Raw genomic sequence first — 114,173 nt, forward strand, 5'->3', positions numbered from 1 at the left:
TTGCAGCAGTGTAATAAATCGTTCTCGATCTTCTTTATTCAATTTTTTAGGCCCTTTGGCATATACGCCTTTTCTTCTTTGTTTGCCGGAAAAATGACGGCCCTCTAGAGCAAAATCAATCGTGTCTTCTTTGTAAAGACGACCTCTTTCCGACATAACGGAGACATTTCTGTTCAACAGCAGAGATGCTAATCCGATGTCCTGCGTCACAACAATATCTCCCGGTTTTACGTGATTTGCGATATATAAATCAGCAGCTTCTTTATGAGGATCAACATACTTCCATTTTTCTTCATTGCTTCTGGAAAGCTGATAATGTTCAAATGAAGCGACAAAAAGAACTTGAACTTCATACTCGGATGCTGTTTGTAAAATTTCATCTTTTACCGGACAAGCATCAGCATCGACAAAAATCGTCTTTTCTTGTTCATTAAGAAGAGTAATTCTCCATCCCTCCATTAAACTCCTGCATAAAAGCAAGCAAAATCGCACATCCTTTATTATTGTGGATGTATATGAATTTGTCGAAAAATTTCCGGGAGAAATTCTTGACATCTTACCCATAATAGTTTATTCGTATCACACGATCCTTAAACCTAAAATTAATCATTTTATCACAATTTTTTATTATAATACAAACTTCACAAAGATGCTATTGTTTTTCATTATTCCCTTTTGGCACAGCCAAAAACCCAGGATAGAGCGTCCTGAGTTATATGTTTTTTGTTTTGAGATGATGGATAATATTTGCTGTTTCCTCAACCGCTTTATTTGAAACATCAACAACCTGGCAGCCGATCCGATCCACAATCTTTTCAAAATACTCGAGTTCCTCTTTGATTCTGTTGATATTTGCATAAATCGCTTTATCATTAAGCCCGAGTGATTTTAAGCGTTCTTTTCTGATATGATTCAGTTTATCAGGGCTAATCTTTAAACCGATGCATTTTTTCGGATCAACGTTAAAGAGTTCTTCCGGCGGATCAACCTCCGGTACAATCGGAACATTGGCAACCTTCAGGCGTTTGTGTGCGAGATATTGAGACAGCGGTGTTTTAGACGTTCTTGACACGCCGATCAAAACGATATCAGCTTTTAAAATCCCTCTTGGATCACGTCCATCATCGTATTTAACTGCAAACTCGATGGCCTCCACTTTTTTGAAATAATCTTCATCAAGCTGGCGCACCCGCCCCGGTTCGTATTTCGCTGTTAAACCGTAGGCTGTTTCCATTTTATCAATCAACGGGCCGATAATATCATAATATAAAACATTTGCTTTTTCCGCTTCGGCTATCAAATATTCTCTGATTTCCGGCACCACGAGTGTAAAACAGATAATGCCCCCGTCTGCCTTTGCAAGTGAAATCACTTCATTGATAGTGCCTATATCTTCAACATAAGGAATTCTTCTTACATGAGTATCATCCGCCGATCCGTTAAATTGGCTGAGTGCTGCTTTTACTACCAATTCAGCCGTTTCACCGACGGAATCCGATACAACATAGATGATGCGGTTATTCATATTATCCCCCCGTTAGTTTGCAATCTTATAGGATTTCATTTTCAGATAAACTGACAAGTATTTTGGTCATATTTGTTTTTGTCACTCTGCCGATCACTTCAAAGCCTTTATCGGTGTCTTTGATGACAGGAAGTGCATCAATTTGTTTTTCTATTAAGTGCTTTGCAATGTCCATCACATAATCCTCGCGTCTGCACACCGTAATGTTCGGCATCCTTGTCATGATGATGTGAACAGGGACCGATGTAAGCTCCTGCTGGCCAATGCTCGCTCTGAGCAAGTCTTTTCGTGAAAGCACCCCGACTAAAACAGCATCGCGGTCCACCACAAACAGAGTACCTACATCTTCTAAAAACATGGTGCAAATCGCATCGTACACAGAAACGTTTTCGTGAATCACTACGGGGATAGATTGAAAGTCTTTCACCTGAAGCTTTTTGAGTTTATCCGCCAAAAGCTGCGTGCCGGTTTTTCCCGTATAGAAATAACCGACTCTCGGGCGCGCCTCGAGGAATCCTGACATGGTGAGTATGGCTAAATCCGGGCGCAATGTCGCCCTGGTTAGGTTCAGCTTTTCTGCAATATGCTCCCCTGTAATCGGCCCGTTTTCTTTTACAATCTGCAAAATATGTTCTTGCCGTTTATTTAGTTCGATCGTACTCACCACCTTTTCACTTCATAGCTATGTAAAGAAATAATAATCCATATTATAACGTAAATACCTTGTAATCAAACAAAAAACTTATAAATGGGGAAAAGACGATTACCGATCACACAGCAACCGCCTTTTCTCTCTTTATTTTACAATAAGGGCGTTCATATTCGCAAAGGACTTGATCTCATCCGCCAAGCTTACCATTTGCGCTAAACGATTTGCCTTTAATGCCTCATTATCCGCTATAACCATTGTATGATCGAAGTAAGCATCGATCGGTTCTTTTAAGGCTGCAAGTGAAGCAAGCGCCGCCTCATAATCTTTTTTGCTGAAGTTTTCCTGCAGATTTTGCTTCGCTGTTTGGTAGGCATCAAACAGTTTTGCTTCGTATTCATTTTCAAACAGATCAGGCTGAATGTCTCCGCGGACTCCTCTTTTGCTGATAGAAATCACTCGGCCTAAAGCTTCCGCTGTTTCCTTAAAGCCCGGCGCACCAAGTTTTTGTTCCAGCACTTGTGCTTTATGCAGCGCTGAGTATGGCTCAAGCTCAGAGCTTTCCAGCACGGCATCGATGACATCGTGTCTGATCTGTTCAGCATTCAAGACATATTTCAAGCGCTGAGTGAAGAAATCCAGCAGTTCATTTTCTTTATCGGTTTGTACGAAAGTAAGCAGCTCTTCAAATGAAATTCCCCAGTTACGGTCAAGAAGAATCGCAACAATACCGCTTGCTTGGCGGCGCAGTCCGTAAGGGTCCTGGGAACCGGTCGGAATTACGCCGATAGAGAAGAATGAAGCGATTGTGTCAAGCTTATCCGCCATTGCTACAACAGCTCCGGTGAAAGTAGAAGGCGTTTCTCCGCCCGCTGATCTAGGCATATAATGTTCATTAACTGCCGCAGCCACAGCTTCATCTTCGCCAAGCATTCTCGCATACTTTTCGCCCATAATTCCTTGAAGTTCAGGGAATTCATATATCATATGCGTCACAAGGTCGAATTTAGAAATTTCAGCAGCCCGCTTCACATGTTTTAATGTATCTTCATCAGCCTGAAGACGAACGGCAAGTTTCTCTGCGATTGATGTGACTCTTCTAACCTTATCAGCAAGAGAACCAAGCTCTTCATGGAAAACGATATTTTCAAGCTTCTTCACATTTGCATCAATGTTTAGTTTCTGATCTTCCTTGTAGAAGAATGAAGCATCAGATAAACGTGCGCGCAGCACTTTTTCATTGCCTCGGGCCACATTTTCAATCGCGTGGCTGTTGCCGTTTCGGACTGTGATAAAGTAAGGCAGCAGGTCACCGTTTTTGTCTTTGACAGGGAAGTAGCGCTGATGCTCTTTCATTGTCGTGACAAGCACTTCTTCAGGAATTGACAGAAACTCGGATTCAAATGAACCGTAAAGAGCTGTCGGGTATTCTACTAAATGATTCACTTCATCAAGAAGGTCTTCGTCAACTGGAATGCTCCAATTATTTTCATCCGCCATTGTTTCCAGCTGAGATTGAATCATTTGCTTTCGGACGCTAGGATCAGCAATAACATGCTGTTCTTTCAGCTGCTCTTCATAAGCTGAAGGTGATTCAATTGACACTTCATGTCCGAGGAAACGGTGTCCCTGTGTTGTCCTTCCAGACTCAACGTTTGTGATCGAAAATGGAATGACATCCTGTCCAAATAATGCGACAATCCATTTGATCGGTCGGATATAACGCAAATCTTCATTTCCCCAGCGCATGTTTTTCGGGAAATGCAAGCTTGTAATTAAACCGCTCAATTCTGGCAGAAGCGACTTCGTTTCTTGGCCGGCTTGGAATTTTTGCACGAATACATACTCTATGCCTTTTACTTCTTTGATGTACAGGTCTTCCACATTCGCGCCTTGGCCTTTTGAAAAGCCGATTGCCGCTTTTGTCCAGTTCCCGTCCGCATCAAGGGCAATTTTTTTCGCAGGCCCTTTTGCTTCTTCTTTTATATCATCCTGCTTTTCTGCGACATCCTTAACGAACACAGCAAGACGTCTCGGTGTATTGAAGAGTTTCACTTCACCGTGAGTAATATTTTTTTCTTTAAGCCAGCCTGTCAGCTTGTCGCCAAGCTGAACCATGCTTTCATTCAAAAAGCGCGCCGGCATTTCCTCTAATCCGATCTCTAAAAGTAAATCCTGTTTACTCATGAGAAGAACCCTCCCCTTTAAGCATTGGGAACCCTAGTTTTTCTCGTTCCTCATAATAGGTTTTTGCTACTTTTCTAGCTAAATTCCGCACTCTTGCGATATAGCCCGTCCGCTCGGTAACAGAGATCGCACCTTTGGCGTCAAGCAGATTGAAGGTGTGCGAGCATTTCAGCACATAGTCATATGCTGGATGAACAAGTCCGTTATCCATTTGCTTGATCGCTTCTTTTTCATATGTGCTGAACAATTGGAACAGCATATCGACGTCTGATGTTTCAAACGTATAAACAGAATGCTCATATTCAGCCATCATGAATAAATCTTTTACTGTAAACCCTGACGTCCATTCCAAGTCAAACACGTTTTCTTTATCCTGGATATAAGACGCGAGACGCTCAATTCCATACGTAATCTCTACAGAAACGGGTTTACACTCTAATCCTCCGACCTGCTGGAAATACGTAAATTGTGTTATTTCCATTCCGTCAAGCCAAACTTCCCAGCCTAGACCCGCGCAGCCTAAAGACGGATTCTCCCAGTTGTCTTCAACAAAGCGAATATCGTGCTCAAGCGGATCAATTCCAAGAGCACGCAAGGAATCCAAATACAGCTCTTGAATGTTATCAGGTGACGGTTTAATAATGACCTGGAACTGATGATGCTGATACAGTCTGTTCGGGTTCTCCCCGTAGCGGCCGTCTGCCGGACGTCTGGAAGGCTCTACATAAGCCACTTTCCACGGCTCAGGACCGATACTGCGCAAAAATGTATACGGGCTCATCGTGCCGGCTCCTTTTTCTACATCGTAAGCCTGCATAAGCACACAGCCCTGACTGGACCAATGCTTTTGCAAGGTTAGAATCATGTCTTGAATATTCATTTCAAGCACCTCCACTTTTCTTTCATAAGTTGACTGCGGCAGCAACCAAAAAACTCCCGTCTCTATGCTTGCCAGCCGCAAACATAGGGACGAGAGTTCTCCCGCGGTTCCACCCTAGTTGCTGAGAACAAAATCCCAGCCTCTTTTTTTAAAATTGCTCAAGAATGCCTTTCGTTGCGTGCTCATCCTTAGCTTACACCGCCCTAAGGTCGCTTTCATGAGGTAAACGCAAGTACTTCTTTCTCTCACTGCAACATATTTTATAATAAATGATCATATAAAAAGATGGACCAAATGTCAACTTTTGTTTTCACCCATAAGATGTTTCATGCTTTCCATTTGATCTAAAAAGCGCTTTGATTTTAAATACAATCCCGAATATTCTTCGTAATATAAATCAATCACTTGCTTTAATTCAGCTTTTGTTTCCTCTTTTAAGGACACATTGCCGAGCCTCGACAGATCAAAATAGTAAAAGAGTCTTAACAGCCTTGCCGTTTGCGGTTTAATCGGTATCCTGTAAGGATCTTTTTCAAAACAGCGGTGGCATATAAAACCATTATCACGAACAGAGAAATGAAAGGTTCCGTCTTGGCTTTTACAATGAACACAATGATTTAGCTCAGGATACAGGCCCATGACACCGAGCATCTTCATTTGAACAATGAAGGTGATAACATCCGGATCTGTTCCTTCATTCAGCTGTTTTAATGATTCTAATATGAATTCAAATAAATAAGGATTTGGCTTTTTTTCTTCTGTGCCTCTGTCGACTAACTCAGCAATATAGGCAGCATATGCTGTTAAAAACAAATCTTCCCTGATGCCTCTCATGCTGAGGATCATTTCCCCCTGCTGAAGCGTTCCGAGGCCCGATGTTTTTTGCATTAAGAAAGAACCATACAAAAAGGGCTGGCTGACTGCTGATAAACGGCTGTTCGGTTTTTTGGCGCCTCGTGCCATAACACCTATTTTTCCGTGTTCTCTTGTCAGTAATGTTACGATTTTATTCGTCTCTCCGTAATCATTTGTGCGAAGAACGATTCCTTCACATTTTGTCAGCATTTCCGCACCTTCCTCAAGCAGGAGCGGCCAAGAGGTTTATAAAATTGGATAATCAAATCGGGCTAGCTCATCTTCTAGTTCTTCGGGTCTTTCCATGTTCTCTTTTTCCAGTTCTTTAAAAAGAAGATACGTATCAACATTTCCTGTTTGAGAAAATACGTTCCAGGTAAAATTCAACACAAGAAACCCACCTTTCTGTAGTTAAACTAGCTTACCTAAACTCCAAATTCTTACCTTTATCTTGACCAGATGTCCTCCATTTCATGTTAAACAAAATTTGCTAATGTATCCCTGTTCCTGTGAGATAATGACACACACGGGAAGAGATTAATATTCGTCCTCTTTAAAGCCAAAATCGCGAAGCTGGGACATTTTATTACGCCAGTCTTTCTGCACTTTCACCCACAATTCAAGGTAGACACGGGAGCCCAACAGTGCTTCAATATCCGCTCTCGCTCTTTTTCCAACCTCTTTTAGAAGGCTTCCTTTTTTACCGATCACGATGCCTTTCTGGGAATCCCGCTCGACCACAATCGTTGCCGCTACGTGCACAGAACCGTTGTCCTGCCCTTTGATGGATTCGATGGCCACCGCAATGCTGTGCGGGATTTCTTCTCTCGTCAAATGCAGCACCTTTTCCCTGATTAATTCAGAAATGATAAATCGTTCAGGGTGGTCAGTTACCTGGTCACTCGGATAGAATTGCGGCCCTTCCGGCAAATACGCTTCAATCTGAGCGAGCAATGTTTCGATGTTATTTCCTTCTAAAGCAGAAATCGGAACAATTTCCTTAAAAGGATAACGTTTGCGGTATTCGTCAATTAGCAGAAGCAATTGGTCGGGATGAATTTTATCAATTTTGTTTACGATTAAGAATACAGGCGTAGACATCGTCTGCAATTTCTCAATGATAAATTCGTCGCCCTTCCCGTAGCCTTCCTCAGCATTGATCATAAACAAGATCAAATCGACTTCTTTTAATGTATTTTGCGCCACTTTCATCATAAAGTCCCCAAGTTTATGCTTAGGTTTATGAATCCCTGGTGTGTCAATAAAAATGGTTTGTGATGTGCCTGTCGTCAGTACTCCTTGCACCTTGTTTCTCGTCGTTTGGGGCTTATCGCTCATGATCGCGATTTTTTGTCCAATGACTCTGTTCAAAAATGTAGATTTTCCTACGTTTGGTCTTCCAATAATGGATACAAATCCTGATTTAAAGCTTTCGTTCGTCATGTAAATCCTCCGATGAAAATGCGCCTGGCAATAATTCTTCCACAGTCATTTCTTTTATTTGTCCTTGTAAATTAGTTAGTACGACAATAACGTCTTTTGTGCAAAGCTCAGAAATCACCTGGCGGCAGGCTCCGCACGGAGATACTGGTCCAGGGGTGTCAGCCGCAACGGCCAGCATCTGAAACTCTGTATCCCCTTCAGAAACAGCTTTAAATAAAGCGGTACGCTCGGCGCAATTGCACATGCTGTATGCCGCGTTCTCAATGTTGCAGCCTCTGTACACTTTTCCATCCTTGGTAAGAAGAGCGGCTCCTACTTGGAATTTGGAATACGGCGCATATGCCATATCACGCGCTTTTAAAGCTTCTGTTATTAATTCTTGTCTGTTCATGTGTACATTCCTCTCTTACCTATAATGGTACCGCTATCACTTTATATTTTACATAATCGCGCGCTTTTTTTCACGCCCATTTCTAAAAATGTAAAATAAATGTAAGAATTTTCAGCCATTACAGCTTTGGCAAAAAAATAAGTAAACCAATGATACACGAAATCACGGCAAAAACGCAAACAGCCCCGGCGGCAGCGTCCTTGGCCGCTTTAGCAAGAGGGTGATGTTTGTCAGTTATTAAATCAACCGTATGCTCAATGGCTGTATTTAAAAGCTCAAGCGAAAACATACCGCCTATCAAAAGGAATATAATCATCCACTCAATCATGCTGAGCTCTACAAGGAAGCCGCAAATGAGAACAGCGCAGGCGGCTACGGCATGAAATTGGAAATTCCGCTCCGTCCGCGCTGTTTCCCAGATGCCCCGGCCTGCATGCACGAAGCTTTTGAAGAACCGCTTCAGCTCATTTCTATGATCTTTTGAGTCCATAAGCGTCCAGCAATTCCTTTTGCTTAGTAAACATCTCCTCTTCTTCCTCTTTCGTCATATGGTCATATCCTAAAAGGTGCAGAAATCCGTGTACAGCTAGAAATCCGAGCTCTCTTTTAAAAGAATGATTATACTCCTCTGCCTGCTCTCTTGTGCGATCGGCACTGATGATAATATCACCTAAAACCGGAGGCATTTCAGCGCCCACGATTTCGATCTCGCCTTCTCCCTCTTCTTCAAGAGCAAATGAGATGACATCTGTCGGAGCATCCTTTCCCCGGTATTCTTTGTTAATCTGATGTATGTCATCATTGGAAACAATCGTGACAGAAACTTCAGCCTGATCCTGAACGCCTTCACGCTCAGCGGCAAATTGAAGCAGATTTTCTACTTCTTTGAGCATCTCTTCTGAGACGCTTCCTGTTTCATCAACGATATCAATCAGTAAACTCATCTATTTCACCTTCTTAGTAGCCTCCGGATATTCAATCCGGGAGTGGAAAATTCCTTTTAATGTTGCACAGAGCGTTTTTGCGATTGTATCCAGCTCTTTAAATGTCAAATCGCATTCACTGAACTGTCCGTCCTGAAGCTTATCGGATATAATACCCCGGACAAGCTTTTCAATTCGTTCAGGATTGGGATTATGCATGGATCTGACGGCCGCTTCAACACTGTCGGCCACTGATATAATTGCGGCTTCCTTTGACTGCGGCTTCGGCCCCGGATAACGGAACTCTTCCTCTGTAATCTGGTCGCCTTTTTCCTTCGCTTTATAGTAAAAAAACTTTAAAAGCGAGGTTCCATGATGCTGCTCAGCAATATCGACAAGCTCTTTCGGAAATTTATAGCTTCTCAGCATATTCGCACCGTCTGTCGTATGCGAGATAATAATATTTTTACTCAACTGAGGTGACAGCTTGTCATGCGGATTGTCAATATTCATTTGGTTTTCAATAAAATATTGCGGGCGCTTTGTTTTTCCGAGATCGTGATAATATGCGCCGACTCTTGCAAGCAAACCATTAGCCCCAACCGCTTCACAGGCTGCCTCTGATAAATTGGCAACCATTACACTGTGATGATATGTACCTGGTGTTTCCGTCAGTATTTTGCGCAATAGCGGATGGTTAGGATTAGACAGCTCGAGCAGCCTCATGGTGGATAAAATGCCAAAGCCCGTCTCAAAAAACGGCATCAGGCCGATGATCAATACAGATGAAGCAAACCCCGACACAACCCCCATGAGCATTAACGTGCCGATTTCAAGACCCGACAGCGCAGTGTTCTGGATCAATAATAAGGATAGAACGACAACCATATTAATAAACGCCACGAAAAGTCCGGTCTGCAAAATCTTTGATCTTGCATTGTGTTTTCCTAAAAATAATACACCTGAAATGCCGCTGATCAAATAATAAATCCCTATGACATAATTGAATGTTCCTGTCACACCCTGATTAAACATCATACTTCCGCAAATCGCAAGAATGATACTTCCCAAAATGGCAATGCGTTCATTCATCAGCAGTTTGATTAAGATGGCGCCGGCCGCAATGGGGACCAGATAGCCGATATTATTATACTCCATCTTCTGAAACAAACTGACAACCTCCATGATCACAAGCAAAAGTGTTGTGATAATTGAGAATAACAGAATGGATTGGTTTTTAAACTTCAGATTTTGTTTCTGTTTTTCAAAATAATATACAAGTGTTGCAATGAAAAGTCCGATCATAATCAATAGTCCGCTGATCGGTTTAAAGAGATTTGAGTTATTTAATAACCCGGTCAGCTCAAGTTTCCTGTACACTTCCCGATCAATGAGGTCATTTTCTTCCACGAGCACTTGCCCCTGTTTGATTTGAACCTGCTGGACATTATCTGAGGCTTCCTGCCGTTTTGCCTCTGTTGCTTTCGGATCGAAGACGTAATTCGGAATAATAGCAAAACGCCCGATTTCTGTCGCAGCTCCCAAGTATTTAGACGGAATAGAATTGCTTTTTAGCTCTTTTTCTACCTTATCCTTTGCATCAGATAGTTTATCCGAAGGGATTTCACTGCTCATGACCGTATTTACTGCGGTAATGACCGTATCTCTAACAAAAGAAAAGTCTTCACTGTCTGCTTTCAGCAATGTCTTGATGGAATCCTCCGATATAGAATCATTCACATCTGATGTCAATTTGTCCTTTACAGATTTGACCATTGATTTTTCCGATGGTGATTTACTGCCTTCTTCCGATGATTTTTTCACTTCACTAATACTGTCGTATATTGATGACACAAGGTCAATCCGATTGTCTGTATATTCTTTTTTTAATGTATATTGATCTTCAACCGCGTCCTCAGCGGCTTGCTTTTTTTCCTCTGTGGCTTTTTGATCTTCTACGGTTGCCGGAGCGTAAATGGTCTTGTCGCTGACTGAAAACAGGTCTAAATCAAGTGTTTCCGGCTTAACATGTACAAAGAGCAAAGCAAACATAATGGCAGCCAGCAGAAGATACAGCAGTACATGCATGGAGCGTGCATTTTTAAAACTGCTCCATTTTTTTGAGCTGCTTTTGGTCTTAGCCTTCTTTTTCAACACAAGAACCTCCTCTTGAAACATCAAGCCCATAAGCAATCATAAAAATGACCCGATAACGCGCGATCGGGTCATTCAGCATTAATTTTGCTTATCGTATGCTTCAATAATTTTCGCAACAAGCGGATGTCTGACCACGTCTGTCTGGTCTAGCTCAATCATAGAAATGCCGTCTATTCCTTTCAGCATCTCCTTCGCTACTGCAAGTCCCGATTTGACGCCTTTCGGCAGATCAATTTGGCTAACGTCACCTGTAATGATCATTTTAGAGCCAAAACCCAGTCTCGTCAAAAACATTTTCATTTGAGCAGGCGTGGTATTCTGTGCTTCATCAAGTATAACATAAGCATCATCGAGCGTCCGTCCCCTCATATATGCGAGCGGAGCAATTTCAATGATGCCTCTTTCCATCAGACGTTCTGTATGATCTGCCCCAAGCACATCATGGAGAGCGTCATACAGCGGGCGCAAATAAGGATCTACTTTTTCTTTTAGGTCACCTGGGAGAAAACCAAGGCTTTCACCAGCTTCCACGGCAGGTCTTGTTAAAATGATTTTTTTGATATGTCCGTTTTTTAAAGCATGGACTGCTTTTACGACAGCCAGGTACGTTTTCCCGGTTCCCGCCGGACCAATGCCGAATACAAGGTCATTCCGCTTCATAGCGGCCACGTATTCCCGCTGTCCCATTGTTTTTACACGGATTGATTTGCCTTTTGCGTTTTTTGTAATTTCTTCTTCATACATGCTTTCAAAGTATTCAAGTTCATTCTTCTTTGCCATTTTGATGGCGTAAATCACATCACGTTCAGAGATCTCTATCCCCTTGCGAATTAAAGCGAGGAGCGATCCCAGCAGCCTGTCTGCAATCTGAAACGATTCATCATCGCCTGAAACATAAATCGTCTCGCCGCGCGTAATGATATTTACATTCAGATCTTTCTCCATCAATTTCAAAAAAGAATCTTGGTTCCCGAAGAGTGAAAGCGCCTCGTCCGGGTTTTTCAGTTTTTGATTCATCGCAAGTAAATGTTCTGTCATTCTTCAGTCTCCCTGACAATAGGTGTGGTTTGAACGATATCTTCTATAACTTGGTAGAGAATAATCAACTTTACTTTACCATTCTCAACAGTCTGGTGCAAAACTTTTTCACTTTTCACCTCGCCGTTTTCGCCTATTTTATCCTCTACATCCTGTTTACCCAATTTAATGCCTTCTTGAATTGCTTCTTCTTTCGTATATTTTCGTAAAGCCTCTTCACTTTCTCTCGTTTGCTCTTTGACATAGGATACAGGGAGCTTAAATCCGAGAAAATGAAGCGAATGCTTTTCTTGTTCTGTTTTTGGATGCTTCAATTCCTCTTTTTTAAACGTCATCCCCCAGATCGGGATTGCCAAAGAACCAAAAGAAAGCTTGTGCTTTGTCCTTACTTTGCCCGTATAGACGTTAAATAATGTTTCAAGCGGGACTGTCACTTCTGATCTATACCAGGTTTCTCCGTAAATTTCTGCTTTTGAGGCAACTTCTTGCTGATGGTCTTCGCTGCCGATCAGTCCCGAAACAAGCAGCTGACCCTTTTCAACATGATCGTGTATGGCAGCCATGGGCTGTCCTTTTTGCACAAACATTCTCGTAATGGTTGCTTTCTTTTTGGCGACAATATTGCGCGGGCTAACATACTTTTCTTTTTCGGGCTCATTTTTCTCCACAACTTTCATGTGAATGGTCGTCCCCTTCAGATCAACTCCGACCCAAGTGATATTGTCTATTCCATTGGTTAATGATTTCTGTATTTTTTCGGGCGACATCATTAAAAACTGCAGACGGCCCTTTTTGACGCCGATTTCATTAAGATGCTGCCTCATTTGATGTTCTGTTTCAGGCTTAGCGCCTGTCACATCAATTTTCCACACCATATTGGACAGCAAAAACAAAAGGATGAAAAAAATCGCAAAACCGATCGTAAACCCTATATTCAGCTTTGATTTCAGCAACAGGAAGGGAAAACCCTTCCGATTGATAAATCGGGCTTTACATTTAAATTTACTTCTCACCCGCCGAAAGGCATGTACATCCTGAAGCTGTATATATAACGATACGGCTTCTTTCTTTTTTTTGACATGAAAGACCGGAATCCCCTGTCTTGTGCATTCATTAAGGAGCCGCTCAATCCCTCTTCCCGTCAATTCAAGCTGGACCTTACCCGAAAAAAAAGACAGCCATTTATTTTTCACAACATTTCCCCCTCGGCTTTATGACTCAACATATCGAACGACATCAATCGTACCCTCCAAAAGTATCTCTTCCGGAAGAATCGCCTTGATGACAAAATTTTTACCAGATATGATGCACTGGCCCTGCTTCAGCATAAGCCTCACTTCATTCTCACTGAAAAGCAAAAGACCTCTGTGGTTTTCTATGTAGATATGAAGTCTGCCAACCATTGTAATCCTCGGCAGATCCATCATAACGTCCGGGGGAATTTCCAATGCTCTTGTCAGCCAAGCTTTCATACGATTCTTTCTTTGCCCCATACAAAAAGAACCCCCTTTCATCTCATATGTATGATTTGAAAGGAGGTTCTAACACTTTAATTTTTACGGGCCGGGCGCATCGTACGGTGAGGTTTTTTCGCCCGTGGAGGTCCGAACACCTCTCCTAGAACGATCCCCTGTACGACGGTGTCTTTATTCACCTGAAGCATTTTTTGTTTTGTGTATACTGTTTTTTGTTTGGCAGCAGCAAGATCTCGTTCCAGCCCTTTCAAGTTTCTTGCTGTTTCCCTGCGTCTTTCTTCCGCTTCCCGTCTTGCCTGTTCCATACGGTTAGGGATAGGTGCAGGGGCGTCTTCTTTTGACTGCTTCTTTTGAGGAGAAGCAGATTGCACGTGTTGAGGTTTTTTTCTTTTTTGGTTGTTTTGCTTTTCTTCTTTGTTCTTTTTGCCGAAAATCGCAGAAATGATTCCGATAATCGCTGCAATAATAAGCGGATTGGTCAGTATATCTTCCATCAGAGTTCTCCCTTCTTAGAGAGATTATGATTTGCGGTCTTCATCAGACGAATCTTTCGTCAGTTTGCCGAATGAATCACGCATTTCTGTGTCAGCATCGATGTTTTTGATATTCATGTAGTCCATGACGCCAATATTCCCTTCACGTAAAGCTTCTGCCATCGCAAGCGGCACTTCCGCTTCGGCTTCTACCACTTTCGCGCGCATTTCTTCTACGCGGGCGCGCATTTCCTGTTCTTGAGCGACAGCCATCGCACGTCGTTCTTCCGCTTTTGCCTGCGCGATGTTTTTATCAGCCTCGGCCTGATCGGTTTGTAAAATTGCACCGATGTTTTTGCCGATATCTACATCTGCAATATCAATGGAGAGAATTTCAAACGCAGTTCCTGAGTCCAATCCTTTTCCAAGGACTGTCTGAGAAATCATATCAGGGTTTTCAAGCACTTTTTTATGATTATCTGATGAACCGATTGTAGAGACAATCCCTTCGCCGACACGGGCTACAATGGTTTCTTCCCCTGCTCCCCCGACGAGGCGTTCGATATTCGCTCTTACTGTGATTCTCGCTTTCGCTTTCATTTCAATCCCGTCCATGGCAACACCGGCAATAAATGGTGTTTCAATCACCTTAGGGTTAACACTCATCTGCACGGCTTCCAATACGTCACGGCCGGCAAGATCAATAGCAGCACAGCGTTCGAATGTGAGTTCAATGTTGGCTCGCTGAGCAGCGATCAGAGCATTGACAACTCTGTCAACGTTTCCTCCGGCAAGATAGTGGCTTTCAAGCTGGTTTGTTCCAACGTCGAGTCCGGCTTTATGCGCTTTAATCAGCGGGTTAACAACCCGATTCGGAATGACGCGGCGAAGCCTCATCCCCACAAGAGTGAAAATGCTGATTCTAACTCCGGCTGCTAATGCTGAAATCCATAGCATCACAGGCACAAATGTAAAAAATACAGCTAAAACAATGATCCCTACTACGATAATAGCCAGAATCATAAGTGTTGATGGATCCATATCTATTCTCCTCGTTTCTGTTTAAATTTCTCGCACGACAATGCGGGAGCCTTCTACTTTAATCACCTTTACTTTCTTATCTTTTTCTGTAAACGATCCCTCTGAAACGACGTCAAGGCGTTCATCATCAATAATGACGGTACCGGAAGGACGCAGCGGTGTAAAGGTTATACCCACTTTTCCCATTAAGTCCGTGCGCGTTTGATTTGAAACGTAGCCGCTCTCCGTATTTGTAGAATCATTTAATATCAATTTCTTAAAGAATTTCATACGCTTTCCCAACACCCTTGTCAGTAAAATAAAAGCTGTAATCGAAACAGCTGAGGCGATCAAGAGAGAAACCGCCATGACAGTGAAGCTCCCCGCGGCTAAAAACAGGCTCGCAATAATCGCTCCCAAGCCCAGTAATCCAATGATTCCTCCGGGAAGAAAAATCTCAAGCAGGATGAGGATCACCCCTGCTATAAAGAGGAGAACCGTCTCATACCCGGCAAGGCCGGCTGCAAGATGCCCGTAAAAGAACAGCAATAACGCAATAAGTCCAGCCGTTCCAGGGAGGCCGACACCCGGTGAAAAAAGCTCCACCGTCAGACCTAAAAAAGCGATTGTCAGCAGAATAGGGACAATGACCGGATTCGTCAGCCACCTTCCTGACTTTTCCGCAAAGCTCTCCTTTGCGTAGCTGATCTGCGCCTTTTCGAACCCAAGCTTCTTTACGAGCGTGGACAAATTGTCAGCAGTGCCTTCTGAATACCCTATCTCAATTGCCTTGTCTGCGTTAAGTGTCAGCAGATCTCCCTTAGGCGCGCCGACTTCCTTGGCATCTATATCTGGGTCAGCCATTGCGAGCGCATATTTTGGATCGCGGTTATTTTTCACTGCGGCATCTTCCATCTCTGCCAGCCAAAGTGATTGAGCTTTTTGGTCAGCGGCATTGCCTTGGCCATCAACAATCGCGGCGGCTCCCATTTTTCCGCCAGGCGCCATATAAATGTGATCTGCTTGAAGTGCAATATATGCACCAGCAGACAACGCGCGTTTGTTGACATATGCAGTTACAGGGATCTCGCTTTCGGTTATCAAATCGGCCATATCAATAGCAGATTTGACCAATCCCCCCGGGGTATTGATATCAAGAATAATATGGTCTGCATGTGCATCCTTTGCGTCTTGTAACGAACGGGACAAAAACGAGGCGAGACCCTGTTCGACATTTTTTTCAACCGGAATCACATAAACAGTTTGTTTTTCTGCTTTTGCGTTCAGTTGTACGCCTAATAAAGAAAGCAAAAATATACTCAAAAGAGCAGCACGGAATCCTTTGATTTGAAGCAAGGGCGGTGTATCCCTCCTTCCTTTTATAATAAGTGCCTTCTCTTCATACGTAACAAATGTATCAAAGGTTTCATTTTTTTATGTATAAAAAAAGACATCTCTCTTAGAAAGATGTCCTTTTCTTTGCCATTTAAGACAGTTGACTGCTCACAAGCTTATTAATTAAACTTCCGTCAGCTTTACCTTTTACTTTAGGCATAATTGCCCCCATCACTTTGCCCATGTCCGCTTTTGAGCTCGCACCGACCTCCGCGATGGTTTCATTTACGATTGTACGCAGCTCTTCTTCTGACAGCTGCTCAGGTAAATAAACTTCTAAAATGTCCAGCTCTTTTTGAACTTTATCTACTAAATCTAAACGATTAGCGTTTGAAAATTCCTGGAGGGAGTCTTTACGTTGCTTAAGTTCACGAGAAAGGACAGTGAGTTCCTCATCCTCGGTCAAACTGTCTTTCTTAAGCTTAATTGCTTCATTTTGAAGTGAAGCCTTAACCATTCGAACGACAGTCAGTTTGTCTTTCTCACGGTTTTTCATATACAGCTTCATATCCTGGTTGAGACGCTCAAGAAGACTCATAAATCCACCCTCTTTTAGAATTTGCGTTTTCTAGCAGCTTCAGACTTTTTCTTGCGCTTTACGCTAGGTTTTTCATAAAATTCACGCTTTCTTGCTTCTTGCAAAGTACCTGTCTTTGATACACTGCGTTTGAAGCGACGAAGAGCATCTTCAAGCGATTCGTTTTTTCTAACGACCGTTTTTGACATTCTCTTTCCCTCCCTCCGAATACACCAATCGACTACCTTTAAGTTACACATATAAACATGTACTTTGACATTATAATATAAGCCATCAGTCAGGTCAACTAAGTGAGTTCACTTTTCCGTCATGAGTGCGACTGCCTGTCTATATAATGATAGAAAGGGGTTGGTGAATAGGATGTTAATTCTGATTAGCTTTACTGCTCTTATATTATTCTTTCTCGCAGGCATGAACATGCTTCGAAAGGGCTTAATTTCAATGGCGTACTCAAAAATTGAAGAACGTTTGCTTTTATTTACGGACCATCCGTTAAAAGCGTTTCTTATCAGTATTGTATTTACGGGGATACTTCAGAGCAGTTCAGCTTTTATGGTCATTGTCATCGGCTTTGTAAGTGCGGGCGTTCTTTCTTTTAAGCGTACAATACCGATGATTCTGGGGACGAATGTTGGCTCTACTTTTACAACTGAATTTATTGCTATCAAAATGGATATTTTGATTTGGGTTCTTTTAATAGGAGGTTTATTGTTTTTTCTGACTGGCAGGTATCCTTTGAAACAGCTGGGAACAAGCTTCCTTGGACTGGGCATCATCTTCTTTTGCATCAGCGGATTCAGCCACCTTGCCGGGCCGCTGACGAAGCTGAAAACGGGAGCCGACGTTCTATACCATGTTAACGATTCAAACTGGTCCGCTTTGCTCATCGGGATGGTGTTAACTGCCATCATTCACTCCAGTTCTGTCTGTATCGGCATTTTGATGAGTTTTATGAATGAAGGGATTATCGGACTGACACAGGCGATGAGCGTCGTACTCGGATCCAATATCGGGACATGCATTACAGCTGTCATGGCTGCTGTATCCGGCGGATATGCGGCGAAACAGACAGCGTATGCCCATGTGGTATTTAACGTGCTAGGGGTGGCTCTAGTATTGCCTTTTCTGACCGCAGCGACCGGCTTTGTAGAGCAGTTATCACCCGATCCTGCCCAAAGGATTGCTCATTTCAGTCTTTTATTTAATGTAGTAACAGCTCTTTTATTCCTTCCGCTTACAAACTTGTTTTACCGATTGATTCACTTTCTTATCCCGGCTAAATAAAAAAACCGGTACATTTTAATGCACCGATTTTTTAGGTTAAGAAGACAAACGCATGTGTTCAGTTATTTCATCCTCAACCACACGGACAAACTGTCCTTCGTTGTAAGGATAACCTGCTTTTAGGATTTTGACTTTTACGATTTTGCCGATCATATCTTCCGTACCTTTGAAAACAACCTTCATATAATTGTCTGTGTAACCGACAAACATATTTTCTTCTTCTGTTTCCTTAAACGCTTCCTCAGGGATAATCTCAAGCACTTCATTTTCATACTGAGAAGCGTATTCTTTTGCAAGCTGGTCAGAAAGAGCAATCAGGCGGTGCACACGTTCGTTTTTCACGTTTTCATCCACTTGGTCTTCCATTCGCGCAGCTGGTGTTCCTGTACGTTTACTGTAAGGGAAAACATGCAGTTCAGAGAATTTATGTTCTTTAATAAAGTTATAGGTTTCCATAAATTCTTCTTCTGTTTCTCCAGGGAACCCGACGATGACATCAGAAGTAACAGCTAAGCCTGGCAGTGCTTTTTTCAATTTATTTAAACGGTCTGCAAAGAATTCCATTGTATATTTGCGTCTCATCCGTTTAAGCACTGTGTTTGATCCGGATTGGATAGGAATATGCAGATGATTCACTATCTTATCTGAGCGGTCTAAGACCTCGATCACTTCGTCAGTGATTTGGCTGGCTTCGATTGAAGAAATTCTGATCCGTTTCACGCCTTCCACACGGGTGTCTAATTCGCTCAAAAGCTTCGCGAAGTTGTAATCTTTCATATCTTCGCCGTAGCCGCCTGTATGAATACCCGTAAGAACAATTTCCTTATATCCGGCATCGACAAGCTGCTGCGCTTGTTTAATGACTTCTTCAGGATCGCGGGAGCGGAGCAGGCCTCTCGCCCACGGAATGATACAGAATGTGCAGAAATTATTGCAGCCCTCCTGTATTTTCAATGACGCTCTTGTCCGGTCCGTGAAAGCAGGCACATCAAGCTCTTCATATACTCTTGCTTTCATGATGTTGCTGACGCCATTAATCGGCTGGCGTTCTTCTCGGTATTGGTCAATGTAGCCAAGCATTTTTTCACGGTCCTGTGTTCCGACTACAATGTCGACACCGGGGATCGCCATAATCTCAGCAGGTGAGGTTTGCGCGTAGCAGCCTGTGACACAGATGACACCGTCAGGATTTTGACGAATGGCGCGTCTGATCACTTGGCGGCTTTTTTTATCTCCCGTATTTGTAACCGTACATGTATTAATGACATATACATCAGCTGTTTGTTCAAAATCTCTTCTTTCATAGCCCGCTTCTTTGAAAAGCTGCCAGATTGCTTCTGTTTCATAATGGTTGACTTTACAGCCAAGCGTATGGAAAGCAACAGTTGCCATTACTGATCACCTCTTAATAACTCTGTTTGATAAGAAATCGCGCTTAACGCGTATAGCGGAGCGGTTTCTGTCCTTAAAATTCTCGGTCCAAGGCCGCACGTCACACCGTCTTGCTCTGTGAGCCGTTCAACCTCCGCTTCTGTTAAACCGCCTTCGGGACCAAATACGATCAATAGAGATGATCCTTTCGGAAGGCTGCTTACAATCGCGCTGAATGCGCTTATTTCCCCTTGCTTCGATGACTCCTCGTATGCAACGACACATTTATCGAAATCCTGCATCCTTTGAAGAAGCTGCTGAAAAGAATGGACATCCATCACTCGCGGCACTTCGTTACGGTACGATTGCTCAGCCGCTTCCTTTGCAATTTTCGTCCATCTTTCCCGCTTTTTCTTTGCCTTTTTGTCATCCAGCTTGACAACAGAACGCGCGGCTTGGAAAGGAATAAAGGCATGAGCTCCGAGCTCAGTCCCCTTTTGGATAATCCATTCAAGCTTATCTCCTTTCGGAAGGCCGCTCGCAATATAGACCTTTATCGGAAGCTCTCTGTTTTCATTCGTCCATTCTATCACAAGGCAGGACACTTTATCTTTGGAAACAGATTGAAGTTCACATTTTGCCTCGAAGCCGTCTTGAGAGCAGCAGATAATCTGATCTCCCTCATTCATTCTCATCACGTTCACAATATGATGAACATCTTCGCCTGTAATCGAAAAAGCCGGCGCTTCCTCTATTTGCTGCTTCGTGAGCTCGATAAAATATCGTTGCATACGCTGTGACACCTACTAACTGTTATTTTTTCGCAATAATGCTGACCCAATCTTCCATTGAAAGGATTTCTACAATGGTAAAGCCAGCTTGTTCCAGTGCTTCTTTTACTTCTTGTTTTTTATGACCGATGATTCCTGACGTAATAAAGTGGCCGCCTTCTTTTAACAGGCTGTACGCTTGTGAAGTAAAGCGAAGAATGACTTCAGCCAAAATGTTGGCCACAATCACATCATGTTCCCCTTCAATCCCGTCTAACAAATTGTTTTGCTTCACTTGAGCAATATCGCTGACTTTGTTCAGCTTGAGATTAAGGCGTGCACTTTCTACAGCCACGGGATCAAGATCGTAGGCATGAACCGATTCAGCCTCAAGCATTGCAGCCGCAATACTTAAAATTCCCGAACCAGTGCCGACATCAATCACCTTATCACCCTTTTGCACAAAGCGTTCAAGCGCCTGAATGCAGAGTACGGTTGTCGGATGTGTCCCTGTGCCGAAAGCCATTCCCGGGTCCATTTCAATAATCAGTTCATCAGTATGGACCGGCGTATATTCCTCCCACGTCGGCACAATTGTAAACTTTTCAGAAATTTTCACAGGATGATAATACTTTTTCCAGGCAGTCGCCCACTCTTCTTCATTTACTTCAGAAATAGTGATGTGGTTTCTGCCCAAATCAATATTGTAAAGAAGGAGATTGTTAATCGTTTCTTTAATGCCGTCTACAGTTTCGCCCAGAAAACTGTTAACCGGCAGATATGCTTTGACAATGACACCCTCATCTGGGTAATCATTGGGGTCGAGCTGGTAGATTTCCCCGTACACATTCTCACGTTCTTTAATTAAATCAAGCGGGTCCTCTATCACAACCCCACTTGCACCAGCTTCATGCAATATATTTGAGATAGGTTCGACCGCTTCATGTGTTGTGTGAATGCTTAATTCGGACCATTTCAAAACTACCAACTCCTCATCCAATAATTAATCGCCTTTAAACGCGCGTTTTACCTTGTCAAAGAAACTCATTTCCTGTTCGTCAGGCAGGTTTCCGCTGACTTCGGCAAATTCGCGGATAATGTCTTTTTGTTTATCAGTCAGATTTGTCGGCGTAACGACGCGGACGACGATATGCTGGTCACCCTGTCCATAGCCTCTGACATTTTGAACGCCTTTGCCTCTTAATCTGAATTTCGTCCCTGTTTGTGTACCGGCCGGAATTTTCAATTTCACTTTTCCATGCAGCGTCGGCACTTCTACCTCATCTCCAAGAGCAGCCTGAGCAAACGTTAACGGCATTTCACAGTAAATATCATCGCCGTCACGCTCGAAGAACTCGTGTGCGCGTACATGGAACACGACAAATAAATCCCCGGCAGGGCCGCCGTTTATTCCTGGTTCACCCTGTCCCGAGAGACGAAGCTGCTGCCCGTCATCTACACCGGCTGGAATTGTCACGTTGATTTTCTTGCGTTTTTTGATTTTTCCTTTGCCGCCGCAGTCCGCACATTTGTTTTTAATGATTTTGCCTGTACCTTCACAGTGGTGGCAGACCCGTCTGTTAACGACTTTTCCAAACGGTGTATTTTGCTCCACGTTTAACTGGCCGGAGCCTCCGCAGTGGGAGCATGTTTCTGGATTTGTTCCAGGTTTCGCGCCTGAGCCTTTACATGTTTCGCACGTTTCCTCGCGGGGAATTTCGATGGTTGTTTCTTTACCGAAAGCCGCATCCTCAAACGACAGGGTCATCGTATACTGTAAATCAGCACCCTGGCGCGGAGCATTTGGATCTCTTCGTCTAGTACCTCCGCCGAAAATACTTGAGAAAATATCATCGAAACCAAAACCGCCGAAATCGCCGCCGCCAAAACCTCCGCCGCCGAAGCCTTGGTTAGGATCAGTGTGACCAAATTGATCGTAATGCGCTCGTTTTTGGTCATCTGACAGCGTTTCGTACGCTTCTTTTACCTCTTTAAATTTTTCATCTGATCCGGCTTCTTTGTTAATATCAGGATGATATTTTTTTGACAGCTTCCGATAAGCTTTTTTAATTTCATCCTTTGAAGCGCTCTTACTTACTCCCAGCACTTCATAGTAATCACGCTTACTCATCTCGCTTCACTCTCCCGAATTTCTCACATAAATTAGATTGTATCATTTTGAATTATGATTTTTCAATTCCTTTTATCCCGGGCAAGAAAAAAAGTCAAAGCCAAGAGATGCCTGACTTTGACTTTCTAATCATTGAATCAGATTATGAAATGTGTTCTTTTCGGTCAGCTCCTGAAGCGGGACTGACCCTAAAAAGAACTTATTTTTTGTTTTGGTCGTCGTTTACTTCTTCGTATTCAGCGTCGACAACGTTGTCATCCGCTTTGCCTTCAGCGTTTGCTCCGCCTTGAGCTTGCTGTGCTTTAGCAGCTTCTTCATAAAGCTTCATAGAAAGCTCTTGAACGATTGTTTGAAGCTCATCTTTTTTCGCTTTGATCTCTTCAAATTCGTTTTTCTCAATCGCTGCTTTTAAAGCGTCTTTGGCATCGTTGGCTTTTTTCACTTGTTCTTCGTCCACTTTGCCTTCAAGATCTTTTAATGTTTTCTCAGTTTGGAAAACAAGCTGATCTGCTTCGTTGCGGACTTCGATTTCTTCTTTTTTCTTCGCATCAGCGTCAGCATTTTCTTCCGCTTCTTTTACCATGCGTTCGATCTCTTCATCTGAAAGACCTGAAGAAGATTTGATTGTAATGTTTTGTTCTTTTCCTGTGCCTAAGTCTTTTGCTCTTACGTTTACGATACCGTTTTTGTCAATATCGAAAGAAACTTCGATTTGAGGCACGCCGCGCGGTGCTGGCGGGATATCAGTAAGCTGGAAGCGGCCGAGTGTTTTGTTGTCGGCAGACATTGGGCGCTCACCTTGAAGAACATGGATATCAACAGCTGTTTGGTTATCAGCAGCAGTTGAGAACACTTGAGATTTGCTTGTCGGGATCGTCGTGTTGCGGTCGATCAGTTTTGTAAACACGCCGCCCATTGTTTCGATACCGAGAGAAAGCGGTGTAACGTCAAGAAGAACAACGTCTTTTACGTCACCTGTGATAACGCCGCCCTGAATCGCAGCACCAAGCGCTACAACTTCATCCGGGTTTACGCCTTTATGCGCTTCTTTTCCAGTTTCTTTTTTGATTGCTTCTTGTACGGCAGGGATACGAGTTGATCCGCCGACAAGGATGACTTTGTCGATTTCGCTTGCAGAAAGTCCTGCATCTTGAAGCGCTTGACGGACAGGACCCATTGTGCGCTCTACTAAATGAGAAGAAAGCTCTTCGAATTTAGCGCGAGTTAATGTAAGTTCAAGGTGAAGCGGTCCTGCTTCTCCAGCTGTGATAAACGGTAAAGAAATTTGCGTAGAAGATACGCCGGAAAGATCTTTTTTCGCTTTTTCAGCTGCGTCTTTCAAACGCTGAAGCGCCATTTTGTCTTTTGACAAATCAATGCCGTTTTCTTTTTTGAATTCAGACACAAGATGATCGATGATAACTTGGTCAAAATCGTCCCCGCCCAGACGGTTGTCGCCGGCAGTTGAACGAACTTCGAATACACCGTCGCCAAGCTCAAGGATGGAAACGTCGAATGTACCGCCGCCAAGGTCGTATACTAGGATCGTTTGATCTTCATCTGTTTTATCAAGTCCGTATGCAAGCGCTGCTGCAGTCGGCTCGTTGATGATACGTTCTACTTCAAGACCTGCAATTTTACCAGCGTCTTTTGTTGCTTGACGCTCAGCATCGTTAAAGTATGCAGGAACTGTGATAACTGCTTTTGATACTGTTTCGCCAAGGTAGCTTTCAGCGTATGATTTAAGGTGCTGAAGGATGATAGCAGACACTTCTTGAGGAGTGTAATCTTTTCCTTCAATTTCCACTTTATAGTCAGTACCCATATGGCGTTTAACAGACATGATAGTGTTAGGGTTTGTGATAGATTGGCGTTTAGCCACTTCCCCTACTTGACGTTCGCCATTTTTAAACGCAACAACTGATGGCGTTGTGCGGTTTCCTTCAGCGTTAGCAATCACTTTAGGCTCGCCGCCTTCAAGCACTGCCACACATGAGTTTGTTGTTCCTAAGTCGATTCCGATAACTTTACTCACTTGAATAACCTCCTGCTATGTAATTATTGATTCACTTTGACCATGGAAGGGCGAATGACGCGATCCTTCAGCTTATAGCCTTTTTGCATTTCCTCAACAACAATGTTGGAGCCGTAGTTTTCGTCTTCAGCCTGCATAACAGCTTGGTGCAGATTAGGATCAAATTCCTGCCCTACAGCTTCGATGGCTTCGACGCCTTCTTTTTTCAAGGCTTCTACGAGCTGACGGTGGACCATTTCCATTCCCTGGAGCAAACTTTTCGTCTGTTCATTGTCGGCTTCAACCTGAAGCGCTCGTTCAAAGCTGTCAAGAGCCGGCAGCAAATCAGTCACGATATTTTGAGAACGGTATTTTTGGGACGCTTCCATCTCTAAACGGCTGCGTCGTTTATAGTTTTCAAAGTCTGCTTGAACACGCAAAAGTTTGTTTTCTTTTTCCTCAAGCAAACCTTGCAATTCGTTAATTTGGTTTTGAAGAAGTTCGCTTTCATTTGTTTCTTCCTGCTGTTCATCAGCGGCAGCTTGTTCTTCAATGATTTCTTGCTCTTCTGTTTCGTTTTGTTCAACGGTTTGTTTTTCTTCTGACATTGTGTTCACCTCCCTCAAAGTGTAAGGAGAAGGACAGGTGCTGCCCTTCGATAAAATTTGCCAAAATTCCCTTATTCATCATACAGACTTGTTAATGCTTTTGACAAGTCCGAAGTCACATGCTGAAGCAGGCTGACAACCCTGGAATAATTCATGCGGGTCGGGCCGATAATCGCAATTGAGCCGATCTGCTTCTGGTCTACGGAATAAGAAGCCGTAATCAGACTGCAATTTTCCATCTCTTCATAGTCGTTTTCTTTTCCGATTTTAATCGAAATTCCCGTGTGCGGGGATTGAACCAGCTTTAAAACATCCTGTTCTTTCTCAATTAATGAAAGCAGTGACCGAACTCGGGTGATATCATGGAACTCAGGCTGGTTCAGCATATTGATTTTCCCGCCAAAAAACAACTTTTCAACATGATTTGTGGAATGAAAGGTTGAACGAAGCGCGTCGAGTATATTGTCATAGTTTTTAATGTGCTGTCTTAGGTACATGACAACTTCCTTAAATATGCGCTCATTCAGTTCATCCATTGGAACGCCGCTTAAACGGTCGTTCAGTATATTTACCAGTTTTTCAATATCAGACAGATCCATTTTGGTCGGAAAGTTAATCGTTTTGTTTTCCACATGCCCCGTATTGGTAACGAGAATCGCTACCGCCATATCAGGCTGAATCGGAATGATTTGAATCTGTTTAAGGTAATTCTCACTCAGCTTCGGCCCGAGTACGATGGATGTGTAATTCGTCAGATCGGACAAAATTTGCGCTGATTTTTGAACTGTCTTCTCCAGCTCGAAAATTTTCTCTTTGAAGATCGAGTGGATTTGGTCCAGGTCGCTTTTCGTCAGTTTGACGGGTGACAGCAAATGGTCAACATAGTACCGATACCCTTTTTCTGACGGAACACGTCCTGAGGATGAATGGGTTTTTTCAATAAAGCCCAATTCCTCCAAGTCAGCCATCTCGTTTCTTATTGTTGCAGAGCTAAATGTGATTTCATCTTTTTTCGAAAGAGTTCTTGATCCCACCGGCTGTGCCGATTTAATAAAATCGTTGATTATAACCTGAAGGATCAGCAGCTGACGATTTGTTAACATCATCATCACCTCTGTTAGCACTCTCAATAAGCGAGTGCTAATTCTATAACAAAAGTATCAAACCACAAGAAAAATGTCAATTATAACTCACCCAAAAAAGCGCCAAAAACTTCATTGCCTAATGATTTCCCTTGATGAGTCAAATAAACGGCAGACTCCGAATTGTGAATCAGCCCTTTTTCAGTGAGGTCTTTTAATACGCTTGGGAAAAGTCCATCCAGGGAACGGCCGTATTTTTCTGCGAATCGTTTTTTGCTGACACCGGCTGTTTTTCTCAAACCTAAAAACATTTCTTCTTCAATCTGTTCCTCTGTTGTCACTTCATGTGTATCTCTGTACGGAAAACCCTTTTCAGCTATCAGGTCAATGTAATGCTTAACAGGTCCGACATTCACTGTTCGTGTGCCGCCGATATATCCGTGAGCGCCGGCTCCGAAACCGAAATATTGTTCGTTGCTCCAATACGTTAGATTGTGCTTAGATTCCATGCCTGCCTTAGCAAAGTTGCTGATTTCATATTGATGAATGCCGTGAGCTTCCATCTGGCTCATCACCATTTCATACATTTCAGCTTCCTGCTCCTGCGGCGGAAGATGAAGCCGCCCTTTTTGCATCAAATTATAAAATACCGTTTTCGGTTCTACAATAAGGGAGTAAACGGAATAATGCTCGGCATCCAGTGATAAAGCAGTGTTGATGGAATGTTCCAGATGCTTGAGGGTTTGCCCCGGAAGCCCGAACATGAGATCAAGACTGATATTCTCAAAACCAATTTCCCGCGCTCTTTCAAAAGAGGTGAATACATCTTTTTGCTTGTGCACTCGGCCGATTTTTTCTAACAGATCGTCTTCAAACGTTTGTACACCAAAGCTGAGGCGATTTACGCCTGCTTCTTTTAATATTTTTAATTTCTCTGCGGACAAGTCGTCCGGATTCGCTTCAACCGCAAATTCCGATAAGTCGCTTGAGGGCTTCAGCACACGGTTGATCATGTCCATCAGCTTTTTAAGCTGTTCCTCAGACAGGGAGGTCGGCGTGCCTCCTCCAATAAAGATTGTTTTGAGATCAGGCTGCCCAGTTTTTGCTATTGTATTTATCATTTCCTGTTCGAGTGCGTTTAAATACTCGTCGACTGGCTGACTTTGAATAAAATATTTATTGAAATCGCAGTAGTGGCAAATATGCTCACAAAATGGGATATGGATATAAGCTGATTTCAACGGATTCACCTTCTTTACAGAAAGAAGCCGCAGTACAAGACTGCGGCGGCTTCTATTGTTTTTTCGGACTGTCGTCCATTTTCAGAACTGCCATAAATGCTTCTTGCGGCACTTCAACTGAGCCGACCTGCTTCATACGGCGTTTTCCTTCTTTTTGTTTTTCAAGAAGTTTCCGTTTACGTGAGATGTCCCCCCCGTAACATTTAGCCAATACGTTTTTACGCATTGCTTTTATGGTGGAGCGGGCCACGATTTTCTGGCCGATTGCGGCTTGTACCGGAACTTCAAACTGCTGGCGCGGAATGAGTTCTTTCAGTTTTTCAACGATCACTTTTCCGCGTTCATATGCGTAATCACGATGCACGATAAAGGAAAGGGCATCGATTTTTTCACCATTCAGCATAATGTCCATTTTCACAAGCTTGGACGGTTTGTAGCCGATCAGTTCATAATCAAAGGACGCATAGCCTTTAGTGCTTGATTTCAGCTGGTCAAAAAACTCATATACGATTTCCGCTAATGGCATATCATAAATGATGCTGACTCGGTTTGCGTCTAAATACTGCATATCAATGAAATTGCCGCGTTTACCTTGGCAAAGCTCCATTACAGCGCCGACATAGTCATTCGGCACCATCATCGTCGCTTTTACGTATGGCTCCTCAACCCGTTCGATCTTTTGAGGATCCGGCATGTTGGACGGGTTGTCGACAACGACCTTTTCGCCGTCTGTCATATACACGTCATAGATAACGCTTGGCGCTGTCGTAATCAGGTCGATGTTGAACTCACGCTCAATTCGCTCCTGAATGATCTCCATGTGAAGCATGCCTAAAAATCCGCAGCGGAACCCGAATCCAAGCGCTTGCGAAGTTTCCGCTTCATATTGAAGGGAGGAATCATTCAACTCAAGCTTTTCAAGAGCTTCCCTTAAATCATTATACTTCGCTGTATCAATTGGATACAAACCACAGTACACCATCGGGTTTAGCTTGCGGTATCCCGGCAGCGCTTCTTCTGCAGGATTGGCAGCGCTCGTTATTGTATCACCGACACGTGTGTCACCGACATTTTTGATTGAGGCAGTCAGGAAGCCTACATCACCGACCGTCAGTTCATTTGTCGGAGTTGCTTTCGGCGTGAACACGCCCACCTCTGTTACTTCGAATTCTTTGCCGGTTGCCATCATTTTGATTTTTTGTCCCGGCTTTACCGTTCCTTCAACGACTCTGATATAAGCCACGACACCGCGGTAGGCGTCATAAAGCGAGTCGAAGATCAGCGCTTTGAGCGGTGCCTCCGGATCTCCGGTCGGAGCTGGCACCTTTTCTACGATTTGTTCTAAAATCTCCTCAATCCCGATACCAGCTTTTGCTGAGGCAAGCACGGCTTCTGATGCGTCAAGGCCGATAACGTCTTCTACCTCTTGGCGCACACGTTCAGGCTCGGCGCTCGGAAGGTCGATTTTATTGATGACCGGAAGGATTTCAAGATCGTTGTCAAGCGCTAAGTAGACATTGGCGAGCGTCTGCGCTTCAATCCCCTGGGCTGCATCCACGACAAGAATCGCTCCCTCGCAGGCAGCAAGGCTTCGGGATACTTCATACGTGAAGTCGACGTGTCCCGGCGTATCGATTAGATGAAAGATATATTCTTCTCCGTCTTTTGCTTTATATTTAAGCTGAACAGAGTTTAATTTAATGGTTATGCCCCGCTCACGTTCAAGATCCATAGAATCGAGCAATTGTTCTTTCATTTCTCGTTGAGTGATTGCCGACGTTTTTTCTAAAATACGATCCGCTAAGGTCGATTTTCCGTGGTCAATATGGGCAATGATAGAGAAATTCCGTATTCTCGATTGCCTCTCTAAACGCTTTTCTTTATCTGTCACAATCTATCACTCCTACTATTAAACGCAAAATACACTAGCTTAGATTATATCAATAGGATTGTAAAGATTCAATGTAAAACAAGAAAGAGAAAAGTTCCCTGTCATATCTGGGCTGCTTTTCTCTTTCACGTACTTATTGATTCATATCCCGTATCCATTCATACATTGACTGGGCAGTATTGGTTACGGTGTCTGAAAGCGCTTTTCCGGCTTTCGAAAACATATTGAAGGTCTCCACCTTTTCCAGCTCTTTTTGTTTTTCTTCTAAATCTTTTGCCGTGACTGTTTCTCCTAGGATTGAGGCTTCTTTTTCATTATCTTTTCCGTCGGTGAGCGTAAACGCCCCCTTCAGTGAAGGATCATGATAGCCTTTCATACTCAGCATCCCGTTGTTTGCCTGCTGCATGCCGAACAGCACGCCTAAAAACATGATCGTGACAAGCAGTAAGCATTTTCCAAAATATGCAATCAAATCAACCACCTATTTCTTATTGTTTTTTCGTCTCCCCGCTCGCTGCGTTGACCTTTTCAGCATCCCAGTACATTTCGCTGAATACGTCCGCGGCCGCGTTAGCCGCACGCTGCAGCTCTTCGAGATTATTATCTACCCCGCCAAACTCGAGCAAAAGCGCTCTATCGGTTAAATCCTGATTGTAAACACCATTATCGCCTGGCGAGCCTTTGGAAAAGACACCTGTGCTAAGTCCGGGGTATTTTTTCTCCATCAGTTTATGAAGCTCACTCGCAATTTTATAGTTTTCTTCGAAGTTTTTGCTTTTTTTCCCGACGACAAAGGCTACCCTGGCATAGCTTTTTCCTTTAATCGTTGCGGTTGTGTCTTTTTTGCGCCGTGAGTCTCTGTGGATGTCAATGATATATTGCAGATTTTTGTTTGAAGCGAGGGCGTCTTTCACGACCGGCCTTGATTCATCGTAGGACCTGGCATAGTTTAAGCCTTTTTTATTCAATTTTGACTGTATATCGGTTTTATTCACTGTGGCTCCGATTCCCTGGGATTCAAGCGCTTGTCCGAACATATCTCCTACAAGCGTGACGTTGGCTTTAGAATGGCGCGCCATGTCAGGATCGGTCTCGCCTTTTAATAGAGGGAGATATGATTCCGTATTGTGCGTGTGATAGATAAACACGACCTTTTTATCACCTGTTGTTTGTTTGGGCGGATCTTTTTGCGCATTATCTGATTGCGTTTGCTGTTTTTCAATCTCTGCCAAATTCGCTTCTCTTTCTTCCTCCATCACCTTAGACGGCGGCGGCGATTCCGCAGGCATATTCGTATAATCCGTCCCTTGTCCAGCTAACAAAATCTCGGTATCAAATTGTGCAAACCCCGGCAGCTCCCGACCGAGAAAGCTCCGCGGATCTTCGAGGTTAATGCTCGTCGCCAGCTTTAAAGAAAGACGAGAAAGATGAAATGAGCTGTCTGTTTGAGAGAGGTCAGAAGCGAAATAATGGTTTTCCATCCGCAGCAAGTGTGCAAACACGTCACCCGGCAATTCTTCAGCAATCCCATAAAAAGAGTCAGACGACGGCCTAAGTTCCGGCCGGAGAGACGTCAGCACACCGGATAGAACAAAAATCACGATAAGGCTTACGATAAATAGAAAGATGGCTTTTACCGCTTTCCCTCCATTTACCGCAACAACAATTTGTCTGTTTCTGCGTTTATTTCTCATTGAATCCCTCCAGCGCTTGTCTAGTAATACTCTATGAACAAGCTAGAGGAAGTAGAACTGTTTAGTGATTGTAGGAGCCTTTGTTTTCTTGTGACACTTTTTCATGAAGCGCTGTGTTTAATCCGTTCGCTAAAACATTTGCCATATCGTCGATAAATGAATCGACTTCCTTCGGCGTAACCATTAAGTTGTGCCCTAAAGGCGAAAGCACCTCGTGAATGAGCTGCCGTTTTTCATCTTCTTGAAGGGTTCCGACAATCCCTAGGAACGATTGGCGCTGCTTTTGATCGGGAAGATCTTCTTCAGTGAGCACTTTCTTTTTCCCAAACGTCATGCCTGCCGGGACAAGCGATCTTGATGGCCTGTTATCCTTCATTTCTCTGCCAAAATGTTTTAATATGTAGTCCACCGTGTCACTGGCAATTGTCACGGCATCAACTACTGTCGGAACACCGATAGCAATCACCGGAACACCAAGCGTGTCTTTGCTTAAATCTTTTCGTTTATTCCCCACTCCAGATCCCGGGTGAATGCCTGTATCCGATATTTGAATGGTTGTGTTGACCCTTTCCACCGCCCGCGCCGCCAACGCATCAATGGCGATGACAAAATCAGGCTTCGATTGCTCAATCACACCTTTAATAATGTCACTTGTTTCGATTCCTGTTATCCCCATTACACCCGGTGCAAATGCACTGACAGGCCTGTACCCCTCCTGTACGTTTTCCGGCTGAAGCTTAAACAAGTGCCTTGTTACCAACAGATTTTCTACTGCCATCGGTCCAAGCGCGTCAGGTGTCACGTTCCAGTTGCCGAGCCCAACGATCAAACAGCTCGCATCTTTTGAGATATTAAGGTTTTCAAGAAAAGCTGAGAATTCCTCCGCAAAGACAGCAGAGACCTTCTCCTGCATTTCCGAATCATTCTCCCTGATTCCCTGTGCTTCAAGCGTTAAATAGCGCCCTTCTTTTTTTCCCGAAAGCTCTGCGCCTTCCTTTGTAACATCAACTGTGCGGATTTTAATGCCGCCGTGATCACGCTCTTTTTCAATAAAGCCTTTAATTTCTTTTGTCGGCACAGCCTGCTGATTGGCCATTGCTTCCTTCGTTTCTACTGCCAAATCGGTCCGTATCAAATACTGATTCACATCCAGCTCACTCTTTTTCATACAGGGGCCTCCTTCACATTAAGTACCTATATTGTTGCCATTTGCTGAATGAATCATGCTAAAAAGAGAACCTTCAATGAAAAATACTTTACATTTATATTGCAATCTAAAGGTGTGTTTGATAGAATACAATTTGTTCTATTGTGAAGAAGATTTAACCTTAAGACACTGTGCTACAGGTTGTATCTTAGGAGGTGAAACACATGCCAAACATTAAATCAGCGATTAAACGTACAAAAACAAACAACGAACGCCGCGTTCATAACGCGACAATCAAATCTGCTATGCGTACTGCAATCAAACAAGTTGAAGCTTCTGTTGCCAACAACGAAGCTGACAAAGCGAAAACTGCTCTTACTGAAGCAGCTAAACGTATTGATAAAGCAGTGAAAACAGGTCTTGTACACAAAAATACCGCAGCTCGATACAAATCAAGACTAGCGAAAAAAGTGAACGGACTTTCTGCATAATATAAAAACGATCCTCAATAATGGGGATCGTTTTTTTCATTTCTTTTTAACAGCTGTAAAAGGAACAGTTCGAGCAGGAGCTGCTTGTCCTTTTTCCCGGTTTTCATCTCATAGTCCATGACGGCAAGCTGTTCAATAATTGAACGGAGCTCCTCCTCTGAAAAAAGCCTTGCTTGATCCATCGCCAGCTTTACCCGAAATGGGTGAACTTTTAGATTAGAAGCGATTTGTTTTTGTCCGTATCCCTGTTCCGCGAAGTACTTTGTCTGCAGAATCAGCCGGAACTGGTTCGAAATCAGCGCCATAATTTTGATCGGTTCTTCATTTTGTTTAAGCAAATCATAAAAAATTTGCAGACTCTCTGTTCGTTTTCTGTTGACGATTTTATTGATCAGCTCAAAAATATTTTGTTCAAGGCTTCTAGCAACAAGCATTTTCACATCATCCAGCGTAATTTCTTCACGATCTCCAATAAACGTGCAGAGCTTTTGAATCTCCTGAAAAATCGATGACAGATGCCCGTTCACAAGCAGAACCAAATGCTCCGCCGCTTCCGTGCCGATTGTTTTCTGCTCTGTTTTTGCAAGGTTGACAGTAAAGTCCGTCGTTTCCTTTGCGTTTAATTCCTTCGCCTCCATCGTAAACGCGTGCTTCTTTAACGCTTTCGTCAGCTTTTTCCGCTCATCAAGCTTTTCATACGGAGCAAGCAGGACAAAGACTGTGTAAGGCGCAGGTGATTGTATATATGATTCAAGCGCACTGACGTTGTGCTCAATTTTTTCTTTTTTCTTTTCACCTGTTAAAAAATATGGATTTTTCACAATGACAAGACGCCGCTCCCCCATAAACGGAAACGTTTCAGCATCTGCAATTGCTTGATCCAGCGGGTCCTCTTCCAGATCAAAAACGGACAGATTGAAATCCTTTGTCTCCTGATCAACGACCGTCTGTCTGATCCTGCTGACGGTTTCTTGCAGCAGATATGTCTCTTTTCCGTATAAACAATAAACTGGATGGACATCTCCTTTTTTCAGGCTTTTCCACACATCAAATACCATTGTTGTACGACTTCCTCTCTTTCATCATCCCCTTCTATCCTAAATTGAGTTTGGAAAATAGTAAAGAGGAAGCCTGACTGCTGCTTCCCCATTTATATTAAACGCCTGTTCGCAAGCCCCCGGGACAGCTTGTAAAAAGGCGATAATCACCAGAACAGAAAACGTTACCTTAGCTTCTAGATTTTTCAAAACAATTCCATTATACTTAAGTCAGTCAGGAGGGATAAAGTTGAATGATTTTGAAAAAAACGTTCAAAGCAAACGAAATGATGCTGTAGATTCAGCTGTTGGTTTTGTTGTGTCCTTCGGATTTTTCGCCTTCTTGTTTGTCATGGCAACGGTTATTCACCTAGTTGGTTCATAACAGCGACTGCCCGGGCTGCTGATTTCTCGGCAGTCTTTTTTAGTTCGTCTCTGTTATATCTGATGTATCATATGGAGGATAGACAGAAAAGGTTCCAACTCTGTTTTTGTATCTATATTGGATCGTTCCGTTTTGATCTGTTCGCAGCACGCGGATAGAATGTCTCTGTAATAGTTGCAGAACTTCTTGATGAGGATGATGGTACCGATTGTTTTTCCCGGCTGAGATAATGGCCGTTTTCGGCTGAAGCTGTTGGATGAATTCTTCACCGGTAGAGCCTTTGCTCCCATGGTGCCCCACCTTTAAGACATCTGCTTTAATATTGGGAAACACGTCCATCACCTCCTGTTCCCCTTCTTTCTCGAGATCACCCGTCAAGATCCAGCTCATACCGCCGGTCTCCATCCACAGAACGAGAGAGGAATTATTTTTGCTTGCCGGATCAGGTGCTTCAGGTGACAGTACATGGAACTGCAAATCCTTTATTTGCAATACATCGCCTCGCTTCACCTCTTCAATTGTCACTCCCTCTTCTCTGGCTGTCTGCAGCACTTTCTCATCTTTAGGTTCAGAAACGAACCCTTTCGGAATCACGAGGCGCTTTATTTTATGCTGCTTCAGCAGAGTCTCCGCCTCTCCGATATGATCGTGGTCAGCGTGCGTCAGAATTAAAGCGTCAAGCTGTTTGATTCCCTTAGCAGTTAAAAACGGAATCAGCACCTTTTCCCCCAGTGAAAACGGATGCTGTTTTTCGCGCCAAGGCTCTGACGAGTAAGACAAAGTGCCGCCGGTATCAATTAAGACACGACCCCGCTGATGCGGAGCACCTACAAACATGCTGTCACCCTGTCCAATATCTATCATATCCACTTCTCCTTCGGAACTAAGACACGGATATATAAAGAGCAGAAACATCACCGTGCAGCAAATGCCTCCGGTTACCATCAACTGCGACAAGGAGCGTTTTTCAATCGCCATAAGCAATAGGATGATCGTGACCGTGAATAAAAAAAGCAAAACAGGTGCAGGATGTGCGATCATAATCGTGAACACTTCAACATCTGCAATGTTTGTGATTAGCCTATTGGTCCAGCTTATCAATAAATCAAACCAGCTGAAAAACAATCTCCCAAACGAAGCGGAAAGACTTAATAGAAGAACACCTGCTACAGCTCCCGGCAAAATACAGAAGGTATAAAATGGTACCATCAACATATTCATCGGTACGCTGATGATAGAAAACTGATGAAAATGATATAGGAGAATCGGAAGCGAGCCCAGCTGAGCGATGAGTGATACAATTGTCAGCTGCCCCAAGGAGGTTTTAACCTGATGAAAAATAGAAGAGGATAGAATTAAAGAAAAACTGACGGCGAACGATAGCTGAAAACCGGCTTCAAAGAGATGATAAGGATTGAAGAGCAGAAGGACGATGTATGAAAGGCAAATTGCAGTTGCAGAGTGGACACGCCATTTGACAAGGCTTCCAGCTAAGTAAACACCCGACATGAGAGCGGCGCGTAGCACTGAAGGAGCAGCGCCGGTCAACATCACATAGAGCGGCAGAAATAACAGCAACAGAATTGACGCCTTTTCTCTTGTTATACCAAGGCGTATCATGATATAAAACAAACCTGCTGTCAAAATCCCCACGTGGAGCCCTGATATTGCCAAGAGATGGACAACACCAAGCTTTTGATACGCAGTAAGCACTTCATCTTCCACATAAAATTTGTCACCAACTGTAAGTGCCTGTACAATCCCTGCCGAATCAGGAGGCAGAAGGCTGTTTGTGAATGATATGATATGTTTTCTCAAGCTGAGCACCTTGTACTTGAAATTTTCAGGTTCGCTGCAGTTTTGGATAGACGTGACAGAGTAGTTCCAATGAATATGCTGCCGATAAAGATACTCGTTATAATCAAATGCACCCGGCACAGTTGCGTGATTCGGTTCTTCCAATGTACCAGTCAACTCACATGACATTCCTGGTTCTATGTATAACAGCTGTTCTTTTTCACCAGCAGACTGAATGCGATACGCAGCAGCCCATTTTTCCTTATCAGGTGTCTCAACCATCATAGACATACGGTCGCCGTCAATTTTAGGAATATTGTCAATCACTGCCTTGAATTGATAAGTTCCCTGCCGATAGGAAGAGACATTCTGAGAATCTGTGACTGCATACAGTACAAAAAACAATATAAAAGAGAAGAAACAAACAATAATAAGAAAAGCGTGCCTCGTTTTGATTAAAATGATGAGGAGAAAGAGGATGAAAAGAAAAATAGCGGGGAAATAAGCGGCGGCAGTAATTCCAGCCGTTGCCGAAGCTGCCGCCATAGGCAATAACAATCGCGAATTACGCATTCATCACACGTAGCTCGTGAAAAGTGTATTCGCCTGTTCATGTATCTTTTTCAATTCTTCCTCCGCTAAACCGGCATCGGCCAATTTCCCTATAAGACCCGCTACAAATGAAAGCTTTTCTCTGTTTTTCAGATCAACGATCATTTCATCGAGTTCAACCTGTTCAACAGTTACACCCGCCTGTTCAAATAATTCCTGCGCATACGGATGTGTTTTGTAATCCTCAGCATAATAAACCGTTTTGATACCAGCTTGAATAATAGATTTGCAGCATTGAATGCACGGATAATGCGTCACATAAATCTCCGCTCCATCAGTCGGCACCCCAAACTTAGAGCATTGAAGAATCGCATTCATTTCAGCGTGAATGGTTCTTGCGCAATGATCATCTATCATTAAGCATCCTTCATCTGCACAATGTACGCCGCCCGCGATTGACCCGTTGTAGCCTCCTGCTATCATGCGTTTGTCTCTGACTATAGTAGCGCCGACAGATAATCTCGGACATGTGCTGCGCAGCGCCAATAAATGGCTTTGAGCCATAAAGTATTGATTCCATGAAATTCGTTCCACGTTGTTCCCTCCAAATGTTGTGTTGCCTGACCTTTAGTTTACCTATCAAAATGCATGACCGTCAAATCACTTTACTGTAATGGAAGACTTTATTTTTTCAAATGACTTTTCACCTATTCCTGAAACCTTAGTAATATCTTCAATTGTTTGGAAACGACCGTTTTCTTCCCGGTATGCAATAATAGCTTCAGCTTTGGATGGCCCCACCCCTGAGATGCCTTGTAACTCCTCTAAGGTTGCTGTATTGATATTCACCAGCGCTCCCTTCCCTCCATCGTTTTGGACAGACACTCCGCCACCTTGCTGCACTGCTGTTTCCTCTCCCTTTTTCGGGATGTACACCACTGTCCCGTCCTGCAGAATCTCCGCCAAATTTACTTGCGCTTCGTCTGCTTGTTCACTGGTCCCGCCCGCTTTCTCAATTGCCTGAGATACTCTGTCCCCTGTACGCATTTCATAAACGCCAGGATGCTGAACAGCACCTTTGATGTCTATCACAATTGTTTCGTTTGACTTGTCGTTGTTTGCTTCCTGCTTTACCACTGTATTTTCTGTCTCTGTTGGTACAGCTTGCTTCACCGGCTCTTTATTTTTCCCTGTGGCAAGAACGATCATAATCGCTGTGAAAACAGCCGCAGAAGCCGCTAAAATAATTGCTTTCTTATGCTGATTCAACCAATTCATCGTGCATGTTCCCCGCTTTCGTCATATTTTATTTTCATAACACATATGGTTTAGAGGATAAAAGCTCAAAGGAGGGGAAACCATTGAAGATAGGCTTTATCGGCACAGGAAATATGGGTACGATCCTTATCGAATCATTTATTGAATCAAAAGCGGCCGATCCCTCATACATGACAATCACAAACCGCACAATTGAAAAAGCGTTGCACATAAAAAACCGCTACAACAGCATCAACGTTACCGAAAGTCTCGAAAAGCTCGTTTCTGAAAATGAGATGATTTTTATTTGTGTTAAGCCGCTTGATATATATCCTTTACTGGCAAGAGCGCTACCTTATTTAAGAAAAGATCATATTCTCATTTCAATTACAAGCCCCGTTCAAACCGAACAGCTCGAACAATATGTGCCGTGTCAAGTGGCGCGAGTGATCCCAAGTATTACGAACAGAGCGCTGGCAGGTGTTTCTCTCGTCACGTTCGGCACAAGCTGCGGCGAATCTGCAAAAGCGAAAATCAATGAGCTGATGCAGCATATCTCTCATCCGCTGCAAATTGAAAGTGACATCACAAGGGTTGCATCAGACATCGTAAGCTGCGGCCCCGCTTTTATGAGCTATCTGATTCAGCGGTTTATAGATGCAGCTGTTTCGGAAACATCAGTGTCTAAACAGGACGCGATTTTGATGTGTAAGGAAATGCTTGTCGGAATGGGAAAACTGTTAGAAACCGAATTGTATACCCTGCCTGCATTACAGGAAAAGGTTTGCGTTAAAGGCGGTGTAACAGGAGAAGGCATTAAAGCGCTGGAAAGCGGTGTGCAGGATATGTTTCACCGGGTATTTCAAAATACTCATATGAAGTACGAGGAGGATATTTCCGCAGTGAAAAAGCAGTTTCATGTGTAGACGAGTATGTCATACTTTCGTCTGTACTGCAAAAGCATAAAAAAGCATTTTAAAAAACCATCGTTTTAGGAAACGATGGTTTTTGATTTCTGCGCCTTGAAAAAGAGGCGTTCTGATTGTGCTGATGGCTCGGTATCCGTAAAATCAGCTGTCACGCGATGGAGCTGAAAGCCGCAGTTCTTAAGCATTTCTTCGTATTCTTCCACTGGGAACGTTCTTTGCTCGTGTGTCTCATCAAAACGATCATACGCTTCTCCATTCCACACAAAAAACGACATATCATGAATGACAGAAAGCTCGCCACTTCCGGCAAAGCTCTGCCAAATATAGCTGATATCTTCGTCCTGGTCAGCAAATGTGCTATCCGGAAAGACTTCCGCAATTTTATAAGACGAATGAACATCAAACAGCAAAATGCCTTCAGGCTTTAATACCCGAAATACACTTTTAAAGGTTTCGATCACATCATTTTTTGTTTTTAAATAATTTAATGAGTCACAGCATATCACAACAGCGTCAAACTGACCGTCAAAGCCGGTAATCTCTCTCATATCCTGCTGAAGAAATAAAATAGGCTGGCTACTCGATACCTTTTGCTGGGCGAAAGAAAGCATCTCTTCGCTGAGATCGATGCCTGTAACCTCGAAGCCTTTTTCGGCAAGCCGGATGGAGATTTCCCCCGTGCCGCATGCCAGATCGAGAATACGGCCTTTTTCCGGGAGAGATGCTTCAATCCATTTTGTCCATTGATCGTAAGGCGCGTGTGACATTAACTCGTCATACACGCTTGCAAAGCCTTGATAAATCATTGATTCATTCCAAGATCAAGATCTGCGAGCGGAGCGTCTCCCCACAGCTTTTCAAGGTTGTAGTAGCTTCTTTCGTCCTTATGGAAGACATGGACAATCACATCGCCTAGATCAACGAGAACCCATCTTGCTTCATCAAAGCCTTCCATCTTTTTGACTTGAATGCCGTTTTCATCAGCCTGATCCTTGATTTCACGGGCAATCGCCTGTACCTGTTTATCTGAATTTCCGTGGCAGATCAGAAAATAATCAGCAACCAGAGAAATACCTTCCATATCCAGTGCTAAAATATCCTCTGCCCGTTTATCGTCGCAAGCCGCAGCTGCGATCTTTAAAATGGACTTTTGGTTCATTCACAAATTCCTCCTGTTCAGCTGCCAGACACAAGCCAGTTATACGTTAAAAATGTGTCTGGAAAAACCGGTTGATTTTTTTTCATAAGAAAAACCATTGTATTTTTAATGGACTGAATCAGCGCTTGATTCAAATCTGTCTCAGCAAGCTTACGCACCTCATCGACACCGGGAAATGCCCGGTTTGGCTCAATGTAATCGGCAACGTAAATGACTTTTTCTAAAAGTGACATGCCGGGGCGCCCTGAGGTATGATACCTAATGGCGTCAAGAATGTCTTCATCTTGAACCCCTGCCTCTCTTTGGACCAAATAAGCGCCGACCGGAGCGTGCCAGAGCTCCGGATTATGATCCAATAAATGCGCAGGCATTTTTTCGCGCGCAATAATTTGTTTCATTTCTTCTTTAGGGCGGAATTTGGCGTAATCATGAAAGATTGCCGCTGTTTCCGCTTTTTTAGAATCGGCTCCAAAACGCTCCGCAAGTTCGATCGCCGTGTTCATCACGCCAACCGTATGGATATATCGGTGTTCGGTCAATTGCTGCTTCACGCATGCAAGTGCCTCCTCACGATTCATATAAACCATTCTCCTCTACATACTTCTTCACTTTATCAGGGATTAAGTAGTCAGTGGGCTTCTTGCTTTTAAACCGTTCCCTTATCATAGTTGATGATACCTCAAATTCCGGAACGTCTGCAAAGAGAAGCGGATAAGGGGTTTCAACATGAAAACCGGGGCGCTTTACTCCAATAAATTGAATGAGGTTCAGCAGCTCGTCCAGCTTATACCATTTCGGCAAATATTCAATCATATCAGCACCGATAATAAAGAACAGCTGATCATTTGGATAACGCTGCTTCAGTAAAGAAACGGTATCAAAGGTATATGACGGTCCTTCTCTTTCCATTTCAACAAGCTCCAGCTTAAAGGACGGATTAGATTGAATTGCAAGCTTTAGCATTTCCACGCGATGAAAGCTGTCGGTATAGTCTTCGTTCTGTTTATGCGGCGGAATTTGATTAGGCATAAACCAAATTTCATCAAGCCCCGCCTGGTACAGCACCTCATTCGCCATTAAGAGGTGACCATTATGCGGAGGGTCAAACGTGCCTCCGAAAATTCCGATTTTCTTCATTTCAACCACCTTTAAGGAAGCTCGATTTGTTTATTTTCCTTTGATTCCTTATATAACACAATCGTATTGCCGATTGTCTGCACCAATTGAGAGCGGCTTCCCTTTACAAGAGCTTCCGCTACATCGTTTTTATCCTCTTCGCAATTCTGAAGCACGCTGACTTTAATCAGCTCTCTCGCTTCAAGCGCCTCAGCAATTTGTTTAATCATGTTGTCGTTTACTCCGCCTTTACCTACTTGAAAGATCGGCGTTAAATGATGCGCTTTTGAACGCAAAAAACGTTTTTGTTTACCTGTTAACATTCTGTTCCTCCTAATTTTCCTATTACAATGGATCTCATTTTTTCAATATCAGGCTCTTGTCCAGTCCACAATTGGAAAGACAATGCTGCCTGTTCAACAAACATGCCCACACCGTCGAGTGTTTTCAAGCCTTTTTGGCTTGCTTCCTTTAAAAGGGCCGTCTGTATTGGATTATACACGATATCACATACGACGGCACTGCTCGCGGCACGCTGTAATGAAAGCGGCACATCATCCACGTTCGGATACATGCCCACAGACGTTGTATGGATGATAACATCATACTGCTCAAGACGTTCTTCTGCTTCTTTTATGCTTAATACTTCTTTATTGTGAAACGAGGGAGTAGCTTCTGTAAGCCGCTTTGCTTTTTCTAACGTCCGGTTGCAAATGTCAAATTTTTTCGGGGTATTTCGGACAATTGTTGTAAAAATGGCTCTCGCCGCTCCGCCAGCGCCGATCATTAAGAATGACAGTTCAGAGATGGGCTTGTCTAATACCTTCATTAATGACTTCACGAAGCCTTCCCCATCGGTATTGTATCCGACAAGCTTATCTCCCTCTCTTCTGACCGTGTTTACGGCACCGAGCACTTTTGCACTCTCATCAATATGATCCAGATAATCCATAATGGACACCTTGTGCGGAACAGTCACATTGATTCCTTGTACGCCTAGAGCTCTTATTCCTTTTACCGCATCCTCCAGATCATTCTCTTCTACCTTGAAGGCATGATAATGTCCGTCAAGCCCGAGGTCTTTCAATGATGCGTTATGAATATCAGGTGACATAGAATGGCCAATCGGATTTCCGATAACCCCGTACAGCTTTTTCATACTCCTCTCCCCTTTTCTTAAATTAATGAACGACGAATAAATACATGAACGCCTTTTGGCGCGTATGCAGTCACCTTTTTATCGGCGTCATGGACAGTAACCCAGCCTAACCCAGAGAAAACGATATCTGTCTTTTTGTCTTTTATCGTAAACGTATGGGCGACCAATTCCGGAAACTCATCCATTTCATCTTTACCCGGAGGTGTGAGCAATTCCCCTGCATGCTTTTCATAAAGCGCGTCTGCATTTTCAAGTTTTGTTCTATGAATCATCAGCTCATTCGGCATATAGCAAATAAAAGGAGATCTTTCCCCAGACACATAATCAAACCTTGCAAGTCCGCCAAAATACAGTGTTTGCTGATCATTAAGCTGGAATGTGCGAGGCTTCAGCTCCTTTTTAGGAGATAATATTTTCAGATCCTTTTTATTGACATAATGCGCCATTTGATGGTTGTTGATAATTCCCGGTGTATCATAAAGCGATGAACCGTCATCCAGCGGGATTTCAATCGCATCAAGGGTTGTGCCAGGAAATTGGGATGTTGTAATAATATCTTCTTCACCTGACACTTCTTTAATAATCCGGTTAATAAAGGTTGACTTTCCTACATTTGTACATCCGACAACATAGACGTCTTTTCCGTTGCGGTAATGCTCAATCGCGTCAATTACTTCTCTGATTCCCTGGCCGCGTCCCGCACTGACCAAAAATACGTCAACCGGTTTTAAGCCAAGCTCTTTCGCTTCACGCTTCATCCATTGGATCAGACGCTCTCTTTTCAGTGACTTAGGCAAAATATCCGCTTTATTGCCAACTAATAAGATAGGGTTTCCCCCCACCAAGCGCTGCAGCCCATTAATCCAGCTGCCGTTAAAATCAAAAATATCAACAATTTTTACGACAAGAGAGTCCGTTTCTCCAATACCGTGAAGAATGTTTAAAAAATCATCATCAGTTAAGGAGACATCTTGTATTTCATTATAGTTTTTCAGTCTGAAGCAACGCTGGCAAATCACATTTTCTTTCGTAAGCGATGCAGGCGGCGCGTACCCCAAACCTGTTTTGTCCTCGGTTTGGATCGTAACTCCGCACCCGATACAAACAACCTTTTCCATTTCTTACTCCTCCCACTGAATGTGCCCTTTTCGTTTGAGAGCACTCAGTATTCTGCGTTCGACCTGGCGGTTAAAGCGCGTAATGAATCCGTCAGAGGAAGCGACTGGCACGACCAAAATCGTATGGTAGCCGTTTCGGTTTCCCCCGAGTACATCGGTCAGCAGTTGGTCTCCGATGACAACGCAGTCCTCTTTTTTTAGCTCCATATTGCGCACCGCTCTATTAAAGGCTTTACCCATCGGTTTTCTTGCTTTATAGATGAATGGGATTCCAAGCGGTTCTGAGAAAAGTTTCACTCTTCTTTCATTATTATTAGAGACAATTGTCACTTTAATGCCGTGTTCCTTCATTTCTTCAAACCACTCGATCAATCGCGGCGTCGCGTTCGGTCTGTCCCATTCAACAAGCGTATTATCCAGGTCAGTAATAATTCCTTTTACATTTCGTTCCTTTAATTTCTCAGGTGTAATATGAAAAATATTTTTTACAAACTCGTCAGGTAAAAAAAACTTTTTTAACAAAACCCGCACCCTTCCCTTTTTCTTTCTCTCAAAATGATTGTCGAAAAAAATCGAACTTGCGCCTAAAGAAAAACTGAGCAAAAAAATTTCGACAAAAATTGGGTTTCTTCACCAGGTGTGGATAAATTTACACACACTATCCACTCTTATTACATCACTCTTTAGACAAATTATAAACACGATACTCACAAGTTATCCACTTTTTGGTGTGGATAACAGAACGATTGTTCTTATATGCATTTCATGGTAGATTAAAGATAACTTCAACCTCAGATGAACGCAACTTATCATTGTATGCGTTAAAATCATGAATGATTCCAACTTTTAAGGAGGTGCCTCTCCCATTAATTGGGTTCCTAGCATGAGAAAACTGTCTGATGAATTACTAATAGAATCTTATTTCAAAGCCACCGAAATGAATTTAAACCGTGACTTTATCGAGTTAATTGAAAACGAAATAAAAAGAAGATCGCTCGGACATATTATTTCCGTATCTTCTTAATAGGAATTTGTCTATTTTTTCCGGGCGTATTTCCTTTTTTTACTCAGATGACTGATATTATATCACTTTGGCTGCGCGCTTTACTACTATTTTCAGCAAAAAACACCCCTAAAAAGAGGTGTTTTAAAGGGCCGGTTATTATGCTAACCAGTATATGCCGCCCACAACCAGGAGAACAACAACTAAAACAACAATAAAAGCGTATCCATATGCTCTGCCTGCGCCATACATGTGAAGCGCCTCCTTAATAAGGTTTGATAACAGCCTATGTAGGAGAAATAAATCGGACTAGGCGGTTGTCCGGCTCAACGCTGCAGAATCTGCCCATCTTGTATTCCTTCATATACAATCCTTGCCCCTTTAGGTGTCATATGATTTCCAGAAGGATCTATAAGACCAGATTGGATAAGCGCTTCATCAGTTGCTTTTCCGCCGTCTGCTTCTATAAAATGCTTCCAGTTATCTACAAGAGGGACATCCAGGCGCTTCGACACATCTCTTGTAATATCGTTATATGAGTTGTGCCATTTCCTTGCTCCGCCTTTTGGTTCAAAAGCAGCTGCTTGATATCTGGAATAGTAAAACAGATGATGCTTCCCATTACCTTCTATAATTGGGATACACGTCATTAAGATTGGCTTGATCCCGTGTTTTCTGCTTTCTTCAATAAAATAAATTAGATTTTCTCTAAAACGCTGCTTCGACACTCTCGGTTTCCCCTCAGTCAGTATGGCAGCGTCATTGGTGCCGAACATAATAAACAAATACTTCGGTTTTTGATCCAGCACATCTGTCTGAAATCGGAGACGGGCATCCTCTGTCGTCTGTCCGCCGATTCCCGCATTGAGTATATCAAGGTTACCGCGCTCAGCTGTTTTTAATATATTGACCCACTGCTGTGCTTTTGGATAATCGCGATAATCCCAGTTAGAGCCACGCGTATTGCTGTCACCAAATGCTACAACGTCTTCGTATCCCCTTCCCTCGCATCCTGCTGTAACGAACAGCAGAAGGAAAAGGATGATAAAATGTTTCATCTTTACACCCCCAAAAGCCTCACCTTAATGTTATACCTCTGTTTCTCTTCGTTCAATGAAGAGTTTTTCGCTATCACTGTTTTTTCCTATAGTTAACGTGTCCCTCTCAGTGAATATCATTCTGCTTTCATTGCGGCGCAGCTGATGATTTTTTAAAATTCCCTTCTTTCCAATCTGAAAAACACACAAACCAAAGAAAAGAAAATAACCTGAATCCGCACCGGAAACAGGTTATCCGTTAAATCCTGCATTTACTTTAACTTCGATTTAAGCCTGGCCTTTGTTTTTGGCCCATAAATCCCGTCTGCAGTTAATCCGTTCATCAGCTGAAAACGCTTGACGGCATTCGCTGTTTTCGGTCCGTAAACTCCATCTATGCCATTGTTTTTGGCTCCCTTATCAGGGTAAAAGTGAAGTGCAGCTAAAGCCTTTTGCAGCTGGAGAATGTTTGTGCCCTTTCGATAAGGCGAAGTGAGCTTTATAACCCCAGACGGCAGAGGATATGATGGTGAAGTTTCTTTTTGAGGTGTATCCGAGGAAGAAATTCCGTTTATAAAAGAGTTCCAGTGGTCCAAGAGTTTCCGCGGACATTCTTTCCCGGACCATTTTTTGTGGGGAACAACACGATTTAACGGAATATTGTTTTCCTTCATCAGCTTTCTGATCAGCCACTGGGCATTTGATGTTGCTTTTTCAAAATCGCCGTCAGCATTTTCGCAGATTTCAATCCCGATCGATTTGCGGTTTCCTGTCCCGTTTGTACCGTCTCCCGCATGCCAGCCGTTTTCATCTATCGGGAGATGCTGATAAATGACTGAATCGTCAACTGTAAAATGCCAGCTTTCGGATGTGCTCGGGTTTTTCACAAAATTGGCGTGCATTTTCGCATCAGCGCCTTTTGCTGTATTCGCTGTATTATGCACCGTAATATAAGCAGGCGTCATCGCATAGCCAGGACGATTATCATTTGATACCGGTATAAAATCCTTTTTTATGGTTACCATTTCTATCCCTCCCTATTATTAAGAATGCAGAAAACAGAGAGATGGACAGCCTTTTTTATGAGGTTAAAAAGAATTGTGTTCTCAACCTGGTTTTCAGTTGAACCGCTGAAATGGCACCAGTTATACTAATTTAGATGACGGAGGTTTTGACTCCTGACATCACCTAAGTTGGGAGTGACCATAGACATGTTAAAAAAAGGAATAGGTATACTTGTGATTATCGCTATCATTTCAGTTGGTTTTTTTCAGAAAGAAGCTTGGCTTGATGCAATCAAAGCAGGAGGGATGTTTTCCGTTTTATTTAGTATGCTGCTGATTGCTGCCGATGTTTTTTTCCCAATAGTGCCGTTTGCTTTGGTTGCTGCTTTAAACGGCGCAGTGTTCGGGACTGCAAATGGAATTTGGATTACACTGACCGGCTCAATGCTTGGTACTATATTGCTGTTTTTTCTCGCCAGGTACAGTTTTAGAGATTGGGCCAGAAAAAAAGTTCAGGCCTATCCTGCCATACAAAGCTACGAGGCTTCCTTCAACAAAAACGCTTTTACCGCTGTTTTATTAGGAAGGCTGATACCTGTCATACCTTCACTTGTAATGAACGTGATCTGCGGGCTGAGCCAGGTTCGCTGGCATGTTTTTTTCTTTGCGTCTTTAATAGGGAAAATCCCCAATATTGTTGTTGTCACTATTGCAGGTGCCAATTTCACCAGCAATAAATTATTGTCTATCAGCATTTACGGTACATATATTCTGATCATCATGCTGGTCATTTATAAAAAGTTCCCTCATCTTCTGAAGGTGCCAAAAAAATAAGGAGGCTTGTTGGCCCCCTTACTTTTTTTCTGTCGCATGGCCTCCAAATTCATTTCGAAGCGCAGCGACAACCTTTCCTGTAAACGTATCGTCTGTTAAAGAACGGTATCTCATCATCAGTGACATGGCGATGACCGGAGTTGCCGTCTGCAGATCAAGCGCGGTTTCCACCGTCCATTTTCCTTCACCTGAGGAATGCATAATGCCCTTGATCTGATCCAGTTTCGCATCCTTAGCGAAAGCTCGCTCAGTCAGTCCCATAAGCCAAGAACGAATGACAGAACCATGATTCCACACTCTGGCAACCTTCTCATAGTCAAAATCAAATTGGCTGTTTTCAAGCACTTCAAATCCTTCACCAATCGCGGCCATCATTCCATACTCAATTCCATTATGGATCATTTTTAAAAAATGTCCGCTTCCCGCTTCACCAGCGTATAGATAACCATTTTCGACGGCGGTATCACGAAAAAGCGGTTCCACAATCTCCCATGCTTCATGGTCGCCCCCCACCATAAAACAGGCTCCATGCCGTGCGCCTTCCATTCCGCCTGACGTTCCGGCATCGAGATAATGGATACCCGCTTCTTTCATTTGATTGTAGCGGCGAATTGATTCTTTATAATGAGAGTTTCCAGCTTCGATAATCATATCGCCTTTACTTAATAAAGGTGATACATCACGCAAAACAGCATCGACAATGCTATGCGGTACCATAACCCATAGGATACGCGGCGGGTCTAATAAAGAAATTAACTCTTTAAGATTCGTTGTCCCCTCAGCCCCGTATGCTTTCAGTTCATCAACAGCCGCTTGATTTACATCATATCCTACCGCTTGATGATTGCGGTCAATGAATTGCTTTCCTATGTTTATGCCCATTTTCCCTAAGCCGATTAATCCGATTTTCATATCTGATCCTCCTGATTGTCTAAAAAGCCTTTACTCTTTATGTTCCCTTTGGATTGTATTGTGATACGCAGAAAACAAATGGGGCTTACATCGTCTGCGCATGTAAATTTTATTTTTCATGACCGACGGCGCCTGCCAGTTCTATTACTGAATCTCTTTATATCCATAATTATCGCTTTATCCTTGATTTACCATCAGTTTAAGTTAAAATATGGGAAGGAATTCGATTTTTTCAGTAAAAAGAAGGTGACATGTTGCAGAATCAATCTCATACTCTTATTGGAGTTACGAAAACCGCTGTATTCTTTTTATACGCTGCACTTGCAATCATCGGTTTTGCAATCGGGTATTTTATCCCGCAGATTGCGAAATGGGCATTATCCCTCCCCTGGATCCCTCTTGAAGGACCACTTCGGCTCATTACCTCTTTTCAGGGATCTACAGCTGCATTTATCACTGCTCTTCTCGGTATGTGTGCGGGGATTTGGTTCGCTCATTCTGTTATTGCAATGCTGCTGTCTGTCAAAATTACAGATCACACAGTGGAATTCATCAAAGGAAAAAAAGTGCAAACAATTCATTCCGATGACATCGCTCTTGTATTTATGGATCACAAACGGCTTGTCCTCCTGGGAACAGCCGGATATGAATTGGTACGGGAAGAAATTGATGAAAAACCAGTAAACGTTGAGAAGGCCTTTAGACAGCACCATTACGAATGGGCAGCAGATGGTGATCCGTTTAAAGATCAATTTCGCCGGTGGATTCCTGATGCACCTGACCTATCGCAAGGCGCCCATGCCTTATTAAAAGCTCGTCACAAAGCGCTGCAGGACGAAGAAAAAGACGATATTGAAGAATTCCGTCTCGAACTGGCACAGCTGGGCATCGTTGTACGGGACGAAGGCACACGCCAATATTGGCGAAAAGCAGAAACCTATCCCCCGAAAATTCAGCTCGGCGAAGGATTGTAACAACAGAGGCTCAAGAAAGAGCCTCTTCTTTACTACTGCACAATAAACAGCACTCTGGTGCCGTCAGGATAGCTGCTCATTTGATTCCCTACCCACGAGCCGGCGCCGCGATTATCAGAAGGCGTCACATATCGGACATCAGCCCCTGTGCCGCCTTCCTCGCAGACCGCCATCGGCCACTCATCCCGGTCATAGCCCGGCTTGGTCGGGATTCCCTTTAAAGATTCCTCCCGCCTTTTGTCTGCTCCATCTCTATCAATGGTACAAATATCTGGATGTCCCTCTGCAATCGCATCTCTAATATGACTGCCGGTTTCCGGATAACGAGACAGCGGAAAATATAACACTTTGTCATACGAAGATGCGCCTTGGATCTGCTGCGGAACCATTAAACAAAGAAGAACTGCTGCAGCAAGAAACAGGCCTGCCATCCATTTTTTCATTCCCATCCCCCCATACCTTTGTTCATTTCAATGTATGGGCGCTTGATGAAGAATATTTTTAACATTTGAAGTTCGTATGCTGCTTACCAAAGCCGGACTCCCCCGCGAGAAATTTCCCGGTACAGACACAGACAGCCTCCAAGTCACATACATTTACATATAGGCTTTTGCCTACATACTTTTGTGGAGGTGACGATGGTGACAGGTGTTTTCGCAGCGCTCGGCTTTGTTGTTAAAGAGCTTGTCTTTTTAGTATCTTACGTGAAAAACAATGCCTTTCCACAACCGCTCTCAAGCAGCGAGGAAAAAAAATACTTAGAGCTCATGGCTAAAGGGGATGAACATGCCAGAAACATGCTGATTGAGCATAATCTTCGCTTGGTCGCCCATATTGTGAAAAAATTTGAAAATACAGGTGAGGATGCAGAGGACTTAATCTCCATCGGAACGATCGGGCTGATAAAAGGAATTGAAAGCTATTCCGCTGGTAAAGGGACAAAGCTGGCAACGTATGCTGCGAGGTGTATTGAAAATGAGATTGTAATTACAAAAGGGGGGTGCATCCCCCCCTCTTTAATACGTTTCAATATATACGGTGTCAGAATCCACAACAGTAACTTCTTTCACGATAAAGTTAACAATTGTTTTTTTATCTTCAAGAGTTAAGTTATCTGCACCGATTGATTGAAAATAGTTGATGGCTCTCTTTAGAGCATTTTCACTTGAACTTGTATCATCCAGGACTTTCATTTTTAATTGAATTTCGTTACACTTTTCAGTAAGCTGGTTTTGTTTTTTTTGCAGCTCAATAATTTGCGCTTTGATTTCATCAATATCTAAATCATCGTCATCGCTTAGGCTGATTAGCGTTAAAAGACGCTTGCGGCCTTTTTTTGTTTTCTCTATCTCTTTTTGAATGAGTTCTAATTCATCAGACAGGTGATTTGATTGCTCAATCTCTTTGAAAGAAGCATACTTTTGAGGATTTGTGATGAATTTAAAAATTTCACCCCATACATGCCGGTTCAATTTATTCTCAGACATTTCCTTTCCGCAGCCGCGGTCCTTTGCTCCAGAATAATTTTTCCGGCAAGTATATACATAGTAGTCTTTACCATGTGATTTTCTTTTCTTCCCTGTCATGGTATTTCCGCATTTTCCGCATCTAACCAAACCCGATAACAAGTAATTGTGAGGGCTGATACTCAAGTGTTTTCTTTTACTTTGACCTAAGAGTTCTTGAGCATAATCCCATTGTTCGGCTGGAATAATTGCCGGAATTTTAACAGTGATTTGCTCCTCTTCAGGTCTTATTTTAATTATTGATTTGTTCCCTGCTTGTTTTGAAACATAAGAACCCTCAGTGTCATATTTATACTGTCTGTGTTCACCCTTATAAGAAGAGTTCATCAATATCTGTCGAACAACCTGCCTGTGCCATACTTTGGCGCCTTTTTTTGTTTTAATCCCCATCTGGGTTAAATGTAGAGCAATACCATTTACTCTGCCAAAAAAAGGGCTCTTATGATCGGTAAAGTAGTTGAAAATCATCCGAATAATTTTGGCTTCCTCTTCAAATATCTCAAGAGTTCTTTTCTCTTTTACAAATTTATAGCCATATAGTTTGGAATCTTTAATGATCATGCCTTTTTTCATTTTTTGAAGTCGGCCGCTTGAAGTCCGTTCTTTAATTTTGGCTTTTTCAAACTCTGAGATTGCCCCGCGCATTGCGAAAAACAATTGACCTTCTGGAGAATTAGCATATTCTCCATTAACAAAAATCAATGGTATATTTCGCTTTCGCAATTCGTCATCAATGATAAGCTGATTCATTAATTTCCGAGAAAGACGGTCAGGATCATAACAAATGACTTGACTTATAAGTCCCTTGCTTGCATCCTCCCTCAAGCGATTCAAAGCTGGACGTTCTAAAAGCTCACCAGAAAATCCTTCATCTGCATACTTCAGTACATCCTTAGTCCCTGCTTTCTTTATGCAGGCCTCGATCTGGCTGTCGATGCTCGATCCCTTGATCGCTTGTTCCTCGGTTGATACCCTTACATATATTGCTATCACCCTGGATCTCCTTCCTATATAGTTTTATTAAATAATGATAGCAATCGTTAATGCATTTGTCAGCTTGCGGTCCCTCGATGATTATTACCTTCATAAAATGCATCACCCCTTGGGTAATGCTATGTAAAAGGTGTTTGTCCTAATGAGATCATTTTCAATGAGTGTGAAAAATGCACTTAAAAAACCGATAGTTAAAACCATCGGTTTTTCGATACTTATACTAGGCCCTCAACATAGTAAATCTATATCATTGCTTATGTAAGCTTATTTTCATTACACTCCTTATCTTTATTTGCCATCATTTCTATACGTTTATATCAATAATGGTTTAAAAATGGTGAGCACAAACAATGAATGTCCTTGCTTTTTCATCTATATTGATTAAGATTTTTAATTTCTTCCTTATAGAAAGATTTAATCACTCTGATGCAAAAACACAAAAAGATACCAATAGATTATTAGATGAATATCACTGGGTCATAGGAAAAAACACTTCTACTCAATTATTATATACATCTGATCATCCAGTTGCCCAAACAAAAACACTTCAGCAATTACACTAATTAAATGAGAATTCAAATTTACTTGGATTTTCAATAGTTTGAACTTTTTAAAAAAACGCTAGAGAAAATTTTTTTCGCTATGTTAAAATTATAGATGAATCTTAATAAACTTAACCTTTTACTAAGGGAAGTTTTTTTATTTTGGTCAATAAAATATTTAATAGTTTAACAAAAAGGAGAGATAAAAGTGAACACATTACAACACTTAGTCACAGAATGTGCAGAGATTTTCCCTCAACATGAAGCACTAGTTGAGCATAATGAACGTTATACATTTAAAGAATTTCACGAAAAAGTAAATCAGTTATCTCATTATTTCTTAGAAAAAGGTATTCAAAAGGGAGACCGTATTGGCATTTTAGCTCATACAAGTATTGCATACCCAGTTGTTATGATGGGTATTTTACAAGTAGGAGCTGTTATTGTTCCATTAAGTAAAAGTATGACACCTTATGAACTTGATAGCATCATTACAAGCGGACAGTTAAAAGCCATTGTTTATCATCATGAATTTAAGCCAGTTTTGGAAAAAGCAGAGCAAACTCACACAATTAGCTTTATGCTATTGATTGAAGATGCAAAAGAATTCACGACTCAATTTTCATCATATGAAACAACTAGACCAGCAGTGCTTCCTGAAGTACTACCAGAAGATCTTGCATTAATGATGTTTACATCAGGTACCACAGGTAAGTCAAAAGGCTGCATGATTGCACATGGAGCGCTAAGTGCCTTTTTAAATTTTGATGGCCTAGAAATATGTGCAAATTTCGATACGAATATGCGCTACCTGTTTGTACATCCATTCTTCCATATAAGTTCAATGTGTTTCTTTTTCATGTGCGTAAAATCTGGAATCACAATGGTATGTTCAAAGGAAACAGAGCCCGCTAAAGTAATCGATATTATTGAAAAAGAAAACGTAAAAATGTTATTTGCATTACCACCAGCCCTTAAATATATTGTAGAAAAGCTTGAAAAACAGCCTCACTATGATTTTCCACTAAAACTTGCTTTTTCAGGTGGAACAAAAGTATCTGAATCTCTAATTAAACAATATGACCGTCATGGCATAATTTTAGCTCATGGATACGGAAGTACAGAAGCAGGGGTTATCAGCTCTTGGCATCCTCAAATGGGGTGGAAAAAAATAAGCTCAGCTGGTAAACTAGCTCCGCATGTAGAAGTTAAAATTGTGGATCCAGAAACACGTGAAGAAGTATCAACGGGAGAAAAAGGAGAAGTCCTTGTACGAAGTCCTTATATCTTTAAAGGCTACTGGAAAAACGAAAAGGCAACAAATGCTGTCTTGCAAGATGGCTGGTTAGCTATGGGAGATGCAGGACGCTTGGATGAAGACGGATTCCTTTATATTGAAGGCCGCTATAAAGATGTGATTGTATACGGAGGAGACAATATCTACCCTGATCAAGTAGAAGAAGTTGTACTAGCTGTAGACAATGTATTAGAAGCGACAGTTGTTGGTATGCCTGATGATGTTTATGGTGAAGTTCCTTATGCCTTTGTGGTCAAAGAGCAGAACTCAGGACTAACAGAAAAAGAGGTAGTAAACTTCTGTAGAGAACGATTAGCACCGTATAAAGTGCCAAATGTTGTATTCGTATCTTCACTTCCTAAAAACAGTGTAGGAAAAGTTTTAAAAAATGAAGTAAAAAACAAGCATGAGCATATGTGCAAAAATTGATGTAATTGACGAGTTTCTTCATGATATAGAAGAAACTCGTCAAAAAGCATTTTGTGTACATCAGCAGTGTGAAGACCAATGGTAGGTTCATCCTTAATATATAGGATCGAACCGGTAGATGTTTTAAGTAACTCAGCTGCCAGTTTTACGCGCTGAGCTTCGCCACCAGTCAGTGTAGTTGAAGGTTGGCCAAGCTTAATATATCTCAGACAGGTTTTACCGTGGCAGCATTCAAAAAAGCAAACAGCTTCCTCTGCAGTCATCTCTAGCACATCGTCAATACTTTTACCCTTATAACGAATATCCAGCATTTCGTCGTTGTAACGTTTCCCTTTACATATATCGCATCCTACATAAACATCAGGTAGAAAATTAATCTTTTTTATAAATTAATTTACTTTTAATTCGATTTCAACTATATGTTAATGTTTCATTACACTTTCTGAATTATAAGGGAACTGACAATGTGATTCTCTTTCTTTTAACTTGCTTTTCACCTAAAGCAAGTCTTTTTTATTTATCAGGATGAAACTTAATAAAATTTATAGGTTACATCGTATCACTATATTTCATTAATAATGTAGCTAAATGTATTCTCGTAAACCTTACTCATCTCTGCAACCTTGAGTGAATAAACTGGATGAGCCATTTCCCCTATAAATTCCAAAGCTAAACACCTTTGCCATATGGAAAGGTGTTTTATGTTTTTATTGCTTTTCGCTATCGTTATCAATACTGTTATCAGTATCAATATCAATATCAGTATCAGTATCAGTATCAATATCAGTATTGGTCTGAATACCATTACTATATTTGAAATCAATAATGGTTTTTCTAATTTCTTCTCTAATTTCAGGATTTTCTTTTAAGAAAATCTTAGCGTTTTCTCGTCCCTGTCCTAAACGCTCCTCATTATATGCAAACCAAGATCCAAACTTTTGAACAATATCTAATTCAGAACCAATATCTATGATTTCCCCTTCTTTTGATATACCTTCTCCATACATAATGTCTACTTCAGCAGTGCGAAAAGGAGGTGCCATCTTATTTTTGACTACTTTAATTCTTGTTTTATTACCAACTATGTCATTTCCTAGTTTAAGTTGTTCACCCCGGCGAACCTCAAGACGAACGGAAGAATAGAATTTTAATGCTCTTCCACCTGGCGTTGTTTCCGGATTTCCAAACATAACGCCTACCTTCTCCCTGATTTGATTGATGAAGATGGTAATGGTTTTTGACTTATTGATTGCTCCAGATAGTTTACGAAGAGCTTGAGACATCAAACGAGCTTGTAGACCTATGTGAGAGTCTCCCATTTCCCCTTCAATTTCTTTTTGTGGAACTAATGCTGCTACTGAATCAACAACAATAATATCAACAGCACCACTTCTAACTAATGCTTCGGCAATTTCAAGTGCCTGTTCACCAGTATCCGGTTGCGATAACAGTAACTCATCAATATCTACACCTATTTTTCTTGCGTAAACTGGATCAAGTGCGTGTTCAGCATCAATAAAGGCAGCTCGACCTCCACTTTTTTGTACTTCTGCAATTGCGTGTAAGGAAACTGTTGTTTTACCTGAACTTTCGGGTCCGTAAACTTCCATAATTCTTCCTTTGGGATAACCATTAATTCCAAGAGCTATATCTAAAGCTAATGAGCCTGAGCTAGATGACTCAACTTTTGTATATGTGCCTTCTCCCATCTTAATAACTGATCCTTTACCGAATTGTTTTTCAATTTGTTTTAGAGCCATATCTAGTGCTGCTTGTCTATTATTCATAATTTGAAGCCTCCGATTGTTAATTTTATATCCATTTATTTCCCGTTATAGTGTATGTTTTATTAAATAAAATTAATAAAGCAGCAGTGAATCTCCCGACTAAATACTAAAGCATTATAGGCGGGACATCTATTAACTTAAATACAGCTGTACTCACGCGATTTGAGCACCATTGGTGCTTGATTCCCTGATGTAAGCTAATTAATGAAGCCAAAGTCTGCTGTGTTCAAGAGATTTAGATCCATAATACTTTAGTAGGTATTCATCTTCTTGCTCCGTCCATAGCTTTTGATTTTTACTCAATGTTATCTCCCTCCGGTGCGTGAAGAAATCTTAAAATGAAGAAGTCAGTAAAAAGGACGTTAGTAACCTGTACTAACGCCTTTGATGCTATTTAATATTTTATAGATTAATACTCTTTTTTTCGTAATTATTTAGATTAATTATAGCAGGATATATATGCCCCTAATGTTTATTTATCATCCGGAAATTAAATGATATTGTATGATATTTAAAACATGTGTAATACTGAGTTCCATCACTTTTCAGTTTTCCTTTTTGCCGAAGTAGTTTTTTTATGCTTGGTTTTTGGATTTTTAGCCTGTTCGGCGGCTAATCTAGTAGCTTTCTCCATACGTTCCTGTTGTAGTTTTCGCTCTTGCTCTATTTTCTGTTCGTAAATTTTATGAATCTCATGTTGAACAACCAGCTTGTCAATCAACAAGAAATTCTCAAAAGCGTCGGGGAAAATAAAGGATTTAAGACCAATTTGTTTACCAAATTGGACCGTAATTCGATCCTCAGTATTTTCAACTACCTGTCCTTCGCCAAACTGACGGTGCTTTACCCGTTCATTCGCTAGATTCATCATTTTTGTCTCCTATACTAGCTTTAAAGCTCGAATTATTAAGATATTTTTTAAAATACTTACCTGTATGACTAGTCTCACAATCTGCTACTTGTTCCGGCGTACCACAACATACGATATAACCTCCGCCTGTACCGCCTTCTGGACCCAAGTCAATTATATAATCAGCATTCTTGATTACATTCAAATTATGCTCAATCACTACCACAGTGTTACCTAACTCGGTAAGTTCTTGAAGAATATTGATTAGTTGGTGTACATCAGCAGTGTGAAGACCAGTAGTAGGTTCATCCATAATATATAAGGTCGAACCGGTAGATGGTTTAAGTAACTCAGCTGCGAGTTTTACGCGCTGTGCTTCACCGCCGGACAGTGTAGTTGAAGGTTGACCAAGCTTAATATATCCCAGCCCGGTTTTACAGAGTGCTTCAATCTTCTTACGAATGCGCGGAAGATTTCGGAAAAAGGTGAAGGCTTCCTCTGCAGTCATTTCGAGCACATCGGCAATACTTTTACTTTTATAATAAACCTCCAGTGTTTCACGATTATACCGTTTTCCTTTGCATATCTCGCATTCTACGTAGACATCAGGTAGAAAATGCATTTCAATTCGCATAACTCCATCTCCACCACATGCCTCACAGCGCCCACCTTTTGTATTAAAAGAGAACCGCCCGGGACCATATGCTCTTAATTTGGCTTCGTTTGTGTTGGCAAACAGCGCCCGAATGTCATTGAATAGTCCTGTGTACGTAGCCGGATTTGAACGTGGTGTACGCCCAATTGGGCTTTGATCGATATGAATCACTTTATCCAAATACTCAATTCCATCTATGCTACGGTGCCTTCCCGGTTTAGTATGCGCACCATTGAGTATAGAAGCGAGTTTTTTTTGTAAGACTTCGTTAACCAAGCTTGATTTACCGGAGCCAGATACACCCGTCACACAGGTTAAGGTTCCCAGGGGAATTGATACATCAATATCTTTAAGATTGTTTTCGGTTGCTCCAATAATTTTCAAAACTTTACCATTTCCAGTTTTCCGTTTTTTTGGAAATGGGATACTTCGGATACCAGACAGATATTGGCCTGTCAGAGAACGAGGTTCATTTATAATACAATTCAAGTTACCTTGAGCTATAATCTCGCCGCCATGCTTACCTGCTTGTGGACCAATATCAATGATCCAGTCTGCAGCTCGAATAATGTCTTCGTCATGTTCAACAATAATTATAGTGTTACCGAGATCTCGCATTTGTTGAATTACTTTAAGCAACTGGTCATTGTCTCTCTGATGCAGACCAATTGACGGCTCATCAAGAATGTAAAGCACACCAGTCAACCTGGAACCAATTTGAGTAGCTAGGCGGATTCGCTGACTCTCCCCACCAGATAAAGTGGTGGCAGTACGTCCAAGTGTCAAATAACCCAGTCCTACATTATCTAAAAATAATAACCTTTCTTGAATCTCTGTTAATACAGACTCTGCTATGGTTGCACGAGCGCCAGATAGCTTTATATCTTTAATGCAGGTTAAAGCTTGTGTAATGGATAAATTGCAAAAATCGGCTATATTTATCGAATCGATAGTTACTGCTAGTATACCAGGCTGCAGTCGATTACCATTACAAGTGGTACAGATTAGTGGAGACATGTACTCCTCTAATTCCTTTTTGACAGGCTCCGATGTTGTCTCTACATAACGGCGTTCAATGTTTCTAATCACACCTTCAAATGATTTACGTGTTGTTATTACAGATTTTATCTTCTTCTGATGTGATTGCAGTAGTTCAATGTCGGTGCCATATAATAAGGCATCAACAGCAGATTGTGAGAATTCTATGAGTGGTGTATCTAAGTCAAAGTTATATTTTTCAGCAAGGGCTTCATAGTATATCCTTGCAGATGAACCTTGTTCAGGATTTTTCCAACCTTTGACTACAATTGCTCCTTGTCGGAGCGATAGTTTTCGATTCGGTAAGATTTTATCAGGATCGGCCTTAAGATGGTAACCAAGACCAGCACAACTTACACACGCTCCATGTTGACTGTTAAAAGAAAACATGCGTGGCGATAATTCTGGAAGTGAAAACCCGCACTGTGCACACCCAAAGCTTTGAGAAAAAATAAATTCTTCCTTAGTACCATAATCATAAATAATGACTGTATCTCCTGACAGTTTTATCGCCATTTCCAACGAATCAACAAGTCTTTGTTGATTCCCAGCACGGACTACCAGACGATCAATTAAAATCTCAATTGTATTTTTTTTATTAGCAGAAAGCTGAATAGGATCGTTTGTACTTACTATTTCACCATTGATGCGGAGCCGGGCATATCCTTCTTTTTGTGCCTGTTGAATAACCTCACGGTGTTCTCCCTTCTGATCATGAATCATAGGAGCAAGCAGTGCATAGCGAGTACCTTCAGGTAATCGGTTGATTTGATCTACAATTTGGTCTATCGACTGTCTGCTAATTTCTAGCCCACAGTTTGGACAGTGCGGCACACCAGCTCTTGCCCATAACAGTCGTAGATAGTCATAAATTTCGGTTACTGTTCCAACAGTGGAGCGCGGATTGTTGGAAGTCGTCTTTTGTTCAATCGCTATCGCTGGCGATAAACCATCAATTTTGTCAACATCAGGTTTATTTAACTGTCCTAGAAACATTCGAGCATAAGAAGACAAAGATTCAACATACTGCTTTTGTCCCTCTGCATATAGAGTATCAAAGGCGAGACTGGACTTGCCAGAACCGCTGACTCCTGTCAAAACAACAGTTTGATTACGAGGAATATTTAAACTAATATTTTTAAGGTTATTCTCTCTAGCACCAGTAATTTGAATAAATTTTTGCATAAAAACCTCCGATAATATAGGTTTGAGCTGAAGAAGCTATGAAGTTTACAAAAAGTCAAAGTTATTCTCATATTATAAAAAAATAGCTGACTCTTACTATAAAAACAGAAGCTTCTAACCGAAAAGAGGGGCAATGGCTTTACTCTGTAATGTTTAAAGAGATAAAGCAAGAGCTACTGTAGAACTCTTGCTTTATCTCTTCTAATTTTCAGATGAAAGTATTTGATATGTTAAACTAAGGTTTTCAAATCTTCTTTTGTAAATGTGGATAATTCTTCAATCCTTCCTTCCTGAATTTTGGTTACCCAGTCTGGATTGCTGATTAATGCACGTCCAATAGCGATTAAGTCGAATTCGCCACTATCCAGCTTATACGTAAGCTCATCCAGATGCGCAGTTGGGTCATTTTGTTTCGTCTGCCCTTGCTGCAAGCCTTTTGTCAATTCAGCATTAGTGCCCACAGAGCCTACAGAAATAACAGGCTTACCAGTGAGCTTCTTTGTCCATCCTGCCAAATTAAGGTCAGAACCCTCAAATTCAGGTTCCCAAAATCGACGAGTTGATGCGTGGAAAATATCAACACCAGCTTCCACAAGTGGTGTGAGAAAACTTTTTAGCTCCTCAGGATTTTTCGCTAGTTTGAAATTATAGTCGTTTAATTTCCATTGAGAAAATCTAAAAATAATTGGGAAGTCAGGACCAACAGCCTCACGTACAGCCTTAATAACCTCTACGGCAAAACGAGTACGTTGAACTAAATCCCCACCATATTCATCCGTACGTTTATTAAAGGAATCCGCAAAAAATTGATCGATTAGATAGCCATGAGCTCCGTGGATTTCAACAGCGTCAAAACCAACTTTTTTAGCATTGGAGGCAGCTTGTGCATATCTCTTAACAAGTTCATGAATTTCTTGGACACTGAGAGGTTCAGATACTTGTTCTCCTTTAAAGTTAATACCAGAAGGCCCAACAGAATTAACGTCTACATCAGGAAAATGATTTTTCTCCCGTGCCATACCTGTATGCCAAATCTGCGGAGCAATTTTCCCACCGGATTCATGCACTTTTTGAACGATACGAGCCCATTCATTTAATGCTTCTTCTCCATAAAAATGGGGGACATCATGTTCTGCTCCTGCAGCTGGGTGTTCAATAAGCACTCCCTCCGTAATAATTAACCCCACTTTATTTTCAGCTCTGCGACAGTAATAGTCAGCTACGTCATTTCTTGGAATTCCATTTGGTGAAAAACTCCGAGTCATAGGTGCCATTACAATGCGATTTTTAAGTTTTAGATTTCCAAATTCAAAAGGTTTAAACAAAGACTCAATAAATTTAGATAAATTCATGATTCCCACTTCCTTTACTCGTTAAATTTCAATTTTATACGTTACATTACCATTTGGAAGATTCGCAATATTTTCAATCTGAAGGGCTAAGAAACATATTTGTCCATATTAAATTTCATAATTACAATACCTCCTTGTTATTGACAAGATGCATCTTAACATATTTTCTGCGCATTTTTGCAAGCATTATTTTCAAGTTTTTTCGATCTTACTGCTTTGAAATGAAAATTTATATGGAAATAAATTGCATGTTATATGCACTAATAATGAATGGCAAATGCAGATTATAAACACATAAAGCTACCTCTTTAATGGTTCATGAATTAGTGTTTAATCCAATACTTTGTATCAACTGATTATTAACGGCTGTCTCATTCCAATGAGAAAAATTCACATTTTAGACATATTTATTCCCAGAAAACCCTTGACACGCGTGTGGTAAAATTAATTTAAAGAGTTTTGTTGGTTTTCCAATAAGTCAGGAGTGGGTCTAATGTTTAAAATCGGTGATAAAGTATTTTATCCTTTACATGGAGTGGGTTACCTCAGTGGGATCGAAGAACTCAGAATTAATGCTAATTTTAAAGTGTATTATAAAATTTACATTACTGATCAAAAGTTATTTATATACGTTCCAAAAGAAAAAGCACAAAAATTAGGTCTACGTCTTATTTCTTCAGTAACCAAACTGAGGTCTGTTAGTCAACGTCCTTATGATCATAAAAAAAACCTAACGCTAAGTTATTTTGAAAGAACAAGTTCCCTTAAAGAACAATTGAGATTGGGGAGATGTGAGGATCTTATTCAACTTGCAAGAGATTCTCGGTATGCAATGAACAAAAAAATTAAACTTTCTAGGGAAGAACATGATATTTTCAAAACTGCTAATTCCTTGTTGGAACAAGAAATTATGATGATTGAAGGTGTTTCCTCACAAGTTGCTCGTGAATTTATAGAAAACGATTTTAAGAAAATATCGGAGAGAACTATCTAGCTATAGGTTTAATTTGCTTTTCAATTAATGTGTTTAATACAAACATAATTATCAAAAAAGGTAACTTCTTTTCATTAATTACATTATTTCAACCCAAATTTTTTTACAAGGAAGAATTGCATAAGAGAATATTATATCTATACTCCGCATTTTTCAGATAATTTATCATTACTTCCGCGACTTGACACCAAATCATAGGCAATCCTTTTATAAACAGAAAAAAGGAGTAAATACATAATTTACTCCTCTTACTTATTTCTTATGTTTGCTTTTCATAATCTGATGTTTTAACCTCTCAGAAGCCTGGCATATAATCACGGTTTTTTATAAGAAGCGAAAAAAGTTATTGCGGTCCCACCGAAAATTTAAATTGCGGTGCCCTATTGCCTTTTTCTGCGAACGAAAACTTGTTAATATTTACATTACTAGTAGAGTTAAGGGAAGGGTGAATATCTTGATATCAATCACATCAGCTGAAGTGGGAATGAAGATTAATGAATGGCATAGGCATATTCAAAAATTCAACGTTACTGATGCTGAAATGTTAAAAGCTGAAATCGAACGTGATATAGAGGTTATGGAAGAAGATCAAGATTTGCTTATTTATTATCAATTAATGGCCTTTCGCCATAAGATCATGTTGGAATACACGCTGCCATCTGATGAAAATCGAATGGAACTTTCAGAATATTTAAAGAAAATCGAAGGCCATAAGAAAAAACTAGACAATATGCGGGCATATTATTATAACTTCTTCCGCGGGATGTATGAGTTTAGAAACGGTGAATACACAAAGGCCATTACATATTACAAAAAAGCTGAACGCAAAATTCCAACGATCTCCGACAAGATTGAAAAAGCTGAGTTTTATTTTAAGTTATCCGAAGTCTATTATCATATGAAAATGACTCATATCTCAATGCACTACGCTGAACTTTCATACAATATCTATAAAAAACATGAACTTTATTCTGTTCGGCGTATTCAGTGCCATTTTGTCATTGCCGGTAACTACGATGACCTTGAAAATCATGAAAAAGCTCTCCCCCACCTTCAAGAAGCTTTAAAAGGTGCCGAGCTGCTTAAAAGTAAAAATACTCACATCTATGCCACTGCATTTTTTAATCTCGGCAACTGCTATCACAAAATGGACAACTTAAATAAGGCTGCTCGTTACATCGAACAAGCCTTGGTTCAATACAAAAAAATTAACTCTGACGTACTTCCGCAAGCTTATCATGACCTAGCGTTGATTTATTTTAAACAAGGCAAAAAAGAACAAGCAATGGATTGCTTCCGCAAAGGAATCAGAAGTGCTGTAGATTTTAAAGACGAACTTTTTATGAACTTATTTGAAGCATTAGACGTTCTTTATATAAGAAATGGCGATACACCTAAACTCCTCAACATTTTTTCTCGTTTAGAGAACGGCAAAGGATACCCTTATCTGGAAGATCTGGCATTGTTAGGAGGCAACCTTTTCGATTATAATGGAAAAATAGAGGATAGTATCATCTGTTTCAAGAAGATGGTATATGCTCAAAAGCAAATATCGAAAGGGGAATGCATGTATGAAATCTAAATTGTTTATCAGTTTATCCGCCGTTTTAATTGGACTTGCCTTTTTCGGATCTATGTCTAATGGCGAAATGAAGGAAGCATCCCGGAATGTAACTCTAGCACCTACTCATGAATTCCTTGTTTGATTCGATAAACAACATTAGTTCTAATTCCCTTTAGCCGTTTCATAACGGCTTTTTCTTATTTCTGATACTGAAAAAATCCATCATACATAAAGCTTTTGAGGTGAACATTTTGGACTTATTTGATGAATGCTTAGAAGCTCTAGGGAAAAACAAAGAAATCTTATCAGAAGAGTTAACGGCAAAATATTATGAACTGCTTTCAAACAGTTTTCCCTTTACATCTTGGGGACGAATCAAGTGGAAAGAAGTTTGTTGTCATCAATCTATAGTTTACGAGGAAGAGATTTACGATTGACTAGCTAAACACCATTTTAAAGATAGGAACATTATTATTCTTTGGGGTTACGGAGAACAGCCAGCATTAAAAACCAGTCTTGAGCATGCATTAAACGTAATTGATGATGTAACTGCCGTTGGATCAGATACTTTTATGTTTAGTGAATCTGGCTACGTTATCGAAATTTTTCATGATGGCGATGTTACAATTGGAAAGTCCCCTTTCATTAAAAGGATTAGCAAATAGGTAAAATGACACAGATCGAATGATTCATTTCCACCATTTGATCTACATAACAGTTAGTTTCATCATTCTTCCATGGTAATATTTTGTTATATGATTAAATGAGAGGGTATGATTATGAAAGTCTTTGAAGCTAAAACACTTATGTCTGAAGCTACAGACCGCGCCAAAGAATATAAAGAACTAAGGACGCAAATGGTCAACTTGAGAAAAGCTTTACAAAGCGTCGCTGAACTGGATGACAGCGAATTCTCTGGTAAAGGCGCTAATAACATTAAAGCATTCTATCACGATCATGTTGGTGTCACTGATCAATGGATTGACTACATTGACATGAAAATCGCATTCTTTAACAGCATTGCCGGAGCTGTCGAGGACAAAGGCCTCTCTGATGCTTATATTGAGGAATCTTTTCTAGAACATGAACTGGCTAACGCCCATAAAAAATCAAAATCCATCATGTCTGAACAGAAAAAAGCCATGAAAGATATCCTAAATGACATTGACGACATCATCCCGCTCGACTTGTTTTCAACAGAAACCTTCAAGGATGAGCTTGCAGATGCCAATGACAAACGCAAAAAAACAATTGAAAAACTAGGTGATCTTGACGAAGATTTACTGACAGAATATGCTATGTCAGAACCAAATGAACAATTCATCAAGTCAGATTTCCAAAAGCTCCAAGAAGCAACGGGCAAAGGCAAAAACGCTACGCCCATCCACTACAACGCCAAGGCGTACCGTGAAAGCGACATACATAAGAAAAAAGGCGATATTGAGAAACAGACTGAAGCCTATTTGAAGATTAAGAAAGAAGAAGCGAAGGAACGCGAGATAAAAGACTTAAAGAAAAAGCTTGCGAATGGTGTCTCAGATCCGGATGAGTATTTAGAAATTGCGAAGAAGATCGGGTATGAGAACCTTGAGCCTGCACAGTTACAGTATGTAGTGCAGCTAGAACAAGCAAAACAGTTGAAGTCCGTCGGTGAAAGTGTAATCAATGCTGGTAAGACAGCATTTGATATCATCGATGGTGTTAATGATGGGATTAACGATACGATTGACGATACGATATATGGCATCAAAGACTTGGTTGTAGGAGCCTGGGAATATTCACAGCTTCCTATGGAACTAAAACTTACAAAAACAATTACAACAGTCTTAAGCGTTCCCTCCTATCCAAAAATAATCTGGACAAACATCGCCGATTCATGGAATGATAAAATGATAAATGGTGATGCATACACAAGAGCACATTATATCAGTTATGCAATCGGCAATATTGTTGGACCAAAAGGTGCGGGTGCCGCAGTACAAACCACTACTAAGCTCTCAAAAGTGGGTAAAGTGGCTGAAGGTGGAACAGCAGCTTCTCATGTGAATAATGGGATTAAAAAGGGAACAGCCTATATTCATTCTATTGTTAGAAATAAGAATGATCTTGCACTTGTCGGGATTGCCCAAGACATCGACAATACATATAATATTAAGAATACGCCTTTATTAAAAAGGATTATTGAAGATAAAAAAGAGAGTGTACTTAGAAAATCTGAAAATTCTAACAACATGGGTATCGGTAATGTCAAACAAGGTGATAGTACCCCTCTCGCACCTGGTGGAGGATTAGCTGCTCATGAGGCAAAAGGCGGGCATCTTATAGAAAGACATGTTGGGAAGACCGACGAAGAACTAATTCAAAGACTTGATAAGAGCAAAATGAGTAACAAGAAGATATCCGGTTCATCATCATTTAAAGATAGAGCAACTGCAGAAAGAGTTGCTAATAGTGCTCTCACAAATAATAAAGCGAAAATAGAAAAATGGTTAAATAGTGATGTGAAAAAGCCTTTAGTACTCTCTTATAAAGGGAATGAAGTTTTAGGAAGAGGAATACCAAAGGGAGAAGATACAATTACTGATTTAACTAATGCTAAAATTATATTGAAAAAGAACAAAGATGGTAGCTTTATATTAACTGGCTACCCAACGAGGTGATACCATGATAGATACAAACATTTCCGAACCTGTTTTTCAATTTCTAGGAGGTATTTTTCATCAAGATATAGAAACTCCAGAATCAGCACTGGACGAATACTTAGAAGAGATTCCAAAAGAAGAGCAAGAAACTGATATAGTAGCATTAAAAGATTTTATTAACAGTGATTATACGGATGAAGAAAAGAATGATTTTATCGATGAAGCTGCTGACGGAGTAGACATTCGTAGTTACGGAGTATCTCCATTAGTATGGCTCGAACAAGTTATTCAAAAAATAGAAAAGAATATTGAAACTTTATAATCCATAAAAGGTCCCTTGAAAATTCAAGGGACCTTTTATTACTTCAAAAGTGCTTTTATTTTTGCTTTCGTTTTCGGTCCATAAATGCCATCAGGATTTAGTCCATTCATCAGCTGGAACCGTCTTACGGCATCTGCTGTTTTTGGGCCATACACACCGTCAATTCCATTATTCTTAGCTCCTTTATCCGGGTAGAAGTATAGTGCAGCCAGTGCTTTTTGAATTTGCCTTACGTCGTCTCCTTTTCGCATCGGGCTTGTCACTTTATAGATGCCAGAATGCAGCGTATATGACGTTTTCTTGCTACTTGAGCTTGTTGTTTTCTTTTTAGCTGTACTTGTTTTGCTTGTACTTATTTTCCCACCTAGCGACTTTAATTCTTTTTCAATGGCAGCCTTAACTTGATTCCATCTTCCCTCTGACAAAATACGATGCGGACAATACTTACCGTTCCAGTCTTGATGCTTGCGGACACGGTCAACACCCCATCCTCGTTCTTTAAGCAGCTGTGCCACAAACTTAATAGCAAGCTTTTCCGCTGCCTTATATCGTGCCCCTCCTGACTTGCTATAACAAATTTCGACACCAATCGACTTACGATTCCCTGTACCGTTTGTTCCATCTCCTGTGTGCCATGCATTTCGATTCGTTGGAATTCCTTGAATGACTTGTTTATCGTCTACCGCAAAGTGAAAACTCGTTGAGCTAGAGTTATTCTTCATGTAAGAAATCTCATTGGCTGCTGAAGCATCATTCGCAGTGTTGTGAATAGTGATGTATTCAGCTTTCATTGGATTAGGACATTTCAATCCATATTTTGATTTAGAGACTAGATTTTTAACAACTTTGATTGGCATATATCCTCTCTCCTTCTGTCTACATAATAAAAAAGCCACTGGCTTAGCCAGCAGCTTTGTCTGCGCTATTCTTACTCTGTTCTTTTTCGTTCTCAATTGTTTGTAATCGATCTGTTATTGTTGATGGGATTTTAACACCGATCTGTGCTAAGTTTTCAGTTATTGACAATCCTTCATTAGCAATATAAAAAAGAACTGTACCAAAGGTTAGGACACCGTTTAAATTGAGGACTGTATCAATAACGTTTGCTAAAATGACCGCAAAGAAATTGAGTAGCTTGCGGACATAGCCAAACCATGCGCTCCGGCTTCGCAGTTTCTTGAATTTCCATGCCTTAATTACTCCTGTTAAAACGTCTATTATGCTAAGAACTAGAAGTAAATCAAGGTACTTCACCCCTCCAAATAAATATACTCTTGCTAAATCTAATGTTTCAAAATTGATAAACAAACTTGTCTCCTCCATTTCTAATCACCTCCTCCGAGGCAAATAAAAATAGGACAGCCGGATCTTATGAGACGGCCGTCCCTCTAACTGAAAAGTTTCCATTTGTTAAAGCTGTAAGCTCCATAACAATTTCTTTAAAACCGGAAATGTCAAAAGACCAGGCTTCAGATTTTCCTTTTGTGCTAGTGGCAAATGTTCCGTCATCCACTTTTTGCCCTCTCAAGGCTCTTTTTGTTCCCGATAAGGATTTACCCCAGAATTTCAATTCACTTGTCTCAGCCGTCCCATAAACTTCAATGAGTAACGTTTTAAATGATCCAACGGTGAATCGGTTACCCTCACCTATGGTTTCTGTTTTATCGTGAAAGACAATATCCATTGTTTTTGCTTGAGTGTCTAATGAGCTAAGGTTCAGGCCTTCAGTCTGAACTTTTAAACGACCATCATCAGTTAAGCTGCTTTTATCTAACTGGACTGAGAACGGAGCAACTGCTGTAATAGGAACAGTGTGGTTAATGTTTATATCCTCTTCACCTGCGCCCAGTGACTGGTATAGTAAAAATTCAGATTGCTGCAGGTTACCATTTCCGTATCTGAAACGGAAATAGCGTTTAGTTAAATGAACCCATTCAGTCTCGCCAAGTGTATTTGCTTTGACAACCAACGAAGAGACTGTAGTCCATGAATTCATATCGTTACTTTCTTCAATGAATAAGGTACCTTCACGATCAGAATAAGCGTGACCTTTTACTTTTGAAATTAAAACCTGACCTAATCGATCTTGACCATATTGCGTGTATACTTCAGTGGCTTTTAAAACTGCGTTCGTCAGCAGCTCTGCATTACCGGAAATTGAAGCTACCGGCACAACAAAATCTCTGTTTCCTTCTCTGTATGGCTTGGCTGCCCCCGGCTTACCGGTTACATCTGTTGGAAATTGAAAACTATATGATGCCATTAAAAATCCTCCTTGCTATAAGATCATGATCATTAGTGGTAAGCATGGGTTTACAACGGAACCACCCCCTTTAAGGCAAAATAAAAAAGCCCTAAATGGCTTCTCCTGTGATCTCTTTATACTGTTCAGCTGTAATGAGTTTTTTCTCTATTCCTTCCTGTAAATCTTCGGGCGAGCAATCTTTGAGATGAATTGCCTGTTTCACCATTTCAGAAGAAGCCCAGTTATAATGCAAAGCCAGCACCCAATAATTCATGAATCTTTCCCTCCTTGTAGAGTAAGCAGTTGCAACTTTATTTTTGAAAGCTCACTTCCCAAAGTTTGGTTTAATTCTTCAAGCTGTTTACGAGCCAGTTTTTCCTGCGATAACTCTTGCGCGAGTAGATCCACTTGAACTGGTGGTTCATATGCAGATGTATTATGAAGCTCTTCCCACCAAGATTTTAACTCTGCTTCAGTTGGTATAGGTGCCCTAATATTCCACTCTGCTATATATGAGGGAGTTCCGTCACCATTATTCTGGACAATAAAATCCTTTGTTGGATCAGCTGTTGGGTATTTAAAAAGAATAGCTTCGCCTATATTCATCGTTACCTCCTAAAATCTTGGATAGTTTCGGCCTCCAAGTTCTTGTATATCAAAAAAGTTAAATACACCATTTTTATCATCTACTGCCCTTTTCAGTGTTTCGTCTCCTCCATAATTACAGTAGCACCAGATTTCAACGTAATCTCCTTTATTCATGGGTACAGTCGCATTGCCGTTTAAACCAAGATTCATCCCATTATCCTTTTCCTGAAAGTCTCCTCTTACATGGTGCAGTGTTTTATATGCTTTTCCATTTAGGTAAACCTTCAAATGAAAGTTTATATAAGATGTATAATTTAAGGTATATATACTTGCCCCGATTAAGTACATTCCATCGTTCGGAGCAATAAATCGATTGTTTTTAGTATCAAAAGCATTATGGCTATCCTTGATGACCCTGTTAAATGCAATTTTAGTGTGATCAATCTTTTTCAAATACTGAACACCTGTAGTTCCAATATTCGCATGAGCAAAACCTGATATCTTTTGCCACGGAGTCCAGCCTGAACCACTCCACCAGTGTCTAATCCAAACTCCTGTACTGTCATAGTAAGTCCCAGACTCATTCCCTGTTCCGTAAAAGTATTGAGTGAAACCGTAATTATTATATTTTTCATTTTTGACAATGCCATAACCCAAGGGGTAGCCTGTAGTATTTCCCTGCCCAATGTCCATTAAGGTCAGTCCTAAAGGATATTCTTCCCCTCCTGTTCTTGCATCTTGAATAGCATTGTCTCCAGTAATTAACGTCAGATTGTTATTTTTATAGTTGGTATCCACGTAATATTTTGCATCCGATAAAGCCTTATCCGCTTTTTCCTGAGCTCCGACAATTGTTTCTTTTGCATTCCAATTCTCCCGTTCCACTGGTGTAATGTGCCGTTGTAAATCATTACGATGCTCTTCAAATTCTTTTTTCGAAGCTTGCTGTACATTATCAACGTTCCCTAGCCCGATTTGCGCCTTTGTTGTATTGTGAGGGTTGTTCATGTCATTTTTATGTACAGCTAAATCTTTATGCGCATCTTGAATGCCTTTCTCCCAACGGTTCACATCATCTTCATTAATCGGATCGTCCGGGAGCCAATCTGTTTTTGCATCATAAGCCATTGTTACACCACCTCAAAAGTAATCCTAAAATCTAGCGTTCTATTATTACTAACGTCTAAATCTGTTGTTCTTTCCGTAATCACGTTGTTTTGATCATCAAGTATCTGAACACTCTTAATATGTTTGATGTCTTCCTCTCGTTGAGTAAGCACCGTGACAACGGCACCCTGAATGGTGAGTTCCACAATTTCTGTTTCATTTCCATTCAGCAGCACTTTCGATATTCTATTTTTCAAATCTGCAGCTGTACGCTCTCTATAAAGCTGTGTAATCATACAAGGACCACCTCGTTATTATTTAGCGTGACGGAATAACCTACCTTTAGCTCACTTGCTTTTCGATACCTTCTGTTATTCAAAATGACAGTATCTTTTATTTGGAGTGGCTCATTCAAAGCAGCTCGCAAGGTATATGCCAAATGAGCTGGCTTCATATTCTCCAATGTTTCTATGAGCTCGCTCATATGCTGCATATCATCTATATCAATATCAACATTAAAACGGTACTCTCCGGGAAGCAGCCGAACCTGAGCTGACGGATTTTTCAGGAACCGGTTCAACGCGTGTTCAATGGCCCTATATGTTGCGGGGGGTATGTTGGACATTTTAGAGATTAGACGCAATCGGCGGATCTCATCGGTGTCACCTGATTCCCGCATTACGTTCAAAATCTTTTCCCATCGTTCAAGCCCCCAGGTTGCCGTAGTAACAAACAGCTGATCTGTCAGATCAAAGATACTGTTATTTTGCTTCTCAAATTCCGGAGCTTCCGCTTTAAGAAGTTCAGCCATTTCCTTTAATTTGGTAAGAAACGGCGGCAGGTAAGAAGTCATTTCATCGAGTTTGCTCAATGATGTTCACCTGCCCCAATTTAGGGATTTCGACATCACTCAGAACCAAATTTTCGGCCACGCCGTTGATTTTAATATCTGCGTAATCACTTACTGAAGGTGAATTGTAGACGATATTATTAATCTGCGATAAACGGATAACGTTATCTTCAAAAGCAATCTTTTTAAAGAGATTTAAAACACCTGATTCGATTTCTTGCTTTACCTGTTCGATAGAGCTATTGACCTCGGGAAGTACCTCGGCTGAAATCTCAACCTCTTTCCATACCGCACTCTCCACTGTGACAAAGGCACCTATTGGCGCTTGTCCCTCACCTTGTCCGGGTTCAGGATCAATATAGTTTTTAACCTTAGAAATCAAAATATCGGAAGCAGGTTCCAAGTTAGCATTAGTCACGACAATTTTGACTGTGCCGTCCCCGTTCCAAAGCGGAAAGATCTTTGCCTTCCCCACTCCGTCTACTTCTTCAGCCCATTGTTTATAGTGTGCTTTATTGGCACTGACAGCTTCTCGACGCACGCGGGTAAAATATCTAGCTCTTAAACTGTCATCATCCTCTTCTTCACGTCCAGGAATCAGAATCTCTTTCACAATCGCTTTTTGAAGCCCAGGTATAGTGTCTAATGACAATAGATTCTGGCCAGAAATATTCGCGTTCCCCGCTTCTCCGGCTGTTTCACATTCCAACGTCCCGTCAACTGTGTATTGAAAATAAAGATTATCAACATAAAAGCGAGAGCCTACAGGAATGGTCACACCTTCAGTAAACTCCGCTGCCCTGACTGCTTTTGTGGCAGCCGTTCGCTCGATGCCGGCTTCAGTAGCACGACGATCTAAGAATTCTCCTTGTGCTGTGTCCGAGAAGACAAGTTCCAGCACCGTATCGAGCCAAATGTAAGACTTGGCCAATTCTGCGGCTGCAGGAGCTAAGGCATTATAAATCACGCTGCCTTCCCTTGTATCAATGTCCGCTGAAATGCTGTTCAACATACGATCCATAATCACTTCAAAGGTTTGATCTTCAAACATCTTCGCCAAGCACCTCCTCGATCTCCAATGTTCCTTCGTCAGTTTCGACTGTAAAGGAGACACGGAACGATTCGCCTTGTTTATCTATTTCAAAATCTGTAACAGCAGAAATTCGGTCGTCATAGATCAGTGCTTCCTCTATCAGCCGAGGGATCTCCATTTTCTTATATGCGTCTGTTGTTTCGTTATCTGCCAGCACGTCTTGAAGCTCATTTCCAATGTCATGACTGTAAACAGAATATGCATATCGCTCAGTATGGAGAGACAGATATACAAACTGCTTAATCGCTTCAAGGCCTGTGATAATTTCATTTGTGATACAGCCATTTTCAAAATCTATTTTGTAGGTTTGCGAGGTCTCTATGACTTCGCTGTTATCTTCAATATCATCAAATTCAATTTCTGGCGAAAGGGCCAACCCAGGCACCCCCTATATTTTGTCGAGAATAAAAAATGATTGTCCGCCTTTTAAGGAGACAACCATCACATTCTCACCCATCTTTAGTTCTTCATCTCCTCCAGCGCGCAGCCGTTTAGGAATAATAATCAAATCAGACGGAATAATTAGCTTTTCATTTTCATTGAGTTTAATTTCAACAGGAGAAACGGAAACCACTTCAGCCGGCATAATATCCACCGGTGACTCAGAATCAACTGCACCGACAGCCAAATGTTTGATTGCTTCACTTAATCTCATGAGGAAACACCATCAGGGATAGAATTTTTCTCAACCACATCAATGGTCATCGTGTGTGTCGATCCTTTAAATTCGTGTTTATCTGTATCAATCCAGTATGTTTTCTTAACCCCGACTTCCGGAATTGAGATATAGACGGGCAAGCCGCTCTGAAGATCCGGAATGCCAATCGCTTGAATACTCTTAAGTTCTTTTTTAACACCTTTTTTCTGTGCCTGTTTGACTTTCGCACGCTCCTGAAGCTGCGCCTGGTTAATGTTATCAGAAACCGTTTCGACATACTGAAGCACACCATATTTACTGATCCCTGAGCTGTCACTTGCGGTGGCTGTGTATGTTTTATTGTCTTTCTGCCGGCGGAGCTTTACTTTTGTGGCTGTGTCATTAATGGAAGTGCTGTATTGATAACCAGTAATGTTCACACCCGATTCTAGCACCCATACTTCTGAAGGATCTGGCCAAGCTCGTAGACCGAGCTTTCCTTTCGCAGAATATAATTGATAATTCCTTCCTGTTTGGCTCTTCGTTTGTTTCAAGGCTTTCAGAATCATGTCATAAAGGCTCGTATCATCTTTAAACACTAATGATTTAATGGTGTAACCCGTATTTGCAATGGATGTAGTCGGAATCTGAAAATCTCGCGCCAACCGTTTTATAATCTCGTCTGCACGTTGATTTGAGAAAACATAAACATCTTTGTTCTTAACCAGATATTGCAGCATGTCATAAGCCGTAAAGGTCAGCCCATGTTCTTCCGGATTGCGAGAAAACACAATACCTCGAAACAGCTCTTTCCCTTTCCACTTAAACAGAACCGTATCCCCTTCTGATACGCTGTAATATGAATGGGTTCCTTGTTTCGTTATGATCTTTGCTGTGATTGATCGCGGTGCCTGATACCGTTGTCCCTCAAGAGAAACACTTTCAGTCACCAGCTCAAGCCATTCCGTTTCTTTAATGACGAAAAGTTCTATCATTGTCATCACCTGCTTACTGCGGTATCTTTAATTTTTGCCCAGGAAAGATCCAGTGTCCTGGCTGTCTTATATTCCGTTTGCTTCGTTTGATCATAGCCTTTTTATTGACGTTCCAGATCTTGCGCCATTTTGTACTGTCTCCATAAAATTTGCCCGCAAGGTCCCACAGTGTATCGCCTTTCTTAACGGTGTATGTTTTAGGAGCTGATTTAGATGGCCGTTTCTTCTTCGTCTTTTTCTTCTGCTTGATCTTCCGCGGCGAAGCAGTTTTGTATTCCTTCAGCTTTATTTCATAATCACGATCACCTATATCTTTTTGGCCCTCGCTATAAGAAAAAACCTCGATACTGCAAGTTAAATTAATTTTCGTTCCAGTAATTAAGAATTGAACCGGCTTTTTAGATTTCACCCATTTCTCGATCTTTGTAATAGCATTTTCAGGAGAAGGAAATCCCTTATACTCAGCAAGCGGGCTGTGTTTCTTTGGAAAAAAAGAATAGAACGAAATTTCTTTCGCTCCCGGTTTATCAATAAAAGTGATCTCCCCAAAACTAGCCACTTTTACTGATTCATTTTGAATTGTGTTTGAAATATCAATTTGTTCAGGAAGGACAGGAAGCCGCAGCTTGTCCTTCCCTTGTGACATCCAGAATTCATATATGGATTTAGTCAAAAGCAACGACTCCCTTCGTTCCAATGTTGATATCCTGTTCAAGCTCCTCGACAAGGGCCTGCTTAATCTTAGCTACAAGGCTGTTCATGTCTTGGTCATTGTGAAAATGCTGATCACCATTAAACTGGATAACAACTTCTTTGCCTCCTGCAGCTGTAACTGTTGTTTGTTGGCTGCCTGTAGTAGCGGCTGTTATTTGACCGGAGGATAATTCAGTTTGGCCAGTTTGAGATGGGTCTGTGACTTCCATTCCGAGCGCTTTAGCTGCTTGAGCTAACAGATAGCGGCCGCGGATGCCCCGCTCCTCCGGAATGATCCATTCCCGTTTGTTTCCTTCACCGACAAGGGCAATCTGCTCTTTGGTAATGAGTCCGCCGTTCGCATAACCAACATACGGTCCACGGCGTCTCATGCTTCTAATGCCTGGTACATTATTAATTGATCCATATCTGCTTTTGATATAGCCAATCGCAGCAGCAGCGTTGTGAATCGGGTTAAGAATATTATTCATGCCCGGCAATTTGTGTGCGTTGAAGGTACTTGGGATTGTCTGCATGAGCCCCTGAGATGGATGTCCTGCTTTCGCATTACTATCCCATAAGTTGATTGCCTTCGGATTACCGCCTGACTCATGCTGAGCAATTGTCATCAGCCCTGGAAGCCAGCTCATCGGTGTCTTTGTAGCCATGATAGCAGCCATGAGCCATTGCTTTACATTCCCGCTTACTGCACCCATTCCGGAATAAGCAGCAGCTAGTGAGCCTGCTTGTTTTTCAGCAAACTTTTTCACATCAACAGAATCCAGACCTTTTACAATACCTATAGAGGCAAAACGACCAAGACTCATCATGACACGGGAAGGTGAATGAATATCCAGCTCTTCACGAAATGCCTTCTCAACTTTTTTCGCCAGTTCCTTGGCAGCCTCATTGACTTCACTTGCCTTAGAAGTCATGCCTGAAACAAAATTACCGATCATACCGCTCCCCCATCCGTTTGATGATTCTTTAGAGCGGATAAACGGCTTGTTAATATGAGTGCTGACGTATTGATCAGTACCAGTTTGTGAGCTATTTTGTCCGGAAGCAAAACCTTTGATCGTTCCGCTTCCCCATGATGAAGATTTATTAACAGTGTTCTGAAATGGCATTTTAACCTTCGTCTGCAAGAAGCTATCTGTACCGGTCGAAGTGCTGTTTTGACCTTTAGCATATCCATTGACCACTTGCTTTCCGTAATTCGGAAAATAAGAGATTAAATTGTTCATTGGCTGGCAAACGTTTTTCTGTTTCCAAGCGTCCATAGAAACAACATGATCTCCAATTCCTTGATCAAAGCCTTTAGTGAACTGTTGACCAAATGAAGTCGCTTGTTCATCCAGACTGGATGTGTCAATGATAGGAGATACAGAAGCAGTCACCGCCGCTCTACGGATTAGCGGGGAAGTTGTTGGTTCACCTCCTGCAGATGAAGCAGATGCTATATCATCAACAACATTCATCCCTAATTTCGAAGCAGCTTGAGAAAGGAGCATTTTGCCGCGACCTTTATTATTCTCAACAGGAATAACAAACTCTTTACCAGCTTCACCAATCCAAGATATCGTTGGCTTCGTAATGTAACCACCAGTAGCATGTTTCTTTGGCTTTTCTTTTCCCGTACCAAATAAATAATTTACGCCACTCTTCACATATCCCCACGCTTTACCAGCAGTTTTTTTCGCACTTGAAGCTACTTTACCACCAACTTCTTTTACTCCGCCTAAAATACTGCTTCCCAATTCCTTTACACTCTGCCACTTTTCAGACCACCACTTCTTACTAAAAAGGGTTTCTGAGATGGAACTCTTAACACTTTTCCATATTGATTTAGCATTGTCCCATTTATTTTTTGACCAGCTCTTTACACTTTCCCATTTTCCTGACCACCATTTCTCGCTAAATAAAGTGGACTTTAGCTTTCCTTTAACGGATTGCCAAACAGAAGACGCGCTGTCCCACATACTTTGAGCCCAACCTTTCACGCCTTCCCATTTTCCTGACCACCACTTCTCACTAAACAAAGTGGATTTTATTTTTCCCTTTACGGACTCCCAAACAGATGATGCACTATTCCATTTGTCCTGTGCCCAGCTTTTAACGCCAGACCACTTCTCAGACCACCATTCACTATTAAATAAAGTAGACTTCACCTTTTCTTTTACATGAGACCATGTATCACTTAACCCATTCAGAGAAGTCTTCGCATTACTCTTAATACCGGACCATTTTTCAGACCACCATTTTTGATCAAATAATGTACTGTCTAGTTTCTTTTTTACTTCTGAACCATCAAACGCCTTACCTAAACTTGAACCGCCCATGGTGCCTGCTATACCACCAACTATTCCACCAATGGCTGTTCCCACTCCTGGAATAACACTGCCAATAGCTGCTCCTGTAGCCGCTCCAGCAAGACCACCGCCAGCTGATCCAATTTTTTCACCTACATTGTCTTTATTCATCCCAATTAAATCTGTTGCCGCTAACGCTGTTCCTAATAGAGGGACTCCCTTTGCAAACTTGCCAACACTTTTCAGAGGACTTAAGACTTTCCCGAACTTCGATGTACCGCCTGCAGCTCTACCAGCTGAGTATAGCTCCGATCTCGTAGTGATTATTGCTGATCTTGAATCTCTGGTTGGATTAGTACCTACAGTTCTTCCGGAACGCCTTCTCTCCAACCGTTCAGATGACACAGCAATTGAACTATCAGAAGGGTTCATTCGGTTTGGATTACCGCGTCGTCCTAAAACTCTTTTCCCTCGTCTTCTACGAATGCGATCATTTTTACCTCCATCGCTACAACAGCAACATGTTAAGCTGCCGCTTCGAGGCAAACTCGTTGGACCTATGGCAGTTTTGGATGTCCTTGTGCTGGCATTACGATTACTGTTTCTGTTCCTCCTTTCACTTCGCGTATTAGCGCCAGCTTCAGGAGTACGTTTTGGAATTAGCTTTCGGATTACTCCTGCTGCATCACTTCCGACAGTACCTATGCCTTTTAACAGCGGACGTAGTATTTTCAAATAACCAATCAACCCAATTAAAGAAGGGATCACAACTTTAATCGCTGTTTTCAAATCATCCCAATGGTTGACGCTCCACTCAATGGCTACGTTTAACTTACCACCTATCTCCTCACCAAGATCGGCAATATCTTTTTTGATCTCTTTAAGTTTTTCCTGACCTTCTTTACTGTTAATGTACGAGCTGATTTTATCAAAGGCTGGCCCTAATCCAGTTAGCAGAGAAGTTCCCATATCCTTAGATATGCTTTCAAAATCTCTCATGGCATCATTAACCGGTGTCATCGGGTTATTATCCCGAAGTTTCGTAAAGCTTCGTTCTAATTCACCGCTTGTTTTGGCACTTGTACCAATACCCTCAGCCATATCTAAAATCGGCTGTTTAAGGTCTTCGTATTGTGTTCCAATAAGCTCAGTTGCAATAGCAGCCCGCTTTGTTTTATCTTTCACTTTAGAAAGGGCTTTTGCCACCCTAAATAAACTTTCCTCTCCGCTTATTGAACCATCTTTGAAGCCCTTGAACATTTTCTTAGTTTCCTTGGCTCCGAACAGCGTTTTAAATGCGTCCACTTGGCTATCAGACATTTCGGTTCGGCGGATGTTAAACTCACGCATACTATCGGCTAGATTATCGAAGTTTCTGGCGCCACCCTTTGTTCCTTTTATCATGGCGTTTGCAATTTGGCCGCCTGTGAGCTTCAAGTCTTTAAAGGTGGAACTGTATTCATTCATCGTGTCCAATAAATCGTCAGCTTGGTCACCGGCATTCCGATATACATAAGCAATTAAGTCTCCGCTTTGTTTCCCGGACAATTTCAAGTTGTTATACATTGAACTGAAAGCGCGATCTACCTCTGTCTGATCAGCATTCATGAGCTGGGCGATCTTACTTGACGACTCAGTCAATTCAGCCAGAGCTTTTTTAGACGCCCCTGTCTGTTGCGATAAGTTTCTTAGAGATAAACTGACTTCTTCCCGAGAACTGCCCGCTTTATTGTTGAAATAGATCTGATCCGTCATTCTTGCAACATCTTTTTTATTAACGTTTGAAGTTGCTGACACATAAGCATCCTGAGACATTGTACTTTTACCAGAACCCATAATTGAACCTGCAGAAAAACCACCTGCAACTGCCAGAGTAATGGTAGCATCCTTCAAGCTGTCTATTTTCGCTTCAATTGCATCAAGAGCCGCTGAAGCTCTATCCTTAATTGAAACAGTTGGCTCTGCATGTTCGCTATCTACATCGGACACTTGACGACGGATCTCATCTAATTGGTTTGAAGCTCGATCACGAACTGAAACAGTTGGCTCAGCGTGCGAGCGATTCAAATCAGACAGACCTCCACGGATTAAGCGAAAACGCGGTGTAGCTAGATCATTTACGGAAACCGTCACCTCATGGCGGCTCTCGGTAAGATCCTCAGCTTGCTGACGTATAGAATGTAAGCCATTTGAAGCTCGATCATCTAAATCCACTTCAATCGATCGAGCCCGACCGGTCAAACGGTTGGCAGATCGGTCAATTCGCCGCATAACTCTTTCAGTCCGGTCTTCAGCGTCAAAAATAAGAGGGCCATTAGCGGCCCTCTTAAGTCTTTCAGCATTGCCTTGTATCATTCGAAGCTTGCAGGAAATCTTATCATGTAATTCAAACGTGGCTGTTAGTTTAGCCATAGTTAATTACCTCCCTTCTTCGCTTCTTCTTCTAACAGCTCAAGCTTATAACTGATAAACCCATATAAGAGCGCCTTGAATTGTCGCGGTGCCTCATATAGTTCTCTTAATTCTGACGGGGCGTATTTGAGCTCATGCATCGCGTAATAAAGATATACAGCCTCTTTGTCCCCGTCCTTTACTAGTTTTTTGCTGTTTCTTCAAGGTCTTCGAGATCATCATCAAAGCCGTTGATTTCAATTGCTTTGTTCAGCCAGTTTGCATACTCACCGCCGACAGAAAGAACACGTTTGGCGACTTCCACTGGATCTTCTGTTTTGTAGGCCTCACGTAGTTCCTTAGCTTTAAAGTTCGGGTAAACAGTCGTTTCAACCGCAATACGAGCATAAAAGCGTTGGCTGTCCAACTCCTTTACGCGACCTCGGCCTTTTACATTTTTGTATGTCGTGTTTTCTTTCTCCAACTCATCAATGCGTTCTGTCGTAATAGCTTTGAATACGAACGGAATCACCTTTCCTTGCTTATCTACAAACCGCTTTGAGATAGGCACTTCAACCTCTTCAGCTTCGATTGTTTTTCCTGGCATAAAGAATGAAAGATCATATGTTTTTTCGTTTTGTTTTTCGCTCATGTTTATTAGCTCCTTTTCAAAAATGGAAATAAAAAAGGCATATTTTCTATAAAAAATATGCCTTTCCAATTATTTCAGTTATAATACTAGATAAGCTGCCTTATGCAGCATGTAAGTCCCTCCATACAATCATTGCTTAATTTATATTCGTTAAAAGGGAGGTGAATTCATATGTCTGCCTATGAAACATTTATGGTCATTATAAACTTTGCCAATTTACTTGGCAGTGTTGTGACTGTGGTTTTGGCTTTTTTGACCTTTATTTTCACATTTAAAAAGAAAGACACCCCTGCGGCTAGCAATGAGTGTCCAAAACAAACGGATGCTTAAATAGCAAATCCTAAAAGATAGAGTGTTGCAGCACTCTATCTTTTTTTATTTTATGCATTTCTCAAGAAAGAAATACACGTTAACAAGTTGTATTGTTGCAATTTAGTGCTACCTATAAACTTACGCGATTAATTGCAATACTTTTGCTTGGCACCATTATAACATGAATATATATTGATTATATAATTATTTGTATCTTTTATTTGTTACTTTTTTTATCTATGAGTTCAAAACGCTGATCATAGAAGCCTTAACCCTTTTTCTTTTATTAAAAACCCTCGGATTATGAAAGTGTTATGGTACAATATGGTTTAGTATAAATGAATATTGGCTTTCAACATCTCAAGGGCGGTCTGGCTCACTCCCTCATGAAAGGGGGTGATGCACGTGTCAACATTTCAAGCATTAATGCTTATGCTTGCTTTCGGGTCATTTATAATTGCCCTGTTGACTTATATAAAGAAGAAATAGACCCACCCCTTGAGCTCGGCAAAGTTAAAGGGTAAAGTCTATCCTAAATACTTTCATGAAGTTGTTAAGCCAGCCCTCTTGATAGGCCAACATTTATACTGACCCGGCGGCAACCGGGTCTCTTTTATTTTATGCATTTCTTTGGAAAGAAATACATGGAAAACTAAAAGAAATGAAATGCATTACATAGGTATTCGTGAAATACCTATAGTATTGATAATACTATTTTAACCACTTTACCACAACGTTATCAAGTGGTTATGTATTAGATTCTACTAGTTTTCCCTAGATGATACGAGTTTCCTCTAAAATTTTTCAAGAAGAATTGAAATGCATTACAGTTGATTCTTAAAAAGTTTCCTTAAGCTTTTCAGGAACATCAAAGTCTTCGAAAGTAAATGGTACTTCTTCCTCTAATGCTTCAGAGTCCACATCAAGTCCGGCGATTTTCGCTGAGTCAAAGTTTACATCATATAAAGTGACACGTTCAGTACCTCGACCGGAAGATGCGTCATCCAGTACAGCTTGCAACGTGAAATAAGGATCGCTTCCCTTTTTCACATAATCCATCATAATAAGAACAAATTGAGAAGTCACTTTATAAAAAGTGGCTGTTCCCGTTCCATTTGCTCCAGTCGTTTTGTGCCCCGTCATCCGACGGCCCATGATATTGACCTCGGATTTATTTTTCTCCACATTGGCCTCAAAAGTTTTGATATGGGCCATTTCTTCTCCATCAAGAAACAGCCTGCCCTCTTTACCTGAAATGGTGTTTTGCGCTTTTAATGCCATTCCTATTTCACCTCAACATTAAAGTAGAATTTTTCAGCTGCATCCACCGGTTGAACTGCAAGATCAATCAGGAAGCCGTCACGATCATTATTCAGAGCAATTGTAATGTCATTCTCTGAATCAAAATCAGTAATGCCCCCGTTATCTTGAAGAACACTCAAGTATTGAGTAATCAGTGTTTTTACAAACTGCAATCCGTCATTTGTAGCGGGAACGTCACTGCCGCTTGCTTTGCGAGACTTGATCAATGCTTTCAATTGAGATGTCAGGTCATTATTGATTGCATCAAGTACACGGACAATTTTGTTTTTCTGGAACATCTTATTTTTCTCAGCTGTTAGGCTTGTGAGTGAATTAATGTCCTTTTCAACCGATACTGATTTATCACGAGAATCATAAGTAAACAAGAATTCCCCATTTGACAATCGTTCAACGATTTCGTCGTTGTCAATTCGGTTAAGAACATCTACAGCTCCCTCGTATTCTACAAATGTAAGTGATTGATTAAATGTAGCCCCCGCACTCGCGCCGGCAACCCAAGCCGTAGCTTTTTCAGGAGTGATCTCCGTTCCATTTTCAAGTAGGACTCCACCAGTTACATTGATAATACCCTCATGGTCTCCCTTATAATTTGAAAGTACACCTTGAACCTTTTGCCCTTGGTTGTCTCTCAGCCGTTTGATAAACGCAACAAACGTTGCTTTTAATTGCTCGTTATCCTCTACAGGCAGTGCGATTGTGTCAAAGTATTCCGTTTCAGCCGCTTCCAAGAAAGCTGTATAATCGGCATTTGTCGGTGTTTTGTCTGTCCCGCCTGACAAGCGGATTCCGGAAGATGCCGGAAGAGCCCCGCTAATGTCTTCAGGGGCCGTACCGGTTAACGGAATAGTGACTGTTAAATCACCTTTCCCTGTAAACGTGACATAGTTATTTTGTTTAAGCTCTTCAGCTTTAGACACTGTTTGTTTATCCACTTCTGACTGATCAAGGTAGGTAGTGACATCAACTTTCAAAGAGTCAATAACGTTCTCAGTGATGCTGATAATGATGTCATTACCCTTTGTGCCGCCATAAAGAGCAGTAGCTTTTACACCTTCGCTAATGTCTGCTGAAGCACGAAGACCTTCCGTCAGACGATAAAGCAAGACTGTACTTGCCTTTTTCATTGCTTCACGTAAAAGCAATAGCGATGGATCATCAATATTCAACCCTACTTTTTTATTCAAGTCCTCGATGGAAGAGATAGAAATGAATTTCTTAACCTCACCCCAGCTGGATGCTATCGGCAGCGCAACTGTTCCACGTTCTCCGGCAGAAACACGGTTCTCCGCGGTCGTTTTGAAGTTAAAGTAAATACCGGCACGCTCTTTTTCCTTGCCGGGTGTGAATGTTCCGCCGTTCATCTATTTGACCTCCTTTTGAAGAAACTGAGTAATCAACTTCTTCGCTTCCGATTTTGTAATACTCGTTTTATGAACATGAAAAAGAGCACCGTCAAACACCTCGGGTTTTACCCCAAAGAGCTCTCGACTGTGCTCTCGCAAATCCTTAATATAAAAAGCATTTTCTGCTTTCTCTTTTTTAGTGGCCATCATTTCACCCCACTTTTAAATTTAAAACCATCTATTGAACGCTGTTCTTCTCGCTCATACCAATAGCGGCTCGTCCAGTTTAAGACAATGGTCGCGTAATCATCTGATACCCGCGTTTCTATTCGAGATAGCCGAATAAAATCACCTGTATCCTCGCCAGATTCTTGTATAAGCGGAATTATGCCCCTTTTGCTTCTAAGTGTATCCACAATCCTTTCTGCTTCATTATGAGCCTTCTGTGCGTTTTCGTGAAAGAGTTTTACGTTTAAAATATAGGCTTTCTGAAACGTAGATACTGTGTCCGCCCCATCGACCGTGGAAGCCGGTGGAAAGTAAAGAGACGGAACAGCAAAGTTCTGTGGTATTTCTTCTTCATACACTTGAACAGGATACAGTTTGTATAGATAGCCCATAATTGAACCTACTTCTTGATTCATGGCAGCACCGCCTTAAAATTCTTCATCAATCCATTGCTGCAGCTTCCGCTCAAGGCTTCTCTCAAACATCAACTGAAATACAGCCATGGCATTATCCCAAAACCCAGAACCGTCTACCCATTGGAACTTCAGCAGCATGCCGGAATTTCTTTCAGCAGGGTCATACTCGAAACGGTCGCCTTTCCACCGCCCTGGGACCCACCGTCTATCCTGATTTTTAGACGGATCGATCGTAAAGTGCCCGTCATTCACGTATGAGGCGTATTCCAGATTTGTTCCAACATCCAACTTTAAGCTGCCTTTTGTCATTGAAAAGATATTATCCTGGTCACCTTTCTGAAAGGAATTAAGCAAGCGGCGTGTGTCTACCGTCTTCGTCCTGATAATTTCATCTTGAATAATGTCTAGGAACTCAAAACCCATAGCTTCAAGCCACTCCTCGTATTTCCCTTTCAATTCTCCGCGAGAAGCACGGTTTAATGACTGAATGAACTGATCAAGACCTTTGATCTTCACAAACATTCAACCTCCCGTACTGCCGTCACTTCCCAATGATGATTCCTGACTTTGCGGGGCTTCTGTAATTTATAAGCAGTACCATCCCAAACCACCCTGTCATTTACTCGAATATCAGTAGTAGCAGGGAAATGCACAAGGAATGATTGATAAATAGCTACATTCGGTTCTTGTTGGATAATGGACTGACTCTTTTCTATAAAAAAACACGGCTGATTTTCTATGTCCGGCTCATCAGGGTACGAAAAAACCGGTTGAACATCTTCAACCGGCACCCCGAATTTTTGCTTTCTATTTTCTTTTTTCTCCTGCAGATGGTAAATGTCACATCTGTGAGTCAATAATGATTGATAACTCATATTGATCTCATCCGCACTTTCGCTTCAATCCCTTCTAAATCAGGGTTAGCCGGTTTCACATAATCTTTTATTAATGCATACACATCAGGTTCTTGAAGAGAACTGCCATCCCCTAGAGTATAAGAATAATCACCAATCTTTTCAGTTGTATATCCTTTAATAATTGACTCGTCGCCATTTATAAGAGCATAAAACTGCGACAACTTTAATAGGGCCAGTCGAACCGTTTCAGGCAAAGGAATATACTCTGCATCTGAAAAGTCATGTCCAACTTTAAGAATGATATCAGCAGTAGCCTCAAGGATATCCTGTTTTAACAACTCGTCAGGCCTGGTCTTTACAGACTCAAAAACTGAATAACTCTTTAATTCATCAGGAGTGATTAACAGCATAAGGTCACTCCCCTTTGTTATCTATTTGGTTAAGGATGTAGGCAATTCTTTCATCTGCGTTTTTGAAGTCAGACGGATTGCCACCAAGATTAGAAATAATGGATTCATGCTCTGCTTTATTCATACCTTTCAATTCCGATTCAGTATAATTTATCGGATCCTCCTTTTGATTATTAAGCTCTTGGGTTAGTACAAAATATGGATTTTCATTTAAATACTCATAGAGCTTTTTCGATACTGTTTGACTGACACCTGCTCGAAAGGTTATTCCCATAACATTGTATGTTTTGCCTTTAATAAGCTTTGCAGTATACACGCCAGACCACCTACTCCTTCACTTTCACGATCTTGGCTACGGCGTCCTCTTCTTCAAAAACACTATCCAATTTCGCTGTCAAAACAATGATAAACATACGGCGACGAATGTCCTTATCTACTTCAATTCGAATGTTACGAGAGAATCCGAGAATAATATTCTTCGGATGAGTTAGGATGATATCAGAAACATCGGCTGCAGTATCTCCCTCTCCAATCGTATAAGGCTGTAAATTTGCAATACCTTTGACCGGAACACCAAACGCAGAAGAAAGACCACCTTGAACAGCTGCATCCCCTAAGTTCGTTTGACGATCCGCTACACGATCTTTCCATTCAACCTCAATACCAGGCGATGTATAGAAACGGAACTCCTGCGGAATTCGCAAATATTTAGGAGGTACAGCTTTGTATCCTCGTTTAAATGTTTGGCGTGTCAGTTCCTCACCTGCAGCATCGACAATATGAGATGTAGCTTGTTTTCTGATGCCATCTAATTGTGCAAGATATGAGTCGGACGAAGATGTATCCCCATTTACAAGCAACTCTTCAATATCAACCGCAGCACGTTCAGCTATCATTTGCATGATTGTATTTTGAAGGCCATCTTTTTCGATGTTGTTTTCAAGTGTGTCATAAGTGATGTTAACTTCAGCAATAACTTCTTTTGTGCTTAAGTTAACTGTGCTAGTTGATGGAACTGATTTTTGATCTTTAGTTAACGCAACTCCTTCTTGGGCTGCCCTTAAAATACGCTGACCAAAACCGATCTTCTCGATTTTCTGTGTGTCATGGTCCATTTGAATAACACGCGCATCTCTTAAAATAGTTGGCGAATCTTGAACCATTCGAATAAAAGTTGAAGCTTGAGTAGGGTTCATAATCCCGCCGCTCTCTAAAGTAGAAAGCGTCATTTCTGCTTTATTAATAACCTCTTGATTTCTCATTCGTATCCTCCTTATCCATTAAAACAACCCTGACCAGATTGATTTTTGAATTTGTTCAGAACCCGATTCTTCGGTTTGCTTAGATGTTCCACGTTTTTTTTCGATTGCTTCAATTCGATCAACGAGCGGTTGAACAGCTTCTGATATTGCCTTTTTCAACTTCTCGCCCTCTTTTTCAACCTCTTCGTCTGTTTTTTCTTTATCTTTCTTTTTAGGATCTTCTTCTTTTTCTAGATCTGCCAGCCGCTTCTCAATCGGCTCTAAAGCGGCTTGAATTGATTTCGTTACTTCCTCCGAAGTCATTTCTTTTTCCTCCTCTTCTGTCTCAACCTGACTCAGCAAGTTACCGAGAGCAGTATGAGCATTTTTAATTTCCTGCAGGTTTGAAGCGGAAAACTTTCTCCCTGCCTTTTCAACTGGCTCTTCATATGATTGTTGTTGTTTACCCATAAAAAAGTTTTTGAGCAAATTAAAAAGCCCTTTCTCATCTGTTTTCTCTTGAGAAACGGGCTTTTCTTCTTGCTTTTCAATTGTTTCGGCAGTACCAGCCATTGAATAACCGGTAATTTCGCCTTTTTTGATTTGCTCCCATACTTCTTCTGAAGCCTTTGTCACAAGAACCCATGAACCCTTTTTAATGGTTTCCCCATTCATTTCAAAGTTTGCCGGTGCGACATAGGACTCAACCACCTCACCAACACCGCCCTGAAAATCATGTTGCTTGTCAATTTCTCGGGCATCTTTCAGGAATCCATGAGCGGCTTTTTCGATTTCTGCAGCTGTCATGAAATCACCGTGGGCGTCTACTGTATCCGGCTCATATACGATACCGTACACAAGTTTTTGCTCGTCCGCTTCTTTGGTAAGAACCTTGACTTCTTTTTGAAATACCGGCTTTTCTTCTGACTTCATAAAAAAGAACTGCTTTTGATTAGCAGCCTTGTCTACATACGAAACATGTGTGATTTTTGCATTTACTAATTCTCTTGGCATGTTGTTCACCTCCTTTCACGATTTAACCATTGTTTGTATTTCTCTTCATACTCCTTAATTGCTCTCTTTTCGCTATTAACTTCATTATCTCCCTCAGTAAATCTCCTTAAGAAAGGAAATCTTTGAACCAAACGTTTAGGTATTATAAATCTACAAAATTTAGTTCCCCAATTATCTTTTTCTTCTTCAGTTAAATGAATCATAAAATTTACAAATAGAACAAATACCAACAAGATAGAAATCAACTGGGTGAATAAGAAAACCCAACCATAAATACCTTCTAGCATATGTTCTTCTGAAAACCTGTCTGTTATAGTTACATACACCATAATGATATCCAAAAAGGCTGCAAAAATAACAGTGTGACTAAAATACCTATATCCCCTCAACAGCATTCGGAACCATATATTTTCTTTACTTTCAATAATTAAATACCATCGTACTTCTTTATTAACAACCTTGTGTTCCGTATAAAACACCTGCTCAATATCATTTTTCAGAATTACAAACTTGGTCATAAGTCTATCTAGATTTTCACTGGTTTTTTCTGAAAGATAGACATAATAAAGTTCCTCTAGTTCTACAAACCGTTTAATAATACGCTTATCTTTTAATTTAACAAGTGAATTGTGGTCTTTTGAGTATTTATCAAAAAACTCTTTCAGTTCTTCAGTAATATCAGTAATCTTAACTTTATTTAATATGTTTTTAATGGAGAAGAAAAGAGACCCGCTTGCTTCCATTAGACTTTCAGTTAAAATAGTTTCATTTCTTTTCAGTTTGTTCCGTTGCATTACCAAGATTGATGTTAGGATCACAGTCACAATGGACCCTAATAATGCTCCATAGTCTTTTAAACATGTTAAAATTGTTTCCATATACTCCCCTCCTATTTTACTTTACGAAATAAAATAGCCAGGGTTTCAATGGTTCTCTAAATTTCTTTTAAAGCTTCTCTTCGAATCTTTTCCTTTTCCTCAGCTGACAACCCTAAGATATCGTTATCTACCACAGGTGATAGAACACAATGGCAATGAACCCGCTCACCTGCAGATAGTTTAGGATCTCGTGGAAACATGCATGTCTCGCCACTACCTGGTATCTGAAATTCTTCATCTACGCCAATTACTGTGCCATCAAGATCAATATGATTCTCACGCGGGTTGTTTTTCTTCCCTCCGCTGTGCCGCCATTTCTTTTTCTTAACTGCCGGCGATTGTGCATATGACTCATGCTGAGCGGCAGAGGAAGCAGCAAGCACTTCAGTGATGGCCGTGGTACGCGCCCGCTCCCTATCAAATTGTGGCATGTCTTTGAGAGTCAACTCAATGTCTTGGATTGTAGAACCGTTTTCGATTGCATCCGTCAGCACGTTTTCTACTGCTTCATGAGTGTTTAACTTCATGATCTGAGCCAGTTTTTCAGACCAACCCTTAATCCAATTAATTGTACGATTGGATAAGACCTTAAAAGGCACTTCCGGATCTATAGAGTCCATGATCACTTCGGCCAGTTCTTCAATGGTCTGCTGCAAGAATCCCTCGGTCAGTTCCTGAAATTCTTCCTCGAAATCATCCTCCGCGAATAGGTTCTGTGTAAAAAACACTAGAAGCGCTTCTAAAGTCGCTTTCGAATCTTTGCTTACAAAACCATTCAGACCGTCTAAATACTTCTTACGCTGGCGTCTGAGCAATTTGGCGATTCCTTTTTCATATTCTTCAACAAATTTGGGTATCTTAGAAAGGCCGGGGAAATCAGGTACACTCTCCATTAGATTCTTCATCTCATCTTCCTCGGCTTTTTTAATAAAAGCATTTAGACTTTCCAGCAGTTTATCTGTTTTGTTCATCTCTTCAGATCCTCCAAAACATCCCGCATATCTTTTAATAATCCAATCATATCAGGAGTACCGGCCTTAGATTTAAACAGCGTAGCCGAAGGATCAGAAGCAGACGACTCGTTAGTCTTACCAAGCGGCCTATTGTATTCTTCCTCAGGCCATTCCTCAAGCGTCTTACCAAGAACTCTCCCAGCTAAATCACGTAGATCATTCGGAGAAACTGCACCAGCTGTTATAAACGGTGTTAAAACCTTAGCAATCTCAAGCGGGTCTCTAAAGTCAGGCCCTTTCAACATAAGACGAACCTTATGAATTTCAAGATCATTTAGAAATAAAGCATTCAGTTTACCTGTGATTAATTTTCGTTCAGGCTGAAATACTTGTTCCTCAGTAATCTTTCTTGCTGTGTCTGCTGTCGCTCTGTTGTAATCTTGGGCTTCACCTGTATAAAGTGGAGGCAAACGAAAAGCCGATCGAATTTTGTCTCGGCTCTTTTGGTCATATTCCAGAAACAAGGCATCCTCTTGAAGGATTTCAGCAAGTGATTTAATATCGACTTTCACTGGAGCAATCTCTTCATCACCATGAATGTTTTTCCCCTTCGCTATGCCTTCTGCTTCAAGTAATAGGAACTTATGAGCGTTCTCCACCCCTTCAAGCCCATTCATATAATCCTGCAATTGCGTGTATGAGTCTTCTGACAACATACCATTTTCAATTGTAATAGCAGCGGGAATATGTCTACCTTGCTTGAAGTACATGAAGTTCAGCTCTTCTGCTTTACGAGCTCCGTACAGATTAACAATATGGCCGATCCATCGAGGCTTTCCATAAGTACCGCTTCCTATTTTGAAATGAACCACTTCATTTGCTTGTTTTTCGAATGGAGTCTGTTCATCATATTGGCCTGTCTCTATATTTAAAGTACGAGGATCACCATATTCTTTAAAGTAAACCATACGACCGTCAATCATCTGAACATACTTGCGAAATCGTTTTTCTCTTTTGATTGATTTCATTTGTCCTTTTTCGAAGTATGTAAAATCAACTTCAATTGGTTCAGACAATTTACAAACACGAACATTTTGAACGTCCATATACTCAATACCAGCCGGCTTATTTTCACCATTTCGAATGACCTCAATAAAACCATTTCCTGTCTTTTCTCGGTCTTCAATAACAAAGCCGAGTAAAGTCTCAGCTGACTCATCAAAGTGAAGATATTTAACGAACTCTTCAAGCTTTGTCCATTCACTTTCAGCTTCTGTTTTTTCATTGTTTTTCACATCTGGCGAATTCACATCAAACGAGTACTCAAAATCAAATCCAAAACCCACAATATTTGTCCTGTAGGCATCAACACATTGCTGTAAGATCGTTGAATACTCAGCAATCATCTTTAATTCTTTAAGATTATACGGAGGCGGCAAAATGTTGCTGTCATAACTGTCCGCAAATTCATCTTCATAGATTTGTTTTGTTGATTCAGTAGGTGGTGAGGCTTTGATCACTCGTGCTTTAACAGATTGTTTTGACATACTTTACCTCCTTCCTGGTCTTGATCTTTGCGGTCTTCCTTTAGATTCTTCTTTCAAATCAGTTACCTCGTAGTCATCAAGTGCATACCAAATAGCTGACAGTGTATGTGGGTCTATGGTGAACTCGTCTTCTAAGATGTTCCCCAGCTTATCGGTAGCATAAGTGAGCGGTTTAAGTTCATAAATCGTGTTCTCGCAACGATCAGAGCAAATAATCTTCTTGAACCGTTTGATCTTCTTTGTGTATTGGAGTCGTGATCCTTGGTACTTACGAGCGCCCACCATATTGAAACCGTGTTGCTGAAAGTAACGTATTGTCTTTGGCTCTGCAGAATCCGCCTTGATTAATTCTTTAGTCACTGCAAATTCCTTGAGTTCTTCGGCTGTCTTATCATCCGTCAGTCCATTTTTGTAATACTCCCAGTAGATATAGAGATATTTCTTCTCGTGATCCACAGCAACCCTAACAACGGCGTTATACGACTCAACAAAACCAAAGTCCATGCCAACTCGTTTAAGTGGACGGTTAATATTAGAGATTGCAGTCATAACCTCTTCATGTGGCCGTTCTTCAAACTGCGGTAGTACCCGAATTCCATTCACGCCAAAATGACCTTTCCGCGCAATTCGGTAAAGGTCTGGATCGTATGTCTTCAATTCTTCAAGTTGCTGGACATAGCTTTCTGGCAGAAAAAGATTATCATCTGCCGTTGAGTGATGATAATAGGTGTCGTTGCTAACGATTATCCGCTTTTCATAAAGCTCCTTATCATCCAGTACAAACCGCTTCTCTCGGTCGTCTTTAAAAAAATGCTTAAAAGTCCAATTGTCCTCTCCGACTGGATTTGTTGAGAGTATCATGTGGAGCGGCAAAGTCGGGTGACGAAGACGTCCTAACAGCTCCTTGAATCCCTCATACTTCACTTCAGAACATTCCTCAATCCAAATGAGTGAAATATTATTAATCGATTTAAGTTTGGCTGGCTTATCCATCCCTTTAAAGATGATGCGGCTGCCATTTGAAAATCGAATCTGCATAGGAGAAGATACACAACTAACGATATGATCTAATTTCAGATCACTTACAAGTTCATCAAATAGAGAAAATGTGGAGTCCCTATGTGTGTCGTACACTTCTCTAATAACAAGTGCAGTACGCTTTTCTTTTAGCAATTTCAGAACAATCTTGAGTGCCACATGATAACTTTTGGATGATCCATAACCGCCTACTAAGAATTGAAACTTTTGATTCCAGTCAAAAAGAAATTCTTTAAAATGAGGGTTTACTTGTTTAATCACTGTCATCACCTTTGTTCACAATGGTGATCTCAAAAGGTTTATCTTCTTCTGTAAGTTCTTCAATCTCTAATTTTTTCTTGTCTATACTTAAACGCATATGCTCCAATTTAAGGCGTCGTTCGTCCTCAGTATGGGCTAATTCGTCAAACTGCTTTATAAGGTTTCTGAGTTCTGCCATTGCCCGTGATTGAGCATTTAAGAATGTGGCGTGACGGTCCCAAGAAAATTGGAATTCGTATTCTTCCTCTTCGACTTCATTTGTCTCGGATAGAACAGACTTTTTCTTTTTCTGTTCCTTGATCATTTCTTCCTTGTCAGAAACGAACATGATTTTTTGTGCCCTTATAATTGCAGCATATTGAATCTGTATCTGATCCCATATCATATCGACAGGCGAACGTTCTTGAATCCCTTCCATAATCGATAGTGTTTCTTCTGGTAGGAACTTTGAGAAGAATCCATGAGTCACAGCGTTTTGATTTCCCTTTGGTGCGCCGCCCTTATTCCCTAAAGCATTTTTGTTACCTGGCTGCCCACCTTTATTTGTGTGCATACTTTTTGAAATAGGTGCACACTTTTTTCTTTTCCAACCATGCCGCTGTTTCCATGATTTAATGGTGTTCACTGACACCCCGTATTTCTCGGCAAGGTCCTTGTATTTCATGCCTTTGACGTAATCCTTATACGCCTTTATGTGCTTTTCAACCATCTACATTTATTGTTGCCTCCTTCTGATTCGTGTTGTTTTGGAAAAGGCTACCGGAAGCAGTTTATAGAGAATTTAAAAAAGCATTCTTAGATAGAAGGCTTAATTAGCTAACTCTGTTTTTAATAATTTTTCATAGAATTCTTCATGTTGATTTTTGGCCACTTCCATAAAAATAAAATTGACTTCCTCTTCATTTAGTTCACGGCCACCTTCAACTTCTAATTTTAATCTTTTCCACTCCGATTTTAGTATTACATTTTGTATAAATATTATTTCGGGGTGAATTTCATTTACTTGTTTAGGATCGAATCTAGAATATAGAGCTTTTTCAATAAATAAAATTTTATAAAGCTCATTATTAATTAAATCATCTAACTTTTGGGTCACTTTTTCAGATGGGTTAATATATAAAAAAGTTTTTGCCCAGTTATGTTGAATATTATTTTTAAGCCTTTTAAGTTCTAATTCTTCTTCTGGTTTAATATTTATAAAACCTTTTATTCTATCTAACTCTAATGAATATAAATGAACTGATTCATTAAAGTCATGAAAAATATTTCTTAACTTTTCAATCCATTGTGCTCTTTCTTTACTTATAATTTCTATATACCTGCTTTTATCTAACGCCTCAATATTCTGCTTCCCAATCTCATATGATATACGCTGTGCAGACTTAGCTGAATTATAAGATAGTACTCCTAATATTACAGAAGCAATTACTGAAGCAATTGCTATCACATATGGCGCTAAAATCCCTATCAAAGAAGTATGGTTATTATTTAAAACCCCAGCCAATTTATCTGATATATCCAATACAATCTCGGTAGTCGGTTTGTTTACCATTTATTCACCCTCCCACCTTATTATCGGTTATTGTCATCAACAATGGAACTATTTGCAAAATTTGTCGACAAAAAAATCACGATGCTTATTTTCTGCTCTTTATGTAATCTTCTTTACTGATACCTAAAAGCTCCGCAGAGTGCTCATCTGCTGATTGTTCTAAATGATGCATTTGATATTTAACGAATTCTTCTTCAGTAAATACCTTTTTATCGATGAGAATATCAATTAGAGCTTCTATTGTGCATTGACGGTTTACTGACCCGCCTGCTAACTGTTCTAACAAATGTTGCTGATTAACATTAATTGTTCTTGTCACGTTTTCACCTCCCACCTTAATATCGGCAAAAGGTTTCGACAAAGAACATTTTGCAGAATTTGTCGAACGATTACGCATTACACAGATCCTTTTTTATATTAAAATTATTTCAAGCTTTTGTAAGCTAGGTGAGCGCGGCTCTCACGGTTAATCCGAACAAGTCGAAATCCTTACTCGCCTAGAGGGGGGTGTGGTTATGGAAATCCACATCAAAATTTCCCGGGAGTTTGCAGTCGCAATTTTGATTGCAATCGCTCATGCCTTTCTCCGTTAGGAGAGAGGTTTTTTGTTTTTTAATTTATTCCTAACGCGAATGATTAAATGATCCGCGCCGACCTGCCTCCCATTTTACACCACAGATTTTTTCAGATTCAATAAACGCTCAAAGTGGCAATCTTGGCATAATTGGCTGATCAATTCGTCTTTCATTTTTCGTACCGTTTCCCGTGAGATACCTAAGTGAAGAGCAATAGCACGGTAGCTAATCCCCTCCATCATGCAATCATAAATAACTTTGTGCTGCTCACCTTTGATCTTTTCGGCACCTACCTCCACCGCATATACTCGTTCCTCATAATACTTAAGACGTTTGAAAAGACGTTCTTCTCTCATATCCATTTGCCGCAATTCAGCCTGACTCTTCCCAGGACTTCCTTTCGGCATAGCTGCTTCTAATCCATATTGTGCAACACCCCAATTCTTCATTGGAATTACTGAACCATAGAGTACCCTCTGCAAACGACGAACCTCTTTCACCATCCAGTGATAGCTATTGATTAGATTTTCAATATCTTTTCGATTCATGATTGTGTCCTCCTTTTTCAAATAAAAAACGGACACCAAACAAACAGCGTAAATGCTGTAAGTTCAGTGTCCGCAGGCTTTCCATCTTGGACTAGTTTAATTAATTTTTCTTAATTCTTGACTATCATTTGTCCATAAAAATTTTGATTTCACTAAATGATCATCAAAAAAATTTTTATTTAAAATCAAATCAGAAAACTTCTTTCCTTTTTCTGAATAAGTTATGTTATAGAAAAGCATTAATAATTCAATTGATGAAAGTTGAGCACGAAGAATGCCTCTATATTTCCTTTGTTCTAATTCATTTTCTTCTATATCTGTACTAAACTTTTCATCCTGTATAAACTTTATAATCCTATAAAGGTTTCTAAAATAATGTCCTATTACTTCTTCATTTCGATCATACATTAACTCATAAGCATTATTCTTCAAACGCTTTAAAGGAGAAAGCAGAAAGTTCTTCTTAAATTCAAGTAAAAAGTTAATTGTGATATCATCGAAAAAAAAATCTTTACTTATTTTATTACTCTCTTGTTCTTTAAGTACATAATCAAACATTCTTTTTGTCGTTAACAAATACTCTCTACAAACTTCCCTATTATTCTTCATGTTATTTTCAAAATAAGTTTCTGCATCTTTTTTAATCTTTAACCAATATGTATCTGTTTCATTATAAATTTTTTCTTCAGCTTCATAATAGCGCGAATCAATTTGTATTTCGTCATATTGGTCATAATAAGTATAAGAAGAAATATTTTCTTCCAATAAATCGAATACCTCATCTCTCTTTTCTTTTAAGTAAAGTATTTTAGTTATTTGATTTGTTTTTTCTATTTCTTCACTATTAACAAGTTGATGAATTGTCTCATTAAAAAAATCTTGTTTAATTACATTGTTATAAAGTCTCTTTAATTGTTCATATTGTTGCTCAAATACATATCTTCCTGAGAAAACTTTTTCATTTTTCTCTAATTTTAAGTCCTTTAAAATATTGTGATGCAGATTAATCATATTAAAAAATGTATTTTCAAACTGCTGTTTTAACAAAGTTTTATTAGAAAGTTCGAATTCTTCTCTTGTCTTTTTTAGTTCATCCTTTTGCATAGTTAGTTCTTTTCTTTGTAGCGCTAGCTCTTTCTTCTGCATTGAGATAGTGGCTACAACAAAAACTATACTGGCAAGCGATAATAATCCAACAGTGGTTCCACCTAGAAAATCTCCAATCGATCCTAAAGACCCAAACTTCTCAAGATTCAAACTGCTATTTAATTTAATTAGTAGCACTGTAGGAGTCAGTACAGCTACAAAAACAAACACCCATCCAACAATTAGCCATCTATTTTCACTTGATTTTAAATAATTAAGTATTCTTTTAAACATTAAATCACCCCTGAAATAATCATTTTAAAAAATCTTCAGTTACGATATAGAAAGCCTCATTTAAATCATCGATTTCATCGAGTATTTTCATAATCAAGTTGAATTTCAAAAAGAATGTAATAATTTTTCTGAATTTATGAAACCTTTGTTTTTTCGGTTCGTAATACATTTATCCTAAAAAATTGGAGGTTTTTAGTATGTTTAATGAAAATCATTATGTTCCAGTATTAAGGTGGAAAAGAGGTGAACAAAATGCAATTAAAGAACTTGATGACAAAATTAAAAATAAAATTACACCGTTAGTAGAGATCCCGCCCATAGACTGGGATTTCGAGAACGAATTTCCCAAAAAAACAATTGACGAACATATTAAGAATTTTGCTAGTCAATTAAAAAATTCTTGGGGCAGTGCTAACACTATATTTATCGATGCTTTTCAAATATGTATTGATGACGAAGAAATGACCGTCAATAAAATACACCCACTGAAACATATTTTTGATTCATTATTAAAAGAAAATTTAAATGCAATTCCTGTTATATGTCCGAATTCTGGTCTGAATTATGAAAAGGCTGTTCATACCATTATAGAGACTTATGATACAGGATACTGCATACGATTGTCAGATAAACATTTAGATAATACTGATGAATTAATAAGTACTTTCTTAAGAAAATTCCCAGCCTCTCCAGAAAAAATTGATATTATACTAGATTATAGATACATCGACCCCAATCACACATCACGTATGTCTTCATTAGTCGCGGGTACATTCTTAACACTTCCATATATAAATGACTGGAGAACCCTTACCTTTATAGGAACGAGTGTTCCAGAGAATTTATCTTCAATACCAACTGGTACAGATGGAAGCATTCCGAGAAGCGAATGGCTCATCTACAAAAAGTTATTATCAACTAATTTATCAAGATTCCCATCATTCGGTGATTATGTAATTTCTAATCCTGAATACATATCAATTGATCCTCGATTGATACAAATGGCCGCAAATATTAGGTATACCTCAAATGAGGATTATTTATTTTTTAGAGGACATTCAGTAAGAAGTCCGAAATTCGGAAAGTGGCAACAAGCTCAAACATTATGTAAAAGACTAATTGAGCATCATAGCTTTTATGGTAAGGATTACTCTTTTGGTGACAATTATATATATGAATGTGCACATGGAAGAAATAGTACAGGTAATGCAGAAACTTGGAGGAAAGTTGGAACTAACCACCATTTAACTTTGGCTAGCAATCAACTCTCCAGTTTTCACGATTCCTTAGTTGCTCGTTCACAATAACCTTTATCTCTTCCAAAGTGAAACTATTACAGATCTTTTCATATAATTCTGCCCGAGGTTTGCTTAAGTATCCTTTTTGCAAACCTCTTTCTTTCAAAATATCGAGTGCTTCATTTCTCCATAGCAAGTGAGTTAATGAAAAAGGGTCTACTTTCAAATTACATCTCCCTTTTCTAACTTCCCTTAAATTTATTTGATCTTTATTCCTTGTAACAAGAAGAATTCCCCACCATTTTGGAACTATTTTTCGGACCGCATGTAAATGATTTCTCTGAACAACTATTGTCATTCTGTCAAATACCTTATTATAGTCTTCTATCTGACTTGGCAGTCTTAATAATGTATCGCTTTCGCTTTTAATTTCAAATCCATGAAGCATACCATTAATCACAGCTATATCTACTCTAGATTGTCCATGAAGAACACCTAATTCATTGATTATTTTTATATTTTCATCATCGGAAAATTTATTAAGCAAATGAGTTAACAAAACTTCCCGGATATCACTATCTCTAAGTTTCCGCAATGTCTTTCACCCTTTTTAACGTATCAAGGTAAATAATAACACAGAACCCACTTATTTAAAGAAGAAGAATTTGATTTTATATTCTATCAAGGTTTACAAACACTACACATTTTAAAGTTGAATCTCCAGAATCATTTCACTTTAAACCCTATCTCATGATCAACCCGCGCAAAGCTCCCCTTCACAGTTTGGATCACAGTTTTACCGTGCTCCGGAGCATCTAAGACATGTGCTGTACCCTGATTCCCATCTAAAACAATGATCTGAACTTTTCCTGGGTCAATTTTCTGCTGAATAGTGAAGTCTTTTTTGATGTTTATTTCTCTTGGATTGTACACTCAAAGCGCCCCCTGTGTTATGATAGAAGTACCAGTTCATATCAAGACCACTGAGGCTAAGCGCTTCAGTGTTTTTTATTTTAGGGAGAAACCTCTTCTATCTTGATTTCCACCCTCGGCTCTTCGCTATAAAACTTGCTGACTTTCATGTCAACCACCTGGCTATCATCTTTATATATCAGATGATTCAAAGCATCTTTCACACCCTTTACGTAGTTATCAATATCAGGCTTCGTTGTCGGCCGCAGAAGACCATTTTCAGCTTGTTCTTTCTTCTTTTTTGAGTTTGAAACTGATTTTGGCATTGGTCTGTACACTTTGACTGCCATTGCAACAGGACCAGTAATAATTGTTTCTGGGCGATGCTGAGATGCAACCAATGCTACATACTGTTTAAAATACTTTGATTTCGCTGGATCTCGCATATGCACCTTCCCATTTCGTATTGATCCACGCGGTCGTCCTTGTGCGACTGGCTCACCATAAACAGTGAACTTAATCTATCCAACTGTTCTTTACCTCCCGTCAAGCTGTTCCCATAGCTGAATTTCTTTTTCTATTCTCGGTGCGGAGAGTAAATTTGTCAGCAGAGACACAACTGCTTTAAGCACTCAGCATCCGCTCCATTTGCTTTATTTTTTCCTCAAGTAAACGGATAGTTGGCGTAAGATCTTTACCTTCTGTAGGACTTAGAGGTCCGAATATATAAAGTCCATCAGCTGCTTTTATATTCGTTTTCTTTTTCATTCCCAATCACCTAACCTATGATTTAATTGCATTCGATCGCCTTTAATAATCACTATGTAATCACGACACATCTGGTGAATTCGTGAACCAAGAGCCTCGTCTATATCCAAAATCTCATCGATTGTTAACTCCGAAGAAATTAGCAAAGGCTTGTGATTTAAATATCGGTAGTTTAAGACTGACTGGATTTGTTCAACCTGCCAGTCTGTTGCCCTTGGTTGACCGTTTATTGGTTTGAATAAGTCATCAATGAATAGAACTTCGACCTTTCTCATGGCATCGAGTTTTGCTTCTAAATTGTCAAAGTCAGCTTTCAAATCACCCATGCCCTCTACGTAAGGGAAATACATGCAGTGTACTGATTTTTTCTTGATCAGATTATTCATTATCGCCGTGAGCAAATGAGTTTTACCGCTACCTGGCTGTCCAAGTAATGCGATACTGTTTTGCCTTTCTCCTTTGATCTTTTGAAAATCTTTATAGTATTCCACTGCACATTCATAAGCATCTTTGATCATGTCTGGCTTACCGTCCGTGATGAAGTTACCAAAGAGAAGCTTTTCAAACTCTTCTGTAATGCCACTAGCTGACATGAGTCTGGCTATTTTCTTTCGTCTCACACATTCACACTGTTTTGAATAAGTATCTTTCCATTCACTAGCTTTGTTCGGCGTGCAAACCTTCCCCAAAAGAAAATCATCTTCAGGTACCATTTCATCTGGAACCATAAGATCTAACTGTTCATCCAAATGCCAAGGAGTGTCCTTATGAACCCGATAAACGACAATTCCACGATCCTTACAATAAGGACAATCAAATTCACCCTTTTCTTCGGATGCGGCCTGTTTTGTTCCCAAAAAGTGGGCTGACTTTTCCCGAAGTTCCTGCATGATCGTTTGGAATGCGGTGTCTATACTGACTGCTTTGTTTATAGCCATATTGTTTCTCCTTTCTCTTTTGAGTGAATGGATTTGATAAGATGGCTTGAACATATGACAAACTAGCTGCTTTCCCCTTTAATTGAAACGCTGTCTTGATAGCCTCCATCACTTTTTCTTCACCATAATCGTCGACCATGTATCCAATTCGCTGTGCCTCCATCGGGCCAACTGACCGAGCAACTTTGTTTTCATATAGCTCAAAGGCATTTTTCATTTTGTCATCAACCTCCTTATGTTCGATCTCAGCTGGTTCGAGAGCTTTTTTCTTCATGTAATTTCCTAGCTGTATGTAGTCTGCATAATGAAGTATGGTGACGATGAACCCTCTTTTCTGTGGAAGACGGTCCAATTTGATATATCCCTGTTTCTCCATTCGATCTAGTGAGTATTTGATCTGTGCAGCTGACCAGTTAAAAACTTTTGCAAGTTCCACAACTTTGATAATGGTCTGCCCAAGTTCTAGCTCTTGATTTGGCCTGTATTCAGCTCTTTTGAACAAGTGGTCATAAATTTTTTCATCCCTAAACTCTTTGAATGGTAGTCGGGGTATGACCACATAACCCATTGCTTTTATGTCCAAGTCACTCACCTACTTCCTTTCACAGAATGCAGTTATGTCACGGATGCCGACCTCAATCGAACGGAAGTTCATCTTCTTTTATATCTACAGGCTTGCCGTCAAAAGGATCAGCTTCCTGCGAGGTTGTTTTTTCTGTTTCTTCTTTATCTGAAGGCTCGGAATCGATAATTTCTGAACTGTCTGCCTCATTGGTAATGTCAATCCGTTCCCTTGTTTCATCTTCCTCAATAACTGCTTTTTGCATTTCAACAGAGAGAATCCCCCACTTGCTCAAAACTGCTTTTAATACAGTCTTAAGTGCCATCGCATCCCAGTCATTTTTCCATCCAAAATCAGACTTACTGAATTTCGTTTTGTGTTTCTCCACTTGTGCCTTTGTCCAGTACACTGTTTTTCGGAAGCCATTTATCAACTCAAAATAAGCTGCATAACCAATTACCGCGTCTGATTCTCGTTTTTCAAAATCAATCTCGATCTCCTCAGTCAACGGATTCCACTTCTGCAATTCGCCTTCATGAATCGGTATGCAATTGATGGATTTATATTGGCCTGTTCGTAAGGCTAGCTGTATATATCCTTTGTATCCTAGCTGGAATTGAGCCTTTCCTCCGTAAGGTACAATCCAGGCATACCCTAAGTTTTTATCTATAGGCAGGTCGAGTGTAGCTGCCACCATTGCAGATGAAATAACGCTCATAGGATCTGTTTTCTGTAGCATCTGCTCGCTGTTATAAAGGCTTAAGATAGAAGCAGTAAACTGTGTAGCCCTCTTCCCTAACACTTCCTCAAATCGTTTAATAACAGATGGTGAGGAAAGTAGCCCTTTCATGGTTGCCCCTTGTTGCTGAACAGGAGCGCTTTTTTGTTTCTTTTGGATGCTGTTTTTAATTGATTGATTAGTAGCCATAGTCAGCTAACCTCCTTGATTCCAAAACGTCTGAAATGAGTTTCCTTTTTGACCTTCTCGTAAATATCCGGAAACTGCTCTTTGAGCTTTTTCGTGTCAACTCGATATGAGACAACAGGCTTCCAACAAGCTTGATAGCCTCCGACAAACCCGTACTCTGCATCCTTCATTTCATGTTTGATCTGGTTTTCTAATTCTTTTGCCTGGCTTTGAAGCTCTGAGATCTGTTCTTTAAGAAGCAAGTAATGTCGAATACGTTCTCGATTAGCCGCTGTTAAATCAATAGCTTTATTATTATCCGTTTCGGCATATCGTTTTTTGAGGTATTCCTCCGCAGCACTTGAACCATCTAAAGCAGGAGCTTGTCCACCTAAGACCCTGTCATTCCAGAACTCAATCTCTGCTTCAAAGATCATGTCAATTAACTCATCGTCTCTCTTAATCTCTTTCCAGACAAATTTGTTCCCGCCGATCAGCACAGCAAAGTAAGCTTTCTGATATTCAGGTCCAAGTACACCCAGATAATGCTGGACCTGAACGATATAGCTCTCGGGAATTTCTTCGTCTTTCCATTCTTTTAAGTTGTAGGCTGATGTTGTTTTACATTCAAGGATCGCTTTTTCACCAACGATCATTCGGTCTACATTAGCCAAAATGAAATCATGTTCTGGATGTCTAAGTATTGCTTTTTTACGTCTAACCTTCTTGCCACTACGAATCTCAAATTCTTTTGCAACAATGTCTTCAAGCAATGATCCAAAGTAAGCAGCTTCACTTTGCGATTCACTAACAGGGACCTGTCCTGTTTTGTCTAACCATAATTCAAAAGGTGTCTTCCACTTGTTTAACCCCAAGATAATGGATGCATCTGAGCCGCCAATCCCTTTTCTTCTTTCAATAAGCCATTCATCACGGCTCATTTCAGAAGTCTTAGCAAGAACCTCAGCTCTTCTTGTCATAACCCTAACCCCCATTGTTTTTATTGAGGCTATCTGATAAAATATTTGCACATGAGTTTTTTAGATAGCCTTTAAAGAAGTCCACTTTGCCGAGTGGGCTTTTTTATTGCGCATTTTTAAATTCAAAACCAAGTTGCTCCCTTAAATATCTTTCCAAGTTCTCTCTGAGAATGATTTCGCCGCCATCAATTACATAATCATCAACTGGTGTTACTTCATCACCGTAAAAATCTATTTGCACATCCGTTTCAGTCAGCTTATCGTGCCAGTTGTTTATGACCATTGGATTTTCGACCATTCTTATTCTCCTCTCTGAATTTGTCTGCACGTCTATCCCATAACAGATGGAATTCACTATTGTTACGAATCATCGCACACCATTTACGAACTTCCAGAGCAGTTGCCGGTTTATGAACAAAATGAACCATCATCCTATACATCTGCTCACTACAGTCAAGTTGATACCTTGCTGTTGCATTTTCAATGCCGTTTCATAAAGGCGTCCTTTGTTTGCCAGCCGGCTAATATCCTCAGTAAGAACCTTGATGCTTCCAGCAAGACTAATCGCTTCTTCATAATCACCATCACGTAATGCCTCTGACAGCATGATTGATAGCTCTTCTGCTGATTCGATTTTTCTTTTTGCGATAGGAACATCTGACTTCAAGAAATGATTAGTATTCATACTGAAACCGCCTTCCTTCCTTCTTGTTTTGCCATAGCAACTTGATCAACTAGAGCTTTCCGCGTCCACCTATCTGCAAGCTCCTGCATTTTCAACCCGTGAGTACGAACAAGTGAATAAATCAATGTTTTGTTAGCCGCAATCAAATCAAAAATCTGTTTAATATCCGCCATCGGCAGTTCCTCTGTTTTACCTGGTCGGTTATCCGTAAGCCAACGGGCTAAATGTTTGGTTGCTTGTAATGCTTCCTCCAATTGGTGAACCATATTAATCACCGCATTACTTGCACATTCATTAAGTGCCGGATCAATAGGAGCAGCCGCTGTGGGATGAAGTTTAAATAAGTAATGGACAAGATCAATATGTTCATAGGCATCGCACTTCTCAAACCACTTGATACATAACTCTGGAGTGAGCTTGGCAAGTCCATTTTCAACATCTGAAACATACCTTTGATCCTTACCTCCGATTAATTTGCCGATTTGGTATTGGGAAAGACCTGCAGCCTTACGGGCACTACGCATAATCTGCGGTAAATTCCGCATGTTGTATGGGTTGTTCTCCATATGTTTGCCTCCTGATATATTCGATTTTCAGTTTTAAAATTGAAGTTAATAGACCATGCTGGATATAAATGACTTAGGCTGATTCCTTTTTCTTTTGTTGTGCTAACTTTTCTTGATGTTCATTCATTCGCTGAACAAGTATGCCACTGAGATATTTGTAAGCTTTGGCCTCTGCCTGTTCAAACAGCGGTCCTTTTTTCAAGATGACTTTCATAATTAAAAGGCCTCCTTTGTGAATTCTACTCATGCTGAATCCTTAGAATTATGTTTCGTTTCGTTACATACATCATCAAAAAAAATAGTCCAATCAAAGCCTAATTTCTCTCCTATTTTTTTTGAGACAATAACACTAGGGTTCCTAGTACCATTTTCTATCATAGTGTAGTATGCTCTACCAATCTGTGCAGCTTTGGCAACTTCTTTTTGAGTCAACCCTTTTTCTAAGCGGTTTTTCTTAAGCCATTTTCTCATCAGGTTTCACCCCCTTAATCAGAAAATGTAACGTTTCGTTACTTAGATAATAGTATCGATCCGTTACATTGTCAACACATTTTCATAAAAAAGTATCGTTTTGTTACTAAAACTTATATGTAACTCTTTGTTACGTTACAATGAGATATAGAATAAAAACAAAAGTCAGGTGATTAAAATGTTCTCCGAGAACTTGAAAAAGTGCAGAAAACAAAAGAAACTAACCCAACAAAATATGGCTGATAAACTTGGAATTACTCGGCCTGCCTACACCGCCTATGAACTAGGTAGTCGTGAGCCTGACTATAAAACCTTAATTAATATTTCAAACATACTTGATGTTTCTTTGGATTATCTTCTTAAAGGAGAAAGCAATGAAAAAGTATTTCAGGATGAAGCAAAAAAAGTGTTAAATGATCCTGAAACATTCCTTGCAGCTAAAGACGGTGAAGTAACTGATGAAATCTTACAGGCTGCTTTGGAGATTATAACGGAGCAATTAAAGGAAAGACGGAAATCAGATAAATAAACGCAGTTAGTTTATTATTATTTATTTCTGTTTATTATGTTTAATTATGTTTACTAATAAGATTTAGATTCTCATTTATATCTCAATAATAACCTCATTTATAAAGTGATTTTCGAATCCCTTACAAACCCTTACATGGCAAGGGTTTTTGTTGTTTTTCTCATTTATATTTTCATTTATGTTTCTTTTATATTCTCATGTAAAAAAATTGAGCGTTTATTGTGAGGGAAATTGCAGAGTATCGAAATGGGAAAAGAGGGCTTCTTGTTAAAAACCTTGCAAAGTATATGTGAAAAAAATAAACAATACAATTATCGTAACAACAATAATTGTTTCTTTAATAAAATTTTTATTATCTTCATTCTCTTGTTTCTTTTTTTTAATCTCTTCTCTGTATTTTCTTTGAACCTCTTTCTTCTTATCATTATTTTTCATGATTAAACTCCTTTGAAGTCCATTTATTTCCCTTGCCCCTATCATTTGCAATTGTAATAATTCACTAATGATTACACCAACAAAAAAGGATCGGCAAGGGCTTTTCACTCAATGGTAACCAGCATAAGCACTAGCTGGACAGGTTTCAGGGTGTATCTAATCTTTTAGGTTCCATTTCCTGCAACTGAACCAAAAACTTCCTTATGAAGAACATTCTCTTCTCTGTTGTGGGGATGCTACCAAAAATAGTAGGCAAACTGATAGCGGTATAAAAAACAGCTCATTAAATGCCATACTGGAACTGTCTTTGATTTTTGGATTTATTTTCTGATGCAGCTATTGCTATCCGTTAGTTTAATTAGAACTCAGATAATCCAAGACACGGTCAACTCTTTCATTGACTGAGCAGTCGCCTTCAATCTTTAGCACTGGACAAGATAAATCTGCCATCCAATGTTCATGCAAAGCTCTACTTCTAACTTCCATTCCAGCATTATCATATAAAGAAGCCCACTCTAAAAATGTTTTTGATTGTTCATATTTACTGCCACCGGCTAACACTTCGTTTCCATAACGCTGAAATTCCCTGTGCCTTAGTCTCTCAAGCCGTATATCTTGTGGAATCCATAAGAAGACGACAAGGTCAAAATAACTTTTTAGATTATCGCCCCAGCCACACACTGCACCAGAAAGAATCCATTTCTCATTTATTGTTAAGTCTTTTTCAAGCAACTTTCTTCTTTCAGGAATTTCTCTTTTTTTAGTGAATTTATCTAACCAATAGTAATTATCAGTATCAAGATGCGTATGAGGCAAACGCTTTGATAATGCAGCACCCAATGTCGAAGTTCCGACACCAGAGGCTCCCAATATGTGAATATTTTTTTTCATACTTCCCCTCCTTATTAATCAACCAAACTCCCTGTTTGTTTCATAAGGTACTTACTATTATTTTGACATAAATCCCTAAAGACCTTTACTTTTCTAGAGAAATCCAGATGCGTGTTAAAATCATAATACTTACGAAAACAGTCATTATTAAACGGATTCATATTCCATCTCCTTAGACGCATTTTCCTATGAAAAAAGTCTTGATTTCCATATAATATTTAAACGAATCCAATTTTTAGATTGTCGTCTTTAAGGAGGTTTTTTATCTTGAGGTATACAAACAGTCATTTAGAGGATTGGATTGAAAACTTATACAGAAAGATTGATATTACAGAACCTGAACAAATTAATTTCGAACGGATTGCTGAGTCATTAGATATCAGGCTTTCGTTTAAACCTGTTACAAGCTTCGCACTTAAACACAGCGGAATTTATAACATATGCTTGGACAGCCGAAAAAGCCGTATTGAACAATGGTATGATTTTGCTCATGAATTTTGCCATATATATAGACATGAAGGCGATAAAAAAACAATGCCTGTAACTTGGACTGATTATTTAGAGTGGCAGTCCAATTATTTTACATATCACTTTTGCATTCCAACTTTCATGTTGCGTAATATTAATCTTTCGTACATACAATCACATGCAATTGAAAATGTAGCTTGGTTATTTAAGGTATCCCCTTCATTCGCTAAGAAACGTTTGAACCTTTACTACAGTAAGCTGACTCAACATTTATTAGCCAAACAATTGCGGGAAATCTGTGCACCCCCCTTTTGTAATTAATAATGAAATCCTCATGCATTTGCGCGCATTGAAAAAAACAAAAAAAGACGTCTCCCTTCACGATCCGATCGGGCAGGACAAAGAAGGGAATGAAATAAGCCTGATCGACGTATTGAAATCAGAAAACGAAGATGTGATTGATACGATCCAGCTCAATATGGAGCTTGAAAAAGTGAAACAATACATTGACATTCTAGATGACCGTGAGAAGGAAGTGATAGTCGGGCGGTTTGGGCTTGATTTGAAGAAAGAAAAAACGCAGCGTGAGATTGCCAAAGAGCTCGGGATCTCGCGCAGCTATGTATCGCGGATTGAAAAGAGGGCGCTGATGAAGATGTTTCATGAGTTTTATCGGGCTGAGAAGGAAAAGCGGAAGAAGGCGAAGGGGAAATAATGCAGAAGAGGCCGGATCTCATATTCCGGCTTTCTCTATTTGAAAGATATGAAAATCATTTTTTTCATCGCTGATAAGCTCTCCGAGAAAGACGGTCAGGATTGTAGCAGATAACTTGACTTATAAGTCCCTTGCTTGCGTCCTCCCTCAAGCGAATCAAAGCCGGACGTTCTAAAAGCTCCACATAAAATCCTTCATCGGCATACTTCAGCACATCCTTAGTCCCTGCTTTCTTTATGCAGGCCTCGATCTGGCTGTCGATGCTCGATCCCTTGATCGCTTGTTCCTCGGTATATTGCTATCACCCTGGATCTCCTTCCTATAAAGTTTTATTAAATAATGATAGCAATCGTTCATGCATTTGTCAGCTTGCGGTCTCTCGATAATTATTACCTTCATAAAATGCATCCTGCTATGTAATAAGTGTTTGTCCTAATGAGGCGATTTTCAATGAGTGTAAAAAAAGAAAAAACTAGTTACAGATCAGTAACTAGTTTTCACTTAAAAGATTTAAATGTTTGGTTTCACCATATCTTCTGGTTTAACCATCTCATCAAATTCTTCTTCCGTTAGCAATTTAAGTTGCACAGCAGCCTCTTTTAACGTCAAGCCTTCTTTATAAGCAAACTTAGCAATTTTTGCAGCATTTTCATATCCGATATAAGGATTCAATGCTGTAACAAGCATCAAAGATCCGAAAAGATTTTCTTTAATGGTTATCTTATTAGGTTCAATACCAACCGCACAATGATCATGGAAAGATTTTATTCCATCACTCAATAACTGCACGGATTGAAGGAAGTTATAGATAATAACTGGTTTAAATACATTTAGTTCAAAGTTACCCTGACTTGAAGCAAAACCAATAGTTGCATCATTCCCCATAACTTGAGCCGCAATCATGGTAAGAGCTTCACATTGAGTAGGGTTAACTTTACCGGGCATAATGGAGCTACCTGGCTCATTTTCCGGGATTGAAATTTCCCCGATACCACAGCGAGGACCGCTTGCAAGCCATCTAACATCATTCGCAATTTTCATTAAGTCAGCTGCTAATGCTTTCATAGCACCATGTACATACGTTATTTCATCATGACTAGTTAAGGCATGAAACTTATTAGGTGAACTTTTAAACTGTTGGCCTGTAAACTTTGAGATCTCCTCTGAGACAACTTCTCCAAAATGCGGATGTGCATTAATGCCTGTCCCTACAGCCGTACCCCCGATAGCAAGTTCACGCATTTTTTCAGTTGCTTCCAATATCATTTCTTTCGAACGATCAATCATATATACCCAACCGCTAATTTCTTGTCCAAGGGTAAGAGGTGTAGCATCTTGAAGATGTGTACGACCTATTTTTACAATGTCATTGAATTTTTTTGCTTTTTCATCTAATGTGTTCCGAAGTTGATCCAGTGCAGTAACTAATTGTTCATAGATAGCTAATACACCTGCAACATGCATCGCTGTTGGGAAAGTGTCATTTGAACTTTGACTGCGGTTCACATCATCATTTGGATGTATGGTTTGGATAGAGCCTTTCTCTTTTAATAAAGATGTTGCAAGGTTTGCTATAACTTCGTTAACATTCATATTGCTTTGTGTACCGCTTCCCGTCTGCCAAACAACGAGTGGAAAATTGTCATCATATTTACCTTCAAGAATTTCATCACAAACTGCGGTAATAACCTCTGTTTTTTCACTATCCAAATTCCCTAAACGATTATTAGCAATAGCTGTACTGCGCTTCAATATAGCAAAAGCTTTAACAATACGTTTTGGCATTTTTTCAGAACCTATCTTGAAGTTCTCTTTACTACGTTGTGTTTGCGCTCCCCAAAACTTATCAGCAGGCACCTTTATTTCTCCAAAAGTATCTTTTTCAATTCGATAGTTCATTAAAATAGTCCTCCTTCTGAACATGAAAATAGTTTAAAATTAATATAAAAATTTATATATTTTGCTGCTAAATTTAGCTTAACACTAATAAATCATGATGTATAATGCATAATAAATATGATTTCAATTCCTTTATGTAATTAATGATTTATAAGAAGAGAGGTTTTTTTATGGAATGGGAACAATTAGAGTACTTTCAAACTCTTGCTCGTATACAGCATGTAACCAAAGCTGCTGAAACGTTATCAATAACACAGCCAGCACTTTCTCGGTCTATTGTTAGATTAGAAAATCACTTAGGTGTTCCGCTTTTTGATAGACAAGGCCGGTCCATTAAATTAAATAAATATGGGGAAATATTCCTCAAAAGGGTTGATTCCATGATTCGAGAATATACAGAAGGAAAGGAAGAAATTCAAACTCTTTTAAAACCGGATCAAGGTGAAGTGTCTTTAGGCTTCTTACACACTCTGGGTACGACTATCGTTCCAAACTTAATTGGAGCATTTAAAGATCAATACCCAAATGTTCATTTCCAACTAAACCAGTCTCACTCTAATCAGCTTTTAGATAAACTAAAATCAGGTGAACTAGATCTCTGCCTGCTTGCTTCTTTTCCAGTCGAATCAAATATAATGTGGAAACCCTTATGGAAGGAGGAGCTCTTTTTATTTTTGCCCAAAAATCATGTGTTAGCTGCCCGTAAGGATATTACATTAAACGAAATTGCTAATGAGCCTTTTGTTTTAATGAAAGAAGGTTTCGCTCTTCGAGTGACAATAGATCATATTTTTGAACAGGTTAATATTACCCCAAACATTGTATTTGAAGGTGAAGAAGCTACCACAATTGCAGGTTTTGTTACAGCGGGTCTTGGCGTTTCAATTCTTCCTGATTTTAAAGGCTTAGACCAAACAAATATCGCAAAAGTACGTATTAGTTGGCCAAGGTTTGAGCGTGTAGTCGGTATTTCTTGGATTGAAGGGAAGTATCTATCACCTGTCACTGAAAACTTCAAACAATATATCATCAATCAGTTTCCTCAAATAGATTCGATATAGTATTAAGTTACTTTGTTGATGCCAAATCATGGTACTTCTAGATGGATTTAATAGCTCTAAAGCCAAAACAAAAAAGATACCAATATGATTTGGTATCTTCATCTAAATCAAGTCCCTCAACATAGTAAATCCATATCATTGGTTATGAAAGCTTATTTTCATTATACTCTCTATCTTCCATTTTCATCATTTCTATATGTTTTCACGAATTATGATTAAAAATTGTGATGAAATTTGTGCCCATATAGATTAGCAATACGTCATTGGTGCCATGTCCGTCAAAAATTGCAAACACCCTAAAGGTACCTTTTATTTATTTATCAAAATTGTCAATTTATAATTAACATGCTTGTTTAATTCCGTTAAAAATTGATCTAGCACTTCGTTATTCGGAAATCTACATTCAAGAAGATAACAACCATCTCCGCTAATTTTATAATTATTGATTACATATTTCTCTTGTGTTTCTATAAATGTAAGAAATGGTGTATGATATGTGCTTTTTGTATAGATATTCAGCATGGCATGTATGTTCCATCCCAATTTCTGTTGATTTACCCTAATTGTATATCCCTCAATAACACCGTTGTCTTCTAACTTGGCAACTCTAGAGGCAGTTGCTTGCCCTGTCAAATGAACTTTTTCTCCTAATTGTTTCATTTTCGATCCTTTCAAAGACACAAAAAAAGAGAAGTAAACACATGGTTTAATCCTCTAACAAACTTTGTTTCTTTTTCTCTATTCAGTCCAAGGTGAATGCAAAATACAATCACAGAAATTTTTATTTTTATAGTTGGGCCTAAAATGTTTAACAATATCCTCTTTCATATTTCCAAAAGTAGTCTCAGGCTTATGTTTAAATCCCTCATAAAACGCCGGAATAATCTCCCTCTTAAAATTGTTGCGTGGGAATGCCTTTATAATTTCTTCGCGATAGTCGGCTGGGAATTGTTCAAATCCATCTCCCATTACATCTAAACCAACACCTGAAAAGAGTAATGCCACTTCAGGCTCTTTATGTTCTGCAACACCTGGTGTAGTATGCAATGCAATGGCATCCCAAACAAGACGAATTGATTCCTCCGATATTTGGTACTGTTGCAAAAAGCTCCTCGCTGCATTTGCTCCATCTACCTCAAATCTTAAATCTGGACTGCTGAATTTTTTTGTTAAGCCTAAATCATGGAATAATGCACTAACATAAAGCAATTCTAAATCATAATGCTGCTTTGTTTTTCTTCCGTTAACTGCACCAAATAAAAATACGCGATTTGAGTGATTCCACAATAAGTTGTCCCCATGCTCGCGTAAAATATCTGCTGCATCTTTCGCCAATTGAGTATCTGGAATTCTAATACCTGCTACTTCTTGAAGCATACTGAAAATCCCCTCTACAATTAGATTGTTTTCATTAACAAAACCAATTCTTGTAAAGAAAAATCTTAAATTATAAAAATAGCATTTAATTTTCCTTTTTGAACTTGCTCTCCATCAGTTGCGCCATTTGTTGAGAATTTATATCCTTTTCTTCATAGAGTTTATTTACGATGTTCTGATAGTCCTCTTCATTACGATTTTGACTTAATTTATTGGCAGCTTGAATTTCTTGTACTCTAATCTTAAAACCAACAATACCTTTCAATTCTTGTTCTAATAATTGAGGAGAAAGCCTATCCCATAAAACCGGATTTTCACGATGTTTTTCATATTTTTGTAGCAACGATGTTAAGTCTTGTTTTAACTCTTCTTCGTTTAAAATGCTAGCTGTACCATATACATGTACAGCTTGATAATTCCATGTTGGCACATTTTCCTGTTTATACCAAGAAGAAGAGATATAAGCGTGTGGTCCCTGAAACATCACCAGTACATCTTCACTGGTTTCAAATGTTCTCCATTGAGGATTCCCATAAGCGATATGCCCCGTTATAAAGTAAGTATCTCCTTCTTGCACTAGCTGCAATGGTAAATGAGTAGCAATGGGTTTCCCTTTTCTTGTTGTCACAATTGTGCCAAAAGAGTTTTCTTTAACAAAGTCCCAAATCTCATTAATATTTGTTATCTTATAGTATTTCGGAATATACATAACTATCCATCCCCCTTGTAAAAATTTATATCAGTGTCTTGATCATGATGAAATCAGTTTGTTCTTCATCGCCCATATAAAATGAGTGCGCTCCTGTTTTAATAAATCCCATCTTTTCATAAAAAGCAATGGCATTTTCATTTTTTTCCCAAACACCTAGCCAAATTTTCTTTTTATTACATTCCAGTGCAATATCCACAGCTTTATTAAACAGATGTTTACCCAGACCATGTTTTTGGAATTTCTTCTTTATATAAATCCTTTCGATTTCAAGTGATTCTTCACCCATCTCTTCCGACTGAGCATCATTTGTATTGACCTTTAAATATCCAGCTACTTCATTATCTAAAAAAACAAAATAGAATTGTGACCAAGAATTGGATAACTCCAATTGAAGTTGTTTAGAGTTAAAAGCTTTTTCTAAATAGGCTTTCATATTTTCAGGTGAATTCTGATCTTTAAATGTGTCGTTGAACGTTTCAATACTTATTTCTTGTAGTATGTTTAAATCTTCATGATTGCACTTTTTAATTAGAATGTTCACTTTTATAAAGCTCCTTCTTTATAAATAACTTCTTTTGTTTCCCTTCTTAACATATTCCCAATCTTTTTCTATATTTTTTCTTATTCTTTGAAGAAAATTGAAAATAGACTCTGCTTCTTTTTCAGAAAATCCCGCTAAAGCAACACGATTTGAATGCTCATTTTCACTTTTTATAAATGGAAATACATTTTTCCCCTTCTCAGTTGGAAAGAGTTTTTTTATTTTTTTGTTATGTTCATCATCTTTCTTTTCAATAAAACTGTTCATTTCAAGTTTTTTAATCGCACGAGACGCTGTCGTTCTGTCTACTTTGATCATTTCAACTAGTTTTTCTTGGATGATTCCTGGGTTTTCACATATTCGTACAAGATACAAATACTGCCCTTTGGTAAGGTCATGTTCTTTAAATTCGATATTACTTATGGAATCTAACGCCCTTGCAATCATTCCAATTTCACGAAGAATTTCCTTCATCATTACCCCCTTAAAGTTATTTTTGTTGCAAATACAATATAAATGACATATATTGAATATAAACTAACTTTGTTGTAAATACAACAAAAAATAATAAAAAAAGAGGCTGAGTACAATGAAATATTTGTTTTATATATTAGGAATTTTAATCTTAACCCTCGGCATTTCTTTCACGATTCAATCAAACCTTGGCACTTCACCTTTTGATGCTCTATTGGTTGGACTGTCCACAAATGTGGGACTTACTGCGGGAAGTTGGGAAATTATATTAGCCTTAATACTGATTTGCTTCAATTCAATTTTAAAGAGACAACGACCAGAAATTTTGGGGATGTTAACAGCATTTATAACAGGAATTGGCATTGATATGTGGCTTTTTTTATTGCAGGATTTAATAACACCTGAACAATGGTATAGCAAAATTGTTTGTTTCGGAATCGGGCTAGTTGTAATAGGAATAGGAACTGCAACATATTTATACACCAATTTTGCGCCAATTCCAATTGATCGATTAACTTTAATCATACAAGAATTAACCAGAACAAATCTATTTTTTGCAAGAACACTCATTTACCTAATATTCTTGATAATGGCAATAATTTCGAATGGACCAATTGGTATAGGGACTTTATTGACCGTTTGTTTAGCAGGGTTAATACTTAATTACTTTATGCCATTTACTAAAAAAGTTTTAGACTGCATATTAACAAACCCTTCTAGTACCTCATTAAATTTAGGTAAAGATAAAAACCACACAATATAGGGTATGCTGTCGAGTTTTTTCTCGACAGCCATAAATATTTACTCCTCTGTTCTTCCTTCCACTTTCTCAAAGTTAGTCCTTTCTGTAACAAACTAAGGCGCCATCTTACATTTTTATGATCGGTGATCGACAATCTCCTATTTTTAAACCAATATTTTTATAGTGAGTTTTTATATTAATAAGAGTGTGATCGTTTATAACTTCATTTATAAGTTCGTTTAATCTATTTAAATCTACATGTTTATTTTCTAATAAGTCATTGAAAATTACTTTGATCTCATCAGGATAAACATTTCCAACCAAGCTTGATAGACCATTACATCCATTTTTAATCATTTCTGGAAGGTTTACATCTCCAGCTGCAAACATAATAAAATTATTAGGGAAGTCTGTTTGTTTATGCCGATGAACATCGCCTCCTTCTTTAAGTCCCCTTATATTTGAATGTCGGCTTAGTAAATCATTAAGTGCTTTCTCACTCAAATTAAAACCAGTCCTGGTAGGGTTATTATAAAGCGCAACCTCTTTAGATGTATGACTAAGAAGTTCGTCAACATAATAAATAGCTTGCTTTTGTGTAGGTCTTATATAAGGCGGAAAACCAATTAATATTGAATGAATATGAGTTTTCTCAATTTTTTCAATTAGTTTTATGGCATCACTTGTTCTCGTAGCTGAAACACCAAACATAAGTTCGATATCATCGGATTTTCGCTGACT

At 40.2% G+C, this 114,173-nt stretch carries 132 protein-coding genes and 8 pseudogenes (2 of these 140 running past the window's edge); 24 read left to right on the forward strand and 116 right to left on the reverse strand.

Annotation, left to right across the window (positions count from 1 at the left end):
• From NYE49_RS12640 to rpsU, 20 genes are all read right to left on the reverse strand, one after another.
• Window positions 1–459 carry the 5' portion of a YaiI/YqxD family protein gene (locus NYE49_RS12640; protein WP_003230065.1) on the reverse strand. The gene continues 36 nt to the left of window position 1, outside the view, so the window shows 459 of its 495 coding nt (coding positions 1–459); the start codon lies at window positions 457–459; its stop codon lies beyond the left edge, outside the window.
• Between the two features lie 253 nt (window positions 460–712).
• The gene (locus NYE49_RS12645) at window positions 713–1,525 is read right to left on the reverse strand and encodes a pyruvate, water dikinase regulatory protein (RefSeq protein ID WP_003230064.1); all 813 of its coding nucleotides are present in this window, start codon (window positions 1,523–1,525) and stop codon (window positions 713–715) included.
• Window positions 1,526–1,550: 25 nt separating this feature from the next.
• A complete protein-coding gene (ccpN, locus tag NYE49_RS12650) occupies window positions 1,551–2,189 on the reverse strand; it encodes a transcriptional regulator CcpN (protein WP_003237058.1) in 639 nt (212 codons plus the stop codon).
• A gap of 132 nt (window positions 2,190–2,321) precedes the next feature.
• Complete coding sequence (gene glyS / locus NYE49_RS12655; RefSeq protein ID WP_047182890.1) at window positions 2,322–4,361, reverse strand: glycine--tRNA ligase subunit beta; 2,040 nt, start codon at window positions 4,359–4,361, stop codon at window positions 2,322–2,324.
• Window positions 4,354–5,241 (reverse strand): glycine--tRNA ligase subunit alpha, encoded by an 888-nt coding sequence (gene glyQ / locus NYE49_RS12660; protein ID WP_003226213.1) that lies wholly within the window; start codon window positions 5,239–5,241, stop codon window positions 4,354–4,356. The genes glyS and glyQ overlap by 8 nt, the downstream gene beginning before the upstream one ends.
• A 297-nt stretch (window positions 5,242–5,538) precedes the next feature.
• The gene (gene recO, locus NYE49_RS12665; RefSeq protein WP_014477369.1) at window positions 5,539–6,306 is read right to left on the reverse strand and encodes a DNA repair protein RecO; all 768 of its coding nucleotides are present in this window, start codon (window positions 6,304–6,306) and stop codon (window positions 5,539–5,541) included.
• Between the two features lie 36 nt (window positions 6,307–6,342).
• Entirely contained in the window at window positions 6,343–6,486 is a 144-nt protein-coding gene (locus NYE49_RS12670) for a YqzL family protein (RefSeq protein ID WP_003230053.1), read from the reverse strand.
• Window positions 6,487–6,633: 147 nt separating this feature from the next.
• Window positions 6,634–7,539, reverse strand: coding sequence for a GTPase Era (era, locus tag NYE49_RS12675; protein ID WP_003230051.1), 906 nt, complete (start codon window positions 7,537–7,539; stop codon window positions 6,634–6,636).
• A complete protein-coding gene (locus tag NYE49_RS12680; RefSeq protein WP_003230049.1) occupies window positions 7,520–7,930 on the reverse strand; it encodes a cytidine deaminase in 411 nt (136 codons plus the stop codon). Before NYE49_RS12680 ends, era begins: the two co-directional genes overlap by 20 nt.
• Before the next feature lie 118 nt (window positions 7,931–8,048).
• Window positions 8,049–8,420, reverse strand: a complete 372-nt coding sequence (locus tag NYE49_RS12685) for a diacylglycerol kinase family protein (protein WP_047182891.1) — start codon at window positions 8,418–8,420, stop codon at window positions 8,049–8,051.
• Window positions 8,401–8,874: an rRNA maturation RNase YbeY gene (gene ybeY / locus NYE49_RS12690; protein WP_003230039.1), complete on the reverse strand. Its 474-nt coding sequence runs from the start codon at window positions 8,872–8,874 to the stop codon at window positions 8,401–8,403. Before ybeY ends, NYE49_RS12685 begins: the two co-directional genes overlap by 20 nt.
• Window positions 8,875–11,010: a cyclic-di-AMP phosphodiesterase PgpH gene (pgpH, locus tag NYE49_RS12695; RefSeq protein WP_080344213.1), complete on the reverse strand. Its 2,136-nt coding sequence runs from the start codon at window positions 11,008–11,010 to the stop codon at window positions 8,875–8,877. It abuts the gene before it with no gap.
• Between the two features lie 78 nt (window positions 11,011–11,088).
• The gene (locus NYE49_RS12700) at window positions 11,089–12,048 is read right to left on the reverse strand and encodes a PhoH family protein (protein WP_014477373.1); all 960 of its coding nucleotides are present in this window, start codon (window positions 12,046–12,048) and stop codon (window positions 11,089–11,091) included.
• Window positions 12,045–13,241: a sporulation protein YqfD gene (yqfD, locus tag NYE49_RS12705; RefSeq protein ID WP_047182893.1), complete on the reverse strand. Its 1,197-nt coding sequence runs from the start codon at window positions 13,239–13,241 to the stop codon at window positions 12,045–12,047. Before yqfD ends, NYE49_RS12700 begins: the two co-directional genes overlap by 4 nt.
• An 18-nt stretch (window positions 13,242–13,259) precedes the next feature.
• Window positions 13,260–13,541 carry a sporulation protein YqfC gene (gene yqfC, locus NYE49_RS12710; RefSeq protein WP_003226191.1) on the reverse strand — a complete coding sequence of 94 codons (282 nt, stop codon included), beginning with the start codon at window positions 13,539–13,541 and terminating at the stop codon, window positions 13,260–13,262.
• Between the two features lie 56 nt (window positions 13,542–13,597).
• A complete protein-coding gene (locus tag NYE49_RS12715; protein WP_047182894.1) occupies window positions 13,598–14,017 on the reverse strand; it encodes a hypothetical protein in 420 nt (139 codons plus the stop codon).
• 24 nt (window positions 14,018–14,041) lie between these two features.
• On the reverse strand, window positions 14,042–15,037 hold the full coding sequence (gene floA / locus NYE49_RS12720; RefSeq protein ID WP_003237085.1) for a flotillin-like protein FloA: 996 nt from the start codon (window positions 15,035–15,037) through the stop codon (window positions 14,042–14,044).
• 21 nt (window positions 15,038–15,058) lie between these two features.
• Window positions 15,059–16,372: a nodulation protein NfeD gene (locus tag NYE49_RS12725; RefSeq protein ID WP_047182895.1), complete on the reverse strand. Its 1,314-nt coding sequence runs from the start codon at window positions 16,370–16,372 to the stop codon at window positions 15,059–15,061.
• A gap of 130 nt (window positions 16,373–16,502) precedes the next feature.
• Entirely contained in the window at window positions 16,503–16,949 is a 447-nt protein-coding gene (locus tag NYE49_RS12730; RefSeq protein WP_003230022.1) for a GatB/YqeY domain-containing protein, read from the reverse strand.
• A gap of 14 nt (window positions 16,950–16,963) precedes the next feature.
• Window positions 16,964–17,137: a 30S ribosomal protein S21 gene (gene rpsU, locus NYE49_RS12735; RefSeq protein WP_003152957.1), complete on the reverse strand. Its 174-nt coding sequence runs from the start codon at window positions 17,135–17,137 to the stop codon at window positions 16,964–16,966.
• Between the two features lie 172 nt (window positions 17,138–17,309).
• Between rpsU and NYE49_RS12740 the strand changes: the two genes are divergently transcribed.
• Entirely contained in the window at window positions 17,310–18,233 is a 924-nt protein-coding gene (locus NYE49_RS12740; RefSeq protein WP_047182896.1) for a Na/Pi symporter, read from the forward strand.
• A 36-nt stretch (window positions 18,234–18,269) separates the two neighbouring features.
• On the opposite strand, the gene mtaB is transcribed toward NYE49_RS12740, so the two are convergent.
• The 12 genes from mtaB to gpr all read right to left on the reverse strand — a co-directional run bounded on the left by mtaB (window position 18,270) and on the right by gpr (window position 32,203).
• A complete protein-coding gene (gene mtaB, locus NYE49_RS12745) occupies window positions 18,270–19,625 on the reverse strand; it encodes a tRNA (N(6)-L-threonylcarbamoyladenosine(37)-C(2))-methylthiotransferase MtaB (RefSeq protein ID WP_003230017.1) in 1,356 nt (451 codons plus the stop codon).
• Window positions 19,625–20,395 (reverse strand): 16S rRNA (uracil(1498)-N(3))-methyltransferase, encoded by a 771-nt coding sequence (locus tag NYE49_RS12750; protein ID WP_015384126.1) that lies wholly within the window; start codon window positions 20,393–20,395, stop codon window positions 19,625–19,627. The genes mtaB and NYE49_RS12750 overlap by 1 nt, the downstream gene beginning before the upstream one ends.
• A gap of 22 nt (window positions 20,396–20,417) precedes the next feature.
• On the reverse strand, window positions 20,418–21,353 hold the full coding sequence (prmA, locus tag NYE49_RS12755; protein WP_004398884.1) for a 50S ribosomal protein L11 methyltransferase: 936 nt from the start codon (window positions 21,351–21,353) through the stop codon (window positions 20,418–20,420).
• 24 nt (window positions 21,354–21,377) lie between these two features.
• Complete coding sequence (gene dnaJ, locus NYE49_RS12760) at window positions 21,378–22,505, reverse strand: molecular chaperone DnaJ (protein WP_003230010.1); 1,128 nt, start codon at window positions 22,503–22,505, stop codon at window positions 21,378–21,380.
• A 199-nt stretch (window positions 22,506–22,704) separates the two neighbouring features.
• Window positions 22,705–24,540 (reverse strand): molecular chaperone DnaK, encoded by a 1,836-nt coding sequence (gene dnaK / locus NYE49_RS12765; protein ID WP_014477380.1) that lies wholly within the window; start codon window positions 24,538–24,540, stop codon window positions 22,705–22,707.
• Between the two features lie 23 nt (window positions 24,541–24,563).
• Entirely contained in the window at window positions 24,564–25,127 is a 564-nt protein-coding gene (gene grpE / locus NYE49_RS12770; RefSeq protein WP_003230005.1) for a nucleotide exchange factor GrpE, read from the reverse strand.
• Window positions 25,128–25,198: 71 nt separating this feature from the next.
• Complete coding sequence (gene hrcA / locus NYE49_RS12775; protein ID WP_003246126.1) at window positions 25,199–26,230, reverse strand: heat-inducible transcriptional repressor HrcA; 1,032 nt, start codon at window positions 26,228–26,230, stop codon at window positions 25,199–25,201.
• 80 nt (window positions 26,231–26,310) lie between these two features.
• The gene (gene hemW / locus NYE49_RS12780) at window positions 26,311–27,450 is read right to left on the reverse strand and encodes a radical SAM family heme chaperone HemW (protein ID WP_174616721.1); all 1,140 of its coding nucleotides are present in this window, start codon (window positions 27,448–27,450) and stop codon (window positions 26,311–26,313) included.
• A 52-nt stretch (window positions 27,451–27,502) separates the two neighbouring features.
• The gene (lepA, locus tag NYE49_RS12785; RefSeq protein WP_003229999.1) at window positions 27,503–29,341 is read right to left on the reverse strand and encodes a translation elongation factor 4; all 1,839 of its coding nucleotides are present in this window, start codon (window positions 29,339–29,341) and stop codon (window positions 27,503–27,505) included.
• A 133-nt stretch (window positions 29,342–29,474) separates the two neighbouring features.
• The gene (locus NYE49_RS12790; protein ID WP_014477382.1) at window positions 29,475–29,813 is read right to left on the reverse strand and encodes a YqxA family protein; all 339 of its coding nucleotides are present in this window, start codon (window positions 29,811–29,813) and stop codon (window positions 29,475–29,477) included.
• Between the two features lie 16 nt (window positions 29,814–29,829).
• On the reverse strand, window positions 29,830–31,035 hold the full coding sequence (gene spoIIP, locus NYE49_RS12795) for a spore autolysin SpoIIP (RefSeq protein ID WP_014477383.1): 1,206 nt from the start codon (window positions 31,033–31,035) through the stop codon (window positions 29,830–29,832).
• A 61-nt stretch (window positions 31,036–31,096) separates the two neighbouring features.
• On the reverse strand, window positions 31,097–32,203 hold the full coding sequence (gpr, locus tag NYE49_RS12800; protein WP_014480309.1) for a GPR endopeptidase: 1,107 nt from the start codon (window positions 32,201–32,203) through the stop codon (window positions 31,097–31,099).
• A gap of 203 nt (window positions 32,204–32,406) precedes the next feature.
• On the opposite strand from gpr, the gene rpsT reads away from it, so the two are divergent.
• Complete coding sequence (gene rpsT, locus NYE49_RS12805) at window positions 32,407–32,673, forward strand: 30S ribosomal protein S20 (RefSeq protein WP_003229989.1); 267 nt, start codon at window positions 32,407–32,409, stop codon at window positions 32,671–32,673.
• 14 nt (window positions 32,674–32,687) lie between these two features.
• Here the strand turns inward: rpsT and holA are convergent, their stop codons facing one another.
• Window positions 32,688–33,731, reverse strand: a complete 1,044-nt coding sequence (gene holA / locus NYE49_RS12810) for a DNA polymerase III subunit delta (protein WP_047182898.1) — start codon at window positions 33,729–33,731, stop codon at window positions 32,688–32,690.
• A gap of 39 nt (window positions 33,732–33,770) precedes the next feature.
• Entirely contained in the window at window positions 33,771–33,920 is a 150-nt protein-coding gene (locus NYE49_RS12815) for a hypothetical protein (RefSeq protein ID WP_120363468.1), read from the reverse strand.
• Window positions 33,921–33,960: 40 nt separating this feature from the next.
• On the opposite strand from NYE49_RS12815, the gene NYE49_RS12820 reads away from it, so the two are divergent.
• The gene (locus NYE49_RS12820) at window positions 33,961–34,095 is read left to right on the forward strand and encodes a YqzM family protein (protein ID WP_003229983.1); all 135 of its coding nucleotides are present in this window, start codon (window positions 33,961–33,963) and stop codon (window positions 34,093–34,095) included.
• 39 nt (window positions 34,096–34,134) lie between these two features.
• Here the strand turns inward: NYE49_RS12820 and NYE49_RS12825 are convergent, their stop codons facing one another.
• The 3 genes from NYE49_RS12825 to comEA form a co-directional block, all read right to left on the reverse strand.
• Window positions 34,135–36,465, reverse strand: a complete 2,331-nt coding sequence (locus NYE49_RS12825; RefSeq protein ID WP_342410283.1) for a DNA internalization-related competence protein ComEC/Rec2 — start codon at window positions 36,463–36,465, stop codon at window positions 34,135–34,137.
• Window positions 36,466–36,468: 3 nt separating this feature from the next.
• Window positions 36,469–37,038 (reverse strand): ComE operon protein 2, encoded by a 570-nt coding sequence (locus NYE49_RS12830; protein WP_003229978.1) that lies wholly within the window; start codon window positions 37,036–37,038, stop codon window positions 36,469–36,471.
• 66 nt (window positions 37,039–37,104) lie between these two features.
• The gene (gene comEA / locus NYE49_RS12835) at window positions 37,105–37,722 is read right to left on the reverse strand and encodes a competence protein ComEA (protein WP_047182900.1); all 618 of its coding nucleotides are present in this window, start codon (window positions 37,720–37,722) and stop codon (window positions 37,105–37,107) included.
• Between the two features lie 83 nt (window positions 37,723–37,805).
• On the opposite strand from comEA, the gene comER reads away from it, so the two are divergent.
• A complete protein-coding gene (gene comER, locus NYE49_RS12840) occupies window positions 37,806–38,627 on the forward strand; it encodes a late competence protein ComER (protein WP_047182901.1) in 822 nt (273 codons plus the stop codon).
• A 65-nt stretch (window positions 38,628–38,692) separates the two neighbouring features.
• On the opposite strand, the gene NYE49_RS12845 is transcribed toward comER, so the two are convergent.
• From NYE49_RS12845 to NYE49_RS12880, 8 genes are read right to left on the reverse strand one after another with little or no spacing between them, the layout of a single operon-like run.
• Window positions 38,693–39,436 (reverse strand): class I SAM-dependent methyltransferase, encoded by a 744-nt coding sequence (locus tag NYE49_RS12845; protein WP_029317885.1) that lies wholly within the window; start codon window positions 39,434–39,436, stop codon window positions 38,693–38,695.
• Window positions 39,433–39,789 (reverse strand): ribosome silencing factor, encoded by a 357-nt coding sequence (gene rsfS, locus NYE49_RS12850; protein WP_014480315.1) that lies wholly within the window; start codon window positions 39,787–39,789, stop codon window positions 39,433–39,435. The genes NYE49_RS12845 and rsfS overlap by 4 nt, the downstream gene beginning before the upstream one ends.
• A 17-nt stretch (window positions 39,790–39,806) precedes the next feature.
• Window positions 39,807–40,367, reverse strand: coding sequence for a bis(5'-nucleosyl)-tetraphosphatase (symmetrical) YqeK (gene yqeK, locus NYE49_RS12855; RefSeq protein WP_015483448.1), 561 nt, complete (start codon window positions 40,365–40,367; stop codon window positions 39,807–39,809).
• A complete protein-coding gene (locus NYE49_RS12860; protein ID WP_004398676.1) occupies window positions 40,357–40,926 on the reverse strand; it encodes a nicotinate-nucleotide adenylyltransferase in 570 nt (189 codons plus the stop codon). Before NYE49_RS12860 ends, yqeK begins: the two co-directional genes overlap by 11 nt.
• An 11-nt stretch (window positions 40,927–40,937) precedes the next feature.
• Window positions 40,938–41,228, reverse strand: a complete 291-nt coding sequence (gene yhbY / locus NYE49_RS12865) for a ribosome assembly RNA-binding protein YhbY (RefSeq protein WP_003226133.1) — start codon at window positions 41,226–41,228, stop codon at window positions 40,938–40,940.
• Entirely contained in the window at window positions 41,222–42,064 is an 843-nt protein-coding gene (gene aroE / locus NYE49_RS12870; protein ID WP_076458133.1) for a shikimate dehydrogenase, read from the reverse strand. Before aroE ends, yhbY begins: the two co-directional genes overlap by 7 nt.
• Window positions 42,065–42,081: 17 nt before the next feature.
• Entirely contained in the window at window positions 42,082–43,182 is a 1,101-nt protein-coding gene (gene yqeH / locus NYE49_RS12875) for a ribosome biogenesis GTPase YqeH (RefSeq protein WP_015714292.1), read from the reverse strand.
• A gap of 3 nt (window positions 43,183–43,185) precedes the next feature.
• Window positions 43,186–43,704: a YqeG family HAD IIIA-type phosphatase gene (locus NYE49_RS12880; protein WP_003226126.1), complete on the reverse strand. Its 519-nt coding sequence runs from the start codon at window positions 43,702–43,704 to the stop codon at window positions 43,186–43,188.
• Window positions 43,705–44,065: 361 nt separating this feature from the next.
• On the opposite strand from NYE49_RS12880, the gene NYE49_RS12885 reads away from it, so the two are divergent.
• Complete coding sequence (locus NYE49_RS12885) at window positions 44,066–44,206, forward strand: sporulation histidine kinase inhibitor Sda (RefSeq protein ID WP_003226124.1); 141 nt, start codon at window positions 44,066–44,068, stop codon at window positions 44,204–44,206.
• Between the two features lie 305 nt (window positions 44,207–44,511).
• Here NYE49_RS12885 and NYE49_RS12890 read toward each other — a convergent pair whose 3' ends face one another.
• Both NYE49_RS12890 and cwlH read right to left on the reverse strand, forming a co-directional pair.
• On the reverse strand, window positions 44,512–45,243 hold the full coding sequence (locus NYE49_RS12890) for an SGNH/GDSL hydrolase family protein (RefSeq protein WP_047182903.1): 732 nt from the start codon (window positions 45,241–45,243) through the stop codon (window positions 44,512–44,514).
• A gap of 251 nt (window positions 45,244–45,494) precedes the next feature.
• A complete protein-coding gene (gene cwlH / locus NYE49_RS12895; protein WP_047182904.1) occupies window positions 45,495–46,247 on the reverse strand; it encodes an N-acetylmuramoyl-L-alanine amidase CwlH in 753 nt (250 codons plus the stop codon).
• Between the two features lie 186 nt (window positions 46,248–46,433).
• On the opposite strand from cwlH, the gene NYE49_RS12900 reads away from it, so the two are divergent.
• Window positions 46,434–47,060: a TVP38/TMEM64 family protein gene (locus NYE49_RS12900; RefSeq protein ID WP_047182905.1), complete on the forward strand. Its 627-nt coding sequence runs from the start codon at window positions 46,434–46,436 to the stop codon at window positions 47,058–47,060.
• A gap of 18 nt (window positions 47,061–47,078) precedes the next feature.
• Here NYE49_RS12900 and gnd read toward each other — a convergent pair whose 3' ends face one another.
• Window positions 47,079–47,972 carry a phosphogluconate dehydrogenase (NAD(+)-dependent, decarboxylating) gene (gnd, locus tag NYE49_RS12905; RefSeq protein ID WP_047182906.1) on the reverse strand — a complete coding sequence of 298 codons (894 nt, stop codon included), beginning with the start codon at window positions 47,970–47,972 and terminating at the stop codon, window positions 47,079–47,081.
• A 251-nt stretch (window positions 47,973–48,223) separates the two neighbouring features.
• On the opposite strand from gnd, the gene NYE49_RS12910 reads away from it, so the two are divergent.
• Window positions 48,224–48,946 carry a DUF308 domain-containing protein gene (locus NYE49_RS12910; RefSeq protein WP_342410284.1) on the forward strand — a complete coding sequence of 241 codons (723 nt, stop codon included), beginning with the start codon at window positions 48,224–48,226 and terminating at the stop codon, window positions 48,944–48,946.
• 32 nt (window positions 48,947–48,978) lie between these two features.
• On the opposite strand, the gene nucB is transcribed toward NYE49_RS12910, so the two are convergent.
• Complete coding sequence (gene nucB, locus NYE49_RS12915) at window positions 48,979–49,389, reverse strand: sporulation-specific Dnase NucB (RefSeq protein ID WP_342410285.1); 411 nt, start codon at window positions 49,387–49,389, stop codon at window positions 48,979–48,981.
• Window positions 49,390–49,584: 195 nt separating this feature from the next.
• Between nucB and NYE49_RS12920 the strand changes: the two are divergent.
• Window positions 49,585–49,935 (forward strand): annotated as a pseudogene (locus NYE49_RS12920) (sigma-70 family RNA polymerase sigma factor); the annotation flags it as partial.
• A gap of 27 nt (window positions 49,936–49,962) precedes the next feature.
• Here NYE49_RS12920 and spoIVCA read toward each other — a convergent pair.
• Entirely contained in the window at window positions 49,963–51,423 is a 1,461-nt protein-coding gene (gene spoIVCA / locus NYE49_RS12925; protein ID WP_339237641.1) for a site-specific DNA recombinase SpoIVCA, read from the reverse strand.
• Window positions 51,381–51,559, reverse strand: a pseudogene (locus NYE49_RS12930) (hypothetical protein). The gene spoIVCA and the pseudogene NYE49_RS12930 overlap by 43 nt, the downstream one beginning before the upstream one ends.
• A 656-nt stretch (window positions 51,560–52,215) precedes the next feature.
• Here NYE49_RS12930 and NYE49_RS12935 point away from each other — a divergent pair.
• Window positions 52,216–53,733, forward strand: coding sequence for a class I adenylate-forming enzyme family protein (locus NYE49_RS12935; RefSeq protein WP_339233391.1), 1,518 nt, complete (start codon window positions 52,216–52,218; stop codon window positions 53,731–53,733).
• Window positions 53,734–53,777: 44 nt separating this feature from the next.
• On the opposite strand, the pseudogene NYE49_RS12940 reads toward NYE49_RS12935, so the two are convergent.
• From NYE49_RS12940 to NYE49_RS12960, 5 genes and pseudogenes are all read right to left on the reverse strand, one after another.
• Window positions 53,778–54,107: pseudogene (locus tag NYE49_RS12940) on the reverse strand (excinuclease ABC subunit UvrA); the annotation flags it as partial.
• Between the two features lie 333 nt (window positions 54,108–54,440).
• Entirely contained in the window at window positions 54,441–55,520 is a 1,080-nt protein-coding gene (recA, locus tag NYE49_RS12945) for a recombinase RecA (RefSeq protein WP_342410286.1), read from the reverse strand.
• Window positions 55,521–56,058: 538 nt separating this feature from the next.
• Window positions 56,059–56,391, reverse strand: coding sequence for a hypothetical protein (locus tag NYE49_RS12950; RefSeq protein ID WP_342410287.1), 333 nt, complete (start codon window positions 56,389–56,391; stop codon window positions 56,059–56,061).
• Window positions 56,372–59,248: an excinuclease ABC subunit UvrA gene (gene uvrA / locus NYE49_RS12955; RefSeq protein WP_339233397.1), complete on the reverse strand. Its 2,877-nt coding sequence runs from the start codon at window positions 59,246–59,248 to the stop codon at window positions 56,372–56,374. The genes NYE49_RS12950 and uvrA overlap by 20 nt, the downstream gene beginning before the upstream one ends.
• 230 nt (window positions 59,249–59,478) lie before the next feature.
• Window positions 59,479–60,600, reverse strand: a complete 1,122-nt coding sequence (locus NYE49_RS12960) for an NADH:flavin oxidoreductase (protein WP_339233399.1) — start codon at window positions 60,598–60,600, stop codon at window positions 59,479–59,481.
• Between the two features lie 493 nt (window positions 60,601–61,093).
• Between NYE49_RS12960 and NYE49_RS12965 the strand changes: the two genes are divergently transcribed.
• The 6 genes and pseudogenes from NYE49_RS12965 to NYE49_RS12990 all read left to right on the forward strand — a co-directional run bounded on the left by NYE49_RS12965 (window position 61,094) and on the right by NYE49_RS12990 (window position 66,122).
• Complete coding sequence (locus NYE49_RS12965; protein ID WP_339233401.1) at window positions 61,094–61,594, forward strand: CarD family transcriptional regulator; 501 nt, start codon at window positions 61,094–61,096, stop codon at window positions 61,592–61,594.
• 454 nt (window positions 61,595–62,048) lie between these two features.
• Entirely contained in the window at window positions 62,049–63,176 is a 1,128-nt protein-coding gene (gene rapE / locus NYE49_RS12970) for a response regulator aspartate phosphatase RapE (RefSeq protein ID WP_339233403.1), read from the forward strand.
• The gene (gene phrE, locus NYE49_RS12975; protein WP_014114495.1) at window positions 63,166–63,300 is read left to right on the forward strand and encodes a phosphatase RapE inhibitor PhrE; all 135 of its coding nucleotides are present in this window, start codon (window positions 63,166–63,168) and stop codon (window positions 63,298–63,300) included. The genes rapE and phrE overlap by 11 nt, the downstream gene beginning before the upstream one ends.
• A 109-nt stretch (window positions 63,301–63,409) precedes the next feature.
• Window positions 63,410–63,569, forward strand: a pseudogene (locus NYE49_RS12980) (hypothetical protein).
• 368 nt (window positions 63,570–63,937) lie between these two features.
• Window positions 63,938–65,818 carry a T7SS effector LXG polymorphic toxin gene (locus NYE49_RS12985; RefSeq protein WP_342410289.1) on the forward strand — a complete coding sequence of 627 codons (1,881 nt, stop codon included), beginning with the start codon at window positions 63,938–63,940 and terminating at the stop codon, window positions 65,816–65,818.
• 4 nt (window positions 65,819–65,822) lie between these two features.
• On the forward strand, window positions 65,823–66,122 hold the full coding sequence (locus NYE49_RS12990; protein ID WP_080529577.1) for a contact-dependent growth inhibition system immunity protein: 300 nt from the start codon (window positions 65,823–65,825) through the stop codon (window positions 66,120–66,122).
• Window positions 66,123–66,160: 38 nt separating this feature from the next.
• On the opposite strand, the gene NYE49_RS12995 is transcribed toward NYE49_RS12990, so the two are convergent.
• From NYE49_RS12995 to NYE49_RS13070, 16 genes are all read right to left on the reverse strand, one after another.
• Window positions 66,161–66,979, reverse strand: coding sequence for an N-acetylmuramoyl-L-alanine amidase (locus NYE49_RS12995; protein ID WP_339233407.1), 819 nt, complete (start codon window positions 66,977–66,979; stop codon window positions 66,161–66,163).
• A 43-nt stretch (window positions 66,980–67,022) separates the two neighbouring features.
• Complete coding sequence (locus NYE49_RS13000; RefSeq protein WP_339233409.1) at window positions 67,023–67,445, reverse strand: holin family protein; 423 nt, start codon at window positions 67,443–67,445, stop codon at window positions 67,023–67,025.
• A 46-nt stretch (window positions 67,446–67,491) separates the two neighbouring features.
• On the reverse strand, window positions 67,492–68,385 hold the full coding sequence (locus NYE49_RS13005; RefSeq protein WP_339233411.1) for a phage portal protein: 894 nt from the start codon (window positions 68,383–68,385) through the stop codon (window positions 67,492–67,494).
• Window positions 68,386–68,476: 91 nt separating this feature from the next.
• Window positions 68,477–68,641, reverse strand: a complete 165-nt coding sequence (locus tag NYE49_RS13010) for an XkdX family protein (RefSeq protein ID WP_003229944.1) — start codon at window positions 68,639–68,641, stop codon at window positions 68,477–68,479.
• Window positions 68,638–68,973 (reverse strand): XkdW family protein, encoded by a 336-nt coding sequence (locus NYE49_RS13015; protein ID WP_339233413.1) that lies wholly within the window; start codon window positions 68,971–68,973, stop codon window positions 68,638–68,640. Before NYE49_RS13015 ends, NYE49_RS13010 begins: the two co-directional genes overlap by 4 nt.
• 9 nt (window positions 68,974–68,982) lie before the next feature.
• Window positions 68,983–70,083: a pyocin knob domain-containing protein gene (locus NYE49_RS13020; RefSeq protein WP_342410291.1), complete on the reverse strand. Its 1,101-nt coding sequence runs from the start codon at window positions 70,081–70,083 to the stop codon at window positions 68,983–68,985.
• A 2-nt stretch (window positions 70,084–70,085) separates the two neighbouring features.
• Window positions 70,086–70,358 carry a hypothetical protein gene (locus NYE49_RS13025; protein ID WP_003229942.1) on the reverse strand — a complete coding sequence of 91 codons (273 nt, stop codon included), beginning with the start codon at window positions 70,356–70,358 and terminating at the stop codon, window positions 70,086–70,088.
• Window positions 70,355–70,933, reverse strand: a complete 579-nt coding sequence (locus NYE49_RS13030; RefSeq protein WP_095432548.1) for a putative phage tail protein — start codon at window positions 70,931–70,933, stop codon at window positions 70,355–70,357. Before NYE49_RS13030 ends, NYE49_RS13025 begins: the two co-directional genes overlap by 4 nt.
• Window positions 70,917–71,963: a baseplate J/gp47 family protein gene (locus tag NYE49_RS13035; RefSeq protein WP_268407677.1), complete on the reverse strand. Its 1,047-nt coding sequence runs from the start codon at window positions 71,961–71,963 to the stop codon at window positions 70,917–70,919. Before NYE49_RS13035 ends, NYE49_RS13030 begins: the two co-directional genes overlap by 17 nt.
• Window positions 71,956–72,381, reverse strand: coding sequence for a DUF2634 domain-containing protein (locus NYE49_RS13040; protein WP_339233420.1), 426 nt, complete (start codon window positions 72,379–72,381; stop codon window positions 71,956–71,958). The genes NYE49_RS13035 and NYE49_RS13040 overlap by 8 nt, the downstream gene beginning before the upstream one ends.
• Before the next feature lie 12 nt (window positions 72,382–72,393).
• On the reverse strand, window positions 72,394–72,660 hold the full coding sequence (locus NYE49_RS13045) for a DUF2577 family protein (protein ID WP_010330118.1): 267 nt from the start codon (window positions 72,658–72,660) through the stop codon (window positions 72,394–72,396).
• Window positions 72,657–73,637 carry a phage portal protein gene (locus NYE49_RS13050; RefSeq protein ID WP_339233421.1) on the reverse strand — a complete coding sequence of 327 codons (981 nt, stop codon included), beginning with the start codon at window positions 73,635–73,637 and terminating at the stop codon, window positions 72,657–72,659. Before NYE49_RS13050 ends, NYE49_RS13045 begins: the two co-directional genes overlap by 4 nt.
• A 13-nt stretch (window positions 73,638–73,650) precedes the next feature.
• The gene (locus NYE49_RS13055) at window positions 73,651–74,310 is read right to left on the reverse strand and encodes a LysM peptidoglycan-binding domain-containing protein (RefSeq protein WP_339233423.1); all 660 of its coding nucleotides are present in this window, start codon (window positions 74,308–74,310) and stop codon (window positions 73,651–73,653) included.
• Entirely contained in the window at window positions 74,303–79,054 is a 4,752-nt protein-coding gene (locus NYE49_RS13060; RefSeq protein WP_342410292.1) for a phage tail tape measure protein, read from the reverse strand. Before NYE49_RS13060 ends, NYE49_RS13055 begins: the two co-directional genes overlap by 8 nt.
• Before the next feature lie 2 nt (window positions 79,055–79,056).
• Complete coding sequence (locus NYE49_RS13065) at window positions 79,057–79,194, reverse strand: hypothetical protein (protein ID WP_289859369.1); 138 nt, start codon at window positions 79,192–79,194, stop codon at window positions 79,057–79,059.
• Between the two features lie 41 nt (window positions 79,195–79,235).
• Entirely contained in the window at window positions 79,236–79,685 is a 450-nt protein-coding gene (locus tag NYE49_RS13070; RefSeq protein WP_268472373.1) for a phage portal protein, read from the reverse strand.
• A 171-nt stretch (window positions 79,686–79,856) separates the two neighbouring features.
• On the opposite strand from NYE49_RS13070, the gene NYE49_RS13075 reads away from it, so the two are divergent.
• Complete coding sequence (locus NYE49_RS13075) at window positions 79,857–80,015, forward strand: hypothetical protein (RefSeq protein ID WP_268284202.1); 159 nt, start codon at window positions 79,857–79,859, stop codon at window positions 80,013–80,015.
• Window positions 80,016–80,396: 381 nt separating this feature from the next.
• Window positions 80,397–80,486: a type I toxin-antitoxin system toxin BsrH gene (bsrH, locus tag NYE49_RS13080; protein WP_075058862.1), complete on the forward strand. Its 90-nt coding sequence runs from the start codon at window positions 80,397–80,399 to the stop codon at window positions 80,484–80,486.
• Between the two features lie 348 nt (window positions 80,487–80,834).
• Here bsrH and NYE49_RS13085 read toward each other — a convergent pair whose 3' ends face one another.
• From NYE49_RS13085 to NYE49_RS13175, 19 genes are all read right to left on the reverse strand, one after another.
• A complete protein-coding gene (locus NYE49_RS13085) occupies window positions 80,835–81,278 on the reverse strand; it encodes a phage tail tube protein (RefSeq protein WP_015714312.1) in 444 nt (147 codons plus the stop codon).
• Window positions 81,279–81,280: 2 nt separating this feature from the next.
• Window positions 81,281–82,681, reverse strand: a complete 1,401-nt coding sequence (locus tag NYE49_RS13090; RefSeq protein ID WP_339233429.1) for a phage tail sheath family protein — start codon at window positions 82,679–82,681, stop codon at window positions 81,281–81,283.
• Complete coding sequence (locus tag NYE49_RS13095; RefSeq protein WP_033880532.1) at window positions 82,682–82,873, reverse strand: hypothetical protein; 192 nt, start codon at window positions 82,871–82,873, stop codon at window positions 82,682–82,684. It abuts the gene before it with no gap.
• A complete protein-coding gene (locus tag NYE49_RS13100; RefSeq protein WP_095713355.1) occupies window positions 82,870–83,307 on the reverse strand; it encodes a DUF6838 family protein in 438 nt (145 codons plus the stop codon). Before NYE49_RS13100 ends, NYE49_RS13095 begins: the two co-directional genes overlap by 4 nt.
• A 12-nt stretch (window positions 83,308–83,319) precedes the next feature.
• Entirely contained in the window at window positions 83,320–83,823 is a 504-nt protein-coding gene (locus tag NYE49_RS13105; protein ID WP_327808420.1) for an HK97 gp10 family phage protein, read from the reverse strand.
• The gene (locus NYE49_RS13110; protein WP_339233434.1) at window positions 83,820–84,182 is read right to left on the reverse strand and encodes a YqbH/XkdH family protein; all 363 of its coding nucleotides are present in this window, start codon (window positions 84,180–84,182) and stop codon (window positions 83,820–83,822) included. Before NYE49_RS13110 ends, NYE49_RS13105 begins: the two co-directional genes overlap by 4 nt.
• A complete protein-coding gene (locus NYE49_RS13115) occupies window positions 84,179–84,574 on the reverse strand; it encodes a DUF3199 family protein (protein WP_339233436.1) in 396 nt (131 codons plus the stop codon). Before NYE49_RS13115 ends, NYE49_RS13110 begins: the two co-directional genes overlap by 4 nt.
• 4 nt (window positions 84,575–84,578) lie before the next feature.
• On the reverse strand, window positions 84,579–84,890 hold the full coding sequence (locus NYE49_RS13120) for a YqbF domain-containing protein (RefSeq protein ID WP_339233438.1): 312 nt from the start codon (window positions 84,888–84,890) through the stop codon (window positions 84,579–84,581).
• Between the two features lie 10 nt (window positions 84,891–84,900).
• Window positions 84,901–85,836, reverse strand: coding sequence for a phage major capsid protein (locus NYE49_RS13125; protein WP_339233440.1), 936 nt, complete (start codon window positions 85,834–85,836; stop codon window positions 84,901–84,903).
• 18 nt (window positions 85,837–85,854) lie between these two features.
• On the reverse strand, window positions 85,855–86,829 hold the full coding sequence (locus NYE49_RS13130; protein WP_339233441.1) for an XkdF-like putative serine protease domain-containing protein: 975 nt from the start codon (window positions 86,827–86,829) through the stop codon (window positions 85,855–85,857).
• A gap of 5 nt (window positions 86,830–86,834) precedes the next feature.
• On the reverse strand, window positions 86,835–87,707 hold the full coding sequence (locus tag NYE49_RS13135) for a hypothetical protein (protein WP_024122166.1): 873 nt from the start codon (window positions 87,705–87,707) through the stop codon (window positions 86,835–86,837).
• Window positions 87,708–87,763: 56 nt separating this feature from the next.
• Window positions 87,764–88,678 (reverse strand): phage head morphogenesis protein, encoded by a 915-nt coding sequence (locus tag NYE49_RS13140; protein ID WP_221777060.1) that lies wholly within the window; start codon window positions 88,676–88,678, stop codon window positions 87,764–87,766.
• Entirely contained in the window at window positions 88,675–90,207 is a 1,533-nt protein-coding gene (locus NYE49_RS13145; protein ID WP_342410293.1) for a phage portal protein, read from the reverse strand. Before NYE49_RS13145 ends, NYE49_RS13140 begins: the two co-directional genes overlap by 4 nt.
• A gap of 3 nt (window positions 90,208–90,210) precedes the next feature.
• Entirely contained in the window at window positions 90,211–91,506 is a 1,296-nt protein-coding gene (locus tag NYE49_RS13150; RefSeq protein WP_339233446.1) for a PBSX family phage terminase large subunit, read from the reverse strand.
• Window positions 91,499–92,215 (reverse strand): phage terminase small subunit, encoded by a 717-nt coding sequence (terS, locus tag NYE49_RS13155; protein ID WP_339233448.1) that lies wholly within the window; start codon window positions 92,213–92,215, stop codon window positions 91,499–91,501. Before terS ends, NYE49_RS13150 begins: the two co-directional genes overlap by 8 nt.
• Window positions 92,216–92,314: 99 nt before the next feature.
• Window positions 92,315–93,058, reverse strand: coding sequence for a hypothetical protein (locus NYE49_RS13160; protein ID WP_268390148.1), 744 nt, complete (start codon window positions 93,056–93,058; stop codon window positions 92,315–92,317).
• Window positions 93,059–93,143: 85 nt separating this feature from the next.
• Window positions 93,144–93,377 (reverse strand): hypothetical protein, encoded by a 234-nt coding sequence (locus NYE49_RS13165; RefSeq protein WP_046663735.1) that lies wholly within the window; start codon window positions 93,375–93,377, stop codon window positions 93,144–93,146.
• A 348-nt stretch (window positions 93,378–93,725) separates the two neighbouring features.
• A complete protein-coding gene (locus NYE49_RS13170) occupies window positions 93,726–94,181 on the reverse strand; it encodes a sigma-70 family RNA polymerase sigma factor (protein ID WP_339233452.1) in 456 nt (151 codons plus the stop codon).
• 96 nt (window positions 94,182–94,277) lie between these two features.
• On the reverse strand, window positions 94,278–95,561 hold the full coding sequence (locus NYE49_RS13175) for a putative phage abortive infection protein (protein ID WP_268290696.1): 1,284 nt from the start codon (window positions 95,559–95,561) through the stop codon (window positions 94,278–94,280).
• Between the two features lie 197 nt (window positions 95,562–95,758).
• On the opposite strand from NYE49_RS13175, the gene NYE49_RS13180 reads away from it, so the two are divergent.
• Window positions 95,759–96,868 (forward strand): beta family protein, encoded by a 1,110-nt coding sequence (locus tag NYE49_RS13180; RefSeq protein WP_342410295.1) that lies wholly within the window; start codon window positions 95,759–95,761, stop codon window positions 96,866–96,868.
• Here NYE49_RS13180 and NYE49_RS13185 read toward each other — a convergent pair.
• The 14 genes from NYE49_RS13185 to NYE49_RS13250 all read right to left on the reverse strand — a co-directional run bounded on the left by NYE49_RS13185 (window position 96,816) and on the right by NYE49_RS13250 (window position 103,591).
• A complete protein-coding gene (locus tag NYE49_RS13185; RefSeq protein ID WP_144486704.1) occupies window positions 96,816–97,394 on the reverse strand; it encodes a sce7726 family protein in 579 nt (192 codons plus the stop codon). The two genes, NYE49_RS13180 and NYE49_RS13185, sit on opposite strands and share 53 nt — an antisense overlap.
• Window positions 97,395–97,525: 131 nt before the next feature.
• Window positions 97,526–97,732, reverse strand: a complete 207-nt coding sequence (locus tag NYE49_RS13190) for an XtrA/YqaO family protein (RefSeq protein ID WP_003229912.1) — start codon at window positions 97,730–97,732, stop codon at window positions 97,526–97,528.
• Between the two features lie 80 nt (window positions 97,733–97,812).
• Entirely contained in the window at window positions 97,813–98,232 is a 420-nt protein-coding gene (locus NYE49_RS13195) for a RusA family crossover junction endodeoxyribonuclease (RefSeq protein ID WP_342411022.1), read from the reverse strand.
• A gap of 103 nt (window positions 98,233–98,335) precedes the next feature.
• Entirely contained in the window at window positions 98,336–98,485 is a 150-nt protein-coding gene (locus tag NYE49_RS13200) for a hypothetical protein (RefSeq protein WP_072175918.1), read from the reverse strand.
• The gene (locus NYE49_RS13205) at window positions 98,476–99,417 is read right to left on the reverse strand and encodes an ATP-binding protein (protein ID WP_342410301.1); all 942 of its coding nucleotides are present in this window, start codon (window positions 99,415–99,417) and stop codon (window positions 98,476–98,478) included. The genes NYE49_RS13200 and NYE49_RS13205 overlap by 10 nt, the downstream gene beginning before the upstream one ends.
• Window positions 99,299–99,976, reverse strand: coding sequence for a DnaD domain protein (locus tag NYE49_RS13210; RefSeq protein WP_342411023.1), 678 nt, complete (start codon window positions 99,974–99,976; stop codon window positions 99,299–99,301). The genes NYE49_RS13205 and NYE49_RS13210 overlap by 119 nt, the downstream gene beginning before the upstream one ends.
• A gap of 76 nt (window positions 99,977–100,052) precedes the next feature.
• Window positions 100,053–100,907, reverse strand: a complete 855-nt coding sequence (locus tag NYE49_RS13215; RefSeq protein WP_342410302.1) for a recombinase RecT — start codon at window positions 100,905–100,907, stop codon at window positions 100,053–100,055.
• A gap of 2 nt (window positions 100,908–100,909) precedes the next feature.
• Entirely contained in the window at window positions 100,910–101,881 is a 972-nt protein-coding gene (locus tag NYE49_RS13220) for a YqaJ viral recombinase family protein (protein ID WP_342411024.1), read from the reverse strand.
• A gap of 88 nt (window positions 101,882–101,969) precedes the next feature.
• On the reverse strand, window positions 101,970–102,164 hold the full coding sequence (locus NYE49_RS13225; RefSeq protein WP_003229905.1) for a hypothetical protein: 195 nt from the start codon (window positions 102,162–102,164) through the stop codon (window positions 101,970–101,972).
• Entirely contained in the window at window positions 102,124–102,297 is a 174-nt protein-coding gene (locus NYE49_RS13230; RefSeq protein WP_120028409.1) for a hypothetical protein, read from the reverse strand. Before NYE49_RS13230 ends, NYE49_RS13225 begins: the two co-directional genes overlap by 41 nt.
• On the reverse strand, window positions 102,294–102,551 hold the full coding sequence (locus NYE49_RS13235; protein ID WP_015714340.1) for a YqaH family protein: 258 nt from the start codon (window positions 102,549–102,551) through the stop codon (window positions 102,294–102,296). Before NYE49_RS13235 ends, NYE49_RS13230 begins: the two co-directional genes overlap by 4 nt.
• Window positions 102,548–103,117: a helix-turn-helix transcriptional regulator gene (locus tag NYE49_RS13240; protein WP_339233468.1), complete on the reverse strand. Its 570-nt coding sequence runs from the start codon at window positions 103,115–103,117 to the stop codon at window positions 102,548–102,550. Before NYE49_RS13240 ends, NYE49_RS13235 begins: the two co-directional genes overlap by 4 nt.
• A 73-nt stretch (window positions 103,118–103,190) precedes the next feature.
• Entirely contained in the window at window positions 103,191–103,331 is a 141-nt protein-coding gene (locus NYE49_RS13245) for a hypothetical protein (RefSeq protein WP_032679254.1), read from the reverse strand.
• 29 nt (window positions 103,332–103,360) lie between these two features.
• Window positions 103,361–103,591, reverse strand: coding sequence for a helix-turn-helix transcriptional regulator (locus tag NYE49_RS13250; RefSeq protein WP_339237646.1), 231 nt, complete (start codon window positions 103,589–103,591; stop codon window positions 103,361–103,363).
• Window positions 103,592–103,766: 175 nt separating this feature from the next.
• Between NYE49_RS13250 and sknR the strand changes: the two genes are divergently transcribed.
• Window positions 103,767–104,117, forward strand: a complete 351-nt coding sequence (gene sknR, locus NYE49_RS13255) for a transcriptional regulator SknR (RefSeq protein WP_004398704.1) — start codon at window positions 103,767–103,769, stop codon at window positions 104,115–104,117.
• A gap of 267 nt (window positions 104,118–104,384) precedes the next feature.
• Here sknR and NYE49_RS13260 read toward each other — a convergent pair whose 3' ends face one another.
• Both NYE49_RS13260 and NYE49_RS13265 read right to left on the reverse strand, forming a co-directional pair.
• On the reverse strand, window positions 104,385–104,552 hold the full coding sequence (locus tag NYE49_RS13260; protein ID WP_021480134.1) for a hypothetical protein: 168 nt from the start codon (window positions 104,550–104,552) through the stop codon (window positions 104,385–104,387).
• 354 nt (window positions 104,553–104,906) lie between these two features.
• Window positions 104,907–105,443: an AAA family ATPase gene (locus NYE49_RS13265; RefSeq protein ID WP_015251646.1), complete on the reverse strand. Its 537-nt coding sequence runs from the start codon at window positions 105,441–105,443 to the stop codon at window positions 104,907–104,909.
• A 267-nt stretch (window positions 105,444–105,710) separates the two neighbouring features.
• Between NYE49_RS13265 and NYE49_RS13270 the strand changes: the two are divergent.
• From NYE49_RS13270 to NYE49_RS13280, 3 pseudogenes are all read left to right on the forward strand, one after another.
• Window positions 105,711–106,228, forward strand: a pseudogene (locus NYE49_RS13270) (ImmA/IrrE family metallo-endopeptidase).
• A 5-nt stretch (window positions 106,229–106,233) separates the two neighbouring features.
• Window positions 106,234–106,626 (forward strand): annotated as a pseudogene (locus NYE49_RS13275) (sigma-70 family RNA polymerase sigma factor); the annotation flags it as partial.
• A pseudogene (locus NYE49_RS13280) lies at window positions 106,626–106,740 on the forward strand (hypothetical protein). The pseudogenes NYE49_RS13275 and NYE49_RS13280, both read left to right, overlap by 1 nt.
• On the opposite strand, the pseudogene NYE49_RS13285 reads toward NYE49_RS13280, so the two are convergent.
• The 3 genes and pseudogenes from NYE49_RS13285 to fumC form a co-directional block, all read right to left on the reverse strand.
• A pseudogene (locus tag NYE49_RS13285) lies at window positions 106,706–106,903 on the reverse strand (recombinase family protein); the annotation flags it as partial. The pseudogenes NYE49_RS13280 and NYE49_RS13285 overlap by 35 nt on opposite strands.
• A complete protein-coding gene (locus NYE49_RS13290) occupies window positions 106,861–107,025 on the reverse strand; it encodes a hypothetical protein (RefSeq protein WP_080344215.1) in 165 nt (54 codons plus the stop codon). The pseudogene NYE49_RS13285 and the gene NYE49_RS13290, both read right to left, overlap by 43 nt.
• A gap of 111 nt (window positions 107,026–107,136) precedes the next feature.
• Window positions 107,137–108,525, reverse strand: coding sequence for a class II fumarate hydratase (gene fumC / locus NYE49_RS13295; protein WP_047182908.1), 1,389 nt, complete (start codon window positions 108,523–108,525; stop codon window positions 107,137–107,139).
• Window positions 108,526–108,695: 170 nt separating this feature from the next.
• Between fumC and NYE49_RS13300 the strand changes: the two genes are divergently transcribed.
• Window positions 108,696–109,586 carry a LysR family transcriptional regulator gene (locus NYE49_RS13300; RefSeq protein ID WP_047182909.1) on the forward strand — a complete coding sequence of 297 codons (891 nt, stop codon included), beginning with the start codon at window positions 108,696–108,698 and terminating at the stop codon, window positions 109,584–109,586.
• A 309-nt stretch (window positions 109,587–109,895) separates the two neighbouring features.
• Here the strand turns inward: NYE49_RS13300 and NYE49_RS13305 are convergent, their stop codons facing one another.
• From NYE49_RS13305 to NYE49_RS13325, 5 genes are all read right to left on the reverse strand, one after another.
• Window positions 109,896–110,246 (reverse strand): Lrp/AsnC family transcriptional regulator, encoded by a 351-nt coding sequence (locus tag NYE49_RS13305; RefSeq protein WP_047182910.1) that lies wholly within the window; start codon window positions 110,244–110,246, stop codon window positions 109,896–109,898.
• Window positions 110,247–110,324: 78 nt separating this feature from the next.
• Window positions 110,325–110,963 carry an HD domain-containing protein gene (locus tag NYE49_RS13310; protein WP_047182911.1) on the reverse strand — a complete coding sequence of 213 codons (639 nt, stop codon included), beginning with the start codon at window positions 110,961–110,963 and terminating at the stop codon, window positions 110,325–110,327.
• A gap of 85 nt (window positions 110,964–111,048) precedes the next feature.
• Window positions 111,049–111,672: an FMN-binding negative transcriptional regulator gene (locus NYE49_RS13315; protein WP_047182912.1), complete on the reverse strand. Its 624-nt coding sequence runs from the start codon at window positions 111,670–111,672 to the stop codon at window positions 111,049–111,051.
• A gap of 25 nt (window positions 111,673–111,697) precedes the next feature.
• On the reverse strand, window positions 111,698–112,216 hold the full coding sequence (locus tag NYE49_RS13320) for a GNAT family N-acetyltransferase (RefSeq protein ID WP_047182913.1): 519 nt from the start codon (window positions 112,214–112,216) through the stop codon (window positions 111,698–111,700).
• Between the two features lie 18 nt (window positions 112,217–112,234).
• Window positions 112,235–112,690 carry a MarR family transcriptional regulator gene (locus NYE49_RS13325; protein ID WP_047182914.1) on the reverse strand — a complete coding sequence of 152 codons (456 nt, stop codon included), beginning with the start codon at window positions 112,688–112,690 and terminating at the stop codon, window positions 112,235–112,237.
• 115 nt (window positions 112,691–112,805) lie between these two features.
• Between NYE49_RS13325 and NYE49_RS13330 the strand changes: the two genes are divergently transcribed.
• Window positions 112,806–113,453, forward strand: coding sequence for a YitT family protein (locus NYE49_RS13330; protein ID WP_047182915.1), 648 nt, complete (start codon window positions 112,806–112,808; stop codon window positions 113,451–113,453).
• Window positions 113,454–113,558: 105 nt separating this feature from the next.
• Here the strand turns inward: NYE49_RS13330 and NYE49_RS13335 are convergent, their stop codons facing one another.
• Window positions 113,559–114,173: the 3' portion of a dihydrodipicolinate synthase family protein gene (locus tag NYE49_RS13335; RefSeq protein WP_047182916.1), read on the reverse strand. It continues 186 nt past the right edge of the window; 615 of the gene's 801 nt are visible here — the last part of the coding sequence; its start codon lies beyond the right edge, outside the window; it ends in the stop codon at window positions 113,559–113,561.

It is taken from the genome of Bacillus sp. FSL L8-0358 (genome assembly GCF_038593095.1).
Taxonomy (GTDB): domain Bacteria; phylum Bacillota; class Bacilli; order Bacillales; family Bacillaceae; genus Bacillus; species Bacillus subtilis.

Coding starts and splice junctions, on each gene's coding strand:
- NYE49_RS12645 (WP_003230064.1), bottom strand. CDS start 1,525: ATGAATAACCGCATCATCTATGTTGTATCGGATTCCGTCGGTGAAACG.
- glyS (WP_047182890.1), bottom strand. CDS start 4,361: ATGAGTAAACAGGATTTACTTTTAGAGATCGGATTAGAGGAAATGCCG.
- glyQ (WP_003226213.1), bottom strand. CDS start 5,241: ATGAATATTCAAGACATGATTCTAACCTTGCAAAAGCATTGGTCCAGT.
- recO (WP_014477369.1), bottom strand. CDS start 6,306: ATGCTGACAAAATGTGAAGGAATCGTTCTTCGCACAAATGATTACGGA.
- era (WP_003230051.1), bottom strand. CDS start 7,539: ATGACGAACGAAAGCTTTAAATCAGGATTTGTATCCATTATTGGAAGA.
- NYE49_RS12680 (WP_003230049.1), bottom strand. CDS start 7,930: ATGAACAGACAAGAATTAATAACAGAAGCTTTAAAAGCGCGTGATATG.
- NYE49_RS12685 (WP_047182891.1), bottom strand. CDS start 8,420: ATGGACTCAAAAGATCATAGAAATGAGCTGAAGCGGTTCTTCAAAAGC.
- ybeY (WP_003230039.1), bottom strand. CDS start 8,874: ATGAGTTTACTGATTGATATCGTTGATGAAACAGGAAGCGTCTCAGAA.
- NYE49_RS12700 (WP_014477373.1), bottom strand. CDS start 12,048: ATGACAGAACATTTACTTGCGATGAATCAAAAACTGAAAAACCCGGAC.
- yqfC (WP_003226191.1), bottom strand. CDS start 13,541: ATGGGGCAAAGAAAGAATCGTATGAAAGCTTGGCTGACAAGAGCATTG.
- NYE49_RS12715 (WP_047182894.1), bottom strand. CDS start 14,017: ATGGAAGATATACTGACCAATCCGCTTATTATTGCAGCGATTATCGGA.
- floA (WP_003237085.1), bottom strand. CDS start 15,037: ATGGATCCATCAACACTTATGATTCTGGCTATTATCGTAGTAGGGATC.
- NYE49_RS12730 (WP_003230022.1), bottom strand. CDS start 16,949: ATGAGTCTTCTTGAGCGTCTCAACCAGGATATGAAGCTGTATATGAAA.
- rpsU (WP_003152957.1), bottom strand. CDS start 17,137: ATGTCAAAAACGGTCGTTAGAAAAAACGAATCGCTTGAAGATGCTCTT.
- NYE49_RS12740 (WP_047182896.1), top strand. CDS start 17,310: ATGTTAATTCTGATTAGCTTTACTGCTCTTATATTATTCTTTCTCGCA.
- mtaB (WP_003230017.1), bottom strand. CDS start 19,625: ATGGCAACTGTTGCTTTCCATACGCTTGGCTGTAAAGTCAACCATTAT.
- NYE49_RS12750 (WP_015384126.1), bottom strand. CDS start 20,395: ATGCAACGATATTTTATCGAGCTCACGAAGCAGCAAATAGAGGAAGCG.
- dnaJ (WP_003230010.1), bottom strand. CDS start 22,505: ATGAGTAAGCGTGATTACTATGAAGTGCTGGGAGTAAGTAAGAGCGCT.
- grpE (WP_003230005.1), bottom strand. CDS start 25,127: ATGTCAGAAGAAAAACAAACCGTTGAACAAAACGAAACAGAAGAGCAA.
- hrcA (WP_003246126.1), bottom strand. CDS start 26,230: ATGTTAACAAATCGTCAGCTGCTGATCCTTCAGGTTATAATCAACGAT.
- spoIIP (WP_014477383.1), bottom strand. CDS start 31,035: ATGAGAAATAAACGCAGAAACAGACAAATTGTTGTTGCGGTAAATGGA.
- gpr (WP_014480309.1), bottom strand. CDS start 32,203: ATGAAAAAGAGTGAGCTGGATGTGAATCAGTATTTGATACGGACCGAT.
- rpsT (WP_003229989.1), top strand. CDS start 32,407: ATGCCAAACATTAAATCAGCGATTAAACGTACAAAAACAAACAACGAA.
- holA (WP_047182898.1), bottom strand. CDS start 33,731: ATGGTATTTGATGTGTGGAAAAGCCTGAAAAAAGGAGATGTCCATCCA.
- NYE49_RS12825 (WP_342410283.1), bottom strand. CDS start 36,465: ATGCGTAATTCGCGATTGTTATTGCCTATGGCGGCAGCTTCGGCAACG.
- comEA (WP_047182900.1), bottom strand. CDS start 37,722: ATGAATTGGTTGAATCAGCATAAGAAAGCAATTATTTTAGCGGCTTCT.
- NYE49_RS12845 (WP_029317885.1), bottom strand. CDS start 39,436: ATGATTTATCAAGGCTTTGCAAGCGTGTATGACGAGTTAATGTCACAC.
- rsfS (WP_014480315.1), bottom strand. CDS start 39,789: ATGAACCAAAAGTCCATTTTAAAGATCGCAGCTGCGGCTTGCGACGAT.
- yqeK (WP_015483448.1), bottom strand. CDS start 40,367: ATGAATCGTGAGGAGGCACTTGCATGCGTGAAGCAGCAATTGACCGAA.
- NYE49_RS12860 (WP_004398676.1), bottom strand. CDS start 40,926: ATGAAGAAAATCGGAATTTTCGGAGGCACGTTTGACCCTCCGCATAAT.
- yhbY (WP_003226133.1), bottom strand. CDS start 41,228: ATGTTAACAGGTAAACAAAAACGTTTTTTGCGTTCAAAAGCGCATCAT.
- aroE (WP_076458133.1), bottom strand. CDS start 42,064: ATGAAAAAGCTGTACGGGGTTATCGGAAATCCGATTGGCCATTCTATG.
- yqeH (WP_015714292.1), bottom strand. CDS start 43,182: ATGGAAAAGGTTGTTTGTATCGGGTGCGGAGTTACGATCCAAACCGAG.
- NYE49_RS12885 (WP_003226124.1), top strand. CDS start 44,066: ATGAGAAAACTGTCTGATGAATTACTAATAGAATCTTATTTCAAAGCC.
- NYE49_RS12890 (WP_047182903.1), bottom strand. CDS start 45,243: ATGAAACATTTTATCATCCTTTTCCTTCTGCTGTTCGTTACAGCAGGA.
- cwlH (WP_047182904.1), bottom strand. CDS start 46,247: ATGGTAACCATAAAAAAGGATTTTATACCGGTATCAAATGATAATCGT.
- NYE49_RS12900 (WP_047182905.1), top strand. CDS start 46,434: ATGTTAAAAAAAGGAATAGGTATACTTGTGATTATCGCTATCATTTCA.
- gnd (WP_047182906.1), bottom strand. CDS start 47,972: ATGAAAATCGGATTAATCGGCTTAGGGAAAATGGGCATAAACATAGGA.
- NYE49_RS12910 (WP_342410284.1), top strand. CDS start 48,224: ATGTTGCAGAATCAATCTCATACTCTTATTGGAGTTACGAAAACCGCT.
- nucB (WP_342410285.1), bottom strand. CDS start 49,389: ATGAAAAAATGGATGGCAGGCCTGTTTCTTGCTGCAGCAGTTCTTCTT.
- recA (WP_342410286.1), bottom strand. CDS start 55,520: ATGAATAATAGACAAGCAGCACTAGATATGGCTCTAAAACAAATTGAA.
- NYE49_RS12950 (WP_342410287.1), bottom strand. CDS start 56,391: ATGATGAATCTAGCGAATGAACGGGTAAAGCACCGTCAGTTTGGCGAA.
- uvrA (WP_339233397.1), bottom strand. CDS start 59,248: ATGCAAAAATTTATTCAAATTACTGGTGCTAGAGAGAATAACCTTAAA.
- NYE49_RS12960 (WP_339233399.1), bottom strand. CDS start 60,600: ATGAATTTATCTAAATTTATTGAGTCTTTGTTTAAACCTTTTGAATTT.
- NYE49_RS12965 (WP_339233401.1), top strand. CDS start 61,094: ATGTTTAAAATCGGTGATAAAGTATTTTATCCTTTACATGGAGTGGGT.
- phrE (WP_014114495.1), top strand. CDS start 63,166: ATGAAATCTAAATTGTTTATCAGTTTATCCGCCGTTTTAATTGGACTT.
- NYE49_RS12985 (WP_342410289.1), top strand. CDS start 63,938: ATGAAAGTCTTTGAAGCTAAAACACTTATGTCTGAAGCTACAGACCGC.
- NYE49_RS12990 (WP_080529577.1), top strand. CDS start 65,823: ATGATAGATACAAACATTTCCGAACCTGTTTTTCAATTTCTAGGAGGT.
- NYE49_RS12995 (WP_339233407.1), bottom strand. CDS start 66,979: ATGCCAATCAAAGTTGTTAAAAATCTAGTCTCTAAATCAAAATATGGA.
- NYE49_RS13000 (WP_339233409.1), bottom strand. CDS start 67,445: ATGGAGGAGACAAGTTTGTTTATCAATTTTGAAACATTAGATTTAGCA.
- NYE49_RS13005 (WP_339233411.1), bottom strand. CDS start 68,385: ATGGCATCATATAGTTTTCAATTTCCAACAGATGTAACCGGTAAGCCG.
- NYE49_RS13010 (WP_003229944.1), bottom strand. CDS start 68,641: ATGAATTATTGGGTGCTGGCTTTGCATTATAACTGGGCTTCTTCTGAA.
- NYE49_RS13015 (WP_339233413.1), bottom strand. CDS start 68,973: ATGAATATAGGCGAAGCTATTCTTTTTAAATACCCAACAGCTGATCCA.
- NYE49_RS13020 (WP_342410291.1), bottom strand. CDS start 70,083: ATGGCTTATGATGCAAAAACAGATTGGCTCCCGGACGATCCGATTAAT.
- NYE49_RS13025 (WP_003229942.1), bottom strand. CDS start 70,358: ATGATTACACAGCTTTATAGAGAGCGTACAGCTGCAGATTTGAAAAAT.
- NYE49_RS13035 (WP_268407677.1), bottom strand. CDS start 71,963: ATGTTTGAAGATCAAACCTTTGAAGTGATTATGGATCGTATGTTGAAC.
- NYE49_RS13045 (WP_010330118.1), bottom strand. CDS start 72,660: ATGAGATTAAGTGAAGCAATCAAACATTTGGCTGTCGGTGCAGTTGAT.
- NYE49_RS13050 (WP_339233421.1), bottom strand. CDS start 73,637: ATGATAGAACTTTTCGTCATTAAAGAAACGGAATGGCTTGAGCTGGTG.
- NYE49_RS13060 (WP_342410292.1), bottom strand. CDS start 79,054: ATGGCTAAACTAACAGCCACGTTTGAATTACATGATAAGATTTCCTGC.
- NYE49_RS13065 (WP_289859369.1), bottom strand. CDS start 79,194: ATGCATGAGCTCAAATACGCCCCGTCAGAATTAAGAGAACTATATGAG.
- NYE49_RS13070 (WP_268472373.1), bottom strand. CDS start 79,685: ATGAGCGAAAAACAAAACGAAAAAACATATGATCTTTCATTCTTTATG.
- NYE49_RS13075 (WP_268284202.1), top strand. CDS start 79,857: ATGTCTGCCTATGAAACATTTATGGTCATTATAAACTTTGCCAATTTA.
- bsrH (WP_075058862.1), top strand. CDS start 80,397: ATGCACGTGTCAACATTTCAAGCATTAATGCTTATGCTTGCTTTCGGG.
- NYE49_RS13085 (WP_015714312.1), bottom strand. CDS start 81,278: ATGGCATTAAAAGCGCAAAACACCATTTCAGGTAAAGAGGGCAGGCTG.
- NYE49_RS13090 (WP_339233429.1), bottom strand. CDS start 82,681: ATGAACGGCGGAACATTCACACCCGGCAAGGAAAAAGAGCGTGCCGGT.
- NYE49_RS13095 (WP_033880532.1), bottom strand. CDS start 82,873: ATGATGGCCACTAAAAAAGAGAAAGCAGAAAATGCTTTTTATATTAAG.
- NYE49_RS13100 (WP_095713355.1), bottom strand. CDS start 83,307: ATGAATCAAGAAGTAGGTTCAATTATGGGCTATCTATACAAACTGTAT.
- NYE49_RS13110 (WP_339233434.1), bottom strand. CDS start 84,182: ATGAGTTATCAATCATTATTGACTCACAGATGTGACATTTACCATCTG.
- NYE49_RS13115 (WP_339233436.1), bottom strand. CDS start 84,574: ATGCTGTTAATCACTCCTGATGAATTAAAGAGTTATTCAGTTTTTGAG.
- NYE49_RS13125 (WP_339233440.1), bottom strand. CDS start 85,836: ATGAGAAATCAAGAGGTTATTAATAAAGCAGAAATGACGCTTTCTACT.
- NYE49_RS13130 (WP_339233441.1), bottom strand. CDS start 86,829: ATGCCAAGAGAATTAGTAAATGCAAAAATCACACATGTTTCGTATGTA.
- NYE49_RS13135 (WP_024122166.1), bottom strand. CDS start 87,707: ATGGAAACAATTTTAACATGTTTAAAAGACTATGGAGCATTATTAGGG.
- NYE49_RS13140 (WP_221777060.1), bottom strand. CDS start 88,678: ATGAACAAAACAGATAAACTGCTGGAAAGTCTAAATGCTTTTATTAAA.
- NYE49_RS13145 (WP_342410293.1), bottom strand. CDS start 90,207: ATGTCAAAACAATCTGTTAAAGCACGAGTGATCAAAGCCTCACCACCT.
- terS (WP_339233448.1), bottom strand. CDS start 92,215: ATGGTTGAAAAGCACATAAAGGCGTATAAGGATTACGTCAAAGGCATG.
- NYE49_RS13160 (WP_268390148.1), bottom strand. CDS start 93,058: ATGGTAAACAAACCGACTACCGAGATTGTATTGGATATATCAGATAAA.
- NYE49_RS13170 (WP_339233452.1), bottom strand. CDS start 94,181: ATGAATCGAAAAGATATTGAAAATCTAATCAATAGCTATCACTGGATG.
- NYE49_RS13175 (WP_268290696.1), bottom strand. CDS start 95,561: ATGTTTAAAAGAATACTTAATTATTTAAAATCAAGTGAAAATAGATGG.
- NYE49_RS13180 (WP_342410295.1), top strand. CDS start 95,759: ATGTTTAATGAAAATCATTATGTTCCAGTATTAAGGTGGAAAAGAGGT.
- NYE49_RS13205 (WP_342410301.1), bottom strand. CDS start 99,417: ATGGCTATAAACAAAGCAGTCAGTATAGACACCGCATTCCAAACGATC.
- NYE49_RS13215 (WP_342410302.1), bottom strand. CDS start 100,907: ATGGCTACTAATCAATCAATTAAAAACAGCATCCAAAAGAAACAAAAA.
- NYE49_RS13220 (WP_342411024.1), bottom strand. CDS start 101,881: ATGGGGGTTAGGGTTATGACAAGAAGAGCTGAGGTTCTTGCTAAGACT.
- NYE49_RS13225 (WP_003229905.1), bottom strand. CDS start 102,164: ATGGTCGAAAATCCAATGGTCATAAACAACTGGCACGATAAGCTGACT.
- NYE49_RS13230 (WP_120028409.1), bottom strand. CDS start 102,297: ATGATGGTTCATTTTGTTCATAAACCGGCAACTGCTCTGGAAGTTCGT.
- NYE49_RS13235 (WP_015714340.1), bottom strand. CDS start 102,551: ATGAATACTAATCATTTCTTGAAGTCAGATGTTCCTATCGCAAAAAGA.
- NYE49_RS13240 (WP_339233468.1), bottom strand. CDS start 103,117: ATGGAGAACAACCCATACAACATGCGGAATTTACCGCAGATTATGCGT.
- NYE49_RS13245 (WP_032679254.1), bottom strand. CDS start 103,331: ATGAAAGTCATCTTGAAAAAAGGACCGCTGTTTGAACAGGCAGAGGCC.
- sknR (WP_004398704.1), top strand. CDS start 103,767: ATGTTCTCCGAGAACTTGAAAAAGTGCAGAAAACAAAAGAAACTAACC.
- NYE49_RS13260 (WP_021480134.1), bottom strand. CDS start 104,552: ATGAAAAATAATGATAAGAAGAAAGAGGTTCAAAGAAAATACAGAGAA.
- NYE49_RS13265 (WP_015251646.1), bottom strand. CDS start 105,443: ATGAAAAAAAATATTCACATATTGGGAGCCTCTGGTGTCGGAACTTCG.
- NYE49_RS13290 (WP_080344215.1), bottom strand. CDS start 107,025: ATGAAGGTAATAATTATCGAGAGACCGCAAGCTGACAAATGCATGAAC.
- fumC (WP_047182908.1), bottom strand. CDS start 108,525: ATGAACTATCGAATTGAAAAAGATACTTTTGGAGAAATAAAGGTGCCT.
- NYE49_RS13300 (WP_047182909.1), top strand. CDS start 108,696: ATGGAATGGGAACAATTAGAGTACTTTCAAACTCTTGCTCGTATACAG.
- NYE49_RS13305 (WP_047182910.1), bottom strand. CDS start 110,246: ATGAAACAATTAGGAGAAAAAGTTCATTTGACAGGGCAAGCAACTGCC.
- NYE49_RS13310 (WP_047182911.1), bottom strand. CDS start 110,963: ATGCTTCAAGAAGTAGCAGGTATTAGAATTCCAGATACTCAATTGGCG.
- NYE49_RS13315 (WP_047182912.1), bottom strand. CDS start 111,672: ATGTATATTCCGAAATACTATAAGATAACAAATATTAATGAGATTTGG.
- NYE49_RS13325 (WP_047182914.1), bottom strand. CDS start 112,690: ATGAAGGAAATTCTTCGTGAAATTGGAATGATTGCAAGGGCGTTAGAT.
- NYE49_RS13330 (WP_047182915.1), top strand. CDS start 112,806: ATGAAATATTTGTTTTATATATTAGGAATTTTAATCTTAACCCTCGGC.